Raw genomic sequence first — 115343 nt, forward strand, 5'->3', positions numbered from 1 at the left:
GTCCGGTTCCGCAGCTACGGACTGGGCTGTCACGGAGCCACCGGCGGTCCCGACCGGAACGGCGGGCAGGGGCGGCGTCCCCTCGATCTGCTCCCGCTCTTCCTGAATCTCCTTCTCGGGGCCCTGGGCAGCCGGCCGTTCTCCGCGCGCAGCCTCGCCCAGCAGCAGGCTGATCAAGTGGCCGTACTCGGCGTCCCCCATGCGGCCGCTGAAGCCGTAGGAAGCGGCATTCGGTTCCAACTCCTTGCCGGTAACGGAGGTCGACGGGCGGATGCCGAAGGTGTAGCCGCCCTTGCGGCAGAAGGTCGACGCCAGGTTCGCCTGCGTGGCCGCCGGGGAAATGGCGCCGGGCTGCACGTCGGGTCCTTCAGCGCCCCCGTGCTCATGGCGGTAGTGGCAGGAGCACGCGGCCGGCTGCTGCTGCGCGGTGTACGTCTTCTGCGGGCCAGCCCCCACGGCGATCGCCCGCCCGGCACCCCCACCAGAGGCGGCCGTCCCCGATAGGCCCGCTGGGCAGTCTTCAGCGGTCGTGATCAACACTTGATGCATCTATCCGACGGGTTCGTGGAACTGGGCACTCCGGGGAGAACTGAGCCGCCGTTGACAGCCGGGAGACGCGCGTGTCGGGGCTGGTCGCCGCGGCTTGCAGGAATCGCTCGTATGTCCGCAGCAGTTGGTGGATGAAAGCGGCCTTGTACCGGTCCGGGGCGTATTCGGCGGACAGCGCGACCGTGGCGTCGTCGGTTTCCTCCACTCGGATCGTGAGCTCGAACTTCGGCTGGATGCCGTCGATCGGGCGCTCGGCGACCAGGCAGCCGGGCAGTTCCAGCACGCCGGTCGTGCCGGGCGGGTGGTGGGCGAGGTTCACCTGTCCGACCGGTGACCGTCTCGGGTCATGGGGTGGGCCGAGCCCGCGCACCAGGTGCTCGAACGGCAGGTCTTTGTGGTCGTAGGCGTCGGCGGTCGCCCTCGCGACCCGGCTCAGCAGTTCCCGGACGTCAGGATCTCCGGTGAGGTCGGCGCGGAGGCAGACCGTGTTGACCAGAAAGCCGAGGATGTTCGCCACCTCGGGCTGCTCGCGACAGGCCACGGCGAGTCCGATCAGCAGCCGGTCCTGCCCGCTGTGGTGATGCAGGACAAGGGCGAACACCGCGGCCAGCACCGTGAACAGCGTCCGTCCTTCGCCGCGTGCGAGCGATCGCGCCGCGTCCACCGAAGCCGGGGCCAGCGGGCGGTGGGCGCGTCCGGCCTGCGACGCGGGGGTGAGGCAGGGCCGGATCACTCCGCCTCTGCCGTCCTGCGGCGGGCCCGCCGCCGGCATGCGGCGCTCCGCCAGGTGCACCGTGAGCGGGACGCCGGAGAGTTCCTCCCGCCACCAGTGCGCAAGGCAGGCCTCCCGCCGAGGTGTCAGCCGGTGCGCCTGCCAGGCGGCCCAGTCGGCGTATTGGACGGGCAAGGGGAGCAGCGCGGGAACCTCGCCGCGCACCGCCGCCCGGTACGCCTCGCCGAGTTCGCGGAAGAAGACCTGCAACGCCCACCCGTCGGCGGCGAGCAGGTGCAGCGAGAAGACCAGCAGGTGCCGGCCGGTACCCAGCCGCAGGGCCCACGCCCGAAGGAGCGGACCGTGTTCCAGGTCGAATGGCCGTGCGACGAGCGCCGGGATCCGACGCGTCGCGTCCGATCCGGCGCCGTCCGCCGCCAGGTCGGCGAACCGCACCGGGACGTGCCCGGACGGCATCACCCGTTGATGACCGGCAGCGGCCGGGAACACGGTACGCAAGGGTTCGTGCCGCGCCACCAAGGTGTCCACCGCGGCTTGCAGCGCGACGAGGTCCAGCCCGCCGCTCACGTGGAAGCACCGGTGCGAGCTGTGCACGAACCCGGTGGCGTCGAGAGCGTGCAGGCGGACCAGTCTGCGCTGCCCGAAGGACAACGCGAACACATCGCCCCCGTCATTTTCCGGCATACGGCTACGAGTTCCTGCGCGATGCCCTGCGCGATGCCCGCGGCAGCGGGGCGATCGCCGGGCCGGACGGCGCGCCGAGGCGCGCGGCGAGCTGCCCGACCGTCGGCCGGGTGAGGATCGCGGCCACCCGCACCTCCCGGCCCAGCTCGACCGTGGCCCGGGACGCCAGCCGCATGGCCAGTAACGAGTGCATGCCCAGCTCGAACAGATTGTCGTGCACGCCCACCCTGTCGCGGTCGAGCAGTTCGGCCGCGACTCGCGCCAGCACGGCCTCCTCCGGCGTGCGCGGTGCCACGAACGCCACGGCCGCCTGGGCCCGCGCCGCCGGCAGGCGGGCATGGTCGACCTTCCCGCCTGTCGTGAGGGGCAGGCCGTCCAGCACCATGACGACGCTCGGCACGCAGAAGTCGGGCAGGCGCTCGGCGAGAGCCGCCCGCAGCGCCTGCCCACGCGGAGCCCGGCCGGGAGACGGGACGACGTACGCGAGGATCCGGAGTTCACCTTCACCATCACCATCGCCGCCACGGTCGGTGACGACGACCGCGTCGGCCACCGTCGCCAGGTCCAGCAGCGCGAGCCGCACCTCGTTCAGCTCGACACGGAAACCGCGCACCTTGACCTGCCCGTCGCGCCGGCCGATGAACTCGACGACGCCGCCCGGCAGCATCCTGCCCACGTCGCCGGTACGGTAGAGGCGGCCGTCCGGCACCGGGCCGAACGGATCGGGCACGAACCGTTCGGCGGTGAGACCAGGGCGTCCCAGATAGCCCCGGGCGACTCCGGAGCCGCCGACGCAGATCTCGCCGAGCGCACCGGTCGGCACCACCCGCAAGCAGTCGTCGACCACGACCAGATGCGTGTTGGGCAGCGCCGTACCGATCGGCACGCCTGCCCCGGGGACATCCCGCCAGGCGTCCAGCGACTGCGCGGTGACGGCCACCGTGGTCTCGGTGGGACCGTACAGGTTGAAGACCTTGCGCACTCCGCGACGCCTCACCGCGCGGAACGCGTCCGGTGCCAGGACATCGCCGGCGACCACGAGCACGTCCAACCGGTCGAATGCGGACGGCGCCTCGTCGACGATCCGGTGGAACAGCGGCGTCGTCAGGAACGCGTGGCTGAGCCGGTGGTCCTCGATGCACCGGGCCAGCTCTCGCACATCCCAGCCCGGTGGCGCGAAGTGCACGGCCGCCCCGTTGATCAGCGAGCCCCAGATCTCCATGACGGACAGGTCGAAAGCCGGTGACGCGGCCGCGAGCACCGTCTTTCCAGGCCGCAGGTCGGCCCAGGCACAGTCGTTGAACCGATCGGCCACGGACCGGTGCTCGACCTCCACGCCCTTCGGCTGCCCGGTCGAGCCCGAGGTGTAGATGACGTAGGCCAGGTCACTCCCGTCACCGGCCGGCATCGGCACACCCGGCAGGTCCGGTCGGTCCGGCAGGTCCGGTCGGTCCGGCAGGTCCGGTCGGTCCGGCAGGTCCGGTCGGCCCAGCAGATCCGGTCGGTCCGGCAGGTCCGGTCGGCCCAGCAGATCCGGTAGGTCCGGTAGGTCCTCCAGGACCACCACCGCCACGCCCGCCGGTAGCGGGAACCGCCCGGCGAGGTCCGACGTGGTGACCACCGCGCGGGCCCGGCTGTCGGCAAGCAGCCAGGCCAGTCGGGTCTGCGGATGCCTCGGGTCCAGGGGCAGGAACGCGCAGCCCGCCTTCAGGACACCGAGTTGCGCCACCACGGCCGCCGCCTGCGGCGGCAGACACGTCGCGACCACGTCCCCGGCCCCCAGGTCCGTCGCACGCAGGTACCGCGCCAGACGATCGGCGGCGTCCACCAGGCCGCGGAAGGACAGGGGCGTGTCGCCGGATGTCACCGCGGGTGCGTCGGGCGTCTGTTCGGCCCACCGGTCGACGAAGGCTGGCAGCCAGGGCGTCGGCGCCTCCCGCTGGGGCCCGCGTCCCGCGGCGACCACTCTTTCGACGTCGTCGTCCGCGAGCAGCGGCAGCTCGGACACGGGCCTGTCCGGATCCGTCACCGCGGCGCGCAGCAGCGTTTCGTACGCCTTCAGCATGCCGTCCACGAGCGCGTCGTCGAAAACGGCGGAGTTGAACTCCCAGGCGAGGGTGACCCCGTGCAGTCGCGAGCGCCGGCCGGGGCGGACCGGCTCGGCGGACCGGGGAAGGTGAACGACGTCGCCGGCCAGCCGGGCGCTGTGTCCGGTCTCCGCGTGCCGGGGAACCGCGTACCGGGGAACCGCGTACCGGGGAACCGCGACGACCGACAGGTCGAACTTGGCCGAGCCGTTGCTCAGCCCCTCCACGACGGTCACGTCGAACGGGGCGGCGGTGACCGGGCCCACCTGGGAATCGTGGAAGCTGAACATGGCCTGGATCAGCGGATTGACCCCGGCCGCACGTACCGCCGAGGACTCCTCCAGCACCAGCTCGAACGGCAGCTCCTGATGGTCGTACGCCTGAAGCGCCATGGAGTGCACGCCGGCCAGGAACTCGGCGAACGTCGGGTCGCCGTCCAGCCGGCCGCGCAGGACCACGGTGTTGACGAACATGCCCAGCACGTTCTCGGTGTCGTGCCAGTGGCGGTTCGCCACCCCGGACCCGACGAGAATGTCCGACGAACCGGTGTAGCGGTGCAGCAGCACGAAGAACCCCGCCAGCAGCGCCGTGAACAGTGAGGTCCCCTGCTGCCCGGCGAACCGCTCCAGCGCCTGGGAGAGCCCGGCCGGTATGTCCTGCCGGGGCGCCCGGCCGCGGAAGTTCCGCTCGAGCGGCGCCGGCCGGCGGGGCAGTTGGAGCAGGGTTTCGGCACCGTCGAGCGCGGTGCGCCAGAAGCGGCGCTGCGCGGCGGCGCTCTCGCCGGCGCACCAGGCCCGCTGCCAGCGTGCGTAGTCGTAGTACCGCAGGGGCAGGTCGGTGGGCTCGATCCGGCCGCCGCGCTGGAAGTCGGCGTACCCCTGGATCAGATCCCGGACGAAGACGTTGAACGACCAGCCGTCGTGGACGATGTGATGCTCCACCTGGATGAAGACGTATTCCTCCGCACTCACCCGTAGCAGGAGCCATCGGAAGGGGCGGTCCTCGCTGAGGGAGAACGGTTGGGCGACCAGTTCGCGGACTGCCTCGCCGACCGCCGCCGGCTGGTCCGCCGGTTCGATGCCGCCGAGATCCCGCAGCGGTATCCGGACCGCCCACGGCGCTTCCACCGCACAGCGCAGGATCCCGTCCTCCACGGTGAACCGGCTCCGCAGCACGTCCTGCCTGCGGACGATCTCGGTGAGACTCGCGTTCAGCGCAGCGAGGTCCAGCTCGCCGGCCAGCCGGAGAACGGCCTGCGAGTTGTAGGCGCGGGCGTCGCCGTCGATCTCGTGCATCAGCCACACGCGCTGCTGGGCGTACGACGGAACAGGCGTGGCGTCCGGCCCGGCGGGTTGCGGGCCCCGGTCCACCGTGTCCGTGCCGTCCGCCACCAGCACGGCGATCTGCGCGACCGTGGCTCCGCGCAGGATGTCGCTCACCGCGACATTCCGGCCGAGCGCGCTGCGCACCCGCGCCGCGAACTGGGTCGCGAGCAGGGAGTTCCCGCCCAGCTGGAACAGATTGTCGTCCATGCTCACGCGGTCAAGGCCCAACAGCCCGGCCGCGATACCGGCGAGGACCTCTTCGACGGGCGTACCGGGTGCGACGTACGGTGTGCCGGCCTGGCGCCGGGGGCGCGGCAGCCGGGAGCGGTCGAGTTTGCCGCTGGTGGTCAGCGGCCACTGCGCGACGATCGTGATCAGGTCCGGCACCAGATATCCCGGCAACCGCCGAGCGAGGAGGCGCCGCAACTCGTCGCCTGACAACGAGGCGCCCGGGACCGGCGCGGCATAACCCAGGAGCCGGCCCTCCCCTTCACCCGGGGCATCCGCGAGGGCCGCGGCTTCCGCCACGAACGGAAGAGCGCGCAGCGCCGCCTCGACCTGCCCCAGTTCGATCCGGGCACCGCGGACCTTCACCTGCGCGTCCCGCCGGCCGAGGAACTCGATCGAGCCGTCGGCGCGCTGCCGTCCGACATCGCCGCTGCGGTACATCCGGCTCCCGGGTACCTCGCCGAACGGATCCGGTACGAACCGTTCGGCCGTGAGTCCCGGCTGCCCGAGATAGCCCCGTCCGACGCCGACGCCACCGATGCAGATCTCACCGGCCTCCCCGGCGGGAACTTCGCGCAACGCCTCGTCGCAGATGAAGACGTGGTAGTTGAGGATCGGGCGACCGATGGGCACCCGTTCCCCGGAGTCCGCCGCCGCGTTCCAGGTGTGCAGCGTGCTGGCCACCGTCGCCTCGGTCGGCCCGTACCCGTTGACGAACCGGTGGCCGGCTCCCCATCGCCGGGCCGTCTCGGGAACGCACACGTCGCCGATGCTCATCACCATCTCGAGATCGGTGAACCGGCCCGGCTCCAGCGTGCGCAGCACCGCGGCGGGCAGCACCGCGTGGGTGATCCGCCGGCTCAGCAGAACGCCGGCGAGCGGCTCGCCGGCGACCTGTGCATCGTCGATCGTCTCCAGGCGGCCTCCGTTGCCGAGCGCCATGAGGACGTCGAACAGCGCCGCGTCGAAGGAGGGGTGGAAGGCCTGGAGCACACGGGCCCGTGGCCCGAGCCCGCCCAGATGATCCCGCTGCGCGAGGACGAGATTGCTGACGCCTCGGTGTTCCAGCATGACGAGCTTCGGTGCGCCGGTCGATCCGGAGGTCGCGATGACGTACGCGAGATCGTCCGGTTCGACTGCTGCGGGGCGAGGGTACTCCGCCCCGCTGCCGTCCGGATCCAGCCGACTCAGGTCGAGATGCGGCAGCCCGTCCACGCACCTGTCGGAGGAGCCCGCCACGGTCAGCACCGCCCCCGCCCGTTGCGCCATGTCCGCCCGCCACGTGCGGGGATGCGCCGGGTCGAGAGGAAGGTAGGCGGCATTGGCCTTCCACACGGCCAGCGCCGCCAGCACGAAGTCGATGCCGCGGTCGAGGACAAGGGCCACCAGATCCCCTCGGCGCACTCCGCGGGACCGCAGCAGGGCGGCCAACTGGTCCGTACGACACCACAGTTCGCGGTAGGTGACCTCTCTGGTCGCACTGGCCACCGCGACCCGGTCGCCGTCGGCGAGGCAACGGTCCCGGACGATGTCACAGATCGACAGCCACGGCCCGTCCCCGGCACCCTCCGGCGCGGTCGCGAGCGGCGCCGGAACCGTCACCTCGTCGGGAGTCCGGGTCCCCCACGTCCGTTCCAGCCGAAGGCTGGACAAAAGGTGTTCGTACTCGACGCCCGTCGGTAACGCCCCTGTTGAGTCCACCCGCCCAGTCAGCCACCGCCGGCCGTCGCTCTTCCACCCGCGCGGGGGCGGGCGGGTAGCGGCGGGCAGAGAACGCTGCACTTGCGGCCTTTGTCGCGCCCGCTCATCGAACCCCCGCGCAGACTACGTGCCGGAAACCCCGTAGCCCGGTCCAGACGCCCGCGCAGGCACGGCCCTCTCGTCGACAGCCGTTCCGTCGACGCCGCGAAGACCATCACCAGCGTACGAGGAGAGTCGTGTGAAGCACGTGGATGTGTTGATCATGGGTAACGGTGTGCTCGGACTGCTACTGGCGGACGAGCTGGCCGGCAGGGGTGACCGCAGTGTCGCTGTCGTCGGACCTCGCCGTCGCGAGCGCGGCGCGAGCCAGGCGGCCGGCGCGATGCTCGGATGCTTCGCCGAGGTCACCACCGACACCCTGAGTACGGCACCAGGCAGGGCCAGGTTCGAGACGGCGCTGTCGGCACACGGCCGCTGGCCGGGATTGTTACGCCGGCTGGAGGCCACCTCGCGCACGTCGAACCCGCCGCACGGCACCCGTCCCTCGCCGCCGATCCGGGTGGCCACGGACACACACGTGCTCCTCAACACCTCCGGCAGCGCCCTGGACTCGGCCAACTTCGCCGCCATGCTGGACGCCCTTGTCAGCCACCAGGCCGACTGGGCGGAGGTGGACCCGGCAACCATCCCCGGCTACAACCCACGCCCGCACCGGCGTGCGTTACGCGCCGTCCGCCTTGCCGGCGAGGGCGCGGTCGACAGCCGACGGGTGCTCGACACCCTGGCCGTACAGGTGGAGCAGTCCGGCGTCCTCCTGGTCGACGGGACCGTCAGCGAGCTGCTCACCGCCCAGGCGGACGTGTGCGGAGTGCGCCTGGCCGACGGCCGGACCATCGAGGCCGGGACGGTCGTCGCCGCCGCCGGAGCCGACAGCCGCGCGCTCGCCGAGGATCTGCTCGCCCCACCCGAGATGATGCCGATGTTCGCCGGGCGCGGCCTCGCCGTCGTGGGTCAGCGGACACTCGGCCACCCCTTCGACAGCGTGGTGCGCACCCCGAACCGCGCCTTCGCCTGCGGGCTCCACGTCGTTCCGCTGGGCGGCGGACGCGAGTACCTGGGCGCGACCAACTCCCTCGTGCCCTCCACCGCCCGCAACCCCGCGCTGTTCGACGTCCAGTTCCTGATCGACAGCGCGATGCGGCAACTCGACGAGGGCATCGCACACCACGACGTGGCGGAGTGGCGCACCGGTCACCGGCCCGTCAGCCTCGACGGCTTCCCGTTGGTGGGCTGGTCGACCCGCCCGGGCCTGTACTTCATGACCGGCACATACCGCGACGGGTTCCATACCGGACCCGTCCTGGCCGAACACGCAGCCAACGAACTGGAGGGCAAGCCCGGCATCCTCGATCCGATGTTCTCCCCCACCCGGCTGCCGATCCGGACACGCACCGTCGAGGAGTCGGTGGCCGCCTATGTGAAGCACAGTCTCGCCGCCTGGTTCGAGACCGGCACCGAGGTCGCGGCACACGTCCCGACGGCGACCCTGGCGACCATGTTCGCCAACCGGGCGACCGCCCTGTACGACCGCCTGGGCATCGACTACGGCCTGCCGCCCGAGGTGGTGGCGTACGCGCTGTACCAGCCGGCCCACGCCGCCGGAATCTCCGCGTACTTCACCGCCATCGGCCAGTGACCGCGAGGCCTGCTCTCCAAGGTCATGGGCAGCGGGGTGGCCGGAAGAATCCGGGCGGGACGACCACCGGGGCATCGGACCCGGTGGCCCTGGCGGAGCGGCTACCGATGCCGCACGGGAGCCAGACGCCGACGGCAGCACTGTCTGCGCACACTTTGTGAACTACCGCCGGCCTACGGTCTTCCACGTGTCGGGGCAGCTGTGAGACCCCCTCGGCGCGCGTGTATGCCCGACTTCCGACAGCTACGCGGGGAGAAGAACGGTGGTTCCGCTGACCTTGGCTCTCCTGTCCGACGATCCCCTCACCAAAGAAGGTGCCGCGGCCTACTTGAGACGCCGTCCCGAGGTCCGGGTCCTGGCGCCTGCACTCCTGGCCCGAGCCGATGTGGTGGTGGTGATGGTCACCGACGTCACCGAAGACACACTTTCCTGGATGGAGCGTGCCGCGAAGGGGAGCACGAACCCCGGGATGCGCATCGTGCTGGTCGCCAACACGGTCAGCGACCTCCAGCTCATGCGCGGCGTCCACTTCGGGCTGTTCGGTGTGCTGCTCCGGCCGTACGCCGACTACGCACGGATCCTGCAGGCGGTGCAGGGCTGCCGGGCCGGCCAGGCAGCCCTGCCCCAGGAGCACGTCGCCTCCCTGATCGAGCAGGTCAGAACCGCTCAGCACAACACCCCCGGGATACGGGGCATGTTCTCCTTCGGCTTCGAGCAACGCGACCTCGACATCCTCAAGATGATCGCCGAGGGACTCGAAACCACCGAGATCGCACAGAAGTTGAACTATTCAGAGCGCACCATCAAGAACGCTCTCCACGCCATGCTCTCCCGCCTGGGCCTGCGCAACCGCGCCCACGCCGTCGCCTACGCCCTCCGCGCCGGCCTGTTGTGAGCCGTTTCAAGGGTGACCTCGCCATGGCCCGGCATCAAGATCGGAACGGTCGAGGGCCAAGGTCAGAGTCTGCGCACAAATCCTGCACACTCATCTGCTGGAATCGCATGGAAGTCACTGCCGCCATGGAGGCGAGGAGGGGATTCAAGAACGTGACCCGCCGCTGAGCCGACTGCGACTGCGACAGCGATGCCGGTGCGGGTGCGGTTCCATTCGCGCGCCCGCCTGCCATGGAGATCGGCGGAGTTATTGACTCCGCGCGTTTATGACGTGGCTGCGAAATTAGCGCGCCTTTATATCTCGCCCATCAGATCAAGGCGCATTTCCGTCCGCCTTACGAGTTCATCGTTGCGGCGGCATTGAAGGCGTTCCGGGTTCCCTGAATTGCCGGACCTTCATTCCGGGAGCGTAGCCTCCGGCGGCGGCTGAATACGCAGCCACCGATGCCCTCCGGACATGCCGGACGGGCTGTCCGCGATGCTGGGCAGCATCGCGGACAGCCCGTCTGACCTGCTGGTCAGCCCTGGCGGATGGAGCTGCAGGAGCAGAACCTGCCGCCGAAGGTGCCGCTCAGCGCCGAGGTGGTCTCGTCGCTATCGGCAGAGGTGATCTCCTGCACGTCGAGGTCGAACACATCCGTGGCGGTGTTGTTCTCCATGATGTTTCTCCTTCTTCTCTCGCGTATCGCGGAAAACGGAACCCCGGACCTTCGAATGCCGAACGGCCACTGACCGAAAGCCCGAGGGCGAAGTCAGCGTAGGTTCATTCTCTCGGGACGTCAACGCTTCACATCGGCCCCGGTTTCATGCTCCAATTACCCGGCCCCGGCCCGCCTCGGAATTCACGAGAGGGTTCGGTGCTCCAGAATTTTTCCGCACCAGCGTGCCGATGGATTGGTGGGACGTGAGAAACGTTTACGCGGGACATGCGACGCCCGTCCTGTTGCGGGCGCCGCTGCATCCCTGGCCTGCCGCTGCAGCCGAGCCGGCTCCCGACGGCGACGTCCAGGCCGCCGAGGGCTTCACGGTCGAGGAGCTCACCGCGTTCCTGCGGAAGGAGCACAGCCCGCTTCTGCTGGAGGCGGTCGAACTGTCCAGCCCGGCACTGGCGCAGACCCTGCGGCGAGCGCGTGACGGCGCGCGTCTGAAGCCCGGTGAGGTGCGGCGCGCCGCCCTCAGTCTGAGCCGCTATCAGCTCCGGGCCGCCGGCCGGTGCACTCCCTTCGGGCTGATGGCGGGCGTCGGCCTCCTGCGCTTCGGAGCGGAGACGGACGTGGTCTGGCGCGGCGGACACACGCGCTCGGTCCGCCCGGATCCGGGCTGGCTCGTGGGTGTGGTGCGAGCGCTGGAAGCGGATCCGTCCGTCTGCGAGCGGCTGCGGGTGCAGGCCAACAACCTGGTGGTGCCGAAAGGCGACCGGCTGACGCTGCCGTTCTCTCCCGATGCCGACGGGAGGACGACGCGGCGGTCCGTACGGGCGACACAGGCCGTGCGGCTGGCGATGGAGTGGGCCGATCGGCCCGTGCCGTTCCACGAACTGAGAGACCGGCTGACCGCCGCGCTGCCGTCGGCGGCCCCAGCGGCCTCGGCCGCGCTGCTGGCGCAACTGGTGCGGTTGGACTTCTTGTTGACGGAGCTGAGGCCACCGACCCACAGCGCGGATCCTCTCGGCCATGTGAGGGCGCTGGTTCCCCAGGACGTTCCCCAGACCAAGGAACTGGCCGAGGTCGCGGCCGCTTTCGAGCAGTACCGGACGGCCACGGTCCGCCAGGCGGCGCCCGAGGCCCTGGGGTCGCTCGTCGAGCGGATCGACGCGGTGGAGCACCGTCTTGGGCTCGCCTACCCGTCATCGCAACGCCGTGTGGCGGCCGACGTGGTGCTCGATGCCACGGGCACGCTCCCGTCCACGCTCGCGGACGAACTGCGCGCGGCGGCGGGGGTGTTGTGGCGGCTGGCTCCCCTGTACACGTCCGCGCCCGGACTGCGGGAGTACCACGCGGAGTTCCTCGAACGGTACGGGCTGGGCCGCGCCGTGCCGCTGACCGAGCTGCTCGATCCGGATCGTGGTCTGGGCGCGCCCGCCGGTTACCGGAACCCGCCCAGCGACCGGCGCCCGGAGACCACCCCCGAAAATACCTCTCAGCGGCAGTTGCTGGCCGAGCTGGCCCTCGACGCCGTCCTGGTCGCGTCGCGGTCGGGGACGGCATCCCGGTCAAGGACGGAATCGCGGTCGGGGACGGAATCGCGGTCGGGGACGGAAGTGCCCCGCATCGATCTCGACGACGATCTTGTCGGCCTTCTGTCCACCCAGCCGGCCGGAGCCCGCCCCCCGGAAGGCCTCGAGTTCGTGGCCGAGGTGATCGAGCCCGACGCCGGGAGTCTCACCGCCGGCGCCTACGTCGCCGTACTCGGTCCATGGCCCGGCAGCCAGGCGCCGGGGTCCATGGCCGGCCGCTTCGCGCATCTCCTGGGCGGCCCCCCGCTGCTCAGGGAACTGGCCGACGGGCCGGCGACGGAGCCGCTGCGAGCACAACTGGTGTACGGACCACGCGAGGACCGCTTCCACAACGTGGCACACACCGCTGCCGGGTTGGACCACCGCATCACGATCGGGGCCTTCGACGCCGGCGGCGCGCAGGACATCCCCCTCGGCGACCTGGTGGTGACCAGCGACGGAGAGCGGTTCCGGGTGCTGTCCGTCCGTCACGGGCGGGAGGTCCGCGCCCGTACGTTCCACATGCTGACCCCCGACGTGGCCGCGCCGAACGCGGCCCGCTTTCTCCAGGAGACGGCGGAGATGGGCATGCACGGATGGGCACCGTGGCAGTGGGGCACCCTCGCCGACCTGCCCGTCACGCCGCGCGTCACCCACGGCCGGACGGTCCTGTTCCCGGCGAGCTGGCGCTGTTCGGCGCCCGGCCTGCGGGACCGTACCCTGCCGTGGGCGCAGTGGGAGGCCGCCTGCGCCCACTGGCGTACGCGCTGGTCGGTACCGGACGTCGTGCGGGTGGGCGGTGCCGACAAGTGGCTGCGGCTGGACCTCACCCGTCCATGGCACCGGCTGCTGTTCCGCGCCGAGTTGCAGGACGGACGCCCCGGAGACGAGCCGGTGGTCTGCGAGGACCTGGCGGTGGCCGGCGGTGCCGGATGGCTGGGACCGGACACGGTGACCGCGGAGATCGTCACGGTCCTGCACACCGAGGCCCCCTCCCGCCCCGCACAGCCGCGCGCCGCGACGCCGTCATGGAGCCAGGACCGACGACCCGCACCCTTCCTGCCCGGCAGCGAGTGGCTCTACGCGAAGCTCTACAGCGCCCAGGAGACCCAGCGCGACCTGCTCGCCACCTCGCTGCCGCGCTTCATGTCCACGGCCGAGTCGGAGAACCGTGACGACATCGCCGAATGGTTCTTCGTGCGCTATGCCGACCCGGAACCCCATCTGCGGCTGAGGTGGCACGTATCCGACGAAGAGTCGGTCGGCAGGCACCTGCGGCGGGTGGGCGCGTGGGCGGCGGACCTGGTGCGGACCGGACTGGCCAACCGGCTGGAGATCGCCACGTACGATCCGGAGTCCGAGCGCTACGGCGGCCCCGCGCTGCTGCCCGCGGCCCACCGGATCTTCCACGCCGACAGCCGGTTCACGCTGGCCTGCCTGGCCGAACGCCTCGACACGCGGACAGACCCGCACTGGGCGGCGGCAGCCGTCACCTCCGGCGGGATGATCGCCGCCATGCTGGGCCCCACCTCGCTGGACGCGGACGCCTGGACGACGTCGGGCATCGTCAAGGACGAGGACCTCCACCACCACTTCCGTGCCGTACGGGGCCGGCTGGCGCAGTGGTCGCAGCCGGACGCCCACGGTCTGCCGGCGCTGCTCGCCACCCGCCCCGAGGTGGCGGCCCGCTGGCACGAACTCACCGGCGCGCTGCACGACTACGGACGGCAACTGTGGAACACGGCGCCCGACGCCCTGGACGGTGCCGTGTTCAGCGTCCTGCACATGCATCACAACCGGTTCCTCGGCATCGACCCCGCGGGCGAGGACAAGGTGCTGGCCGCCTGCAGGGCAATGGCGCAGGTCCGTCTGGGCATGCGCAGGGCCGCCCGGTGAGCGGTGACCCGGCCATCCGCGCCCGGGCCGCGGAGACGGCCGGATGGGTCGCCGAACGGCTCAGTGACCCCGCCCGGGTCCGGGCGGTGGCGGACTGGCCCGGGGCGCACTGGTCGTCGGCCTCACTGGACGAGGGACACGCGGGAGTGGCGCTGCTCTTCGGAGCCCAGGCCGACGATCCACAGGCGCGCCGGCTAGCCCTGCGCCATCTGTCCGCAGGCGTCGCGGCGCGTACCCACAGCGGCGGGGGACTCTTCCACGGTGACGTGGCGCTGGCCTTCGCCGCCGCGGTGGCGGCGCGGTCCGCCGACGACTACCGCACCGTCCGTGCGGCCGGCACGGCCACAGCGGTACGACTCGTGCAGCGCCTTGCCCGCGCGCCCCGCACCCTGCACCGTCTCGACGTCGTCTCCGGCCTCGCCGGCATCGGCCGGTACCTGCTGGCCGACGGTCAGACGGACGCCCTCTGCGACGTGCTGCGACTGCTCGTCGAGCTGACCCGGCCGGTGCACGTACACGGCCGGACGGTGCCGGGATGGTGGGTCGGCACGCCCCCGACCGCGGTCGACCGGGCGCAGGACTTCCCTCAGGGCCATTTCAACCTGGGCATGGCCCACGGCGTGTCCGGTCCGCTCGCCCTTCTGTCGCTGGCCACCGCTGCGGGAGTCACCGTGCCCGGTCAGACAGCCACTGTGAGGGCGATGGCGCAATGGCTGGTCGACCGGCTCCATCCGGGGCCGCACGGTCCCTACTGGCCGGACCGCCTCACCTTCGAGGAGGAGGCCAGGGGGCGGGCCGTGCGGCCTCCCGCCCGGGGTGCCTGGTGCTACGGAACACCCGGAGTCGCCAGGGCCGTCCATCTGGCCGGGGGCGCGCTGGGGCAGCGGCAGTGGTGCGACGCGGCACTCGGGGCGGTACGGGTCCTGTTCGGCCGACCGGCTCACGAGTGGCCCGTGCGTGACGCCTCGCTGTGCCATGGAGCCGCGGGCCTCCTCGTCGTCGGCTCGGTGATGGCAGCCGACAGCGGTGACACCGCTCTGGCCGCGGTACTGCCCGCCCTGGCCGAGCGGGTGCTGGCCTTCTTCGACGAGTCGGCCCCCTTCGGGTTCCGCTACACCGACGCGGAGATGGAACTGACCGAGGACCGGGCGGGCACGCTGATGGGCGCCGCCGGCGTGGCGCTGGCACTGAGGCATTTCGCGGATCCCGTCCCACGGCAGGCAGAGGTGCCGGTGCCGTGGGAGGCGGCCCTGCTGGTGTGCTGAGCGGCGAACAGCATCGCGGTCAGCGCCGGCACCGTCAGCGCCCGCCGAGGCCGACCGGCACCATCAGCGCCACCACCCACACGTTGGTGTGCGCGCCGACTGTGGGCAGCGCCCCGCAGGCCGGCCGTCCCGTGAAGCCGTGGCGAGCTGTTGGTGCTGGTGCTCTCGTGCTTGGCAGTCAGGACGGCTGGACTTGGTCGAAGAGGGCGAGGGCGTCGGCGGGGTCCGGGCTCACGAGGCGTTCCAGGCCGGCCGTCGTGATCTTCGCCCATCTGCCGGCCCGTGCCCACATCTGTTCCTCGAAGGCGCGGACGGCCTCGTCCAGATCTCCAGGGCCGGTGGCGATGGACTCGGCGAGTTCGGCGCCTTCCAGCATCGCGAGGTTCGCGCCCGCCCCCAGTGGGGGCATCAGATGGGCGGCGTCGCCCAGCAGCGTCACCCCGGGGACGTGGGTCCAGGTGTGGGACACCGGCAGGACGTAGAAGGGGCGGTGGACGAAGGCGGTGCCGTGGCGGAGGAGGCCGAGGACGGGAGCGGCCCAGCCGTCGAACAGAGCCAGCATGCTCGATCGCACGGCCTCGACGTCGGCCAGGTCCAGGTCCGTGTGCCAGTCCAGCGGCGCGCGGAATTTGGTGTAGACCTTCACGTGGCCGCCGCTGTTGCGCTGGGCGACGAGGCTTCGGTTCACGCCGTACACAGCCATGGAACCCTCGCCGATCAGCCGGGCGAGGTCAGGGTGGCGGGTGTCGACGTCGTCGAGGGAGGTCTCGATCGAGGTGACGCCGGTGTACTGCGGCGTCACCGACGAGACTGCCGGGCGGGTCCTGCACCAAGGAGGAGCTGTTCGACCTCATGGTGGACGAGGTCCACGCCGAGATCCTCCCGGAGGAGCAGCCCGGTGACTGGCGGGAGGCGCTGCGCATCCTCGCCCACCGCACCAGGCAGGCCGCTCTCCGTCACGAATGGCTGGCCGACCTGCTCGGCGGCCGCCCGACCCTGGGCCCGAACGGCCTCGCCGTGACCGAGGCCACCCTGGCCGCCCTCGACGGCCTCACCGACATCGACACCGTCATGCGCGCCGTGGAGACTGTCAGCGCCTACTTCACCGGCGCGATCAGGCGCGAGATCGCGAACCTGCGGGCCGAGCGCGCCACCGGCCTGTCCAAGCGCGACTGGCAGCGCGCCTCCGGCCCGCATGTGACGAGAATGCTGGCCACGGGCCGCTTCCCGGCGCTCACCAAGGCCGTGTACGACGGCACGGACGTGGACGCCGAGGCATCCTTCGCGACCGGCCTGGACTGGGTCCTCGACGCCGTGGCCGCCAAACTCACCCGGCCGCCCGCGTGACGCTCAGCTCCTGCCGAATGTGAGCGGGGTCGGTGTCGGGGTCGGTGTCCACGGGCCGTGCGGGCTTGCGCCGCCGGCACCACCGACGTCGAGTTCCTCAAGGGCGTCATCGTGGAGGTGGCAGACCGTCGACCGTGACGGGGACCAGCCAGGCAGCCGCGCCGGATTCGCCCTGTAGCCGCACGGGCCCGTTCGGAGTCGTGATCACGTGGCCGGAAAAGGATTGGACGGGGTGATGCCCGGGTTTGTAGCTTGCAGTTGACCGCGACACCGCCCGAGGAGGTGAGACCCATGAACGCTGTATCGATGTGGGTGCTCCCCCTTCCCGTCACGGCCGGCGATTGACGTAGGTGTCGCCGGGAGCGCCTCGACAACAAGGCACTCCCGAAAGGCAACACCTATGGACTCTCCGCAGTTCACCGCCGAGCCGTCGTCGAACGACACGGTCGAGCGCGACTTCACCGTGGGCGACGTCCCCGGAGTCCGGTCGTCGGCGTCCGGCGCCGATCGCGCGCCCCTCATGTTCGACGTGATCATTGCCGGGTGCGGGCCGACCGGCGCGATGCTGGCCGCCGAACTGCGGCTGCACGATGTGCGGGTACTCGTTCTGGAGAAGGAAACCGAGCCCGCGTCGTTCGTCCGCATCGTCGGTCTGCATATTCGCAGTCTCGAACTGATGGCCATGCGCGGACTGCTGGACCGCGTTCTCGAACACGGAAGACAGCGTCCGGCCGCCGGATTCTTCGCCGCCATCGCCAAACCCGCACCCAAGGACCTGGATTCCGCGCACGCCTATCTGCTGGGCATCCCGCAGCCGGTCATCGTTCACCTGCTCGAAGCGCATGCGATCGAACTGGGTGCGCAGGTCCGCCGCGGTTGTGCGGTGGCCGATTTCGAGCAGGACGACGAGGGTGTGACCGTCGAGCTGGCCGACGGCGAACAGCTGCGTTCGCGCTACCTCGTCGGCTGTGACGGCGGGCGCAGTACGGTGCGCAAACAGCTCGGCGTCGGCTTCCCCGGCGAGCCCTCGCGGACCGAGACGCTGATGGGCGAGCTGGAAGTGGGTGTGCCGCAGGAGGAGATCGCCGCCAAGGTGGCCGAGATCCACAACACCGATAAGCGATTCAGTCTCAGGCCCTCCGGCGAAGGGCGCTATCTCGTCGTAGTCCCCGCCGCGGGAGTCAGCGATCGCGCGAAACCGCCCACCCTCGACGATTTCAGACAACAGCTGCGCGCCGTCACCGGAACCGATTTCGGCGTGCACTCCCCGCGCTGGTTGTCCCGCTTCGGGGATGCCACCCGGCTGGCCGAACGTTATCGGGTCGGGCGGGTGCTGCTGGCCGGCGATGCGGCACACATCCATCCGCCCACCGGCGGACAGGGGCTCAACCTGGGCGTTCAGGACGCGTTCAACCTCGGCTGGAAACTGGCCGCACAGATCCGCGGCTGGGCGCCGGAAACACTGCTGGACACCTACCAGGCCGAACGTCATCCGGTCGCCGCTGACGTGCTGGACAACACCCGCGCCCAGATGGAACTGCACTCCACCGAACCGGGCCCGCAGGCCGTGCGCAGGCTGCTCACCGAACTGATGGACTTCGACGAGGTGAACCGCCACCTGATCGAGAAGATCACCGCGATCGGCATCCGCTACGACTTCGGCGAAGGCCCCGACCTGCTCGGCCGCCGCCTGCGCGACATCGACGTGAAACAGGGCCACCTCTACGGTCTGCTGCATCGCGGCCGCGGACTGCTGCTGGACCGCACCGAACGCCTGACCGTCGGCGGCTGGTCAGACCGGGTCGACTACCTCGCGGATCCCGCTGCGGTCCTGGATGTTCCGTGCGTCCTGCTACGCCCCGACGGCCACGTCGCCTGGATCGGCGACGATCAGCAGGACCTGGACGACCACCTCTCCCGCTGGTTCGGCAAGCCCGCCACCGAAGCCGGCAGGCGGCAGAAACAGCCGTCGCCGACAGCGACATCCTGACCGCGCCGGAGCAGTACCTGACGGCCAACTCCTCGGCCACGAACTCGATCGCACCGCCGAGGGCGAACCGGATCACGATCGTGAACTACATCGCATGCCTGGGGCCGGGTTGGTAAACCCACAGAGACAACTCCCCACGCCAGACGGCGAAAGAGGAACCGAGGGGGCGAGTCGTGCGTCCCGGGGAGCGGGAGTTCTGCGGCGTGGACCCGGGGTCTGAGGAACCGGTGTGCTTGGGGCGCTCAGCCCGCAGCGGCCGGTTACAGTACCGATGACCCACAACAGGTACCTCCTTACCCGGGGGTAATGCACATCCTCGCGTACACCGGGCAGGTTCCCGCCGCCCGGATCACGATGGGGGCGGCCGGCCTGACCACCGATCTGCCCGTCGTGCGGCTGGCCGAGCGGCCCGCCTACGTGAGCACGTACGCCGTCAGCGCTCCGGCGCGCGAGAGCGGGAGTACCGCGGGCGATCCGGCGCCCGGCGGGCCCGTCTTTCGCGTGTTCGGCGTCGACGGCAAGGAACCGGCGAGAATCGGGGGACGATGAGCGGCGTACTGATCCATCTGCCACAGGAACCGGCGCTGACGGTGCGGCTCGGTGCGGGTGAGGTGGCGCGTTTCGGCCGTGGTTCGGAGACGGTGCCCGTGGAGTTGCGGCTCGACGACCCGGCGGTGTCCCGGCTGGCCGGGGAGATCCGGGTGGCCGAGGACCACTGGCTGCTCAGCAATCACAGCACCACGCAGAGTTACCTGGTGGAGAACCCGGAGGGCGCGGGCGAATATCTGAGGGTCCCGCCGCGTCGCGTCGGGGCGCCCATCCCCTTCGAGTTCGCGCGGGTCGTGCTGCCCACGCGGGGTTCCGGGGTGAGCTTCCAGGTCTTCGCGCCCGATCACGTCTACCTGGATCCGGGCGGGCCGGACGGTGGCCGTCGGGGCGCCCAGACCCTGACCGCGTACTCGCTGGACGAGACCGCCACGTACTTCCTGGTGCTGGTCGCCCTGTGTGAGCCGCGGCTGCGTGACGAGTCGGCGCTCGCGGTGCCGACCACGCCCGAGATCGTGGAGCGTCTCCGCTCGCATCCGCAGTGCGCCCAGCTCACGGCCCGTGCGGTGAGCGCCCACATCGACTATCTGGCGGAGGAGAAACTCCGCATCAATCCGTCGGCTGTGCGTGAACCGGGCCGTGGCGGGCGCCGCAACGGCAAGCGTGAAGCGCTCGTCGGTATCGCGCTGCGCTTCGGCCTGGTCGGTGAGGGACATCTGCGGCTCCTTCCCGCGCGTACGACGGCCGGGCCCGGCGTGGCCCGGACGGGGGCGGGGTCCCGGTGACCGAGGCGGCGGAACGGGTTCCACGCGGGTACCGGGTAGGGGACTGGGAGGTCGGCGAGCCGATCGCGGAGGGCGGCTGGGGGTGGGTCTACGAGGGCCGCGGCGTGCGCGGGACGGGTGGTGATCCGGTCGTCGCGCTGAAGTTCATGCCCACGGCCGGACTCGCGCCGCGTCAGGCCCGCGGGCTGGTGGAGAGCGCGCGGCGGGAGAGCGAGTTGGGGCGCCGGGCACGGCATCCCCGGCTCGTCCGGCTGCTCGACTCCGTCGTACTGGACGAACCGGATCACCCCGGGCTCGACGGGGCGGTCGTCCTGGTGATGGAGCGCGCCGAGCGCAGTCTGCGGCAACTCCTGGAGGCGGAAGGGGAGTTGGAGGACCGAGAGGGTGAGCGGATCCTCACGGAGATCTGTGAGGGACTCGCGTATCTGCACGGCCTGGGCTGGGTGCACGGCGACCTCAAGCCCGACAACGTACTGCTCATGGCCGACGGTTCGGTCCGCCTGTCGGACTTCGGTCTCGCCGCGGAGCTCGACGGCACCCACGGCACGCACGCGTGGATCCCGCCCCTGGGGACCCCCGACTACCTGCCGCCCGAACGCTGGAAGGCCCCGCTGGGCGAGCGCGGCGTGCAGGTGCGTCCCAGCGCCGACGTCTGGGCCCTGGGCATCATGATCCACCAGGTGTTCACCGGCGGCGCGTCGCCCTTCTCCGGCGCCACGGCGGGGGGACGGGGAGCGGCCGTGCAGGAGTTCGCGGCCGGGCGGGCGCCCTTGCGCCTGGATCCCGTCGTGCCGCCGTTCTGGCGCGGGCTGGCCACCGACTGCCTGGCTCCGGCGCATGACGCACGTGCCGCGCACAGCGCGGACAGCCTGCTGGCCCGCATCCGGGCGTCGGCCGCGGCCGACGGCGACGCGACTACCGTGGCGGGCGGAGTGCCTGCCGTCGCTCCCCCGCGCCGCCGACGGCGGCTCGTGCTCGGTGCGGCGGCGGCCACGGCGCTGGGCGCGACGGTGGCCGCCGCCTGGGTGTACGCCGTCGCGGGCGACGACGCCGGCGGTGCGGGGGGTGACACCGCGGGCCACGGCGCGACCGTTTCCGCCACCGCCGTGCCCGCCGCCCACATCACGGTCTTCAACGTGGAGAAGCTCTGCCGTGACCGGGGGGACGAGCGCGACCAGCAGTGCAGTCTCGGCCTGGCGATCGATCCGCTGGCCGCGTACACCGTCGACAACGTCGTACCCACCCGGGTGTGGCACGGAGACGTTCTCCCGGCGGAGTGCCGGATGCTTCAGGGGCTGCCGGTGACCGACGAGGTGGGCACCCGCTCCACCGAGTGGTACCGGGTGCGGCTGCCGGACGCCACGCGGTCCACGGCCTGGCTGCCGGCCGTCCGCGCGACGGGCCGTCCCGCCGTGCCCGACTGCCGGTGAACCGTCCCGAGCCGGCCGGCGGTCGGCTCCGCCGGCCGGGTCAGGCGCACGTACGGATGTCGCGGCCGTCGTTGTCCTTCGCCTCGTCGTCGCCCCACCTCTGCAGGTAGTAGGCGGAGACGTACGCCCTCCCCCGCCCGCCCGGCGTCACCTCGTCGAGGTCGGTGAGCAGCCACCAGTGGTTGTACGACCGGCCGATCCGCACCTCGTCGCCCCACTTCTTGCACAGGACGTAGTTGGTGCCCGCGCGCAGCGTGCCCTGGGGCGCGCAGCGTGGCGCGCCGTCGTCCACGCAGTCGACGTCCGCGTAACCGGTGGCGTCGGCGAAGGTGTCCACCTGGTACCGGTCCGGGTCGCCGCCGCCGTTGCACCCGTTGGTGCTGGTGACGCGGGGGAACGGGCCGTTCGGGCTGAGCCGGTACTCGGTGCCCTGGAGCACCGGGTGGACCATCTCGTCCGTCTCTCCGTCATTGTCGCCGTTGGCGTCGTACAACTGCTCGTAGTGCAGATGCGCCGAGTCCGTGCCGACCAGGCCGAGCCGCCCGAGCGGTGCACCGGAGGCGACGCGCTGGCCGAGTCGCACGTCGATGCGGTCCATGTGCAGATAGACCGTGAACCAGCCGTTGCCGTGGTTGATCTCGAGCCCGCCGGGCTCGAAGAACTCGGTGACCGTGCCGGCGGCCGAGGCGGCGACCGACGCGCCGAGGGTGGGGCCGTCGACGCGGTACATGTCCAGTTTCTTGTCGTCGGGCGCGTGGCCCAGGTACGTCTGGAGCTGCCAGGTCTGTCCGCACGCGAACGGAAGCCTGAAGTCCGGGCGGGCGGTGGGCGCCGCCGACGCGACCGGTGTGCTCGCGCACAGTCCCGCCGTCATCAGCAGCGCCGTCAGCGCCGCCGCCCAGCCCGGTTTCCCTCGTAGCCACAACCTCACGGGTCCTCGCCCTCCTGCTCGTCGGTGTCCTGCGGCGACAGTGCCGCACCGGCGCGGAGAAGGGACTCCGGCACGTTACGGGGTGGCCTCCGGCGCGGAGGGGATCAGGTGCCGCACCTGCGGGTCACGCCCCCGGTCTCGTCGCCCTTGAGGTAGATCGCGCTGACGTAGCCCACCCCGCCCGCGTTCAACGGCAGTTCGACCCACTTGTCGCTCGTGTAGCCCTCGGCGGAGACGAGTTGGCCGGTCTGCCAGCAGTTCGCCGGGTAACTCTCGTTCGGGTAGACCTTGCTGACCGCGCCGCAGGTCGTGGAGGCGCAGGAGCGGACGTTGGCCTCCGCCCACGCCGTGACGGTCGTCTGTCCGCCACCACCGCCGCCGTCGGTCGGCTGGAAGGTCACGTCCACCCAGTCGTTGTCCGTCATGCCCAGGCCGTCCCAGAAGGTGCCGTCGGCCACGTCGATGCCCGCCGGGTTGGCGACCCTGCGGCCGAACTCGTCCAGGCCGCCGTTGTAGCCCGACTGGTGGGCCGCCTGCGCCTCGGGGGTGCCCTGCGGCAGGTCACGCCACATCTGCCGCTGCGCGGGCGGGTTCCAGTAGTCGTCCTGGGTGTTCCAGGGACCGACGTCCCACACGGGGGCGGTCTCGCAGCGTCCCGTACGCGCGTAGCACAGCCGTACCTGGTACTCACGGCTTCCGTCGCCGGCCAGCATCCGCCGGGACGGCAGTGCCACGAAGTGGTCACGCGGCTGGATGACATGGCCGTTGGCCGTGGTCTGCCCGGTCAGACCCTCACGGGTGGCGAAGAGCCGGTACGTCACGGACGCCGTGGCCGCCGCGCCGTCTCGCGCGCGTGCGGCGGGCCGCACCGGGTCGGCGTGTACGGAGACGCCCGAGACGACCGGGGAGGCGGCCTGGCCGCCCAGGAGGGTCAACCGGACCTGGAGGACGGAGACGACTTCCGGCAGCCGCAGCCGACCGGTGGGGTCGGGGGTGGTCCACTGCGTCCACCGGCCGGGATGGCCACTGCCCCGGACCTCGGTCAGCACCTGCGTCCCCGAGGGCACATCGGCCTGCCGGCGGACGGTGAAGACGTCGGCCTGCCGGCCGAGGCTCCGGGCCGGCGCGGTGTACACGGCGAACGCCCGGCCGGGGGCGGACGGTGTGCGCGTGCGGCGGTCGCCGATGGCGAGAGCGCCGTCCGTGCGGTGGTCGATGTTGTGCTGGTCGGCCGAGGTACTGGCGAGGTCCACCCGCCAGTCGGTGGCCGGCTGTGCGGCGGCGGGTCTCTCCCCGGCGCCGTCGGCGGCCGCGGCGGTGACGGGCGGCAGCCCGCCCACAACGAGCAGGGCGCACAGGCCCCTTATCAGTCTGCGGGTGGTGGATCGCACGACGAATCTCCCCCATCGGGCTCGGAAAGCGTGTAGCTGACGAGGTAGAGCCCTATCGGCCTTGGTCGTGCGCTGTCATTCCGGAACGTTCCGGATGCCGCCGCCCCGGCGGGCGCCGGTACGTTCCGAGCCGTCCCCCAGCGAACCCTTGGAAAGGAAGTCTCTTGCGTCTGTATCCGCGCGCCGGACTCGTCACGGCGGTCGCCGTGCTGCTGCCCCTGGCGTCGGCGGTGTCCGCCGTCGCCGCGCCGTCCACCACGGCGACCGCGTACTCCGCCTCGTGCCCCACCGCCGGGGTCGTCACCCAGGGCTACAGCGGCAGCCATGACGGCGTCGACATCGGCAACGCCCTCGGCACGCCCATCTACGCCGTCGGCGCCGGCGAGGTGATCGCGTCCGGTCCCGCCAGCGGCTACGGGCAGTGGATCCGGATCCTGCACGACGACGGCACGGTGACCGAGTACGGGCACATGTACCAGCGGGACGTCGTCGTCGGCCAGCACGTCCAGGCCGGACAGCGCATCGCCCTGATGGGCAGCGAGGGCGAGGCGACCGGGCCGCACCTGCACCTGCGCGTCAGGATCGGTACGTCCACCACGGTCCGCGGCATCGACCCGGTGCCGTACCTGCGCGACCGCGGGGTGAATCTGCCCTGCACGCCGGGCGGGGGCGGCGGACAGCAGACCACGGTGACCGCCTGGGCGGAGGCCAATGTCCGCTCCTGTGCCGCTACGACCTGCGGCGCGGTCAGCAAGGTCTATCCGAACGAGAGTTACCCGGCGAACTGCTGGAAGACCGGCCAACTCGTCTCCGCCGAGGGCTACAGCAACGACAAGTGGGTCGAACTGCCGTTGAGCGCGGGCGGGGTGGGCTACGTCAGCGCGATCTACCTCAAGGGCGACGAGAAGGGCAACGTCAGCCGCGAGTGCGGCTGACAACGCCCGCGGTCCGGGCGCAGCCCGCCGGTCCGCCGGACCGCCGGTCCCGGCCGCGCACCACGGCGCGACTGCCTCACCCGACCGACATCACCCGACCGACGTCACCCGACCAGCATCGCTCAACAGACATCACTCATCCGAAGGGAACATCCATGTCCATGACCGTCTCCACGCTCACCCGCGTCGCGGCGCTCGGCGCCTCCATCGCGGCCTTCGCGTTCCTGCCCGCCACCACGGCCTCGGCGGCGGACGCCGTCAACACGTTCGCGAACCAGGCGACGAACCGCTGCATCGACGACACCGACCAGGGCTTCCGCACCTGGGACTGCAACGGCTCCAACGCCCAGAACTGGATCGTGCACACGTGGAACGACGGCACCGTGCAGCTGAAGAACGCCAACACCAACCGCTGCATGTACGACAGCGACCAGGGCTTCAAGACCCTGTCCTGTGACTCCAGCGCCAACCAGAGCTGGTACATCCACCACTGGAACGACGGCACGATCGAAATCAAGAACCAGTCGACCAGCCGCTGCATCGACGACAGCAACGTCGGCTTCCGCACCTTCGGCTGCAACGCCAGCCAGTTCCAGAGCTGGTTCTGACACCTGCCGGAGGGCATCCCCCTTCAGCTCCATCCCGAACGCGGTCGCCGCCCCCTCCTGCGGGAGGAGGCGGCGGCCGCGTTCGTGATCCCTGATCCCGTTTCTGGCCCGCTTACCCGCATACTCGCTCGCGGCGGTCCGCGACCAGCGACAAGCGATGGATTCCACGCTTCCAGATATGGTGTTTTCATATGCATTCTCGCTGATCATGAGGTTATGCGATGAATTCCCCTCGGAGGGAGGGCCAGGTGGTCGAGCAGCCCTTGGGGGCTGTCGGGTACGCGGGTGTGCTGCGCGAGCTGCTTCCGATCGCCCTGTGGCGGGAGGACGCGCACGGCCGCATCGTGGAGTGGTCGCTGGCCGCCCAGGATCTGCTCGGGTTCCGGCCGCAGGACGTACTCGACCGGCCCGCGTCCGCCCTGCTGGTCCCCGAGGGCAACCGTGAGCTGGCCGACCAGCTCACACATCGCGTCCAGGGCGGGGAAACCGTCGTCGGCACCCTGTCGGTGCGCCACCGCGACGGCCATCAGGTCGCGATGGAGACGTGGATCGTGCCGGCCGCCGACGCGCAGGGGCGGCCCGGAGCCCTGCTGATCGCCGTGGAGACCTCCCAGGTCCTGCGCATGCGCGATTCCCTGGCGGCCCTGGAGAGTTTCTTCGGAGTACTGATGGCCCGACCGCAGTGACCGTCCGCGACGACCGGCTCCGCGGGCATCGGAGAGGGAGGCATCGGAGAGGGAGGCGTCGGCCAGGCGTCCTTCGCCGCTCCGTGCCTCGGCAGAGCGCGGCGGCCCGCCGTCGGGGGGCGTCGTTCGGCGTACGGAACGAGTCCGGACGATCCGGCGTGCCCGCAGCCGTAGCGTGCGTGAAATGACATCGGAGACGCGAATACGGGGTACCCGCGCTTGCGGAGGTTCCTCATGTTCGAGGCTGGCGATATCCGTGAATGGCGCGGTCACGACGTGGTTGACGCTCAGGGACACAGAATCGGCGCCCTGGAGTCGGTCTACGTGGACACCGGGACCGACAGACCTTGCTTCGCCACGGTGACCGTGGGTCTTCCCACCCGTCGCCGCCTGGTGTTCGTGCCACTCCTCGGGGCGACAGTCGGTCCGGGGTATCTGAAGGTCGCCCACAGCAAGAACGCGGTGAAAAAGGCCCCGGCGATCGACGTCGACGGCGAGCTGCGTGCCCAGGACGAATCGAAGGTCTTCGCACACTACGAACTGGACTATGCGCCGGGTGCCTCAGGCGAGCGACGCCTTGCCCGCCGCTGAACCGTCGAGACCGTCGGGAGAGCCAATGAGCCTGTTTCTGTTCCTGCTCCTCGTGGCCCTCGTCCTGGGCATCATCGGGTTCGCGGCCGACGGGCTGTTCTACCTGCTGATCATCGGCGCCCTCATTCTCCTCGCCGATCTCTTCTACGTCGCGATTCGTTTCCGCCGCGGCGGAGGCAGGCACCGTATGGCCCGGTGAGTGCCTTTGTCCTTGCCCTGAGCGCTCCCCGTCCCTCGCTTTCCGGACCAGACCGTCGCCGTCAACGACCCGGCGCCGGCACCGGCACCGGATCGCAGGTTTCACTCCGTAGGCGCGTAGGGCCGGCATGGCTGCCGTCACGTTCGAGTCGCCCACTCGCTGCAACCGCCCGAACCGGGATGGTGTCACGCCGGGGTCGCGCGAAGCCCCGGACGCTGCGCCAGGCAGGATGGGAGCATGAGCGTAGTCAAGATCAACGTACTGACCGTCCCGGCGGAGCAACGGGAGACCCTTGAGACGCGGTTCGCCGCCCGAGCGGACGCCGTCGCGAACTCGGACGGCTTCGAGTGGTTCGAGCTCCTGCGCCCGGTCGAGGGCACCGACACCTACCTCGTCTACACGCGGTGGCGTGACGAGGAGTCGTTCCAGGCGTGGCTCGAAGGCCCGATGAAGGCGGCGCACCAGGGCGGCGAACAAGGGGAACGGCCCAAGCCCGCGGCTTCCGCCTCCACCCTCTGGTCCTTCGAGGTGGCACAGCAGACGGCACCGAAGGGCGAGTAGTCCGTCTCGGGGCGGCGGCACCTCCCGTCCGAGCGGCGGAAGGTGCCGTCGCCCGGTGAGCGCCACCGGGAGCCGGGAGGTCGTGACGCCGGCGAAGCCCGTCATGGTGACGTCGTGCGCCCGATGCCGATGTGTCGCCGCAGTAGAGCGGCGAACCGAGGACGTCATCAGTGTCCGGGTGCGGGTTGTAGCGGCCCGGCCGGCGTCGATGAGCGGCGAGTCGTCGCACCCGGCGCGAAGCGCGCCGCGGTGTCCCGGATCTGGTTCACGCCCCCTCGGTCGGCGGGCTCCTGGGTGAAGTGGGCGCGCCCGCCTCGTTGTGGCCGTCGCCGGAGGCGCGGCGGCAACGCAGGCGCAACGGCCGTACGACGAAGGCCCGTTCGCGGGGGGAGCGTCGAGCCTTCGCCGTACGGCCGTTGGGGTCGCCCGCGCTAAGGGGTGTCAGGGGTGGGCGCCGCCGCTCGTGAACGGCTCGAAGGCGTGGCTGAAGTGCCAGGTGTTCTGGGCGATGCCGGAGCACGAGTCGGAGCCGCCGGTGCCCACGCAGCCGCCGTTGTCGCGTTGGAGTGCCCAGAAGGAGAGCGTGTTGATCTTCTTGGCCGCGGCCCACTTCTCCACCGTGTACGCGTCCTGCGTGGTGAAGGTCTCCTCGGGGCCGAAGTCGTCGATGCCGGGCATCTCGATGACGCCGATCATGTTCCACAGCCTCGCGGGGCTCTTCTTCGGGTAGAGCGCGGCCAGTTGGGCGTGCAGACCGGTGGCGGCCTTCTCGGTGTCGGCCGCCATGTCGTGGGTGGCGCCGTCGTAGTAGTCGAACGTCATGAGGTTGACGACGTCCACCCGTGCGCCGTTGTCGACGGCGTTCTGCAGCAGGGCCAGACCGTTGGGCTCCAGGCCGGTCGTGGAGGTCGGCAGGGTGTAGGAGAACTGCACGCTGCGGCCGGTGCGGTCGGCCCAGCGCTGCACCTTCGCGATCGCCTTGTTGCGGCGGTCGATTCCGGCGGCGTTGTTGATGGAGTCGCCCTCGACGTCGAGGTCGATCCGGCTCACGCCGTACGTCGTGACGAGGCTCTCGTACACCTTGGCGATGGCGTCGACGTCGGTGCAACTGTCCGCCAGCTCGGTGCCGGTGGTGTCCGCGGACCAGCCGCCGAAGGACGGGATGACGTTGCCGCCGCGCGCCTGGATCGTGGCGATGTCGCGGCCGAAGGTGGTCCGGGCGACGGGCTGGCCGGCCTGGCCGTTCCAGTACGCGGTGCACGAGCCCGCCGTGGCCGTCTGGAGGAAGGCCAGCGTGAGGTATTCGTTGCCCGAGGCGGCGGCGAGCGCGGCCGGGCTCTCGCCGGTCCACGCCTCGAAGTAGGGCGCCGCCACGTGGGCCGGCATGGGCTTGCCGAAGGCCGGGAGTGAGTGCGGCGCGGCGACCGCATCCCCTCCCCCGAACGCGACAAGCCCGGCGGACACGGCGGTCGCACTCAGGCAGGACAGCAACGTACGCATACGAAGAAGACCAGGTCGTCTCACTGACGCTCCCATGGGGAAAGGGGCCGAGGGGCCAGGCGGGGACAGCGGAAGGACAGAACTGCGGGGCGAGCAGGAACCATATTTGGACTAGACCACTTAACTGTCAAGGTTCTTTACAGTTAGCGGACCGAACTGGAGAACCGCGGAAGGGGAAAGCGTGGGCGCACTGGCCGGGCAGCCGTCCGGCAACCCGTTGCTTCCAGGTCACCGCCTCGGCCTGCGCGTACGGCCGGGATCGGGACGGGCCTTGCCATGCCATGCCATGCCACGGAGCAGCAGTCGGCACGGAGCAGTCCCGTCAACGTGGCTCAGTCGGCGCGGGTCAGGCGCGAGGCGTACGTGGGGCCGTGGCTGCCGGAGCCCGTGGACACCAGTGTGGATCCGCAGGTCGGCGCGGAGCGCGGCGAGGCGCTGGAGCTGGCCGTGCTGCTGGTCCTGGAGAAGCTGAATCCCGTGGAGCGGGCGGCCTACGTGCTGCGGGAGGCGTTCGACTATCCGTACGACGAGATCGCGGGCATGCTCCAACTGAGCCAGGCCAACACACGGCAGATCGTGAGCCGGGCCCGCAGGCGGCTGTCCACCGAGCGCCGTGACCCCGTCGGCACCGCGGAGCACCGGCGGCTGCTCGATGCCTTCGTCGCGGCGGCGCAGCACGGAGACGTCGCCGCGCTCGAGCACGTGCTGTCCGCCGATGTGGTCGCCTGCGCGGACGGGAACGGCATGCGCGGCGTGGCACGGCTGGAGGTCGTGGGGGCCGGGCGCGTGGCCGGGATCAGCGCCTTCGCCAAGAAGTTCTTCCCCCAGGCCGACTACAGCGTGGCCGAGGCCAACGGCCGGCCCAGCCTTCTCCTGGTCAAGGACGGGGCCGCCGTTGCCTTGGTGAGCGTCACCGTGGGACCGGACGGTATCGACGGGCTCTACTGGATCCTGGCACCCGACAAACTGCGAGCGTACGAGCAGTCGACACACGGACTCACCGTCCGGCCGTCATAGACCGTGCCGTCGCCATTCGCGGCGACAACGCTCACATCCACAAGACAAGACAGCAGCCAGGTCTTTGACAGCCGCACGCCACGCCACGTGATCGGCGACTTGCTCGGTATTGCAGGGGGTTGTGCAAAACGTTTTGGGTCCTTAGCGTCCGGTGGTCCTGGCCACCGGCAAGGACGCCACCGGCGCGCTGAACGCCCTGCTCACCGGCCCGCTGGAGCGCACGCCCCGGATCGGCCGCTGGTTCGCCGACGCCACCACCCTGGCACTGCTCGGCCTGTCCGTCGCGATCCCGTTCCGGGCCCGGCAGATCAGCCTGGGCGCGGAGGGACAGGTGTACGCCGGCGCCCTGGCGAGCGCGCTCGTGGCGATCAACTTCCATCTGCCGCCGGTCGCCGCCGTCCTGGTGCCGCTCGGCGTCGCCGCCCTCGCCGGGGGCGCGCTGGGCGCGGTGCCGGGGGTGATGAAGGCCCGGCTCGGCGCCAACGAGATCGTCGCCACGCTGATGCTGAACGCCGTGGTCGTGCGGGTCTTCGACTATCTCCTCACCGACCATCTCAAGGCGTCCGGCAGCAGCGCCGCACAGTCCGCCCCGGTGCGCCCCGGCTCGGCGCTGCCCCTCCTGTCCGACTTCTTCGGCGTGCCCCTGGACCAGGCGAACATCGGCCTCTTCGGCATGCTCGCGGTCGCCGCCGCCGTCTGGTTCCTGCTCGCCAGGACCCCGCTCGGCTACCGCATCCGCGTCACCGGCTCCAACCCGGACTTCGCCCGGTACGGCGGCCTCGACGTGCCGCGCACCATCGAGTGGAGCTTCGTCATCGGCGGCGCGCTGGCCGGCCTGGCCGGGGCCCACCTCGCGCTGGGGATCTACGGCGGGCTCCAGCCCGACATGGCCGGCGGCCTGGCCTTCGAGGGCATCGTCGTCGCCCTGCTGAGCCGGGGCAACCCGGTCGGCGTGGTCGCCGCCGCGCTCCTCTACTCGTATCTGCGGGTCGGCGGCGACGTGATGGAGCAGCAGACCGACGTCGGCTCCGAGGCCGTGACCATCATCCAGGCCGTCATCGTGCTGCTCGTGACCGCGCGGGCGCTGCCCGAACTCGTCAAGCGGTACCTCGCCCGAAGGGAGGCACGCTGATGGGCCCCGTCCTCAACGTCGTGCTCAGTGTCGGATTCCTCACGGCGATCCTCGGCGTGTCCACGCCGTATGTCCTCGCCGCCCTCGGCGGGCTGCTGGCCGAGCGGGCCGGCGTGCCCAACATCGCTCTGGAGGGCTCGATGCTGACCGCCGCCTGCGCGGGCGCGCTGGTCGCCGGGTACAGCGGCTCGGTGTGGGCCGGAGCCGCCTGCGGGATCGCGGCCGGCGCACTGCTCGCGCTGCTGCTCGGCGTGCTGCACCTGTATCTCGGCGCGGACGCCATCATCGCGGGCATCGGCCTCAACCTCCTGGCGGCGGGCGCGACCGCGTACACCGTGTACGCGCTGCTCGGCGACAAGGGCGGCACCAGCCGGCTGCACAGCGGCGCGCTGCCCTCGGTCCGGCTGCCGCTGGTCGAGGACGTCCCCGGCCTCGGCGCGGTACTCAGCGGGCAGAACGTGCTGACCTGGGCCGCGCTCGCCGCCGCCCCGCTGGTCGCCTGGCTGCTGTACCGGACCCGGTTCGGCTTCCATCTGCGTGCGGTCGGGGAGCATCCCGAGGCGGCGCGCTCGGTCGGCATCCATGTCCACCGGGTCCAGTTCCGCGCGCTCGCGCTGAGCGGCGCGCTGGCCGGGGCGGCCGGGGTGTTCCTGAGCATGGGCGCCGTGTCCTTCTTCGTCACCGGCATGACCGCGGGCCGCGGCTACATCGCGCTGGCCGCCGTCTTCCTCGGCGCGCTGCGCCCCTGGGGCTGTTCCCGGCCGCCCTCGGCTTCGGCGCCGCCGAGGCACTCGCCGTCCAGCTCGGCAACCTCGCCGTCCCCTCCCAACTGGTCTCCGCGATCCCCTACGTCTTCACCCTGCTGGCCCTCGCGTTCTTCGCCTGGCGCCGCCGTCGCGCGTCCCGTACCGCGGCCGCTCCCACCTCTCGCTCCGTTTTGCCCACCTTGGAGACCCCATGAGCATCCGCGCCGCCCGCGCCCGGATCATCGCCACCGCCGTCGTCCTCGCCGCTCTCCCCGCCCTGTCCGGCACCCCGGCCGCCGCCGCCCACGACAGCGGCGTACGACTGGACTTCCTCGGCGAGCGGGAACTGCCGAACGCGATGGCCTTCCAGGGCACGACGGTCGGTGGTCTGTCGGCCATCGGCTACGACGCGAAGACCGGCGCGTACTACGTGATCAGCGACGACCGGTCCCAGACCGGCCCCGCCCGCTTCTACACCGCCCACGTCGACTTCGCCCAGGGCGGCGCTCTCAAGGGCGTCGAACTCACCGGCACCCACCCGTGGCTGCGCCCGGACGGTACGGCCTTCCCGCCCACCGCGACCGCCACCGCCGCGTCTGCCGCCAGCGTGGCGCCCGACCCGGAGGGCATCGCCGTCGACCCGCGCGACGGCAGCCTGGTCTGGACGAGTGAGGGCGAGCGCATCGTCCCGTCCGACGGCCCCGCCCTCCTCGGTGCCCCCTGGATCCGCCGCGCCACCACGACCGGCGCCTACACCGGACAGCTCCCGCTGCCCCCGCAACTGCACATGAACGCCCAGGAGTTCGGCCCCCGCAAGAACCAGACCCTGGAGGGCGTCACCTTCACCCCGGACGGCCGGCGGATCGTCACCGCCATGGAGGACCCCCTCTACCAGGACGGCGCCGACCCCACCCCCGAGCACGGCGCGCTCACCCGCATCACCGTCCACGACGCGGTCACCGGAGCGCCGCTGACCCAGTACGCCTACCCACTGGAACCGCTCTTCGCCACACCCCCGGCGGGCAGCACCGACACCAACGGCGTCAGCGACCTCGTGGCCCTCGGCCACGACCGCTTCCTGGTCCTGGAACGCGCCTCGATCTTCAGCGACAACAACTGGAAGGCCCGCATCTACCTGGTCGACCTGCACGGTGCCACCGACGTGCTCGGCCGCGACTCCCTCACCGACGCGGCGACGCGTCCCGTCAAGCCGGTCCGCAAGACGCTCGTGACCGACCTCTCCGACGTCCCCGGGCTGTCCCGGGTCGACAACGTCGAGGGCATCACCCTCGGCCCCCGCCTCCCCGACGGCCGCCGCACCGTCGTCCTGGTCTCCGACGACAACTTCGCCGCGCGTGAGGTGACCCAGTTCATCGCCTTCGCGGCCGACGGGATCTGAAGGGTGCAGTCGAAGCGCATCGATACCCGCCAAGCCCTCACTGGTCGGCATCAACCTCCTCACCGCGACACCGATTTTGGCGGTGCTCAGGCTCTTGCCGTGCGGCAACCTCGTTATTAGTCTCCACGGGAATCGATGAGTATCGAAGCGCTTCAACACCTCAACATCTCGTCGCGGAGAGCTGTCGCGAGCAGGTCGGTCCCACGTCGGCAGCACCATGCCCGTACCCGGCGCGAAGGAATGGATGACATGTCAGTCCAAGAGCAGGCGGGCGGGACCGGCAGGACCGTCGTCAACCCCGTGATCCCCGGGTTCCATCCCGATCCGAGCGTCTGCCGGGTGGGTGACGACTACTACCTGGCGTGCTCCAGCTTCGAGTACTTCCCCGGCGTGCCCCTCTTCCACAGTCGCGACCTGGTGCACTGGACGCAGATCGGCAACGCCCTGGACCGGCCGGGGCAACTGGCCATCCCCGTGGAGACGCCGTCCTCCGGCGGGATCTACGCACCCACGCTGCGCCATCACGACGGCCGGTTCTGGCTGATCGTCACCAATGTCTGCGAGGGCGGCGGAAATCTGCTGGTCACCGCCACCGACCCGGTCGGCCCCTGGTCCGACCCGGTCCGGCTGCCCGGTGTCACCGGCATCGACCCCGATCTCGCCTGGGACGAGGACGGCACGTGCTGGTGCACGTTCGCCGGGATCCAGCAGGTGCGCATCGACCCGTACACCGGGGAGACGTTCGGGCCTCCCCGCCCGCTCTGGTCCGGCACGCCCGGCGCCAAGTATCCGGAGGCGCCGCACCTGTACCGGATCGGCGACCACTGGTACCTGCTCATCGCCGAAGGAGGCACCGAGCGCGGCCACGGCGTCTCGGTCGCCCGCGCCGACTCCCCCACCGGCCCCTTCGAGCCGTGCCCGGCCAACCCGATCCTGACGCACCGCAGCCTCGAGCACCCCGTCCAGAACACCGGCCACGCCGACCTGGTGCAGGCGCCCGACGGCTCGTGGTGGATGGTGCTGCTCGGCGTACGACCGCTCGGCGGCACCCCCGGCTGGCACGTACTCGGCCGGGAGACCTTCCTCGCCCCGGTGAGCTGGGCGGACGGCTGGCCGGTCGTCGGCGCGTTGTCGACCGCCATGCCCGTGCCCGCGTGGCCGCTCCGGCCCGGCCCCGTCGCGTCGAACCGCGACGACTTCGACCTCAGTGAGCCGCAGCCGTGCTGGGTGTCGCCGCGTGAGCGTTCCGCCGAGCACTGCACGACGAAGGAGCGCGCCGGCTGGCTGACCCTGCACGCCCGCGACGCCCACGACACGTACGGCACCCGCGGCGCTCGCGGCAGTTCCCTGGACGACTCCGACGCCGTGTTCGTCGGCCGGCGGCAGCAGCATCTGTCGTGCCGGGTGCGCACGTTGATCGACCCCGGGGCCGGGTCCGGCGGATTGGCGGTCCGGTTCGACGAGGAGCACCACTACGACATCGAGGCGGGATCGGGAGAGGTGAGGGTGATCGCCCGGATCGGGCCGCTGCGCACCATCGTGGCGTCCCGTCCCGTGCCCGCCGGGCCTGTGGTGCTCGGCATCGACGTGACCGCCACGCATACGCCCCGCGACGCGCGTTCCGGCCCCGACACCCTCACTCTCGGCTTCGAGGAACCGAACGGCACGTTCACCGTGCTCGGCGCCCTCGACGGCCGGTACCTGTCCACCGAAGTGGCCGGCGGCTTCACCGGCCGGGTGATCGGCATGTACGCCGCGACCGGCACCGTCCACTTCGACTGGTTCGACTACGAGCCGCTCGACCTTCCTACTTCCTAGCGAGAGGAACGGGACATGAGGGACATGCAGCAGATACGGCCCCCCGCGCGGGATCCCGGACGACGAAGCCGCAGACACGGCTTCGAGCGCGTGGCGATGCTCGTGCTGGCGCTGCTCACGGCGGTCGGTCTCGCCGTCGGCACCGCGTTCGCCGCCCCTGGACACGCCGCACCAGCGGGCAGGGGCAAGGTGGTTCCCGCCAACGCCATGGACGCGGTGGCCGCGATGCAGCCCAGCTGGAACCTGGGCAACACCCTGGACGCCATCCCCGACGAGACGTCCTGGGGCAACCCCCTGACCACCAAGGCGACGTTCGACGCCGTCAAGGCGCAGGGCTTCCGCAGCGTCCGGATCCCCGTCACCTGGAGCAACCACCAGTCGGCGACGGCGCCTTACACGATCGACCCGACGTACATGAGCCGGGTCAAGCAGGTGGTCGACCTGGCGTTGGCCGACAACCTCTACGTCGTGCTCAACGTCCACCACGACTCGTGGCAGTGGATCAACAAGATGGCCACCGACCACGACCAGGTGCTGGCCCGTTTCAACGCGACCTGGGACCAGATCGCCACCAAGTTCCGTGATTCGTCACGCCAGTTGCTCTTCGAGAGCGTCAACGAACCCGTCTTCGACAACGCCAGCGACGCCCAGAAGACCCAACTGCTCAACGAGTTGAACACCTCGTTCCACAGCATCGTGCGTCAGAAGGGCGGCGAGAACGCGACCCGCTTCCTCGTCCTGCCCACCCAGGCCTCGTCACCGGACGACCAGCGTGTCATGGACGAACTGGCCACCGCGATCAGCTCGTTGAGCGATGCCAACCTGGTCGCCACCGTGCACTACTACAGCTTCTGGCCGTTCAGCGTGAACATCGCCGGCTACACCCGGTTCGACGCCGAAGTGCAGAAGAACCTCACCGACACCTTCGCCCGGATGCACGACACGTTCGTCGCGAAGGGCGTTCCCGTCTACCTCGGCGAGTACAGCCTGCTCAGCTACCCCGACTACACGCGCACCAACGACATCGTCCAGCGCGGCGAGGCCCTGAAGTACTTCGAGGCGGTCGGTTACGCGGCACGGGTCAACGGGGTCACCACCGCGCTGTGGGACGCCGGTTCGTTCCTGAACCGCAACACGCTCCAGTGGCGGTACGCCGCCCTGTCCGCGCAGATCAAGTCGAGCTGGACGACGCGCTCGGGCACCGCCTCCTCCGACCGGGTCTTCGTGCCGAAAACCGGCGCGATCACGGCCAGGACCCTCACCCTGAACCTGAACGGCACCACGTTCCAGGGGCTTTGGCAGGGCAGCACCCGGCTCACGCAGGGCCGCGACTACACCGTGTCGGGCAGCCAGCTCACGCTGACGGCGACCGCTCTCACCCGGCTGACCGGCAACCGGGACTACGGGGTCAACGCGACGCTCCAGGCCAGGTTCTCCTCCGGGGTCCCCTGGCAGCTCGACGTGACCACGTACGACACCCCGGTCCTGTCGCAGGCGAGCGGAACGACCAACTCCTTCGCCGTCCCGACCCAGTTCCGGGGCGACACCCTGGCGACCATGGAGGCCAAGTACGCGGACGGCCGCAACGCCGGTCCCGCCGACTGGACTTCGTACCAGCAGTTCGACACCGCCTTCGCCCCGGACTACAGCGGCAACGCCCTCACCCTCACCCCCGCCTTCCTCAACGCGGTCAGTGACGGCACACCGGTCACGCTCACCTTCCACTTCTGGAGCGGCGCCACCGTGACGTACCACGTGACCAAGTCGGGAGGGTCGGTCACGGGCACGACGTCCTGAGCACTCGGTAGCGGCAGCGACTCGGGCCGGGATCCGCCACGCGATCCCGGCCCTCACACCCGCCGGCTCAGCTGGGCGGACTGCGCGGTGAGGCCTACGAGGCCGAGGAGTTCGGCCGGCTCGAAGGGGTGGGCGTAGTAGCGCGCGAAGTGGCCCAGCAGGTCCCCGACCCGCCAGCGGCCGTGATCGCGGTTCGCCTGGAGGACGATGCCGATCCTGGCCCGCCACCCGGCGTCCTCCCGTGCGGGATCCTGGCCCAGGACGTCGACGTCGCCTCCGGAGCGCCCCCGGTAGCCTTCGAGGATCTCGATCGTGGTGCTCTTGCCCGCCCCGTTGGGCCCGAGCAGCGCGAACAACTCGCCCTTGTGGACGTCGAGATCGAGTCCGGCCAGCACGTCGCGGGTCCCGTAGCGCATCCGGAGCCCCCTGACGCGGATCGCCGTTTCCTGTTCTCGCGGTGACATCGTTTCCCCCGGTGATCCGAACGGCCTCAGCGGCCTGAACGACCTGACGACATGGTTCGGCCGGGGACGCGGCTGGTCAGGCCCGCCGCCCGGCGAGTTCTTTGCCTCGACATTACCCGGAGGGTCCGACGCCACGACAAGGGGGCCGGGACCCGGTGGCGGATCCCGACCCCCTCCTGTCCGCACGCGGCGTTACAACTCCCTTACCTCATAAGACAGTTCCGAGTCCGTCAGCGTCACCCGCACCGCCCCGTCGTCGCCGCCATCGTCCCCGCTGCGGGTCAGCCGGTACGTGGCCGCCGGGTTTCCGGCGTGGTCCGGAACCGTCACCGTGACGTCGTCGGCGTCCGGGGTCACGAGGAGAGTGAGGCCGTCGAGCCAGTCGCCGTCCGGGCGTTGGTCGTCGGCGGCCATCGGGATGACCGCGCCCGGGCGGACGTACAGCGGGAGGCTGTCGAAGCCGTGGGTCTCGTGGCGCCAGGCCGGGCCCTGGACGCGTTCGCCGGTGAGGAGGTGGGTCCAGGTGCCCTCGGGGAGGTAGAACTCGACCTCGCCGTCGGCGGTGAAGACCGGGGCCACGAGGAGGTCGGGGCCGAGCATGTACTGGCGGTCGAGAGTGCGGCAGGTCGGGTCGTCGGGGAAGTCGAGCAGCATCGGCCGCATGACCGGGACGCCCGTGCGGTGGGCCTCGACGGCGGCGCCGTACAGGTACGGCATGAGGCGGTGCTTGAGCAGGGTGAACTGCCGTGCCACGTCGACCGCTTCGTCGCCGAAGGCCCACGGCACCCGGTAGGAGACGTTGCCGTGCAGACGGCTGTGGGAGGACAACAGGCCGAAGGCCAGCCACCGTTTGAAGACCGCCGGGTCGGGCGTGCCCTCGAAGCCGCCGATGTCGTGCGACCAGAAGCCGAAGCCGGACAGCGACAACGACAGTCCGCCGCGCAGGGATTCGGCCATCGCCGTGAACGACGCGAAGCAGTCGCCGCCCCAGTGCACCGGGAACTGCTGGCCGCCGGCCGTCGCCGAGCGGGCGAACACGACGGCCTCGCCCGCGCCGCGCTCCTTCTCCAGCAGCTCGAAGACGGTGCGGTTGTAGAGGTGCGCGTAGTAGTTGTGCATGCGCTCGGGGTCGGAGCCGTCGTGCCAGACGACGTCGGTCGGCACCCGCTCGCCGAAGTCCGTCTTGAAGCTGTCGACGCCCTGGTCGAGCAGGCGGCGCAGCTTGCCCGCGTACCATTCGCGGGCGGCCGGGTTCGTGAAGTCGACGAGCGCCATGCCGGGTTGCCACAGGTCCCACTGCCACACGTCGCCGTTCGGCCGCCGTACGAGGTAGCCGCCCGCCGCCCCCTCCTCGAACAGGGCGGACTTCTGGGCGATGTAGGGGTTGATCCACATGCTGATGCGCAGGCCCCGGTCCTTGAGGCGGCGCAGCATGCCCTCCGGGTCGGGGAAGACGTCGGCGTCCCACTCGAAGTCCGACCACTGGTACTCGCGCATCCAGAAGCAGTCGAAGTGGAAGACGGACAGCGGGATGTCACGCTCGGCCATGCCGTCGACGAAGGACGTCACCGTCGCCTCGTCGTACTCCGTGCAGAAGGAGGTCGTCAGCCACAGGCCGAACGACCAGGCCGGCGGCAGGGCCGGGCGGCCGGTGAGCGCGGTGTAGCGGCGCAGTACGTCCTTCGGGGTGGGGCCCGCGACGACGTAGAACTCGACGGACTGGTCCTCGACGCTGAACTGGAGCCGGCCGACGGACTCCGAGCCGATCTCGTAGCTCACCTTGCCCGGGTGGTTGACGAGGACGCCGTAGCCGCGCGAGGAGAGGTGGAACGGGATGTTCTTGTAGGCCAGTTCGCTGCTGGTGCCGCCGTCGGCCTGCCAGATGTCGACGGTCTGGCCGTTCCTGACGAACGGGGTGAAGCGTTCGCCGAGGCCGTAGATCTGCTCACCGACGCCGAGCGCGAGCTGCGTGACCATGTGGTGGGCGTCGTCGGGGGTGCTGGCGAAGCCGGCGCCCTTGCTCTCGACTGCCGTGAGCCGGCGGCCTGTCGAGGTGTCGTGGAACTCCATGCCCCACTCCCCCGCCGTGTCGAGACGGACGCTCAGCGGGCCGGTGGCCAGCTCGGTGACCGTGCCGTCCCGGGTCACCCGGGCCCCGCTGCCGCCCTCGGTGGGCAGCAGTTCGAAGTCGGGACCGCGCCGGACCCGCCCCGCGTGGTGCGTGAGGCGTACGCCGATGACGCCCTCGGCGGGCGCGAAGCAGTCGACCGTGATGAGCGGCTGGTTGAGGGTGTCACCCCGGTCCCGGACATGCCGTACGGCGGCGTACGCGGTGAAGCGGTCCTCGGCCGCCCGGATCTGGCGGACCTGGGTGGCGTACGAGGCGCGGACCCCTTCCCGCATCAGCCAGAAACCGTCGGTGAACTTCATGCGGTGGTCCCCCGTGGGGTGAAGGCGCTTCATCGACTGGCGAAGCGACCGGCGGAGTGACTGATGGATGACCGGTGGAATGACCGGTGGAATGACCGGTGGAGCAAATCCTCGAAGCGCTTCGATGCTCCGTACTCGGCCTGCCAGGTGTCAAGTGGGCATGAAAACTCCGTTCAGGAATTCTGCGCATCCACCTTGTGACACCCAAAGCGGTCACTTAATCTCACTGCAACATCGAAGCGCTTCGACGATGCTCGACGCGTTCCCCGAAGGGTTGCCGCAATGACGCCGAACTCGCCCTCCGCTCCCGCCCCCAGCCGGAGAGGTTTCCTCGCCTCCACCGCCGTCGCCGCCGCGGCGGTGGCCGGCGGGATGCCGCTGCTCGCCGCCTGCGGCGGGTCGGAGAACAAGGACCGGGAAGGCACCACCGCCGGCAAGGCGGCCCAGAAGCTGCTGCCCACGTTCGTCGCCAGCGCGCTGGCCAAGCCGGACCTTCCGTCGAAGAACGGCTCGGCGGCCGGCTACACCGGCAAGGTCGACCTCGCGAAGCTGGTCACCTCGGTCCCGGACAGGCTCGGCACCGGCGCCCCCTTCAAGATCATGTCCCCGTTCTGGGGCTCCCCTCCGAAGGCCGGCTGCGCCTACTACACCGCGCTCGACGCGGCGGCGGGCACCAAGGTCACCTGGCAGAACCAGGACGGCAACACCTACGGCGAGAAGCTCGGCGCCGTCCTCGCCGCCAGTTCGATACCCGACATGGTGGTGGTGCCGAGCTGGGAGCTGACCGGGAAGATCCCGAGCGCGGTCACCGCGAAGTTCATGGACCTCGGCCCCTACCTCGCGGGCGACAAGGTCAAGAAGTACCCGAACCTCGCCGCGATCCCCTCCGACTCCTGGCGCATGAGCATCTTCGGCGGCGCGCTGCGCGGCATCCCGATGCCCGCCGCCGGCTCGACGTTCATCGTGCCGTACTACCGCAAGGACATCTTCGACAAGAAGGGCTACTCCGTCCCCAAGTCGCCGGAGGAGTTCCTCACCTGGGCCAAGGAGGCGACCAGCGCCAAGGCCCGGGTGTACGCCTGCGGCGACAACATGATCTGGACCGCCTTCAACATCTTCGGCGTCCGCCCCTCCCAGTCGCTCGGCTGGAACCTGGCCGACGGCAAGCTGACGTACCGCATCGAGCAGCCCGAGTACCTGGAAGCGCTGGAGTGGACCCGCAAGCTGTTCGACGCGGGCGTCGTGCACCCCGACGACCGGGCCCGCTCGGGCGACGCGGGCCAGCGTTTCACCGCGGGCCAGATCCTGATGTTCAACAGCGACCTCTCCGCCTGGTACGCGAAGACGGCCGAACAGGCCGCGTCCAACCCGGACTTCGCCATCGACGGCATGGACCTCTTCGGCGCCGACGGCGGCGACCCGACGCTGTACGCGAGTCAGCCCGCCACCATCTGGTCGTTCATCCGCAAGGGCGCCTCGAAGGCGACGGTCGAGAACGCGCTGGCCGCCGCCGACTTCGCCGCCGCGCCCTACGGCACCAAGGAGCGGATGCTCGTCGACTACGGCGTCGAGGGCACCCACTACACGGTCAAGGAGGGCGTCCCGGTCAAGAACGACCTGGGCAACTCGGAGGTCATCAACGCCTGGGTGATGCTCGCCGCCCCGGCCCCCTACCTCGCCCACCCCGACTTCCCCGAGGTCGCCCGCAAGCAGGTCGAGTGGCAGCAGCGGATGGGCGCCAACGCGACGAAGACCTCCACCTACGGCATGAACATCGTCGAGCCGTCCCGCTACGCCAACCTCGCCACGCCGTTCGAGCAGTTGGAGATCGACTACGTACGCGGCAACCGGAAGCTGTCCGACGTGCAGGGCGCCATCTCCACCTGGAAGTCCTCCGGCGGCGACAAGCTGCGCGCCTGGTACCAGCAGCTCCTCGACCAGAACGGCAGCGGCAACTGATGTCCCTCACGGCCGGAGACAGGCCCAGAACGGCCAAGGTCGCCAAGTCCGCCAAGGGCGCTGCGGGTGACGGGGATTCGGTGGTCTCCACGGCGGACGGTGACGCCTCGCGGAAGCAGAAGAAGGGCCGGGTTCCCTGGCGGATCCGGCTGCGCCGCGACCGCGCGCTCATCCTGATGACGCTGCCCGCGATCGCGCTGGTCCTGCTCTTCAACTACATCCCGCTGCTCGGCAACGTCGTCGCCTTCCAGGACTACGACCCCTATGTCTCCACCAACGGCGTCACGGCGATCTTCCACAGCCCGTGGGTGGGCGTGGAGCAGTTCTCCCGGATGGTCGACGACCCGTTGTTCTGGGGCGCGGCGAAGAACACCATCGTCCTGTTCGTGCTCCAACTGGTGCTGTTCTTCCCGATTCCCATCGCCCTCGCGCTGCTCATCAACAGCGTGGTGCGGCCCCGGGTGCGGGCCGTGGCGCAGGCGATCATGTATCTGCCGCACTTCTTCTCGTGGGTCCTCGTCGTCACCGTGTTCCAGCAGGTGTTCGGCGGGGCGGGCATCATCGCGCAGACCCTCTCCGACCACGGGTGGACCGGCTTCGACCTGATGACGAACGCGGACCTGTTCAAGTACCTGGTCACCGCGCAGGCCGTGTGGAAGGACGCCGGCTGGGGGATCATCGTCTTCCTCGCCGCGCTGGCCGCCGTCAGCACCGACCTGTACGAGGCCGCCGCGATGGACGGGGCCGGGCGCTGGCGCCGTATGTGGCACGTGACGCTGCCGGCGCTGCGGCCGGTGATCGCGCTGCTGCTCGTGCTGCGGGTGGGGGACGCGCTCAGCGTCGGCTTCGAGCAGTTCCTGCTCCAGCGCGACGCGGTCGGCGCGGGCGCCAGCGAGGTCCTCGACACCTATGTGTGGAGCGTCGGCATCCAGAACGGCGACTTCAGTTACGCGGCCGCCGTCGGCCTCGTCAAGGGACTCATCGGCGTCGTACTCGTCCTGGGCGCGAACAAGTTCGCGCATCTGCTGGGCGAGCAGGGGGTGTACAAGAAGTGAGCCTCAACACGCAGCTCATCCGCAGTCTCCAGGCGCCGGCCCGGCCCGTGTGGGAGGAGCCGCCGGGCAAGGCGGGGCTCACCCTGAAGGGCGGCTTCCTCGCGCTGGCCTGCCTGGCGGTGCTCGCCCCGCTGTGGATCGTGATCGTCACCAGCCTTTCCCCGAAGCCGGTGATCGACCGGGTCGGCGGCCTGGTGGTGATCCCCCAGGGCATCACCTTCGTCAACTACACGGAGCTGCTGGGCGGTGGGCAGGTCAGCCGGGCGATGCTGGTCTCGACCGGGGTCACCCTCGTCGGCACGCTGTTCTCGATGACGGTGTCGGTGCTCGCGGCGTACGGGCTGTCGCGGCCGGGCAGCCTCGGGCACCGGTTCCTGCTGATGACGCTGATGGCGACCATGTTCTTCGGGGCCGGCCTCATCCCGACGTATCTGCTCGTGCAGTCGCTGGGTCTGACCGACTCCTATCTGTCCCTGATCCTGCCGAGCGCGGTCAGCGTCTTCAACATCCTGGTCCTGCGGGCCTTCTTCATGGGGATCTCCCCCGAACTCACCGAGTCCGCCCGCATCGACGGGGCCAGTGACCTGCGCATCCTGCTGACCGTCATCATGCCCCTGTCGCGGGCGGTACTGGCCGTCATCTCCCTGTTCTACGCGGTCGGTTACTGGAGCGCCTGGTTCAACGCCTCGATCTATCTCACCGACCAGCAGATGATGCCGCTGCAGAACGTGCTCATCCAGTTGGTCCAGAAGAACACCGAGGCGCCGACCGGCCTTCAGCAGGCGGTCCGTACGGGTCAACTCTCGGCGTTGGGGCTCCAGATGGCCGTCATGGTGCTCGCCCTTGTCCCCGTGGCGATCGCATCGCCCTTCGTGCAGCGGCACTTCAAGAAGGGCATGCTCACGGGCGCGGTCAAGGGCTGACGCCCCTGACGCCCCGTTCATACGGGTAGCCGGCGGTCGGCAGCCCCCTGTCGACTGCCTGCCACCGGCTACCGGCTCGTGGGACCGCCCCGGTCCTGCTCCGTGGACCTCAGGCCAGGCCGACCTGCCGCTGCATCGTCAACTGGTCGAAGAAGAGGAACTCCTCCTCCATGACGCCGCGCCTGTTCAGGACGCCGATGGTGGCCATGTGCAGCGCGAACCGCTTGCCCGTGGGCTGGATGAAACCGCCCTTGCCGTCCGGCATCGGGCCGGTGAAGGTGCCCTCCCACACGCCGGTCACGGCGACGAAGTCGGCCTTGGCGATGCGGACCGGGTGCACCTCGATCTTGATGTCCGGCGCCCACAGGAACTGGGCCTTCATGTCCTCGACATGGATGTCCAGCCCGTCCGTGTAGTGGCCGTCGGGCCAGTGCACACGCACGTCCTGGTCGTGACTCTCGTCGAACCGGTCCCAGTCCTGGTGGGAGTAGACGTCGAAGTCCGCGACGTCGAACATCTCCAGGTTGCGGCGCTCCTCACGGGTGAGGTCCGTCGGCCACGGGAACTCCTCGCGGGTCGTGACCGGGTCCCCCATCTTGCGCCCGTCCCTGAGCCCGCTCCCACTGCCGTAGCCGCCCTTCCCGCCCCTGTGCGTGGTCAGGTCGCGGAAGCGGTCCGCGGCCTGGGCCGGGGTCCCGCCGTCGAGAACGGTGGCGAGAGCCAGAGCGCCGACAGCGGTTCCGGCGGCCCCGCCCCTGAGTACGGCACGACGATCCATGGGTGATCACTCCCGTAGGCGTTGAGGAAATATTTACCTGCGCACACAATTACATACCTTGGTTGCGCACACAAGTAGTCGTTACGATGGGGGCATGCCCGACGACAGCCACAGGCCCGCCCCTCTCCCCCTCACCGCCGACGAGTACGCCCTGGTCAAGGCGCTCCGGCCCGCGATGGCCGCCCTGACCCGCGCTTTCGACACGAACCTGCATCCGCTGGGCCTGACGCACGCCGAGTACATCGTCCTGATGTTCCTGTCCGAGGCCCCCGACCGCGCGCTGCGCCTGGGCGACCTGGCCGGGCTGTGCCACCAGTCCCCCTCCCACACGGGGCGCACCGTGCAGCGCCTGCAGTCCGAGGGGCTGGTCGTCCGGGAACAGTGCAGCCAGGACGCCCGCTCCTTCCGCGCCACCCTCACCGACGCCGGCCTCGCCCGCCTCGAACAGGCCTGGCCGCTGCACATCACGGGCGTCCGCCACCGCCTCTTCGACCAGCTCGAAGGCATCGACGTCGGCAAACTCGCGGCAGCGTTCGAGCGCATCGCCGACACCACTGACTGACCGGCCGGTCAGTTGGTCGGTCAGTCGACCGGTCGGTCCGGCAACCGCGTCACGCCTCGAAGGCGGTCCTGGATACGCTCCGACAATCGGTGACGCCCGACCGGCCGCGGGGGCGGATGAACGCCACCATCCGCTCGTTCAACCGGTTCGCCCCGGGGGTGGGACTGTGTGGAGCGGTCTCCCAGGCGCTCGTACTCGCGGTCTCCCGCACCCGGGACGCCCGCGCCGCCGACGAAGACGAACTCGAGCCGCTGGCGAGCGCGTAGGACACGGGCAAGCAAGGCACACCGGTCACCGGCACACTGATACGGCGGCGCGCCGACTCGTGGACAGGCCGCTCCCCCGCGCCGGCCATCCCTCACGCGGCGCGTCTCCTCGCCCCCGTCGTCCGCACGGGTGCCGGTCCGGGCGCGGGTGCGGCCGTGGGGCGCGGGGCTGGGGCCGGGGTGCGGGCCGGGGTGCGGGTGGGGCGGGCCCGGTAGGTCGTCTTCGTGGGGTCTTTGACGGGCTCGCCGAGCGTGATCCGTCCCGCCGCGTACAGCTCGTCGCACTCGGCCGTGGACAGCGCGACGTAGCAGCCTCCCCGGCCGTTTTCGGCGTCCAACGGCCGCCAGTAGCCGTACACACGGCGTCCGCTGGCGTGCTCGGTCACGAACACCGGTGTGCGCGGATCGGAGACGATGCGCAGGACGTCGGCTCCGGCGCTGCTCAGCGGTACGGCGGGGCGGCGCGCGGCGAAGCGTATGTCGAGGAACTGCTGCTGGTCGGCGGTTGGCGGCATCATCGGTGACCTTTCCTGGGCAGGGACACGAGACCGTCTACCCTGCCGAGCGGAAGTTGATCTCACCTGGGGCATCCTGCATCACGGCACTGACAACGGCCCGCCCCCTGGACCCGGTCAGCCTGTGTCCGCCATTGCGCGTTTACTCGCGGGGCGACGATTCCCCCGCCTCGCGGGCCCACTTCTCGACGACGGGCACGCAGGTCTCGGCGAAGTACTCGTAATCCTCAAGGGTGTTGTAGACGTGGGCGGACAGTCGGAGGTAGCCGAGGCCGTCGAAGCTGGTGAACGCGGCTTCCACGCCCAGTTCGGCGGTCGCACGGTCGCGCAGGGCGTCCGCCGCGATCCGGCTGCTGCCCAGGCCCTCGGGCAGGCGGACCAGGCGCATGCCGGGGACGGGCATCCCGACGTCGACGGGGTCCGCCGGGGTCCCGGCCCGGCCGAAGGCGGCCGCGACGACGTGGGCGCCGTGGTCCGCGAGTTCGTCCATGTACCGGCGGGCGGTGTCCCAGCCCCAGGTGTCGTCGATGAATTCCAGGGCCGTGGGCGCGGCCAGACAGCCCGTGGCGTCGAGCGTGCCCTGGTGGTCGAAGCGGTCCGGGAAGGGTTCGGCCGCGCCCCACGAGTCGATCAGCGGGTGCAGGTCCGTACGCAGCGGTCCTCGGGCGACCAGCGCCGCCGTGCCGCGCGGGGCGCAGCCCCATTTGTGGAGGTTGCCGACCCAGGCGTCGCAGACCAGACCGTCCAGGGGCGCGGCGAGCAGGCCGGGGGCGTGCGCGCCGTCGACGAGCAGGGTGATCCCGCGCCGGGCGGCTTCGGCACCGACGCGTTCGACCGGCATCAGCCGGGCCGTCGCGGAGGTGATCTGGTCCAGGACGATGAGCGCGACGTCGTCGTCCACCTCCGCCATCGCCGCCTGGTACGCCTGCTCGGCGTCGGCTGCCAGGGGTACCCGGGCGGTGCGTACGACGGTCCCCCAGCGGGAGGCCAGCCGCTGCGCGCCCATGGTGACGGCGCCGTAGCCGTGGTCGGTGACGACGATGTCCCCGCCGGGCCGGGCGGCCAGTGCGGCGTAGACGACGCTGGCCCCGGCGCTGGCGTTCGGCACGAGGGCCAGGTCCGTACCGTCGGTCCGCAGGTGTCCGGCGACGGCTGCGCGGGTCGCGGCCATCCGCCCGGGCAGCGCCGGGAACCACGCGACCGGGGCGCGTTCCATCTCGGCCCGCAGGGCGTTCTGCCGCTCCTGCGCCACGCGTGGGACGGCGCCGAACGAGCCGTGGTTGAGATGCCGGCGGCGGGGGTCGAGCGTCCAGGCGGCCATCGCGGGCCGCCCGTCGGGCAGCGTCAACGGTCGGGGCACGGCGGCGACTTCACCCTCGTTCATGGGACTCCGCGGCTTCAGGAACGCCTTCAGGAGAAGAACGACCGCTGCGCCGGCGGACCGGGGGCGAAGGAGGACGGGGCGTTCATGACCCGGTCCAGGTCGCGCTTGATGCGTTCGGCCTCGCCGCGCACCTGGGCGGGCACGTCACCGCGCTCGCTGATGAGGCGATGGTAGATCGGAGTGTCGTCGAAGACGGAGATCACCGAGGCTCTGCTTTCATGGACGGTCGCTGTCGAGACGTCGCCCGACGGCTCAACAGCGGGGCCGTTGGCGCGACATCATCGTATTGTCCCCTATGGGTTCGGTGCGGGTGACCAAGTGACCACGAGAGCACCGGTTCTGCACGGACTCGACACCACACCGCGGCCGGCATCCGGGTGGCGGCGCCTCTCCCCGTCACCGACCACCGAGCCGACGTGTCGACGTCCCGACGGGCCCACGCCCTGCCTGCGCGAACGCCCGACCCGCGCGACACTGAAGCTGCGGACGGGATGGTCCTCGGGGAGGCGCGGAGAGGCCCGGAGAGGAGCGCTGATGGTGAAGCGGCCGACCCTCGCCGAGTCCGTCGGGGCCGGCCGGCGTGCGGCACGGGTCACGGTCGCCGCGGCGGCCGGGTTCTTTCCGGCGGCGTACCTTCTCGATCAGCCGGTGACCGCGCTGTACGCCCTGTTCGCGCCGATCGCGCTCGGCGTGCTCTCGCCGGTGCCGGGATCCGGGCGCCGGCGCGCCCTGACCGTGCTGCTCGCCCTGCCGGTCGCCGCCGCCCTCACCTCCCTCGGCACCGCCCTCGCCGTGCAGACGTGGTCGGCCGTGGCGGGCATGCTGTTCGTCGCGTTCGTGCTGACCTTCGGCGCGGTGTGCGGCCCGCGGCCGGCCGGCACCGCTCCCGGGCTGCAGTTGTTCTACATCCTCGCCTGCTTCCCGCCCTTCGCACCGGAGACCCTGCCCCAGCGTCTGACCGGGGTTGCCGTCGGCGTGACGTTGCTCGTGGTGTGTGAGCTGGTGGTGCTCCCGGACCGGCCGGAGTCGTCGTACCGCGACCGCATCGCCGACACCCTCGACCTCGCGGCCCGGGCCGCCGGCTCCGTGATCCGGACCGGGCGGGGCCCGGAGCCCGGCCTCGCCGTACGGCTGCGGGCGGCCGGCCGGGGCCTGCGTTTCTCGCACCAGCCGAGCGGCGCCCGCCCGACCGGAGCGGGCCGGACGGACCGGGCGCTGGCCCAGGCGGGTTCCGCGACCCGGCGTCTGGTGGACCAACTGGCCGCCCTCACCGAGATGCCTCCCGCACCCACCGACCTGGCCTCGCAGGACCTTCTGCGCGGCACGGCGGCGGCATGCGCCGAGACGGCCCGGTCGCTGCGCCGGACGCGCCCGGCCACAGGTCCCGAGCTGATCGAGGAGATGATCGCCCAGTTCCTGGCCGCGCGCGAGGCCGCCTCGACCGGGCGCACGCCCGCGCCGCACCAGGTGCTGCTGCGGCAGTCGACGGTGCTGACGATCGCGGTCTCGGCCGTGACCGTGCGCACGGCCGTCGCCCTGGCGTTCGGCGGCCGTCGGCCGGTGCACGGCCTGCCCCGGGAGCAGTTCTGGTACGCCCGGACCCCGACGGTCGGCCTCTTCGTCATCCGCCTCGCCGGAAACCTCACGCGGCGCTCCGTCGTCTTCCAGAACGCGCTGCGCACCGCGCTCGGTCTCGCCCTCGCCCGCCTGGTGGCGGGCTCGCTCGACCTGTCGCACGGCTTCTGGGTGCTGCTGACGGTGCTGACCCTGGGGCGTACGACGGCGGGCGCCACCTGGTCCGCCGTCCGCGCGGCCGTCGTAGGCACGCTGGCCGGTGCGCTCGCCGCCGGTCTGCTCCTCATCGGGGCAGGTCAGGCCACCGAGGTGTACGCGTACCTGCTCGTGCCGGTGATGCTGCTCGCCTTCACCGTGGGGCCGCTGGAGGGACCGGCCTGGGCGCAGGGTCTGTTCACCCTGGTCGTGTCCGTGGCGTTCGCCCAGATCGCACCCGTGACGTGGCGGCTCGCGGAGATGCGGGTCGTCGACGTGCTGACGGGGAGCGCGGTGGGGCTGCTGTGCGGGGTTCTCGCCTGGCCCTCCGGGGCCCGCGCCGAGACGCGGCGCAGCATGACGGCCCTGCTCCGGGCGGCGGCGCCGGTGGTGCGGGCGACGACGGCCGCCACGACCGGCTCCGACCCCGCGCGCGTCACGGACACCGTCGACCAGGCGCTCCGGCTGACCCGGCACCGGCTTCGGATGGCGGAGAGCGCGTACGCGCAATACCGCACGGAACCCTCCGGCCCCGCCCCCGAGACCGAGCCCGACTACCTGGCCGCCCTCAACTTCGCCGCGCGCGTCCTGGTCGGCGGCTACTGGCTGCCCCGGACGGCCCAGGCGCACGATCTGCCTCCCGACGCCCTGCGCTGGGTCCGGGACGTCACCGAGGAGGTGGAGACGGCTGCCGTCCGGGCGGCCGACTTCCCTCCCGGCGGCATCCGTCTCCGGCTGACTCCGCCGCCCTCCCCCACGCCGCGGTCCCCGCCTCGGATCCCGGCGCTCCTGGCCGACCTGGAGGTGTGGCTCACCGCGCTCGCGGCGGACCTCCGGACCAGCACCGGCCCCCGGACAACCCGGCCGGCCCCGTCCTGAGTCCAGACTCCCGGGTCCTGAGTCCGTCCTGGGTCCTGAGTACGGTCAGGGCCGCGGCCTGCGTCCGGTCAGCGCGCGGCGAGGAGTTCGAGCGTGTCGATCACTCGGTGGGAGAAGCCCCACTCGTTGTCGTACCAGGCGACGACCTTGACGTGGCGGCCGTCGACGCGGGTGAGGGCCGAGTCGAAGATCGACGAGGCCGGGTTGCCGGTGATGTCGGACGACACGAGCGCGTCCTCCGAGTACTCGAGCACGCCGGCGAGCGGTCCCTCGGCCGCGGTGCGGTACGCGGCCAGGATCTCGTCACGCGTCACCTCGCGGGCGACCGTCGTGTTGAGCTCGACGATCGAGCCGACCGGCACGGGCACCCGGATCGAGTCGCCGGACAGCTTGCCCTCGAGGTTCGGCAGCACCAGGCCGATCGCCTTGGCGGCGCCCGTCGTGGTCGGCACGATGTTGACCCCGGCGGCACGGGCGCGGCGCGGGTCGCGGTGCGGTCCGTCCTGCAGGTTCTGCTCCTGCGTGTAGGCGTGCACGGTCGTCATGAAGCCGTGCTCGATGCCGGCGAGGTCGTCGAGGACCGCGGCGAGCGGGGCGAGCGCGTTGGTCGTGCAGGAGGCGTTCGAGACGATCGTGTGCAGCTCGGGGTCGTAGGCGTCGGTGTTGACGCCGTACGCGAGGGTGACGTCGGCGCCGTCCGAGGGCGCGCTGACGAGCACCTTCCGCGCGCCCGCGTCGAGGTGGGCGCGGGCGGCCTTCGCCGAGGTGAAGCGGCCGGTCGCCTCCAGCACGATGTCGACGTCGAGCTCGGCCCAGGGCAGTTGCGCCGGTTCGCGCTCGGCGAGCACCTTGATGCGACGGCCGTCGACGACGAGGGTGGTGCCGTCGACGGTGACCGGGCGGCCCAGCCGGCCGGCCGTCGAGTCGAACGCGAGCAGCCGCGCGAGGGTCGCGGGCTCCGTGAGGTCGTTGACGGCGACGATCTCGAGGTCGCTGTCGCGTTCGAGGAGCGCGCGCAGCACGTTGCGTCCGATGCGGCCGAATCCGTTGATGGCGATGCGAGTCATGTGTGGTGTCCCTTCGGTTCGTCACCAGCCTCGCGCGGGGCGCCCGCCCGCGACCGGGGCGTGAGCGCCAGGGTTCGCAAGGATCTCGCCACCGGCGCGCTCCCCGGCCCGTACCCGGTCACTCGCCGTGTCACTCGCCCCGGGTGAAGGTGCGCCGGTACTCGCTCGGTGTGGTGCCGAGGATCTGCTGGAAGTGCGCCCGCAGGTTCGCGCCCGTGCCGAGTCCGACGTCGTTCGCGATCTGCTCGACGCCGCGCTCGGAGCGTTCCAGCAGCTCACGGGCCATGTCGATGCGGGCGCGCATGACCCACTGCATCGGCGTGTACCCGGTGTCCTCGGCGAAGCGCCGCGAGAAGGTGCGCTCCGAGACCGCCGCGTGCCGGGCCAGCGTCTCGAGGGTGAGGGGTTCGTCGAGCCGGTGCAGTGCCCATTCGCGGGTGGCGGCGAACCGCTCGCCCAGCGGCTCCGGCACGCTGCGCGGCACGTACTGGGCCTGGCCGCCGCTGCGGTAGGGGGCCGCGACCAGGCGCCGGGCCGCGTGGTTGGAGGCGGCCACCCCGAGGTCGCGGCGCAGGATGTGCAGGCACAGGTCGAGGCCGGAGGCGGCGCCGGCCGAGGTCAGCACACTGCCCTCGTCGACGAACAGGACGTTCTCGTCGACCTGGACGAGCGGGTGTTTCGCCGCCAGCGCCCGGGTGTAGTGCCAGTGCGTGGTGGCCCGTCGGCCGTCGAGCAGACCCGTGGCGGCGAGTGCGAAGGCCCCCGTCGAGATGGCGGCCAGCCGGGCGCCGCGGGCGTGGGCGGCGAGCAGCGCGTCGACGACGGCCTGCGGCGGGTCGTCGCGGTCGGGGAGACGGTAACCGGGCAGGAAGACGACGTCGGCCCATTCGAGGGCCTCCAGGCCGTGGGCCACGTGGTACGACAGTCCGTCGCCGCCGGTCACCAGTCCAGGTGCCGCGCCGCACATCCGCACCTCGTACGGCATGCTCGCGCGGGTCGTGAACACCTGCGCGGGGATGCCGACGTCGAGCGGCTTCGCGCCTTCGAGCACGAGGACGGCGACGCGTTGGAGGCGGGAGGACGACACCCGCAACAGGGTACGGCCCCACGCACCGCCGACCCGTTGCGACACATCGGCACCGAACTGTGGCCGGCCCGGAGCGGCGGACCGTATGCCCTGGACGCCCCAGCCCTCTTCACCGAGGACGTGAGGGTGACCACCTGTCAGGGACGGCCGCCCTCGCCTCCGTAACCACCGGAGGGAATACCGCCATTGGGCGGACGCGTTTGCTCCCGGCTCTGGCCCCGGTGCCCAACAGAGCGATATACAGGCCGAGTTGAAGGGCCGTCGGCTTCAAGGGGGAGGAACGCGATGCAGCGCGCCGTACGCACGGGGACACTGGTCGGGCGTCGCCGAAAGGGCGTCACTTTCCTTGCCGCGCTGGGAGGTTGTGCTCTGGTCGTTGCATCGGCCGTGCCCGCCGCGGCGCACGGTGCGGGCGGCGGAAGCCGGTACGTGGCGCTCGGCGACTCCTACACCTCCGGCCCGTACATCCCCCGGCAGGTCGACGCCAACTGCGCCCGCTCCGACCACAATTACCCGTCCATCGTGGCCGATCGGCTACGAACAGGCCTGTTCAAGGACGTCAGTTGCAGCGGGGCGACGACCGAGAACATGTGGAAGCCGCAGGGGACCAACGGCCCCCAGCTCGACGCGGTGAGCCGCAGCAGCAGCCTCGTGACCGTCCAGATCGGCGGCAACGACGTCGGCTTCAGCTCTGTCATCGGCACCTGCGTCCAACTGGCCCCGCAGGACCCGACCGGTAATCCGTGCCAGCGCCACTACAGCGCCTCGGGCGTCGACGGGCTCACGGTCGAGATCGCCAGAACCGCGCCCAAGGTCGCCCGGGTGCTCCAGGCCGTGCACGACAGGGCCCCGCACGCCCGGGTCCTCCTCGTCGGCTACCCGGACCTCCTGCCCGACGACGGCAGCGGCTGCGCGCCCTCGGTGCCGTTCGCGACGCGGGACTTCCCCTACCTCCGCGACACCGGCAAGCACCTCAACCTGATGCTCCGTCTGGTGGCACGCTGGAACCACGCCGAGTACGTCGACACCTACGGTCCGACCATCGGCCACGACATGTGCAAGCCCCCGGCCGAACGATGGATCGAACCGTTGCGGCCCGCCTCACCGGCCGCCCCCGCGCACCCCAACGCCAAGGGCGAGGAAGCGATGGCGCGAGTGGTGCTCCAACGCCTGACACACGGACGTTACGGCCACTGACCCCTCCCCCTCCCCCACCCCTGAGGCAGGGCAGGTTGTACGACGTCTGAGCGCACGTGACCAGCGGACGTGGCCAAGAGGGTTCCGCTCTCCGGATCGGGGCGGCCCAGCAGGCGGGCCCCCTCCCCGACGCCTGCTCGATGCCGCCCCATAAGGTCGGGGCATGGCAAGTGAATTCAGCGACGCGTTCCTCCTGGAGGCCGAACGGCATGCCGCCTGGGGCGCGGCGCAGCTCGACGCCCTGACCGCGTTCCTGCCCGAGGGGCCGTGGACCGCGGACCTGCCCTCCTGCACCTACCGCCAGGGGAACCTGGACCTGCGCGTGGCCGTGCTCGGCACCTACGACGCGGAAGAGCGGTCGTGGATGTGGGGCTGGGCGAACCCGGGCCTGCGAGGCACCGAGGTGGTCGCCCTGACCGGCGCGGTCGAGCGATACGGGCGGGCGCAGGGCATCAGGGAGCTCACCGAGGAAGTCGTGCCGCTGTCGGGCTTCGACGACCCGCGGCGGGCGGCGGAGCTGCTCGCCTTCACGGGCATGGGGGTGACCGGGGCGCCCGGCTACATCGGTGTCCCGGCGGGACCGGCCACGCAGGTGTACTTCCTGCCCGACGACGCGCGGGTTCCCCGGGCGGTTCTGGATCCGGTCGCGCTGCCCCGGACGCTGCTCGCCGGGGCGGGGCTGATCGGGCACTCGGCCCGGCAGGTCGTCCGCGGCTACTTCGATCACCACGGCGTGGCCCGGCGCGACGAAGGCGACGACCGGATCGTCGCCGAGTTCGCCGACGGCGGCGTGGTCGAGGTCGCCTTCGACGCCGTCGGCCGGATCGCGGGGATCGAAGCCAAGATCCTGCCCTGAGTGCGCGAAGCCCCGGATCTCGGCGTGGTACCACTGGTACCGTTGGCGGTATGTCGGAGCCCAAAGCCATGAACCTGCGTTTCCCCGACCCCGAGCAGCGGGCGGCCATCGCCGCCGCCGCGAAGCAGGAGGGGGTCAGCCTGCAGGAGTACATCCTCTCCGCCGCCTACGCCCGGGCGACCGCCGTCGAAGGGCGCTTCCTGGAGGGCTTCAAGGAGTCCATGGCCCGCAGCGGCGCGGCCTTCGCGGCCGAGCCCGGCGCCGCGGACCCCGGCGCCGAGGAGCGGGCGGCCGAGCGGGAAGCGCGGCGCGACCTCGAGAACCAGGAGCGAGGGCACGCCGCGTGACCCAGCCGGACCCGCTGGACGTCACATTCCTCCTGCACGCCGCCGAGCTCCTCGACGGTGATCCGCAGGTCGACGACTACGGGCCGCTGTACGCGGCGGTCGCGCGGGTCGAAGCCAGGGCGCTGGAGCACGACGTCTACGGATCTCTGCACCTCAAGGCGGGTGCCCTGCTCCAGACCCTGGCGAGACTGCCGTCCCTGGAGCACTCGAACGAGGCGTTCGCCTGGCACGCCACCGAGGCCTACCTGATCCTCAACGGCAGCAGGCTCGACTACCTGCCCAAGGCGGCCGTAGCGCTCGTGCGTGACGCCGCCTCCGGGGCGCTCGGTGTCGCCCGGATCGCCCGCCAACTGCGGGACTGGTCCGTCACCTGATCCCGCCCGTCCCTCCTGCCCCGCCCGGGCCGACTCGCCGCAGGCCTGTGGAGCCTCACCCGGTCGCGCGCCGGGGCTACCGTCGCCGGCATGAACCGTGAACGCCGAGGATGGCTCCCCTGTCTGCTCGGCGGAGCCGTGTTCGCCGTGTGCATGGCCGGCACCACACTCCCGACCCCCTTGTACGGCCTCTACCAGGAGAAGTTCGGGTTCTCCGAGCTGACGGTCACCGTCGTGTACGCGGTGTACGCCTTCGGAGTCATCGGCGTGCTGCTGCTGGCGGGCAACGCCTCGGACACCGTGGGCAGACGTCCGGTACTGCTGTGGGGCCTGGGTTGCGCGGCGGCGAGCGCGGTCGCCTTCCTGTGCGCGACCGGGCTGGGCTGGCTCTACGCGGGGCGGCTGCTGTCGGGGCTGTCCGCCGGTCTGTTCACCGGGGCCGCCACGGCGTACGTGATGGACCTGGCGCCGTCCGGCGGCGCCTCCCGGGCCACGTTCGTGGCAACGGCCGCCAACATGGGCGGGCTGGGCTGCGGACCGCTGCTCGCCGGACTGCTCGCGCAGTACGCCCCCTGGCCGCTGTACCTGCCGTTCGCCGTGCACCTCGCCCTCGTCGCCTGCTCGGCCGCGGTCGTGGTGTGGCTCCCGGAGACCGTGCGCGACCGGCGGCCGCTGAGCGCCGTACGGCCGCAGCGGCCCGGCCTGCCGCCCCAGGTGCGGGCGGTGTTCGGGCCGGCGGCGATCGCCTCGTTCGTGGGGTTCGCGCTGTTCGGGGTGTTCACCTCGGTCAGCCCCGCGTTCCTCGCGCAGTCCCTCGACGTGGACAACCACGCCGTGAGCGGTCTGGTCGTCGCGCTGGCCTTCTTCGCCTCCACCGCCGGGCAGTTGGCCGTGGGCCGGGTCGGGGTCGGACGGTCGTTGCCGCTGGGCTGCGGCGCGCTGCTGGCCGGGCTCGCGCTGCTCGCGGGCGCGCTGCGGTGGGATCTGCTGCCGCTGGTGGTGCTGAGCGCAATCGTCGGCGGGGCCGGGCAGGGGCTGACGTTCCGTGGGGCGCTGTCCGCGGTGGCCGAGGCGTCTCCCGCGGACGCGCGTGCGGCGGTGATCTCGACGCTGTTCGTGGTGGCCTACGCGGGCATCTCGGTACCGGTGATCGGTGTGGGCGTGCTGGTCGGTCCGCTCGGCCTGGAGGGTGCGGGGCTGGTGTTCATCGCCTGCATGGCCGTCCTCGTGTCGACCGCGGCCGCCTACCTGCTCCGGCGGCCGGTGCCGACGAGCACCTGAACACGTGTGGGCGCGGCGCACGCACGCTTGGCCGCACCCGTACGGGTGGGGTCGGTCCGCCGGCGAAGCGACCCGGGGCCGACCGGCGTTGTGCAGAGCCCATCCTCATCACCGGAAAGGTTTCTTCCATGCGACGTACCGCCCTCCTCACCGTCTGTGCCCTGGTCAGCGCCGCGGCAATGGGATTCTTCACCACCAGCGCCTTTCGCAGCCGCTGAGTCACGGACCGGGGCGGCCTTCCGGCCACCCCGGTCACCCCTGTCGCCCCGGCTCCGACCGGACGGCCTCGCCCGGGGCGGCACTGTGGCCGTCCCGGGCGAGGCCGGATGCAAAGAGGGTCGAAGAGTCCGGAGAGTTCGGCGAGTTCGGAGATTTACGAGGTGGTGAGGTAGGCCCTCTCGATCGTCTGGACCAGGGTGTTGCCGTCACGGTCGGTCAGTGCGGCGCGCAGTGAGACGGAGCCCGCCTTCGCCGGGTGCCGCAGTGACAGGTGCGTACCGCCGACGGCCTTGGCGGGCTGCCAGGTGGCGCCGTCGTCGTACGAGACCTGGAAGGCGAGCTTCGCGGGCTTCTGTCCGGCCGCCGCGCCCTTGATGCTGAACGGCACCTCGAAGTGCCGGCCCGCCTTCGCCGTGGAGGCGAGCGTCAGGTCCGGGGAGAAAGTGACCGTCGACAGCGGCAGCGCGGCGAAGCCGTCTTCGGGGGTGCTGGGAGTGGTGGCCGAGCGGAAGGTCCACTCCGCCTGGACGCGGGTGCTGACCGGGTAGACGGCGGGGTTGCGGGAGCTGTCCACGGTCAGCTTGTAAGCGGCGTCCCCGGCGGGGACGGTGTACTCGGTGAGGCCCAGGGTCGGCGGGGTCTCGTAGTTGTCGGTGATCTCCTTGCCGTCCGCGGTGAGCGTGGTCTTCACCGAGGTGGCGTCGGCCTCGCCCCAGTGCCCGGAGCCGTCGCCGAACAGCGGCACGTAGGCCCTGACGGTGTTGCCGAGCCGGGCGACACCCGGGAAGCCGCGGCCCGGTCCGAGCTCGTCGGGGCGGTTCAGCACCGGGCCGAACACGCCGACGTTGAACCGCTCGTGGTAGGTGCGGCCGGCCTTCCACGTCCTGGGCATGCGCATCAGGAAGTTCTCGAAGACCGAGTCGTGGCCCTCGCCCGAGACGGACCACATCCGGGCCGACCACTGCACGCCGTTGTCGAGGATGTACTCGGTGGTCCGCAGGGGCAGGTCACCGCGCATGTCGGTGTAGCTGCGCACCAGTTCACCGTCGGGTCCATGGGGTGAGACCTCGACCTGGACGCGCCGGCCCTCGACCGGTTCGCCCGCCTGGAAGTCGACCTTGGCGAGCTGCTTCCGCGCGACCTTGGCGGTGAAGCCGTCCAGGCCGGCCCGGTTCCAGCCCAGGTGGTAGTTGACCGGCCGGCCCTCCGCGTCCTGGCGGGTCCAGGTGCCGGCGTACAGGGAGTACAGCCCGTCGACGGGCTCTCCGGAGCCGAGCCGCCCGAACCGCGTGCCCTGGAAGGTCGGCAGCAGGTACTGGAGGAAGCCGTCGTTCAGGTTCTCGCCCCGCTCGAAGCCGATCGCGACCGACGCGTCGGTGGCCTCGGCCGCCGCGTCCGGCACGGTGATGTCGACCGGCTTCGCCTGCCGGGCGTCGACGGTGACGGTCCTGTCCCCGTCCAGCCGCAGCTTGGGCTCGACCAGCACGGCGTGCTTGTCGGACTCGATGCCCGGGTGGATCACGCCGCTGAGGATGTAGTCGCCCTTGGGCAGCCGGACCGTCAGTTCGCCGTCCTGCTCGTCGGCGTAGTCCTCGTAGAAGTCGCCGACGAAGCCCGCGACGGAGGTGACGGCGTCGCCGGTCGGCGCGCCGCTCTCGTCGAGGTGCTTCAGCGTCAGGCTGTACGACTCCACCTCCCGCTCCACGCCGACGGCCGTCCGCACCTGGACCTTGCCGTCGGCGGAGACGGCGGCCACCGACCCGCCGAAGCTGCCGTCGGCGGTGCCGGCGCGGGTGTCGGCCGTGACCTCGGCGCTCGCCTCGCCGCCCGCCGGGACGGTGATCCGCTGCGGGGAGACGGTGAACATGCCCTCGGCGGCGGGCTTGCCGTCCACCGCGTAGGCGTCGGCGGAGAGGTCGAGGGTGACCGGCTCCGTGCCGAGGTTCTGGTAGGTGAGCTGCTTGGTGACGGGCGTGTCGTCGTCGTGCGGCCACTGCTGCTCGCCGAAGCCGATCGACTGCTGCTCGGCGACGACGCTCTGGTCCAGCGCCCGGACCAGGTCCGTGCGACCGGTGCCCTGCTGGTAGGAGCTGTACGTCCCCGGCTTCGCGGACGCGGTGAGGACGGACTTGAGGCGCTCGCCGGTCCAGTCCGGGTGCTCCTGGGCGAGGATGGCGGCGGCGCCGGCGACATGCGGGGTCGCCATGGACGTACCGTCCAGGGTGAGGTAGCCCGGGGTGTCGGAGGGGTACGCGCCCTCCAGGACGCTGCCGGCCGCCGCGGCGGCCATGATGGCGACACCGGGCGCGGTCAGGTCGGGCTTGACGCCGCTGTCGCCGACGCGCGGGCCACGGCTGGAGAACTCGGCGAGCTTGTCGGACTTGTCGACCGCGCCGACGGTGAGCGCGGCGTCGGCGCTGCCGGGCGAACCGACGCTCCCCTCCCCGAACTCGCCCTCGTTGCCGGACGCGATCACGAACAGCGTGTCGGACGCGGCGGAGAGCCGGTTGACCGCCTCCTCCAGCGGGTCGACACCGGGCGTGTCCGTGCCGCCGAGGCTGAGGTTGGCGACGTCGGCGCCCTGCGCCACCGCCCACTCCATGCCCGCGATGATCCCGGAGTCGAAGCCGCCGCCGTTGTCGTCGAGGACTTTGCCGTTCAGGAGCTTCGCGCCCGGGGCGACGCCCTTGTACTTGCCGCCGGACCTGGCGCCCGAGCCGGCGGTGATCGACGCCACGTGCGTGCCGTGGCCGAACCTGTCGCCGGTGCTGCCGGAGTCGGAGAAGTCCTGCGCCTCGATCACCCGCCCGGTCAGGTCGGGGTGGGAGGTGTCGACTCCGGTGTCCAGCACGGCGATCTTGGTGCCGGTGCCGTCGTAACCGGCGGCCCAGGCCGTGGGCGCGCCGATCTGCGGCACGCTCTTGTCGAGGCTCGCCTTGCGCCTGCCGTCCAGCCAGACCTTCTCAACGGCCGTGGAGCCGGTGAACTCCGTACCGCCACCCGCGCTGTCGGTCACGGCGTTCCAGAAGTCGGCGGCCCGCTTCTTGACGGGGCGTATCGCCTTGCCGTTGACGACGGGCAGAGACCGGCCCATCTTGGCCCCCGCCCCGGTGAACGGGGTCATCGAGGGGGCCTTCTTGCCCTTGAACGTGACGATCAGCGGTACGTCGGTGCGGCCCGCGTCGTCGTAGCCGTCCGCCGCCAACTGGGTCACGTCGAACAGCCGGACGTCCAGCTTGCCCTGCGCGATCAGCAACTCCGCGTCGGCGGGCACCACTTGGGTGTGGTCGCCGACCGTGCGGATCGAGAACGTACCCCGTTCCCGGCCCTTCGCCCGCTCGACGCCGGCCACCTTTCCGGCGCGGTCCAGCAGGACCCGGTCGCCGGTGACCAGCGTCACCGTCCGCACGGCGGCGGCGGCACGGGAGCCTCCGTCGGCCGAGTCGCCGGGCGGCGCGGCTTGGGCCGTCCCACCCGGAAGCCCGGCCAGCACCAGGGCCGTGAGAGCCGTTCCTGCCGCCGCGGATCCATGTCTGCGTCTTGCGCGTAACACCATCTGCCTGAACTCCTGAAGATCGGAGGGGGAAGCGACGGTCGTTCACGGTGTTACCGCCATGTGATCGGACCTGGCCCAATGGGCAACGAATCGATAACGCCGGACGGCGGAAGGCTTGGGCGGATGCGCGGACGGGCGGGCTCCGGGAACGGCCGCCGCAGTCCGCCGGGCGGCGTCCGGCAGACCGGCGCCCCTCAACGCCGAACACCAGCGGACGCGTTGAGGGGCGTGACGGTCCGGTCCCCATCGTGGAACGCAGGAAGGGCGTCAAGAAGGGCGTGCGGCGCGGTGCCGGGCACGGGACCGGCACGATCGGGCCGCCCGGCAGGAGTCCGCCGCCGAGCAGCAGCTACGGCAGGCACGCCAGGAGCTCGGGCGAGCCGACCGCGAACGGAGCGAAGCCGAGGAACGGCTTCGGGTGACCGCCGACGCCGTTGCCCGGGCCGAGCAGGCGGCCAAGGACGCTGCGCGGGAGGTGGAACGCTCCCGGCGGGCGTGATCGTGAACGGCTTCGACCTCGCGGGTGCCCCGCCTGGTGAGGGGCGGCCGGTGGTGCGACGCTGGAGGCAGGAGGGGCGGCCGACCAGGGACAACAAGCCGGGAGGGCCGATGGGACGCGATGTCCCGGCGCTGGTCTTCACCCGCGAGGACCGCCGCCGGTACCGGACCAAGATGCAGGAGTGCCTCGATGTGTTCGCGCAGATGCTGCGCGAGTCGCGGTTCGAGTCCGAGCGGCCCCAGGTGGGCCTGGAGATCGAGCTGAACCTGGTCGACGAGGCGGCCGAGCCGGCGATGCGCAACAACGACGTCCTCGACGCGATCGCGGACCCCGTCTGGTCCACCGAGCTGGGTCGTTTCAACCTCGAGATCAACGTCCCGCCCCGCCGTCTGACGCAGGGCGGCCCCGACGCCTGGGAGTCCGAGATCCGCGCCGCGCTCAACCACGCCGAACAGCGCGCCGGCTCGGTCGGCACCCGTCTGATCATGGTGGGCATCCTGCCCACCCTGCGGCAGGAGGACGTCGGCGAGGGCGCGCTGTCGGAGAACGCCCGCTACCGGCTGCTCAACGACCAGGTGTTCGCGGCACGCGGCGAGGATCTGCGCATCGAACTGGACGGCGTCGACCGGCTGCGGACCTACGCGGACACGATCACCCCGGAGGCCGCCTGCACCAGCACCCAGTTCCATCTCCAGGTCTCCCCCGACGAGTTCGCCGCCTACTGGAACGCGGCGCAGGCGATCGCCGGGGTCCAGGTGGCGCTGGCGGCCAACTCGCCCTTCCTGTTCGGCAGGGAGTTGTGGCACGAGACGCGCATCCCCCTGTTCGAGCAGGCCACCGACACCCGCCCGCAGGAGATCAAGGTGCAGGGAGTACGGCCCCGGGTGTGGTTCGGGGAGCGGTGGATCACCAGCGTCTTCGACCTCTTCGAGGAGAACCTGCGCTACTTCCCCGCGCTGCTGCCGCTGTGCGACGAGCAGGACCCGCGCCAGACGCTGGCACGCGGGGACGTCCCCGAACTGGCCGAGCTGACCCTGCACAACGGCACGATCTACCGCTGGAACCGGCCGGTCTACGCCGTCGCCCACGACCAGCCGCACGTGCGGGTGGAGAACCGCTGTCTGCCGGCCGGTCCGACCGTCGCCGACACCCTCGCCAACGGCGCCTTCTACTACGGTCTCACCCGCGCCCTGGTGGAGGAGGAGCGGCCGGTGTGGTCACGGATGTCCTTCCAGGCCGCCGAGGACAACCTGCACACGGCCGCGCGGCACGGCATCGAGGCCCGGCTGTACTGGCCCGGGACGGGCGAGGTGCCGGTGCCCGAACTCGTCCTGCGGCGGCTGCTGCCGCTGGCGCACCGGGGGCTGGAGCTCTCGGGCATGGACGCGGCCTGGCGGGAGCCGCTGCTCGGCATCATCGAGCAGCGCTGTGTCACCGGCCGCAACGGGGCGGTCTGGCAGAAGGAGATGTTCCACCACATCATCGCCTCCGCGCACGCCGGCCGCCACGAGGCGCTGCGGCGGATGACGCGCCTCTACATCGACTACATGCACCTCAACGCCCCTGCCCACACCTGGCCGGTCGACTGACCGGCCTCGGCCCCGGCGCCGGTCGCGGACCCGGCCCCGCCCCTGGTCGCGGGCCGACACGGTACCCACTGTGCGGCACCGCTCCGGGGACCGTGCAGGATAGGGGTATGACGATCAAGGTCTACTTCGACATCACCATCAACGACGAGCCCGCCGGGCGCATCAACTTCAACCTGTACGACGACGTCGTGCCCAAGACGGCGGAGAACTTCCGCGCGCTGGCCACCGGCGAGAAGGGCTTCGGCTACGCCGGCTCGTCCTTCCACCGGGTCATCCCCGCCTTCATGCTCCAGGGCGGCGACTTCACCCGCGGCGACGGCACCGGCGGCAAGAGCATCTACGGCGAGAAGTTCGCCGACGAGAACTTCACCCTCAAGCACACCCGGCCAGGACTGCTGTCCATGGCCAACGCGGGCCGGAACACGAACGGCTCGCAGTTCTTCGTCACCACGATCGTGACGGACTGGCTGGACGGCAAGCACGTGGTGTTCGGCGAGGTCGCCGACGACGACAGCATGGCCCTCGTCAAGAAGATCGAGGCGCTCGGTTCACGCGACGGCAGGACGTCGGCGAAGATCACCATCGCGGAGTCCGGCCAGCTCTGACCTCAGTCCGGTCGGCCCCGACCGCGCACTGAACCGCCCGCACGCCGGCCGGGGGACCACCCCGGCCGGCTGCGCGGTGCCTCGGCGTCGCAATGCCTTCGCAGTCGCAATGCCTTCGGCGTCGCGGTCGGGGGCGGGGCGCTGTTAGCTTGCGGGCGTGAGGTCGGCGGCGGCCGCCGACCTCGTCGTACCGCCCGACCGGGACGAGCTGGCAGCCGACCGTCTCATCCGGCGTCGAGGTGGTCGGCGACGAGGGCGGCGAACTCGTCGGGGGTGGTGAGGCGGATGCCGAGGGTCTCGGCCTTGGCTCGCTTGGAGCCGGCGCCCTCTCCGGCGACGACCAGGGTGGTCTTCTTGGAGACGCTGGAGGAGGCGCGGCCACCGGCCCGTTCGACGAGCTCGTTCATCTGGTTGCGGCTGAGTCTCTCCAGCGGTCCGGTCATCGCGCCGGTGACCACCACCGCCATGCCGGCCAGCGGCCCGGCCGCCGCATCCGTGACCTCCCCGCCGTCGGCGGGGTCTGCGGGGCCGGCCTTCGGCGCGGGCGGGGTGGCGCCGGGCTCGGTCATGTTCACGCCGGCCGCGGCGAGTCTGTCGATGAGCGGGGCGAGTTCGGCGAGTTCGGCGACGATGGACGGGGCCTTCTCGACGCCGATGCCCTCGACCTGCTGGATCGTCTCGGCGTCGGCGGCGCGGAGGTTGTCCATGGTGGCGAAGTAGCGGGCGATGCGGCGGGACATGGAGCGGCCGGTGCCGCGGACGCCGAGCGCGCACAGCACCCTCGACAGCGGCTGTGCCTTGGCCGTGGCGAGCGCGGCGAGGAGGTTGTCGGTGCTGGTCTCCCCCATCCGCTCGAGCCCCAGGAGCTGGTCGCGGGTGAGGGCGAACAGGTCGGCGAGGTCCGTGACGAGGCCTGCGTCGACCAGTTGGACGACGCGGGTGTGACCGAGGCCTTCGATGTCGAGCTGGTCGCGTCCGGCGGCGTAGGAGAGGGAGGCGACGAGGTGGCAGTTGCGGCCGTTGGTGCAGCGCCAGCGCTGCTCGCTGGTGTCGATGCCCGACCCGCACCGCGGGCACGCCTCGGGGAAGACGATGGGCTGTTCCTCGCCGGTGCGCAGGTGGGCGACGGGGGCTTCGACGCGGGGGATGACGTCGCCGGCCCGGTGGACCATGACCGGGTCGCCGAGGCGCAGGTCGCGGCGGGTGATGTCGGCCGGGTTGTGGAGGGTGGCGTAGGTGATGGTGGAGCCGTCGATCTCCACCGGCTCCAGGACGGCCCGGGGAGCGATGATGCCGGTGCGGCCCACGTTCCACTCCACCGCCAGCAGCCGGGTGATCTTCTCCACGGCCCGCAGCTTGAAGGCGATCGCCCAGCGCGGGGCCCGCGAACCCGAGCCCGCGGCCCGCTGGTCCGCCGCCAGGTCGGCCTTGATGACGATCCCGTCGATCCCGAACGGCAGCGAGGCGCGCAGTGCGGCGATCTCGGCCACGCGGTCCAAAACCCTTTCCACGGTGTCGGCGGTGCTGCCGGGCGCAGCGGTGGTGGCGGTGGTGTTCACCCCGTACGCCACGGCCCGCGCCATGAGGTCGCTGTGCGCGCACTCCCCCAGCTCCTCGCCCCGGACCAAATCGGTATTGGTATTGGTATTGGTATTGGTATTGGTATTGGGATCGGTATTGGTGTCGGTGTTCGTGCCGGTGTCGGTATCGGTGAGGGGCAGCAGGCCGTAGGCGAAGAACGTCATCGGTACCGTGTAGGCGCGCTCCCTGGCCCGCAGGGTGCCCGCCGCCGCGTTGCGCGGGTTCGCGAACGGCGCGCCGCCGTGCGCGGTGCGGACCTCGTTGGCGTGCTCGAACTGGGCGGTCGTCATGAGGACTTCGCCGCGCACCTCCACGGTGACCGGTTCCGCCAGTTCGTCGGGCAGGCCCTCGATGGTGCCGATGGCGTGCGAGACGTCCTCCCCGGCCGTCCCGTCGCCCCGCGTGATCAGCCGCGTCAGACGGCCGCGGGTGTAGCGGGCCGCGACCGCCAGACCGTCGAGCTTCGGCTCCACGCTGAACCGGGTGACGTCGTGACCGATGCGCCGGGCGAGCGACGCGGACCACGCGGTGAACTCCTCCGGCGAGAACACGTTGTCGAGGCTCAGCATCGCCACCGTGTGCGGGACGTCGCCCTGGACCGCGCCACCGGCCACCTTGCCCGTCGGGGAACCTGTCAGCACCTGCTCCGGGTGCTCGGCCTCCCACGTCGCGATGGCGCGCACCAGACGGTCGTACGCGTCGTCGTCCAGCACCGACGTGCCCGCCGCGTAGTAGGCGGCCGACGCCTTCACCGCGTCCTCGATCGCCTGCGCGTAGGCGACGGCATCAACAATCACTGCACCGGTTGTCGTCATGCGTCACATCCTGCCTCCCACCACTGACAACGCCCTGCGGACGGCGTCGGCGCAGCACGTCGCGCAGCAGTCCGGCGTTCTTCACCAGCCGGCTCGATCCGGTGCGCTCGGCGACCGCCACCACCTCGGGGATCTCGCCCTTGGTGCCGCAGCCCGAGGCGCAGGTGACGGCGAGGAGAGGAGCGCGCCCGCGCCCCGGAGCGGTGTGTCGCGCAGGATGCCGGGGAGGGCGGCCGAAAGGACGGACCACACGGTGGCATGGGCGCCCGTATCGGCCGCGATGCGCAGTGCGTCGTGCACGCGGTTCGCCTCCAGCCACTGGGCGCGCGTCAGCACCTCGATCTGTCGTCCGAGCAGTCCGCCCGTCCAACTGGCCCCGTGCGGCGAGCACCAGCAGGGCGTCCATCGCCGCGTCGGGGTCGATCCTCAGGTCGCCGCGGCCTCCGGGGTGACCTGGCACCCCAGATCCGCGGCACAGCGCGCGGTGACCTCCTCCGTGGTCCTCCCGTGCCAGCTCTCCCGCATCGCTTCACGAAGGGCCGCCACGTCCTCGGCGCACACGGCACGCTGCTCGGGCGTCAGCGTGCCCAGTTCCCGGACCACCGCGGCTGGTCGTGCCCCCTCCAACTCATCCCTGCCGACCGTCAGTTGCAGAGGATCCCATCCGCCGAGGCGGGCGCGGACACCGCTGCGTACGGCCGACGGATGTAACGAGTTGGTGCGTGATGGTGGGTGAGGCGTCGTTGCGGCTCCGTCACGGGTGGCGGTCCGCCCCGAGCGTCTTGGGGTCTTCGACCCGGGCCACGCGCTCCTCTACGCCAGCAAGGTGGAACTCCCGGCGGACCAACGCGACCTGCTGACGGTCACGTCGTGACCGTCTCCGCTTGACCATTTCCTCCTGGGGACCTCCGTGGTGTGGGTCGCGCACGTCACGACGCGCGAAAAACGGCGAGACGACGGAGAATGAAAGAGGCAAAGAGGCGATGCCTGAGGCCCGGATTTCCCGGGCGCCATGTCGCCCCGCTCATTCCTTCTCCTTCTTCGCTCCAGCTTGCTTCGGCTCATGACATCCGCTGCGCGATTTTTCTGGCAATGCCTGACCACCGTGCTGGTGAGCATCGCGATCGGGTGGGCCCCGACGGCGTTCTGGGCGCCGGCCGCGGTGGCGAAGCAGGAGCCGATCACCCTCAGCCCGTCCGAGGGGCCGCCGGGAACTCCCGTCTACATAGCTTTCGACAGCTGCACCAGGCCCAGCCCCGATCCTGACGATTCGCCTGACGGCCCTTCCCCCTCCCCCTCCCCCTCCCCCTCCCCCTCCCCAACGGACGACGACGGTGAGTTCAAGCCACCAGCGGCTTGGACAGCGGCGGGAGTCCGGGCCGGCGTCATTACCGGCATCTACTGGGACGGGAAGCTCCTCGGCCCCGGAGACACCTTCAATGTCCCGGACGACGCCGACGTCGGCTCTCACCCCGTCGGGGCGTTCTGCAGCAACGGGAAGTACGGCAGCGCGACGTTCACGGTCACACCGACCCATGACTGGGATCCCGACATCGTGCTGGATCCCACCAGTGGCTCTTCGGGGACATCCGTCACGGTCACAGGTTCGGGATTCACATGCTCAGAGGTGAGTGTGTCGTGGGACGGCGGCAACGCGCTCATTACCGGGGCCGGGGTCTCGGCCGACGGAGACTTCGAAGGCGACTTCGACGTGCCGGAGGGTTCGTCCGTGACAACGCACACCGTACGGGCCGCCTGCACGCAGTACGCCGACACGTACTACGCCGACGCCGATTTCACGGTGACGGAAACGGAATCGAACGGCACCACCACCGGTGACTCGAACAACGGCGGAACGGAGAACGGCGGAACCGACGGAGAGACGAACGGAACCGGTATCGGTACGACCGATGGCGGCGGTGGGGATACGGGGATCCCCATCGGATGGGTGGTCGGGCCTTCCGTGTGCGGGGCCTTGCTGCTCCTGGCCCTCCTGTTCTCCCTGGTGAACCACCAACAACGCGGACCGCGCTGGGTCCGCGACCACATCAACACGGCACTGCGCTCCGGGTCCGGAACGGTCGAGCTGCGCGAGCGTCGTGACGGCAGTTCGGCGAACCGCACCGTACGGCTCGAACCCCACCCGGACCCGGGCGACCAGCACTTCCACTGAAGACCTGCTCAAGACCTCTGTCGAGGTGAAGCCATGACCATGACCGCTCCGGCCGAACCGTTCACAGTCCGTGCCTTCCTGCTCGGCCCGGAGTGCCCCGACACGGCCGACGCCCTCACCCGCCCGCTGCACGGCGGCGGCGCGGCCAGCGGTCTCCTCCGCGGTACGCGCCCCTTGACGCCTGCGGCCGATCAGGCCGTCGAACACGAACTGGCGGGCTCCATCGACTCCTTCCTCTCCCTCGACGTCTTCGACGTGGCGGCCGGTGGCTGGCGCAGACACGCCGCCCTTACCGAGGCCGCGCAGCGCACGCGGGCCACCCCGGGCAGCGAGGAGGTGGTCGCGCTGGCGAGCCACGAGATCACGTCCAACCACCGCCCCTACATCGACGTCTTCCTGGACGGCACCAAGGTCGGCACCCTCGACGTCTGGCTCGAGCTTCTCTTCCGGATCAGCGGACTCGTCGCCGTCGTACGCGACGCGCACATGGTCGCCGTACGCAGTGGGCAGTGTGTGCTGGAGGCACGTCTCAGCGTCCAGCAGATCCTGCTGGCGGAGCGGCAGGGCCGACTCGACCTTCCCGGCATCTGGCACCTGCACACCCCGCTGCCCCTGCTACGGGACCAGCTCCCGCCACCTCCACCACCGCCACCTCCACCACCGCCAGTCCCGCCGTCATCCGTGCAGCCGACCCAGGTTCTCCATCGGCCCCAGCACATCGACGGCCCCTATCCGGGACCCTGAGACGACAGCGCCGCGTCAGGGACAGCCGGCGCGGCAGATCGATCTCGGCCAGTACGGTCTTGCCGGGCGGGTTCCGTTCCAACACATCCCAGCGGCCGACGAGCGCGTCGACGATCTGCCGGCACTCGGGACAGGCTGCCGATCACACCAAGTCGGGCTGCCCTGCCAGGTGATACCGCCGGGCCCCCGTCCCGTCGTCCCGGATCAGCGTTCCGGACGGCGTCCCACCCGGTCAACTCGCCGTCGGCGCACCGGTCTCGGTCAACTGCCGCAGGACAGTGAGGAATTCGGGCTACCCTCCCCCCGGTCGGGCTTGGCTTGTGCCCGATCGCGCCACACTGAGGCGTGAAAACGGTGCAACCTTTGGGCCAATCAGTTTGTCTCAGTTGATATCCGACACACCTGTCCTTCGGGGGAGATCATGGTACGAAGCAGGACCATCTGGGCCACCGCCGCGCTCCTGACCGCCACGTTGGGTGCGGCCGCGGTCCCGGCCAACGCCGCGCCGGTCACCGCGACCCGCACCGCTGCCGCCTGTGCCACCGGCTGGGGCAGCCTGGACAAGACGTACTTCGCCGGCACGTCGACACCGCTGACGAACGTCAGGACCGGCCGTCACGACTGCTACGACCGGTTCGTCATCGACGTCCCCGGTGCGGGCAGCGGCGAACTCGGCTTCTCGGTCGGGTACGTCGACGAGCTCTACCAGGACGGCTCCGGCCGCCCCATCCACGTCGGCGGCGGCGCCATCCTGGAGGTGCGGGTGAACGCGCCCTCCTACGACCCCGAGACCGGCACCCCCACCTACCCCGGACGGGTCGCGCAACCGCTGCCGGGCGTGAACCTCACCGGGTACCGCACCTTCCAGGACACCCGGTACGCCGGGAGCTTCGAGGGTGTCACGCAGTTCGGGCTCGGCGTGCGCGCACGTCTGCCCTTCCAGGTGCAGCGCCTGGCCGACCACCTCGTGGTGGACGTCGCACACACCTGGTGACATCCACGGGCCTCTCTCGGATGCGCGGCGCACCCGCGCCCGTGCTCGCCTTGACTCGTCGAGCCGACACCGGCCGCCGCGCGTCCGTCCCGGAACTCCCGCGGAAATGTCCGTGATCCGTAACAGAGGGATCCCATGACGCCCTTTCATCGTCCTGTCTTCTGCAGGGGATTCACCAACAGGACGAGGACAGGGCAGACATGGCGCGGCATGGCGGGCGGGGATGGCACGGCCGGGTCTTCGCGGCGGCGGTCGGGGTGACGGCGGTGGCTGCGGTCACCTCGGTGTGGACGGCGCAGGCCGGCCCCGTCGGCGGGGGCAAGGCGGAGGCGGGCGTCTCGGCGGGCCCCTCCGGACCGGGTTCCTCCGCACCGGGTTCCGCGGCTCCGGGTTCCGCCGCCAAGCGGGCGCGGGTGTCGGTGGACATCGCGCACGCGTCGGAGGCCGGCCCCCGGGGCGTCAACATCACCATCGACGACGGGCCGGACCCGGGCTGGACCCCGCAGGTGCTTCAAGTGCTGCGGGAGAACGGGGTGAAGGCGACCTTCTGCATGGTGGGCACGCAGGCCCAGGCGCACCCGGACATGGTCAAGGCGGTCGTCGCGGACGGTCACCGGCTGTGCGACCACACGGTGTCGCACGACACCACGATGGACACCAAGTCCGAGGCCTACCAGTCGCAGCAGATCCTGGACGCCGAGCGCATGATCACCGAGGCCTCCGGGGGCGTACGGCCCGTGTACTACCGGGCCCCCGGCGGTGCCTTCACCCCCTACAGCCGTACCCTCGCCGCATCGCACGGGATGCGGCCGCTGGGCTGGAACGTCGACACCAAGGACTTCGAGCGCCCCGGCGCCGCCGCGATCGTCGCCACCGTCAAGAGCGAGGTCTCCAACGGCCCGACGATCCTCTTCCACGACGCCGGCGGGGACCGCTCCCAGACCGTCACCGCCCTGCGCGAGATCCTGCCGTGGCTGAAGCAGCAGGGGTACTCCTTCGGCTTTCCGGTGCGTTGAGCAGATGATGTGAACCTCCTGGACCACCGCACGCCCGTTGCGCAACCATGGGAAGGCGGGTCGGGCATCGCACCAGGGGGAGGGGCGTCCGATGAGTGGCGAACGGCGAGGGTGGGGGCGTCGGCGGAAGGCGCGGCAGCAGCCTGGGGACGTGGAGTCGTCGGAGGGCGCCTCGACCGGCGAGTTGGCCGAGGGCGTCTCGTACAGCGTCACGACGCGGGACGGTGCCGACGGCGTCCCGGTCGTGAACATCAAGCTCACGATGACGCCGGAGGCCAAGGCGCGTTGGACGATGAGTGCCGCGTACGAGGAGAAGGGCGAGACGCACCCCGACACGCTCACCGCGGCATACGAGTTGGCCGAGGTGCTGTGGCGGCAGGGTTCGGCGGACGAGGCGGTCGAACTGTTCCGCTATGTGGTCGCCGGCCGCCGGGCGGTACTCGGCCAGGGGCACCCCGACACGCTGGCGGCCACGTCGTTCCTGGCGCGGGTGCTGGAGGAGTTGGGCGCGCTGGCCGAGGCGGAGCAGTTGACGCGGATGGTGTGGGCGGAACACGTCCGCGCGTCCGGTGAGGTTCATCCGGAGGCCCTGACGAGCCTTGCCCGGCTCGCTCGGATCATGCTTGGGCAGAAGCGGGCCGCCGAGGCGGAGGGGCTGGTCCGGCAGGTGCTGGCGGCCCGCGAGCGGGTCCTGGGCCAGGGTCACCGGGACACCCTCGGCAGTCGCAACGACCTGGCGGGAGCCCTGCGTGCGCAGGGTCGGCTGGAGGACGCCGAGTGGCTGTACCGGCAGGTGGCGGACGACGCCGGACGGCTGTTCGGCCCGGCCGACCCGCTGAGCCTGGACGCGCGCGCCAACCAGGCCGCCGTCCTCGCCCATCAGCACCGGTGGGCCGAGGCGGAGCGGCACTACCAGGCGGTGGTCGACGTCCGTGTACGGAACGCGGGCGCGGGCCACGTGGACACACTGTCGGCGCAGAGCAACCTGGCGTCGGTGCTGCACGGCGCGGGCAAAGTGGGCGAGGCCGAGGCGCTGATGCGCACGGTGCTGGAGGGGTACTCCCGGCTGTTCGGTGCGGACCACCCCCGGACGGTCTCCGCCATGCGCAACCTGGCCGCGATGATGCACCGGCGCGGCAACCGGGCGGAGGCGGAGGCGCTGTGCCGGCGAGTGGTCGCCGCGTACGAGCGCCGGTTCGGGCCGGGCGACCCGCGCACCGCCGAGGCGCGGGCGAACCTGCGGATGGTCGTCGAGGGCGGCGGCTGAACGGCTTCGCGGTGGGGGCCGGTCAGACGCCGACGTGGACGTGCGAGGCCCACAGCGAGGGGAACCAGGCGTACCGGGTGTGCAGTTCGGCCACCGTGGCGTGCAGGGCGAACGCGACCTGGTCGTCCACTTGGTCGTCCCGCACCCGGGGATCCGTCCCGGACGGCCCGGTGTGCGTCGGCGCCCGTCCGGCGAGGGCCGCGTAGAAGGCCGTGGCCATCTCCGGTGCCAGTTCGTCGCCGACCGGCCACAGCGTGCCCACCACGTGCCGGAAACCGGCCAGTTGGAAGGCGCCGGTGATGTGGATGGCCTCGTCAGCCAACTCGTGCCGGGTGGCGGACGTCGCGCAGGCCGACAGGTAGGCCAGGTGTGCGCCGTCGAGCCGGAGCCCGGCGACGTCGGTGACGGTGAGCGGACGCGTCGCGTGGTCGTGGGTCAGGATGCGGCACTCCGAGGGGTCCTGGGTGTCGGCCACGGCATGGCAGGCGAAGTGCACGGACCGCGTGTGCCGCAACGCCTCCAGCACGGCGTCCCTGGTCGCCTGCTCATTGACGAGGACGACGGGTTCGTGACGGTCCGTCAAGTACCTTCCCACTGCCCGGACTTCGGCGTCCGCGTGCGGGAGGTTCCCCGCCCCCGGAGTGCGCGACATGCTGACGATCACCTGGTCCGAACCGCCCTCGTGGGTGTCCGTACGTCGCGTCCGGGCGTGATGGAGCGCGGCGACGGTGGACGTGTACGAGGACGCCACCCGCGCCAGAACGCACCGCCGGCCGTCCGCGCCGGCTCGCGGGCCGTGATAGCCGGCCGCGTGCAGCGGCAGGAAGGCCAGTGATCCCTGGGGGCACCACCACACGCGTGGTGGCGTGCCGCCGGGCCCGGGCGGTGCGGGGAGGGCGAGCCGTTCCAGGACCGGTCCGGTGATCGTGTCCCACAGCCACTCCAGCGTGTCCGCGACCGTCTCCTGGCGGGCCAGCCGCCGGTCGAGGCCTTCCGTGCCGCTCGCGGGCGCGGCGACGGCGGCGAGGAAGTCGGCGACCCTGCGCTGGACCTCCTCGGCGGTGGTCTCCAGGGGGACGACGTCGAGTGCTCCGTCGGCCACGATCAGCGCGTCGCAGCGGATGCTGATGTTGATCACCACGACCGGTCCCGTCCCGGCCCGCCGGATGATCTCCGTCGCGGGCGGTGGGCGCAGGAAGTCCGCCAGGCCGGGCAGGGACCGGATCTCGGTCACGAGTGCGTCCCACTCGGCCTCACGGGTCCGCAGCCGCTCGACGACCTGGTGTTCCCGCGCCGCGGAGTACGTGTCGGCGCGCGGCGGCGCCGGATCCTCCGCGTCACGCAGCCGTACGAAGCGGTCGGCCAGCGCCGGCGCACGCTCCCGCAGCCGGGCCACGTCGGTCTCCCTGGACCGCAGGAGGCGGCCGAGCAGCACGCCGCGCCCGTGTTCCAGGACCTCCAGGGCCTGTTCGGGCCGGCCGGCCTGGAGCGCGTACGCGGCGGCCTCGGCGGCCAGGCCGTGCTCGCGGGCCAGCACGTACTGCTGGTCCGCGCGGTTCAGGTCGCGGGCGGCCAGCCTCGGCAGGAGCCGTACCGCCTCCGTGAGCCAGTGGCGGGCCGCCTCCCAGTCGTGGCGCGTGCCGCACACCTGCCCGAGGGTGGCCCGGGCACGCAGGCGCGCCTGGACGGGCGCGCTCCGCACCTCGACCGAGCCCCGTGCCACCTCGTGGGCCTCCGTCAGGAGCCGTTCGTCGTCCGTGGCGAGGAACAGTTTGTGCAGGGCCTCGGCGAGCGCGGTGCGCGAGGAGATCTGTGCCGGGTGATCGGCCGGGTAGCCGTCGACGAGTGTGCGCAGCAGCTCGACGCATTCCGTGAGATCGGCGTCGTCCCCCCGGGCTTCGGCACGGGAGCGCAGGGCCTCGGCCAGTTGGAGGAGGGTGATCCGGGCGGCTCCGGAGTTGCCCGGCCGCAGGGCCAGTACCTGGCGGAGCAGCCCCACCGCCTCGTCGACGTCCGCGGTGTCCATGCCGACGCCGGCATCGAGGCCGACGGCGTCGTGGCGCAGTCGCAGCAGGAGCGCGAGATTGCCCAGCAGGAAGGGCCGTTGGACCTCGCCGGCCGGGCAGGCGGCGAGGGCGGCGCGCTGGGTCTCGACGGCCTCGTGCAGGTGGGGGCGGTGGCCGGTGTGCTCGTAGCGGGCGAGCTGGGCGCTGCCGAGGGTGGACAGCAGGGCGGGGCGGTCGGAGGAGTGCGGCGGGAGGGCGGCGAGGGCGCGGTGGAGGTGGTCGTCGCACTGGTCGAGGTCGCCGAGGTCGTGGCGGGACTGGAACCGTTGCAGCAGGTTCTGCCCGAGGGAGCCGTGCAGGGCCGCGAGGTTGGGGCTGTGCGGCGGGGCGTGCCGGACGGCGTCCCGCTGGAGTGCGATGGCCTGGTCCAGGTCGGCCGCGGAGCCGGTCCGGTCGTGACGGTGGGCCAGTTGCATGGCGAGGACGGAGGCGGCGGCCCTGGCGTTCTCCGCGGAACCCTCGTCGGAGCCGAAGACGTCGAGGGCGGTGCGGAGCCAGGAGATGGCCGACTCGAGGTCGGCCGGATCGTCGCTGAGGCGGTACCGGGTCGCGTGGGTCTTGCCCAGCTCGAACAGCGCCACCCCGCGGTTCAGGTCGTCGTGCGGCATCGTCCGTACGGACTCCCGCAGGGCCCACAGGGCCCAGTCCGCCCACCGCAACTGACCGCAGATTTCTGCCCGTTGCAGGGACAGGTCCGCCGCCCGCATGGTCACGAGGAGGCGGTCGTGGGTATCGAGGGAGTGGTCGGTGTCCAGGAGATGACGCAGGAGCGCGACGGCCTCGTCCAGTTCCCCGAGACGGCCGTCGAGCCGGAACCTGTCGGCCAGACAACCGGCGAGATTGACGGCGAGCTGCCACGGCTGCGTACCGCCGTTCCTGAGCATCTCGTCGCGCGAGCTGCGCAGGCCCCCCACCGCGTCGTCCAGAGCGGCCCGCTCCTGCGTCAGGTCGTACCAACTGCTCAGCAGGAACGCCAGGTTGACCTGTCGGGACGCCCACTCCGGGGTCCCCCGGGGTGTTTCGGCCAGGGCGCGGCGTTGGGCTGCGACGGCCTGGCGCAGATGCTCAGCGTCCCCGCCGAGGTCGTACAACTCCCCCAGGACCTCGGCGAGACCACCGAGCTGTGCGGCCCGTTCGCCGGGCATCACGGGCGGCAACTCCACGCAACGGCGCAGGAGTTCGGCGGCCTCCTCAAGTGCGTGGGGTTCGCCGGTCCGGTGGTGCAGCAGGCGCAGGGCGCGGCCCAGGCCGTAGAGGTAGGCCTCGCGGTACCGATGCCCTTCGGGGGCCAGGTGGAGGGCGCGCCGGTAGAAGTGGATGGCGCGCTGGAGGGTCGGCAAGTCGCCGGTGTGCTCGTACAGTTGGGCCTCGGCGTTGGCGAGGTTCCTCAGGTGCACGTCCCGACCGGGGCTGGCGTCGGAGGTGGCGTCGACGACCCGACGGTCGAGGTCGCGAGCCCGCCGCAGGGCGGCGACGTCCCCCGTGCGGTGGTAGAGCTCCAACTCCCGTAAACCCTGCCGGTGCAGCTCGTCGACGGACGTCCCGGCCGACCTCCTGGAGCGAGGAACACCACTGTCCATTCCACCACCATACGGTCGCCGACCGCCCTGTTCGTAGACCTCGGCTCTCAACTCCCGGGTGTGGACGGCGAGTAGGGCGGGTCGGTCGGGTCGAGCGGGTGGGCGTATCGGGAAGGGGGCGGCAGGCCCTGACGCCAGTGCAGGCACAGTGCCTGGGCCAGTGTCCGTTCCTCCTGGAGGCTGTCGGGCAGCGGCAGGTGCAGGGCTGCCAGCAGGTCGAAGCGGTGCAGCTCGAACGCGGCGCGGACGGCGTCGCCGTAGGTGAGCGCCGCCTGTACGGCTCCGTGGTACGCGAGTACGGCGACGGCGGCGGGGGCCAGGGCGAGCAGCAGCCACCAGCCGGAGCGGAGCAGCAGCGCGGTGCTGACGAGTGCGGTCACCGCGTTGGTGACGCACAGGCGTGCCGCCGCGTCGAGGGAGTCGCGGCAGTCGTCGACCACGGCACGCGCACGGTCTCCGAGCACCGGGTACAGGCGGGGCCAGGCGACCGCGGCGTCCCAGCCGTGGTCCCGGCCGGCCGTGTCCCGCAGCGCCGCCAGCACGTTGCCCAGGGCCGTCGGCCGGACGAGGTGGTCCGGGAGCGGATACCGTCGCCGCAACGCGGCCGCCGCGGCGCCGGCCCGCTGCACGAGCGCGGGCGAAGGGTCCTCCGCCGACCCAGTCGCCCCTGCCGACCCCGCCGACCCGTCCAGCTCGGTGCGCGCCGCCAGCCGTGCCTTACGCCGACGTTGCAGTGTCCGCCCGAGTCCGGCACCGAGCGCATCGGGCCAGCCGCCCTCCAGCAGCCGCATGACGGCCAGTTGGAAGGGCTGAAAGACAACCGCGACGACAGTGGTCCCGACGACGATCCACACCGCCTGCCCCGCGCCCACAGCAGTGGCCGTCCGCCAGGCACGCCGCAGGGAGACGTCGGCGCCGGGTGCTCCCGCCCAGACGAGGAGCAGAACGAACACCGTGGCCACGTACGTCGGCAGATAGGCCACCGAGAAGAACCTCACCGAGCCGTCGAGCGGCTTGGGGACGACGGGCCCGAGGCTCACGCCGGGCTCACCTCAGCTCCATCGGTCCGTGGTCGCCGCTCTGGCACACCGGACGGTACCGGTCGTCGTAGAACGCGGTGTAGGCGCGACTCCCGCACACAGCACACCGGAACGCGATGACGCTGAACCGCGTCGACTCCCCGGGAGCCGCGGCGCGCACCTCGTCGCCGGGGCCTCGGGGCGCCTGCATCCCCAGGACGGTACGCAGATACGCGCTCGAAGTAGCACCGACCTGCTCGTCCCCCGCGACGAGCAGAAGCCGCTCCGGACACTCCTCACCACTCAGCAACCGCCCCAAGGCCTCGGCGACGTCATTCAGTTCGGTACCGGCGGGGAACAACAGGCAAGGGACACCATCACCTTGCGCTCTCGGATCCAACAACATCGCATAACGCACAGCCCGTTGCACCCTCCCCCGCATCTACCGCATCCGCGCGGCCACATGACGCCCAGACTCTACCCACGAGCCAACGGCGCACGAGAACCGCGCGAGCACAGGCACAGGAGCAGATGCTGTAGGCGGGCGGCGACGGCTCCCCCACCTGACTCGACGCCCGCCGCACGCGCCGGCTCGACCATCGACCGTCCCCCGTCCCACTTCTCGCTCGTCACGTCCCGCTCGTTGCTTCTCGCGCATCCTCAAGTCGGCACTGTGCCCTGCCGGTTCCGTGAAGAACGCCCGGTGCCGGACGGAGGTTCCTCAGGCCCCGCCGCCCGGGACCGTGCCGCCCTTGAGGCGTTCCAGGTCGGAGGGGCGGACCTGGATCACCACGACGGCGATCAGAGCGGCCAGGACCGTGAAGATCGCCGCCATGACGAAGGCGGCCGAAACGCCGGCGGTGAGGATCTCGTCGGACCAGGGGGAGGGAAGCTGCCCGGTGCGTCGGAAGTGCAGGCGTTCGGCCGGGGTCGCCTGGGCGAGGAAGTCGGGGATCTGTTTGTTCGCCTCGTTGCGGCTGGCCGTGCCGTACATCGTGACCAGGATGGACAGGCCGAGCGAACCGCCCACCTGCTGGGTGGCGTTGAGGAGTCCGGAGGCCGCGCCGGTCTCCTTCGGGGACACGTTGGAGAGCGCCATCAGGGTCAGGGAGACGAACTCCATGCCCATGCCGAGGCTGAAGACGAGCATCGGGCCGAGGACGCTGCCCGCGTACGTGGAGTTGACGTCGGTCAGGGTCAGCCAGGACAGGCCGGCCGCCGCGAGGATCGCGCCCACCACCATGAACGGCTTGGGGCCGTAGGTGGGAAGGAACCGTGAGGCCAGGCCGGCACCGACGGCGATGACGGCGCTGACCGGAAGAAAGGCGAAGCCGGCCGCGAGGGGACTGAAGTCGAGCACGTTCTGCACGAAGAGCGTGAGGAAGAAGAACATGCCGAAGATCGCGGCGGCGAGGCACAGCATGATCCCGTACGTGCCCGCCCGGTTACGGTCGGCGAACATGTGCAGCGGCGTGATCGGCTGCCGGGAGCGCCGCTCGACCAGGACGAACAGCGCGAGGACGACGACGGCCGCGGCGAACGAGGCCAGCGTGTACGGGTCCCGCCACCCTTCCTGGGCGGCCCTGATGAACCCGTACACCAGAAGGACCATGCCCACGGTGGAGGTCAGCGCGCCGGTGATGTCGAAGTGGCCGGGGTGGCGTTCGGATTCCTTGATGAAGCGAGGGGTGGCGAGGGCGATGAGCAGTCCGATGGGGACGTTGACGAAGAGCACCCACCGCCAGTTGAGCCACTCGACGAGGATTCCGCCCGCGAGCAGGCCGATCGCGCCGCCGCCCGCCGAGACCGCGGCGAAGACCCCGAAGGCCCGGTTGCGGTCGGGGCCTTCGCGGAACGTCGTACTGACCAGGGAGAGCGCGGTCGGGGACGCGATGGCGCCGCCGACGCCCTGAAGGGCGCGTGCGGCGAGCAGTTGGGCCTCGTTCTGGGCGAGTCCGCCGAGCAGGGAGGCGACCACGAAGAGCAGCACGCCGAAGACGAACATGCGCCGTCTGCCGAGAATGTCGCCGGTCCGGCCGCCGAGCAGCAGCAGGCCGCCGAAGGTGAGGGTGTAGGCGTTGACCACCCATGCCAGGCTCGTGGTGGAGAAGTCCAGGGAGCGCTGGATGTCCGGCAGCGCGATGTTCACGATGGTGATGTCCAGGACGACCATCAGCTGGCACGACGCGATGACCAGCAGCGCCATCGCGTTGCCGCCGCCATCCTGCCGGGCTGTGGCCTGGGTCGCCGAGGCCGGCTGTGGAACGCCGCTCATGACGTGCCGCCCGCGCGGAGGCGGGCCCTGAGGAGCGGTCGGTGGACAAGTGCATCCACTGTCTGGTCCATCGTTTGACCGTACGCCCGGGGCCGGGCCGTCACCACTCGATCATCCACGGCCGGTGTGCGTCGTCGGGTACGTCGACGGGTCCGCCCGTGCCGTGCCAGGACTCCCCCGTTGTCCTGGCACGGCCCCGGCCGTCGCGGGTGTCAGCCGCGGTGATCATCAGGATGCGGGAGGGACTCCTGGGGTGTCGTTAGCGGAGCGTCCACATCTGCTTGGCAGAGCGTCCACAGCCGAGCGGACTCGGCCGGGAGGACGGACGTGCTACGCGCCCCGTACGCCCTGCCCCTCGGTCAGCGACTGTTCGCGCACCTCGCTGGGCGGGAGGCCGTAGGCGGTGCGGAACGCGCGGGTGAACTCGGCGGCGCGGGGGAAGCCCCGGCGGGCGGCGACTGCGTGGATGGGCAGCGCGCGCAGCCGGGGGTCGGCGAGGTCGCGGCGGGCGTGCTCCAGTCGCTGGTCGCGGATGTACGAGGCGACGGCGAGGCCTTCGGCCTGGAACAGGCGGTACAGGTAGCTGCGGGAGATGTGGTGGGCGGCGGCGATCCCGGCGGGGGTGAGGTCCGGGTCGCCGAGGTGGCGGCGGATGAACGTCTTGACCTGGAGGGTGAGTGTGCGGCCGCGGGTCTCCTGCGGGACCTGGGGGCCCGCGTCCACGGCGTGCGCGAAGAGGGCTGTGACCAGGTCCGCGACGACCGTGCCCAGCCGGGGTGCGTCCGCGGGCTGGTGGGCGGAGGTGTCCGCGACCAGTTGGAGGAGGAACTGCGCGAGCAGCGCGCCGATCCCTTCCCGGCCCGATATGAGGCTCCCCAGGACCTGGTCCGCCCGGTTCCCGGGCACGGCCACCAGGGCACGCGGTACCTCGATGCCGACGACGGTGACGGGATCGGAGCCGGTGTGCACCTCCCAGGACTGCGAGGAGGAGTTGATGTGGAAGTCGTTGATCCGGTAGGCGGCCTGCTGCCTGCCCCAGTCGGCCGCTCCCTCGCCCTTCAGCAGGAGGGACAGGTGGTAGGTCTCCGGATCGGACTGGCGGACGAGTTTCGGCGTGCGGTGGAAGACCAGTTGGTCGAAGGTGGCCGGCCACACCGTCACGTCGCCCAGCCCGATCACGCGTTGGTGGCCGCGGTAGTCGGCGGTGCGGTCACTGGTGAGCCGCATGGGCGCGTGCGTGCCGCTCATGCGCTCCGCCCACGCCTCGAACCGGGCGTCCACCGGCAGGTCCGTGGTGCGGAAGACCGATTCGTGCAACACGAGGGAAGTCAACCACACCGCGTGTACGGGCCTGTTGACGGCGGTCGGGTCAGTTGTTGTCGGGGTAGTGGTCGGGTCAGCTCAGGTGGGCGGTGTCGACGGTGATGGAGTCGTTGTCGGACGCGGTGACGGAGATGTAGCCGGGGTCGCCGTTGCGGTCGAGGTAGCACACCACGTACGAGACGCTGACGGTGGTCTGACGTACGGGGTGCTCGGTCACGGCCTCCCGGCAGCCCTCCGCCGTGGGGACCGCGGACGAACTCCAGGCGGCCATCTTGCCGTTGGTGGAGTAGAGGAAGGTGCCCTGAAGGTAGATGGCGTCCGTGCCGGCGTCGGCGACCACGGGCGGGGTGGGGGTGAAGTCGTACCCCGGGGGCGCTTTCGCACTGTCCGTCTTCATGACGAAGCCGCGGACCAGCGTGGTCGACGGCGAGGACGTCGAGTCGGGCAGGGCCGCCGTGACCGCCGCGCCGCCTCCCCCGATGACGGCGACGGCGGTGAGGCCGGCGATCAGCGGATGGGCGTACGCCAGGCTGAGCAGCGGCCCGACGACCGGGATCGAGAACTTCAACTGCGTGTTCTTCTGCGTGTTGTTCTGCGTGACCGTGGCGTTGCCGCTCGCGTTCGCCGTCTGCGTCGCGGAGTGGTGAGAGCCCGGCGGGGGCGGCGGGGGCGGCACGGTGGGGTCGTTCTGTGGGGCGGGGTCGCCGAGTTGCGCGCCACGCGTGCGGTCGGTGTTCATGGCTCGGGACGCTAGCGATACTCGGCCCCGCGGTCTTGTCTTGCCCGAGATTGTCGCCAATGGGCCACTCGTGGGCGCTCGTTGCACTGAAAGTGATCGGCAGGACGAAGACTTCGGACACGCTACCGCGCAGTCACATTACCGAACCGTAACCTACCGACTGCTACCCGAGGTAACCCAACCCTCGCTACGGTCCTGACAGTTCGTCTGAGTCGTCCAACTCGTCGAAGTCATCAAAGGCATCGAAGTCGTCCAAGAGCGATGCGGGGCAGCGGTGGGCGACCGAGGCCTCGTGCCGCTCGGTCGTCACGGCCCGTACCCCACCGGGCCGTCCGCCACCCGAGCCGCAGACGAAGGCTCGGCCTCCCCCTTTCCGGAGGTCCGCCATGCCCGCCCCCACCCGCCTGCTGGCCGCAGCAGCCGTCACCGCTGCCGCCTGTCTCGGCGTCACCGCCGTTCCCGCCGCATCCGCCGTATCCGCCGTATCCGCCGACGCGACACCGCAGTCGGACGCCGTCGTCTCGCGCGGCGTCACCATCCCCACGTTCTACAACCCGCCCGCCACGCTCCCGGCGGCCGACGGCGCCCTGGTCCGCTCGGCGCCGCTCCCCCTCGCGTTGAGCCTGCCGGGCGTCGACGGACCGCTGCCCGGTACGGCGACCCGCCTGATGTACAAGTCCACGGACTCCGCCGGCCGGCCCATGGCGGTCACCGGCGCCTACCTCGAGCCGTCGGCCCGCTGGAGAGGCAGCGGCGCGCGGCCGCTGGTCGCCGTGGCGCCCGGCACCATGGGCCAGGGCGACCAGTGCGCCGCCTCCCTCGGCCTCGAACACCCGCTGCTGGTCAACGGGCAGACGCTGTCGGTCGGTTACGAGGACCTGGCGATCTACCGGCTCCTCGCCCGGGGCATCGCCGTCGTGGTCACGGACTACACCGGGCTGGGCGCGACGGACCGGCTGCACACGTACGTCAACCGGGTCGACGAGGCCCACGCCGTCCTGGACGCCGTCCGCGCGGCCCGTTCCCTCGACGGTACGTCGCTCACGGCCGGCTCCCGGGTGGCGCTGTTCGGCTACAGCCAGGGCGGCGGGGCGACGGCTGCCGCCGCCGAACTGCAGCCCTCCTACGCCCCCGACGTCACCCTCGCCGGGACCTACAGCGGGGCTCCGCCCGCCGACCTGGCCGCCGTCACCAGGGCCATCGACGGCAGTGACCTGGCCGGTTCGCTGGGCTGGTCGGTGAACGGGTTCCTGGAGTCCGACCCCGCCCTCGCGCCGATCGCCGAGGCGCACCTGAACGCGGCCGGCCGCGCCGCGCTCAAGGATCTGTCGACGATGTGCGTGGGCGACGCCCTCCTCGCCTACAACTCGGTGCACAGCAGCACCTGGACCACGGACGGGCGTTCCATCAGCGACGTCGTCGCGTCGGAGCCGGCGCTCAAGGCGTTCCTGGCCGACCAGCGCATCGGCACCCGCGAGCCGACGTCTCCGGTGCGGGTGGCGACCGGCACCGCCGACGACCTGGTGCCGCACGCGCAGGCGCGCGCGCTCGCCGTGGCCTGGTGCGCCAAGGGCGCCGACGTCACCTACAAGCCGGTGATCGCGCCTGATCTCGGCCGGGCCCTGATCAACCACTTCACGCCGTTGCTCGTCGACCAGACCGACGCGATCTCCTGGCTGACCGACCGCCTCAACGGCCGCCCCACCACGTCCAACTGCGCAGCCCTTCCCCTGCTGCCCTGACCCGACCTGGCCCGACCTGACCTGGCCTACGGGCGAGGCGGTGGCGGTGACGGTTCACGGGCCGACCCGGACGACGAGCCTCTGCGGCGGCGAGTCCAGGTCGGTCCGGGCGGGGCGGCTCACGGTCTGTCGGTCAGGCCCAGGCGGGCGACGATCCGCTTGCCCACCGGCTCCCGCATGACGTCGAAGTCCTCGGCCACGGCCCGCACGATCTCCAGGCCGTGCCGGCCCACCCGCGTCGGGTCCGGCGCGTGGGGCGACGGCAGCACCGGATCGCTGTCCCAGACGACGATCTCCACCGCCGAGCCGGTGATGCGCAGTTGCAGCAGGACCGGCCCGGGCGCGTATCTCAGCGCGTTGGTGACCAGCTCGCTCACCACGAGCTGGGACAGGTCCATGGCCCGGGCCGACACGGTCGCGCCGTCCAGGCGCTGGACGCGGGTGAGGAAGTCACCCGTGAGCTGCCGCGCCCGGGCGATGCAACCGTGCTTGCCGTCCAGTGCCACCGTCGTCTCGGCAGGGATCCCGTCAGGTGCGGAAGAGCCCTGGTCGGGCGGAACAGGTGCCATCCGGACCGCCTTCGCTACCCCGTTCATATCCGCGCGGCTACCCACGAACCCGCCCCCTACGCCCCAGACACACCACTCACCCGGTCACCGTCCCGGCCATCGCCCGAGTCGCTGTCCGAGCCGGCGTGCGGACGGCCGTCCGGGCCCGCCGCGGCCTGCGCCCGAGCCCGGCGCTCCGCCACGAACCCGGCCGATACGGCGAGGGTGCCGGCCGCGGCGGCGAAGACGACGACCAGCATGTTCGTCACGTCGTAGGCGCCGCTGCTCTCGTAGGTGGTTCCGTCGTCGAGGACGCAGTCGAAGCCCGGCGGGAAGTAGGAGGCCCGGTGGGTGACGAGGTGCCGGACGGTGTCCCGTGGGACCTCCTCCCCTCGGCAGGCGGGCGCGGGAGCCGAGTCGGCGCCGGACTGGGACTCGTGCGCGGAGAGCGCCACCGCTCCGGCGCTCAGCAGGTAGCAGCCGACGGCCGCCGCGGCCGCCATCCCGGCCGACCAGCGCAGCAGGTCCACGGCCCAGTCCGGCCGCCTCCCGGGCAGGGCCACGGCGATGAGCTTGACGAGCATCGCGATGCACCAGATGGGGCTTGCGAACACAGTCGCCATTCCTGACAGGGCCAACACGGCTGGGGGCTCACCTTCTGTCGTCTTCCGTCGTGTAACGCTTTTCGCGCCGCCTTCCAAGAACAGGTGTAGTGCCTCTGGAGAACCCGGTGGAAGGAGATGCCTGTGGATGGCGCGGAACGGTTACGGAGTGGACCCGGCGCGGCGGTACGCGACCCGGAGCTCTTCGAGGAGTTCTATCGGCGCCATGTGGACGCGGTGCTGCGCTTCGTGGCCCGGCGCGTCGACGACCCGCACACCGCGGCCGATCTGACGGCGGAGATCTTCCTCGCCGTCCTGCACTCGGCCGACTCCTACCGGCCGCACCTCGGCAGCGAGACGGCCCGGCTCTTCGGCATCGCACGCAACGTGGTGTCGTCGGAGCGCCGCCGGGTCGCCCGCGAGGCCGACGACATCGTCCGCACGAGCGACGCCGAACCCTGCGTTCCGCTGAAGGTCGACCTGCCGGACGAGTAGGGCCTGTCCCGGCCCGACGAACGCCTTCCGGCACCGCCCAGGACTCGGTCTCCGTATGAAAACCCCGCCCTTCGTCCCCCCACCCCCGGAGTCATCGCTCTCCGTGATTACACGATCACCCATCTTGACTGCGCCGACCGGCCCCCCGCGACTGGGCTGGCTCGACTCGTTGCGCGGCATCGCGGCACTCGTCGTGGTGCTGGACCACTCGTCGCGCGCGTTCATGCCGGAGTTCCGGCAGGAGGTGATGCCGCAGTTCGACCTCGGCCGGTACGGAATCATGGTGTTCTTCCTGGTGAGCGGGTACATCATCCCCGCCTCGCTCGAACGCCGGGGCTGCGTCCGGACGTTCTGGATCGGACGGGTCTTCCGCATGTACCCGTTGTGGGCGGTCGCCGTCGCCGCGGTCCTCGCCCTCGACTTACTGGGCGTCGCCGAACTGCGCGCAGGGCTCGGCCGGGAGAGCCCCGCCACCTCGGCCGTCGCCCATGTCACCCTGCTCCAAGAGCTGTTGGGGACACCCAGCGTTCTGCTCGTCCTGTGGACGCTCTCCTACGAGATGGCGTTCTACCTGATGGTCGTCGCTCTCTTCACGGTCCGGCTCCAGCATCGGTCGGCGGCGGTCGCCGTCACCCTGGCCGTGCTCGCCGCCGCGAGCGCGGTGGTGGGGGGCCTGCTGCCGGTCTCCGCGCTCTCCGGTGCGGTGGGCACCGGCCGGCTGGTCGCGGTCGTCTCGGTCGTCATGGTGCTCGCCGTCTGCTGTGCGAGTGCCGGGTCGCCCGCGCTTCGCGTGGCCGGCGGGGTGCTGGGCGGGGTGTCGGCGCTGGTCCTGGTCGCTTTCAACGGCACGGTCCCGATGTGGGAGGGCCTAATGATCCTCTCCGTGATGTTCCTCGGCACCGCCGTCCACCGGGCCGAGAACGGCGAGAGCAGCCGGTGGTGCGCGGTCCGCACGGCGGCCGTGGTGCTCGTCTGCGCCGTGGGGAGTGCGTACTGGTACGGCGACGACTCCCACTTCACCCGGCGCGGCTGGATCCTGGCGTTCCTGCTGGCCGTGCTCACCTTCGGTGCCGGACTGGCCTCGCGCCACCGGCGCGTGCCGCGCCTGCTGATCGGACTGGGGGTGATCAGTTACTCGGTCTACCTGGTGCATCCTGTGCTGCTGGCGGTGACCGACGGCACGATCGGCCGGTGGCGACGAGACAGTCCCGGGCTCGAAGTGGCGTTCTTCGCCGTGCTGCTGCCGCTGTGCGTCCTGACCCACCGTTACATCGAGGTGCCGGGCCAGGCCTGGGGGCGCAGACTGGCGCGCCGGGTTCGGCCGAAGTCGGCCGGGGGCACGGAGAGGTAGGGCTCAGCCGATGCGGTAGCTGTCTCCGTACACCTTCCAGTCGAGGGGCGGGTCGAGGTCGAGGTTGCCCTTGCGCAGGAAGACGCGCTGGGCGGTGTCGACGCGACTGGTGTCGCTGTGCGCCTCCTCCTGCTTCATGGCCCAGACGCGGGCGTCGAGGAAGGCGTTGAGGTACGTCGTCTCATCGCCGCCCCGGGCCGGCGGCTTGGCCTTGGCCAGCGCGCGCTTACGGATGTTGCGGAAGCTGGTGGGGTCGGTGCCGTCGCCGTGCATGACGATGGCGTCGTAGTAGGCGAACTGGCCCAGGACGCGCAGTCCGTCGGTCCTGCCCTGCCGGACGGCCGGGTTGAAGTAGACGCGGTCGCGTTCGTCGTTCTGGGCCTGCTGGAACGCCGTGTCCTGGGCGGCCTTGCGCCAGTCCTTGGGGTAGTTCGGGTCGAGGCCCGTGTGCGCGTCGGTGCCGTCGACGGCGCGCAGGGCGGGCAGGTACCTGGCGAGGACGTTGCCGGGCTTGCGGTCGGCGTAGAGCTGGACGAGGTCGAGCATGTCGCCGGTGCCCGAGCAGAAGCCGATGATGCCGGCGGTGTAGCCGCGACCGTCGCCGATGTCCTCGATGTACTGGTACTGGGCCTTCCAGTCGAGCGAGGAGTTCTCCGCGCTCGACACCAGCTTCATGGCGATCTCCTTCTTCGCCGGGTCGTCGAGGCCCGTGGCGGTGGTGGCCGCGGTCGCTGCGGTCGCCGGGTGGGCGGCGAGGAGCGGGGCGGCCGCCAGGGCGCCGGTGAGGGCGAGGAAGAAGCGACGGGAGGTGGGGGTGGGGCCGTCGGCTGGCCGGGATATGTGCACCACAGTGGCTCCAGATGAGGAGTGGGGGGTGGGGTGACTCCACACTGCAACTGACAGGAACGTTTCCTATCAGTGCGAGGCGACAGAAGTAACCCATCGAAGCCATGTTCGTGCGATCGAACAAACTGACCAGCCGTCACGACGGCCTGAGGCTGGAGCAGTTGGACTAGAGCAGTTGGATCATGAGGGAGATCAGGAGTCCGATGAGGCCGACGTGGAAGACGACCATGCAGATCCACTGCGACACGGGCATGCGCCAGGACGCCGCCCTGAGCATCTCCCACTCACTCACCGCGAAGGCGGCCAGCACCAGGGCGAGCACCTCCCACAGCACGTTCCACCAGCCCGACGGGGTCGCCCCCAACGCGCCGTCCATCGCGGCCGGGACACGGATCGCGCGCCCCAGCAGGAAGAGCCCGATGAGCAGCTTGTGCCAGCCGTGACGGACCGCCGGTGCGGTGGTCGCCGGGCGAGTGGCGGGTGAAGATCCTGTCGACATTCGCACATTTGATCACCCGCCCGCGACGGAAGCCACCGTTCCGCCTGCGGTCCGGCCGATTTCAGGGCGCGCCCGGGGTGTCGCCCCGCCAGTCGAGCCGGTTGTCGCCGGTGCCGCGCCGCCCGTACAGGGCTCTGCCGCCGGGGCCGTAGCGGCCGATCTCCGTGGTCAGCGCCACCTCGCGCAGTTCGCGGTCGGACCGGTCCGTGACGTCCAGGAGCAGCCCGTCCAGCGGGCCGCCCACCAGGTGCGCGTACACGCGGTCGGGGCGGGGGCCGGCGTCTTCGTGGTCGGCGCCGTAGACCCGGCCCCGCAAGAACTCAACCTCGTCCATGACCAGCAGCTTGTCACCCACCACTGACATCAACGGCCCGTCGTCGTCGCGCTGTCGCCTCCTTGGGCGTTCTTCGGCCAAGACCGTGGCGGAAACGTGGTGTCCGGGGGCATGTCCCGGCTCGGCGGGTATCCACCCCTTACACGTCGTTGTGTGAGGGCTGGGGGGCCGACCCTGATGGCACGTGGGCGGGAGCGGGGGCCGGCCGGCGAGTCGGTGCGTGCCCGGCGTCGGCGGACCGTGCGTGAGCTGCGGGCGTCGGGGCGCTACGGGCCACGGTTGCGCGAGGTGCTGCCGGCGCTCGCCGCGCTGCTCGCCGTCGTGTGCGGCGCGGTCGCGGGACTCGTGCTGCTCTCCCGCGCGTTCGGCGGCCCGGTCTGCGCGCTGCTCCTCGTGCCGCTCGCGGTCGTCGCCGTCGTCGTACGGCGTCGGTCCCGTCGGCCGGCCCGGCGGCGGGGTGGGTACTACACCGCCGAGGAGCTGGCCGAGTTGGACATGCCCGCGCTGATGGTCGCCGTGGCCCGGATGCTCCGGCGGGACGGCTGGCGGGTGCTGCCGCCTCCTCGTCACGACGCCCTGCATCTCGCCGCCCGTGACGGCCGGGGGCTGCTGCTCGACGTGGCGTTCCGTCCGGTGGCCGAGCCGCTGCCCGACGAGGAGGCGGCCTGTTCCTGCCGGGCGCGGATGCGGGCCCGCGGCCGGGCCGGTCCCCCGCTGCGACTCGTCGTGCACCGGGGCACGTTCACGCACCGGGACGAGGTGTGGGCCTCGCGCGAGGGCCGCACGTATCTGATCGACGGCCCCCGGCTCCGCCTGTGGGCGTGCGGCACGCCCTTGGCCCACCTCGCGGGCGGGGTCGTCCCCGCGCCCCGGCGTACGTGAGGACCGCCGGCCTCAGACCGTCAGGTCACCGCGCACACCCTTGGGGTCAACGCCGGATCTCACCGGACCGTGGGTCGTCGCGTTCGAGGGAGGCGCCCAGGGCGGTCAGGCGTGCGTCGTCCGTCTCGGAGGGCCAACCCTGAACGCCCCCCTTGCACGCACCGCCGCCCGGGCCTTGAAAGGCCCGGGCGGCGGTGCGGGGCGGACTCCGGTCAGGGAGTGAGCTGCCAGCGCTGGATGTAGCCCACGTCGATCGACGCGTGGTCCTGGACGCGCAGTTTCCAGGTGCCGTTGACGGGCTGGGCGGAGGCGTTGACCGTGAACGTCTGGTCGACGTTGTCGGCGGAGCCGCCGCTGAGGTTGAGCAGGGAGTAGACGGTGCCGTTGGGGCCGACGAGGTCGACGGTCAGGTCACCGCGGTAGGTGTGCACGATGTTGACGTACACCGAGGTGGTGGCGGAGGCGTTGCCGTCACGGCCCGCGATGGTGACCGGGGACTCCACGGCGGCGCCGTTGTCCGGAATGTCGACGCGGGTGGCGTTGGCGTAGATGTACGCGATGCGCCAGGTGAAGGTGTCCGTGACGGACGCGCCGGTGGCGTCGGTGACCTTGACGGTGACGTCGCCGCCGCCGAGGGTGGTCGGCGTGCCGGTGATCAGACCGCTCGGGCTGATGCTCAGTCCGTCGGGCAGCCCGGTCGCCTCGTAGGTGAGGCCGGCCCCGGAGTTGGTGGTGTACGCGTCCACCTGGAGGCTGACCGCCTGGCCGACGCCGCTGATCTGGTCGGCGATCGGGGCGACGTTGACGCCGAGGGCTATCCGGCCGCCGACGTTGATGCCGGCCCAGGCGTTGGCGACGGCGAGGTAGGTCGGGCTGTAGGCGCCGAACAGGTCGCCGGCGGCCTGGAGGGTGGCGGTGCGGGCGCCCGCGTAGTTGGTGTTGGACGTCATGTACGTCGTCAGCGCCCGGTACCAGATGGCGGCGGCGTTCTCGATGCCGATGCCGGTGACTGCCTGGCCGTCGTAGGTCGGGCTGTCGTAGGCGACGCCGTTGACGGTCTTGGCGCCGCTGCCCTCGGAGAGCAGGTAGAAGAAGTGGTTCGCCGGGCCCGAGGAGTAGTGGACGTCGACGCTGCCGAGGGTGGAGCTCCAGTTGTCGCGGGAGTCGCCGTCCTTGGAGGGCTTGTCCATGTAGCGCAGCGGGGTGCCGTCGCCGTTGATGTCGATCTTCTCGCCGACGAGGTAGTCACCCGGGTCGTTGGCGAGGTTCGAGTGGAACTCGACGGCGGCGGCGAAGATGTCGGAGGTGGCCTCGTTGAGGCCGCCGGACTCGCCCGAGTACGTCAGGTCGGCGGTGGCGGCGGTGACGCCGTGGCTCATCTCGTGCGCGGCCACGTCGAGGGAGGTCAGCGGGTGGGTGTTGCCCGAGCCGTCGCCGTACGTCATGCAGAAGCAGCTGTCGTCCCAGAAGGCGTTGACGTAGCTGCTGCCGTAGTGGGACCTGCTGTAGGCGGCGACACCGTCGTTGCGGATGCCGTTGCGGCCGTACACGTCCTTGTAGTAGTCCCAGGTGGCCGCGGCGCCGAAGGCCACGTCGACACCGGCGGTCTGGCGGTTGGCCGGGGTGCCGTCGCCCCAGACATCGTTGTCGTCCGTGAAGAGGGTGCCGGTGCCCGAGGTGCCCTGGTTCAGGTCGTACGTCTTGTGTCCGGCCCGGCCGCCGTCGGTGAGCTGGTACGTCGATCCCGACCGGGTCGTGCCGAGCGGGACGGTGCCGCTGTACTGGCCGGTGCCGGAGCCGGTCTCCACCTGCTCGGCGGCGAGGAGCTGCTTGCCGGTGGTCGCGTCGGTGACGACCTGGAGCTTGCTGGGCGTGCCGTCCCGCTGGACGCCCTCGACGACCGTCTCCCAGGCGAGGACGGGCTTGCCGGTGCCGGCCCAGACGACCAGCCGGGGCGCGCTGCCGGTCTCGGAGCCCTTGACCGCGGCGTTCTTCGAGGCGGTGAGGGCCTTGCCGGTGGCGGCGGCCGCGGAGAGCTTCGGGGTGAGCGACGGCACCGCGAGGGTCGCCCCGCTGGCCTTCGTCACGGTGGTACGGCCGCTCTTGACGTGCACGACCAGGTCGCCGCCGAGGACGGGCAGCCCGGCGTAGGTGCGCTCGTAGCGGGTGTGGGTGGTGCCGTCGGCGTCCTGGACGACGTCCTTGACGACGAGCTTCTCCTGCGCGCCGAGGGCGAGCCGCTGGGCCGTGGTACCGGCCGTGGTCTGCGCGCTCTTGATCATTGCGGCGCGGCCGGCCGGCGACAGGGCCTTCGTGGCGGCTCCCGCGCGAGGCGTGGCGGTGATCTTGGACGGGCCCGGGTCGGCGGGGGCCGCGCCGGCGGCGCCGGCCGGGGCACCCAGTGCCAGCAGGGTGCCGATGGTCGTCAACGCGAGGGCTGTGGAGCGTCTGCGCCGGAGGGTGGGACGGTGTCGACGGGGCAACGCGTTCTCCTTGTGTGCGACGGTCGGCCCGTGGTGGAGGCCGAGGTGGGGGCGGACCGGCGGGGTCGGGGCCGGTCCGGGGCGCTGCACGGCAGGCGGGTGGGGCGAGTGAGGGGGCCCCGCATGATGCGGGTGTGAAGGAACGGTGAACTTCGGCAGCAGACTGGCACCGCGTGCACAGCTTTGTCATGGGAATGCCAAGACAACGGCTTGAAATGACCATGACCAACTGGGGATTCGGACCGATTCGGACGGCCCGGCGCACGTTTTCGGCCGCGGGCGTGCGCCGCCCCTGCCGGGGGCATGGTCCGTTCGAGTGGTCGCGTTCCGCTCGCCGTCGTAGCGTCGGGAGCGAACCTCATCGGGGCGCGGCACCGGCGGGTCCCGGTTCGGGCGGGCAGGAGCGGACATGCGACACACGACGAGAACAGTGGTCATGCTCTGTGCGGCGCTGGGCCTCACGGCGACCGTCGGCTCGGCCACGGCCGCGTCGGCCGCGTCGCCGCCCACGGGGCGCGAGGCCGCGGTGCGGCAGGCCACGGCGCCCGTCCTGGTCGACTGCTTCGGGCACGCCCAGGTGCGGCCCGGCGACTTCATCCTGGCGTGCGGGGACGGCAACAGCCGGCTCGTGTCGCTGCACTGGGACAGCTGGGGCGCGGAGTCGGCGCACGCCAGGGGGGTCAACGTCGTCAACGACTGCGACCCGTACTGCGCGGCGGGCGCCTTCCACCGGTACGCCGTCGTCGTGAAGCTGGACCGGCCGCAGCCCTGGAAGAAGAACCCGCGGATGCAGCACTACAGCCGGATCACCCTGACCTACCCCGGCGACCGGCCGCAGCAGTTCGGGCGGGTCGTCACGTATCCGCTGTGGAACTGAACCGACCCCGTTGCCGACCGGCTGACGGGCCCCGGCCAGTCAGTCAGGTCAGTCCATCAGGCCGGCCGCGACCGTCGCGCCCAGTTCCCAGCAGGCCGCCATGTCCGCCTTGCCCGGTTCCCCGGTGACCGCGACCGGCTCGGCCGCGCGTCGCCAGCCCAGGCCCGTGGTGATGGCCTCGATGCCGCGTACCGCGCCGGTGACGTCGTTGCCGCCGTGCACGTAGTAGCCGAAGGGCCGGCCGCGGGTGGTGTCGAGGCAGGGGTAGTAGACCTGGTCGAAGAAGTGCTTGAGCGCGCCCGACATGTACCCGAGGTTCGCCGGGGTGCCCAGCAGGTAGGCGTCGGCGGCCAGGACGTCGGAGGCGGTCGCGGCGAGGGCCGCCCGCCGCTCGACGCGGACACCCTCGATCCCGGGTGCCGTCGCTCCCGAGACGACCGCTTCGAAGAGCGCCTGGCAGTTGGGCGAGGGGGTGTGATGGACGATCAGCAAGGTGGCCACGGCACAAGACCCTGCCCGCTCCCCCGGGTCGCCCGCAAGCGGTGACGGCGTTCACGCCGGACCGGGCGGCGGGGTGACGGTCTCGGTGGTGCCGTCCGGGAAGCGGATCTCCAGGCGGCCGTCCGGGACGGGGACCGCGCAGGCTCCCCTCTGTAGGTCCGCCGATACGAGGGGGTCGGCGGTGAGGACCACCAGCGTCGCCACGAGCAGGGTGCCGCCCGGGTGCGTTGTAGTGAAGAGCGGAACGGCCGAGTGGTCGCCGTAGGCGTTGTGGCCGCGGGCCCGGGCCACTTCGGCGGTGACGTCGTCCCAGCCGAGCAGGCCGACGAGGGCCGAGGTCAGGCCGTCGGCGCGGCGGGCCTGCGCCCAGGCCTCACCCGTCAGCGCGGCGGGCGGGGCGTCGTCACAGGCCACCGCCCAGCCGCCCTCGCGTACGGGGGTGCCGGACCGGGCCTCGACGCGGTGCACCCGGACCTCCCACGGTCCGCGCACCACGCTCGCCGTGGTGATGCGCGCGCGCACGTCGCCGTCCGGGCCGAGCGGGGTGTGCCAGGACGCCGCGCGCCGGCCGTCCGCGTACAGCGGGTGGATACGGCCGCGGCGGGACGGGCCGGTGGGGGTCAGCAGGGCGATGCGGTTGTCGGGGCCGGGTGGTTCGCCGGGGGGCGGGGTCTGGGGGGCGGTCGCGGAGGAGTAGGCGAAGCCCGTGTAGTGCGGGCTGTCGTCGGACGCGGCGGGCGGCGGCGGAAGCCGGTCGGAGCCGTGGTTGACCAGGCGGACGATCCCGTCGGCGGCCGTGGAGTGCAGCAGCCACCCCGGTGCGGGCAGGGCCAGGTACCGGTCGGCGGTGTCGACGGGGCCCGCCTCCTCCGGTGCCGTCCACACGGGGTGGTCGGCGGGCAGGAGCAGACCGAGGAAGGCCTTGCTCGCCCAGTACGGGGAGGCCGGTCCCGAGTACGGCTGGGTGACGGGAAGGTGGGGCCGGTACCAGCCCAGACTCAACAAGCCCTGCTCATCAGGGACTTGGCGGTCGGTGAAGTGCTTCAGGGCGCCCGAGGCGAGGCGGCGGGTGCGGCCGGGCGACAGCGGGGTGGCGTCGGCGAGGACGCCCGCCCACAGCGGGGCGGCGGTGGCGTAGCGGTAGGTGAGGGAGCGGCCCTGGTGGACGGGGGCGCCGTCGGAGCCGAAGAAGTACTGGTGGACGCCGAGGAACTCGCGCAGCCGGGCGCGGTGGACGGCGACGCGGGCGGGGTCCGCGCGCGGGCCGGCGACGCGGGCCCACAGGGCGGGGTAGAGGTGCAGGGCCCAGGCGTTGTAGTAGTCGAACTTCCGGCCGTCGCCGTCGGTGTACCAGCCGCCGCCCCGGTACCAGTCGTCGAGGCGGTCGAGTCCCGCGTCGATCTCGGCGCGCTCGTGCGGACCGCCGACGGAGGCGAGGAACTCCTCGACGATGACCTGGAAGAGCCGCCAGTTGGAGTCGTTGACGGCGGCGCCGACGAAGCCGCCGAGCCAGTCGACGGTCAACTCCTTTGTTTTGCTCGCGAGTTGCTCCCAGATCCAGGGGCGGGTCTCGTGCAGGGCGAGGGCGACGGAGGCCGCCTCGACCATGGGCTGGGAGCGGTCGGTGACGGGCGGCCAGTGCTCCGGATGGCGGGGGTCGACTCCGGCGGCGAGCCCGGCGGCGTAGCGCTCGATCAGCGCGGGGCCGACGGCTCCGCCCGAGCCCGCGATGCGGAAGGCGGCCAGCAGGAACGAGCGGGCGTATCCCTCCAGCCCGTCCGACCAGGCCCCGGAGTGACCGGTGCGGCCGGGCAGCCGGTACTGGGCGAGGCCTGGGGTGGCGTACGGCCGGAGCGCGGCGAGCAGCCGGTCGGCGGCGGCCTCCCAGTGGGCGCGGGTGTAGCCGGTCCTGGGGGACAAGTCGTGGTCGGGGGGCGGCAGTTGGCCGGCGTCGGCCGACGGGTGCGGCGCGGTCATACGGGGGCGGTACCTCCGTGGGTCAGTGCGCGCGCCCGGGTGGGGGCGCGGCGACGCTGTCGCGTACGACGATGTGGGTGCCGAGCAGATGGTGGGTGCCGGCGGCGTGTTCGGGGTCGCGCAGGGCGATGCGCACGGCGGCGCGGCCGAGTTCCTCGGCGGGCGTGCGGACGGTGGTGAGGGGCGGGTGGAAGTCCTCGGCGAGCGGTATGTCGTTGTAGCCGACGACGGAGATGTCGTCGGGGACGCGCAGTCCGGCCTCGGCGACGGCGCGCAGGGCGCCGGCCGCGACCATGTCGTCCCCGGCGAAGACGGCAGTGAACTCCGGGCGTTCCTTGAGGAGTTCGGCCATCGCGCGGAGCCCGGCGGCCCGCCCGAGGCCGCAGTCGACGACGTGTGCGGCGGCCGGCGGCAGTCCGTGTTCGGCGAGGGCGGCGCGGTAGCCGCGGACGCGGGCGTCCAGGGCGGTGTTGCCGGGCAGTCCGCCGAGGAAGACGATCCTGCGGTGGCCGGCCGAGAGCAGGTGCCCGGTGAGGGCGCGGGCCCCGGCCTCGTTGTCGAACTCGACGACCAGCGCGGGGATGCGGGGGTCGGGGGCGGGCCGTCCGCACAGCACCAGACGGGCGCCGGCGGCGTCCAGGGCCTGGGCGTAGTGGGCGACGCGCTCGCGGTAGGCGTCGTCCTCGACGACCCCGCCGACCAGGATCACCAGCCGGGCGCCCTCCTCCCTCATGAGCTGCACGAACGCCAGCTCGCGCTGCGGGTCCCCGCCGGTGGTGCCGACCAGGCAGAGCCAGCCGTGCGCGGCGGCCTCCGCCTCGACGCCCTCGGCGACCTGGGCGTAGAACGGGCTGGTGACCTGGCGCAGGACGACGGCGACCGTCTTGCGGCCGCCGCCGACCAGGGCGCGGGCGTGGGCGTTGGCGACGTAGTCGAGGGCGCGGGCGGCGCGCAGGACCCGGGTGCGGGTGGCGGGCGGTACCGGGTAGTTGCCGCTGAGCACGCGCGAGACCGTGGCCACGGACACGCCCGCCCGTTCGGCCACCTCACGGATGGTCACGCGCCGCTGTGCCGCCATGTCGCTCCCCGTTCCCTCGCCCATGTCCACGTCCGCCGCTGCCACCGCCGTCGACTCAGGTGTTGGCGTCGTACTCCTCGGCGTACTCCCCGGCCATTCTGTCGCCGCCCCGGGACCGCCACTTGCGTACCGCCTCGTCGTACTCCGCCATGGGGGCGCGGCCGGCGACGACGGCGGTGATCGTGTCGTCCATCAGGGCCTTGAGCGTGGCTCCCTGGGAGGACTCGGTGCGGGACTTGAGGCCGAAGGAGGCGTTGCGGATGGCGACCGGGACGACCGCCTGCTGCCAGGTGTGCAGGGCTCGTACGGCGTCGGGCCGCCCCGGCAGGTACAGCACCTGGGGGCCCTCGGCCAGGTAGCGGAACGGCAGGTTGGAGACGTTCTCCACCTCGCCGAGCTTCGTCGCCCGCGGGGAGCCGTCCGTGCCGCGGGTGAAGTGGACGCCCTCCAGGCCGTGGTGGAGGAGTTCCCACTCCTTGGTGCCGAAGGGGGCGGCGAGGTGGTCGAGGAGGCGCAGCAGGAGCTGAACGCGTTCCTTGCCGGCCTTCTTCAGGATCGTGTAGCCGAAGGAGCGGCGGGCGGCGACGATGCCGCCGGGGGTGCCCTCCACGCTGTACGGCAGGGCCGGCGCCGGGGTCAGCAGGCCCTCGGCGTCGGGGTAGCGGGTCTGGTAGGCGCCGAAGCCGTCCTGGAGGGAGGCGACGGTGCCGTTGAGGAAGAGGGTGCTGAGGTCCGCCTGCGACATGGAGGTGGCGTCGGGGTGGTAGGACCCGTTCTCGCGCAGCCGGGCCTGGAAGGCGACGGCGGCCTTGTAGCGGTCGTCGGCGTAGTTGGCGTGGAAGGTGCCGTTCTTGTCGACCGCCCAGGCGTTCGGCGCGTGGTGGGCGGCGGCGTGGACGGCGTTGCCGAAGAGGGAGCCGACGGAGGCGCCGAGCGCGTACCGCTTGCCGTGGGTGCCCTTCCTGGCCACGGCGGCGAAGTCCGTGGAGGTCCAGCCGGCCTTCATGCCGGCCTCGGTGAACAGGCCCTGGTTGAGCCAGAGGGTGGAGCCGGGCAGCGGGCGTTCGAGGGGGATGCCGTAGAGCCGTCCGCCGATGCGGCCCATGTCGTGCCAGGCGTGGGTGGGGATGCCGGCCAGGTTGGGGTAGTCCCCGACCGCCGCGCCGGAGAGGTGGGGGGTGAGGTCCTCGGCTCTGCGCTGCACGAACTGGGCCTCGCGGGGCAGGGTGAACCCGCCGAAGACGTTGATGACGTCGGGCAGCGAGTCGGGGTCGCCGGCCATCACGGTGGCCATCTTCTTCTGGTAGTCGGCCTGCGGGACCACCGTGAACTCGATCTTCACGCCGAGGGCCTTCTCGACGGCCCGCCAGTACTGGTTCTGGGCCGCCGGCTTGGGCGGGGTGCCGAAGGTGACGGTCAGGACCTTCACGGTGGAGCCGTCGCCGGGGGTACGGGCGACCGAGGTGACCAGGGACGAAGGGTAGGAGGTGAAGCCGGCCTGGACGCCCGCGTCGGTGGGGGCGAGGTCGGGGCGGGGTCCGGCGGGAGCGGCGTAGGCGGGCCAGGGGGCCAGTTCCTTGCCCGCGTTGGAGACGTCTGTGTCGTCCGGACTCGTGGAGCAGGCGGTGAGCAGACCGGGGGCGGCGACGGCGGCGCCACCCGCGGCCACGGATCGCAGCAGCGTGCGTCGGGACATGCTGGGCATGACGAATGACCTTTCCGCGTGCGGCTCTTGGAGTGTGGAGTACTGACGTGGTTCCGAGGTGGTGGCTCAGCTCTTGACGGCGCCGGTGAGCACGCCCTTGGTGAAGTACTTCTGGAGGAAGGGGTAGACGAGCAGGATCGGCACGGTGGCGATCACCAGGACGGCCATCTGGATCGTCTGCGGCGCGTTGACGGCGGCCTCGCCGGTGGTGGTGTCGGTGAGGCCGGAGCCGGCCACGACGTAGGTGCGCAGCACCTGTTGCAGCGGCCAGCGGTCGCTTTCGAGGTAGAGCGAGGCGTAGAACCAGGAGTTCCAGTACGCCACCGCGTAGAACAGTCCGACCACGGCCAGCGCCGCCTTCGACAGCGGCAGCACGACGGCCCACAGCACGCGCCAGTCCCCGGCGCCGTCGAGGCGGGCCGCCTCGTACAGCTCCTCCGGGATGCCCTGGAAGAAGCCGCGCAGGACGACCAGGTTGAAGACGTTGACCACCACCGGGAGGATCAGCGAGGCGTAACTTCCCAGCAGGTCAAGCTCCTTGACCAGCAGGAAGCCCGGGATCATGCCCGGCGGGAAGAGGAAGGTGAACAGGATCAGCAGCAGCACCGGCCGGCCTCCGAACACGCCGGGGCGGGAGAGCGCGTAGGCGAGGGTGACCGTGCAGGCGAGGCTCAGCGCGGTGCCGACGAGGGTGACTCCGGCGCTGACGGCGAGGGCGTGGGTGACGATGCCGCCGTCGAGGATGTCCCGGTACGCCTGGAGGGTGGGGTGCCGCGGCCACAGCACCCAGCCGCCGTTGGCGACGACCTCGCGCGGGGCGGCGAGCGAGGTCGAGAGGATGACGAGGAAGGGCACGCAGACCAGCAGGACGACCGCGGTGAGGGCGGCGGCCTTCGCGGCCTGGGTGAGGGGCCTCGGCTTCTCCATCCAGCCGGGCCGGACGTGGGCGTTGCCTCCTTGCCGGCCGCTCACTTGTAGACCCCCTGTTCGCCGAGGCGGTGGGCGACCTTGTTGGCCGCGTACACGAGCAGGGCGCCGACCAGGCCCTTGAACAGGCCCGCGGCGGCGGCGAATCCGTAGTCGCCGCCGACGATGCCCTGGTAGTAGACGAAGGTGTCGATGACCTCGGCGGCCTGGGGGCCGACGGCGTCGCGCTGGAGCAGCATCTGCTCGAAGCCGACGGAGAGTATGTCGCCGAGCCGCATGATGAGCAGCAGCACGATCACGGGCCGGATGGCGGGCAGGGTGATGTGCCAGAACCGCCGCCAGGGTCCGGCGCCGTCGATCGCGGCCGCCTCGTACTGCTGCTCGTCGACCTGGGAGAGCGCGGCGAGGAAGATGATCGTGCCCCAGCCGGCGTCCTTCCAGATCACCTCCGCGACGACGAGCGGGCGGAAGGCGTCGGGGTTGCCGATGATGTCGACGGTGTGCAGGCCCGCGTCGCCGAGATAACCGTTCACCATGCCGGTGTCGCCCAGGACCTGCTGGAACAGGGCGACGACGATCACCCATGAGATGAAGTGCGGCAGATAGGCCACCGACTGCACGAAGCGGCGGACGGTGCTCCAGGTGAGGCTGTGCAGGAGCAGGGCGAGGGCGAGCGGGACGGGGAAGTAGAAGACGATCTGGAGGACCGCGATCCAGAGCGTGTTGAGGACCGCGTCCCAGAACTCGCCGTCCTCGAACATCCGTTGGAAGTTGCCGAGTCCGACCCATGGGCTGCCCCAGAGGCCGTCGAACGGCACGTACTCCTTGAAGGCGATGACGTTCCCGGCGAGCGCTCCGTAGTGGAACACGAGGAAGTAGGCGAGCCCCGGCAGCATGAGCAGGAACAGGGTCCGGCTGCGGCGTCCCTGAAAACGTTTCTGGTCCGTTCGGCGCCGCTTCGGACGGAGGGACGAGTCACTCTCTTCCGTCTTGCTGGGGTTCTCGCGCAGCAGCGTCGCCACGGAGTCTCCTCCCCTCGATGGTCGAGTGAGGTGAAGTTAAAACGTTTCCAGAGACTCGGTCAACACTTCTGACACGACCGGGAGTTGGGGCCGTCGCCGGCATCAGTGGCCGCGGAACGCCTCCTCCTGCATGGGGGCCTCCTGGGCAACGGCGGGATTCACGGCTGCACACACAAACACGACTCACGGCAGAACCCACACCATGGCACCCTGATGTGACGGCTCTTCAGGCATCGACACGCGAGGAGTGCAGGTGCTCACTCGAAGTACGGCGATGGTGTGCGCGGCCGGTGTACTGGCCCTGGCCGGCTGCTCTCCCGGAGGCGGCGGGAGCTCCGCGGAGCCGACGGACACCGGGTACGCGACGGTGACAGCCCCCGCCACGTCCCCCGCTTCCTCTCCCTCTTCCTCTCCCTCTTCTTCCCCATCCCCCTCCCAGCAGTTGGTGGCCATGACCGTCAGCGGTGGCTTCGCCGGGGTGAACCGGGAGGTGGTCCTGCGGGGCGACGGCAGCGTCCGTACCACCGACCGGGGCGAGTCCGGGGTGCGCCGCACCACGCCGGCCCAGTTCACGAGGTTGCGCACGCTGCTCGGTGATCCGGCGCTCGCCGACGTCCCCGCGGTCACGAGGAACACGGGAGCGGCCGACCTGTTCCAGTACACGCTGCGGTTCGACGGCCGTACGGTCACGACGGACCGCTCCGCCGACCAGCCCGCCCTCGATCGCCTCATCGACGCCCTGGAGAAGTGGCTGCCACCCGGCACCGGCACGTGACGACCGGGCCGACAGGTCACCGCCGGGCAGCCGTGCGCAGGGCTGCCAGCACGTCCGCGTCCGAGAGCTGCCGGAAGTCCTCGTACCAGCGGCCGACGGCCATGAAGCGGGCCGGCCGGTGCGGGCAGATCACGTCGTCGGCCTCGGCGCGCAGGAGGTCCACGGTCTCCGGTGAGCCGACCGGCACGGCCAGCACGACCCGCCGGGGCGCCCGGCGCCGTACGGACCGCAGCGCGGCGCGGGCTGTGACGCCGGTCGCCAGCCCGTCGTCCACCACGATCACGGTGTGTCCCTGCAGGTCGAGGGCGGGGCGGCCCGCGCGGTACAGCCGCTCGCGGCGACGCAGTTCCGTGCGTTCCCGTTGCACCACCGGGGCGAGCACGCTCCTGGTGAGGCCCAGCCCGGCGAGGGTGTCCTCGTCGAAGAGCGCCTCGTCGTCGCCGGTGATCGCGCCGACGCCGAGTTCCTCCTGGAAGGGAGCGCCGATCTTCCGCACGACGAGCACGTCCAGCGGGGCGTCGAGCACCCGGGCGACCTCCGCGGCCACGGTGACGCCTCCGCGCGGCAGGGCGAGCACGACGGGGTCGGGCAGGGTGCCCCGCTCCTGCCGGGTGCGCAGCAGGGCGGCGAGTTCCTGTCCGGCCTGACTTCGATCACGGAACTGCATGGCGGCCGCGGCTCCTTCCTCACCCGGGTCCGGGGCAGGGACGGGCCCCCGTGACCCGCCGTCCGCGTACCCCCTGACCGCCGGCCGATGCACGCGACCAGGGGGTTCAGGTGACAGGAGGCGTGGCGCGGCCGGGTCGCGCGGGTCTCGGCAGTAGCCTCGGCGCTGCCGTGCGGGCTCACTGTGCGTCCGCGCCCGGTCACCGCCGGTTTCCTGGAGGAGGACGATGACCGACCTGTCGGAACGCGCCGACGAGGAGCGGAGCCGCGCCGCATCCCCGCACTCCCTGGGCCGTATGCTGCTGCGCTGGGCGGCCACGACCGACCACAAGGTGATCGGCCGCCTGTACATGGTCACGGCGTTCTGCTTCTTCCTCCTCGCCGGCCTGCTGGCGCTGGCGATGCGCGCCGAACTGGCCCGTCCGGGCATGCAGTTCACCAGTGAGCAGGGCTACAACCAGCTCTTCACCATCCACGGCACGATCATGATGCTGCTCTTCGCGACCCCGATGTTCGCCGGGTTCGCGAACGCAGTGATGCCGTTGCAGATCGGCGCACCGGACGTGGCGTTCCCCCGGCTGAACGCGCTGTCGTACTGGATGTACCTGTTCGGCGGCCTGATGGTGGTCTCGGGGTTCGTGGTGCCGGGTGGCGCGGCGGCGTTCGGCTGGTTCGCGTACGCGCCGCTGAACAGCGGCTACTACTCGCCCGGCGCGGGCGGCGACCTGTGGGTGATGGGGCTCGTGGTCACCGGTGTGTCGACCACCCTGGGCGCGGTCAACTTCGTCACCACGATCATGTGTCTGCGCGCCCCGGGGATGACGATGTTCCGGATGCCGATCTTCACCTGGAACGTACTGTTCACCTCGATCCTGGTGCTGCCGGCGTTCCCCGTGCTCACCGCGGCGCTGCTGGCGCTGGAGTCGGACCGGAAGTTCGGCAGCCACGTCTTCGACGCGGCGAACGGCGGCGCGCTCCTGTGGCAGCACCTGTTCTGGTTCTTCGGGCATCCCGAGGTGTACATCGTGGCGCTGCCGTTCTTCGGGATCATCTCGGAGATCATTCCGGTGTTCGCGCGCAAGCCCCTGTTCGGCTACCTGCCGATGATCGGCGCGACGATCGCGATCACCATGCTGTCCGCGGTGGTCTGGGCGCACCACATGTTCGCCACGGGCGCGGTGCTGCTGCCGTTCTTCTCGTTGATGTCGTTCCTGATCGCGGTGCCCACCGGCATCAAGTTCTTCGCGTGGACCGGCACCATGATCGGGGGGTCCCTGTCGTTCGAGACGCCGATGCTGTGGGCGCTCGGTTTCCTGGTGTCGTTCCTGCTGGGCGGGTTGAGCGGGGTGCTCATCGCGTCCCCGCCGCTCGACTTCCACCTCACCGACTCGTACTTCATCGTGGCGCATCTGCACTACGTGCTGTTCGGCACCGTCGTCTTCGCGATGTTCGCCGGGTTCTACTTCTGGTGGCCGAAGTTCACGGGGCGGATGCTGGACGAGCGGCTGGGCAAGCTGCACTTCTGGCTGCTGTTCCCGGCGTTCCAGCTGACCTTCCTGGTGCAGCACTGGCTCGGCGAGGAGGGCATGCCCCGCCGGTACGCCGACTACCTTCCCGCCGACGGGTTCACGCTGCTCAACACGCTGTCGTCGGTGGGCGCGTTCCTGCTCGGGGTGTCCACCCTGCCATTCCTGTACAACGTGTGGCACACGGCACGCCACGGCCGGCCCGTGGCCGAGGACGACCCCTGGGGCTACGGGCGCGGACTGGAGTGGGCGACGGCGTGCCCGCCGCCCCGGCACAACTTCACGGCGCTGCCGCGGGTGCGGTCGGAGTCCCCCGCCTTCGATCTGCACCATCCGGCCGTCGTGCGGCGGGCGCGTGAGGAGGGTCTGCGATGAGGACCGAGGCGTTGCTCTTCGGCGGTGTCGCCGCCTTCTTCGCGGGTTCCGCCGTGCTGTACGGGGTGTGGTCGCACTTCGATCCGGCCGGTACGGCGGCGCTGGTCGTCGCGTGCGGCATGGCCGCGGTGATCGCGTTCTTCTGCGCGGCGCACTACCGGCGCAAGGGGCTGCGTCCTCAGGACCGCGGGGACGCCGAGGTGGCCGACGGCGCCGGGCCGCTCGAGTTCTTCCCGCCCGAGAGCCACTGGCCGGTCGTCGTCGCCGCCGGGTTCGCCGTCGCCGCGACCGGGGTGGTGTACGGGCTGTGGCTGTTCCTCATCGGCGTCGGCGTGCTGGGAGCCGGGGTCTGCGGAATGGTCTTCCAGTACGCAGGCCGGGACTCCGGCCGGGTGGGCTGACCGGTGTCCTGGGGGCGCCCGGGCGGAACCTCTCCACCGGCCGGTGGTCGCTCTCGTAGCCGCCGGCCACGGACTGGCGCACCTCGCCGGTCTCCTCGCCGTCGGTGAGGCGTTCCCGCTCCGCGGCCAGCAGGGCGTGGCACAGACGCCGGGTGACCAGGAAGGCCAGGACCGGGCCCACGACGAGGGCGACGCGCAGAATCCAGGTGAGGGTGTCGACGGAGATGCGGAACGTCTGCGCCACGATGTCGTTGCCGCCGCCCAGCAGCAGAACGCCGTAGAAGACGATCCCGGCGACGCCGAGCCCGGTGCGCACGGGGCGCTCGCGCGGGCGGTCGCAGAGATGCCGTTCCTCCCGCCACTCCCCCGTGAGCCACTGCTCCACGAACGGATACGCGTACAGGACGGTGAAGAACAGCCCGGGCAGGACGACGGCCGGCAGCAGGACGTTCCACATCAGGGTGTGTCCGGCGAGGTTCGTCTCCCAGGGCGGTACGAGGCGTAGCGCGCCCTCCAGGAAGCCGACGTAGAAGTCGGGCTGGGAGCCGGTCGACACCACGTCCGGGCGGTAGGGGCCGTACACCCACACGGGGTTGATCTGCGCGAGCCCGCTCAGCAGGGTCAGCAGGCCGAAGACCATGAGGAACAGGCCGCCCGAGGACGCCGTGAACTGGGGGACCATGGGCTTGCCGACGGCGTTCGCGTTCGTCCTGCCCGGGCCGCGCCAGTGCGTGTGCTTCAGGTGGAAGACGAGGATCAGATGGACGGTGACCAGCGCGATCAGCGCCCCGGGCAGCAGCAGGATGTGCAGGCTGTAGAGCCGGGGCACGATGTCCTGGCCGGGGAACTCGGCGCCGAACGCGAACATGCTCACGTACGTGCCCACCACCGGGATGGAGAGCATGATGCCCTGGGCGATGCGCAGGCCCGTGCCGGAGAGCAGGTCGTCCGGTAGCGAGTAGCCCGCGAACCCCTCCGCCAGGGCCAGCACGAACAGCGTGACGCCGATGACCCAGTTCAGCTCACGCGGCCTGCGGAAGGCGCCCGTGAAGAAGATCCGCAGGAGATGCGCGCCGATCGCGGCGACGAACACCAGGGCCGCCCAGTGGTGCACCTGCCGGATGAGGAGTCCGCCGCGCACGTCGAAGCTGATGCGCAGGGTGGAGTCGAAGGCCGCGGACATCCGGACCCCGCTCAGGGGCACGTACCGGCCGGCGTAGACGACCTCGTGCATCTCGGGCTGGAAGAAGAAGGTCAGCCACACCCCGGTCAGCAGCAGGACGATCAGGCTGTAGAGGGCGAGTTCGCCGAGGAAGAACGACCAGTGGTGGGGGAACGCCTTGCGCAGCAGTCCGCCGCCGTCGTACAGCGGCAGCCGCTCGTCGGTCGCGTCGGCGGCCCTACGGACCGCGCTGTCGCGCTCACCCTCCACGGACCGCCTCCCTCCACACCGGTGCTCGGCTCATGCCTAGCCGCCGGTGCGCCGGACGAGTACGCGTTCCGCGCCGAACACCCGCGCGGCGCGGCAGAGGCACCCGTTCGGTCGAGCGGGGGGATCGCCGGGCGGGTGTGACCGCGCTTCGGGCTCAGTCGTCGAACGCGGTGCGCGGGGTGGCGGCCATCAGCTCGATGGCCTCGATGTAGCGGCGCAGGTGGTCGTCCCGCACCGCTTCGGGGCCGGCGCGCCGCTCTCTGCGCGGTCTCGATCGCGGTCGAGAGCGCGTTCGCGTCTGACGACATCGATCCGCTCAGTACTCGTATGTACATGGTCAGAAAGAAACGGAGATCTTCGCGTTCCGAAACTCTTTGGGCCAGTCCCGGAACACGTCACCCCCTCGGGGGACGGGCTCCGTACGGTCGGGGCACCAGTGGGGCCGGAGGAGCCCGGGCCCGCGCAAGTGGCAGGAGAAGCGCCATGGCGAATGTGGAGATCTCGCTCAAGGAGACGATGACCGCGGTGGAGGGGGCGGTGGGGGTCGCCCTCGTCGACTACACCAGCGGCATGGCCCTCGGCACGCTCGGCGGCGGCAAGGACCTCGATCTGAACGTCGCCGCGGCCGGCAACACCGATGTGATCCGCGCCAAGGTCCGCACCATGGAACACCTGGGGCTGAAGGGCGAGATCGAGGACATTCTGATCACGCTCGGCAGTCAGTACCACCTCATCCGGCTGCTCAAGGGCCGTGGCAGCAACGGACTGTTCCTCTATCTCGTCCTGGACCGCGGCCGGTCCAACCTGGCCATGGCCCGCCACCAGCTCAAGCGGATCGAGGCAGAGCTCGAGGTGTAGCGATCCGGACGGTCCGCGGCTTCGCACACCCTCGAATTGAAGCCTTCTTCATCTCGACACATCCAGATCGGCGCATCACACGGGTGTGCGGAGCCCGCAGCCACCAGAATCGTGGCGCAGCACGCCGCGCGCGGCGGCGTGGGGACGGGCGGGCCGCCGCGCCATCGAGCACCGGGCACCGAACGCGGCAGGGAGCGAGCGACAGACATGCAGGTTCCCCTCTACCAGGCCAAGGCCGAGTTCTTCCGCATGCTCGGGCACCCCGTACGCATCCGGGTCCTCGAACTGCTGCAGGGCGGCCCCGTCGCCGTGCGGGACCTGCTCACAGAGATCGAGATCGAGCCGTCCAGCCTGTCCCAGCAGTTGGCGGTGTTGCGCCGGTCCGGGATCGTGGTGTCGATCCGGGAGGGGTCGACGGTCAGCTACGCGCTCGCGGGCGGTGACGTGGCCGAATTGCTGCGCGCCGCCCGCCGCATCCTCACCGAACTCCTCGCGGGGCAGAACGAGTTGCTGGCCGAACTGCGCCAGGCCGAGCTGCCGCTGTCGGTGCCGCAGGGCGGCCCCGGCCGGACATGAGCGGAACCGGCCGGTGCCGGTTGCCGAACAGCGGGGCGAAGCTCGAACAAAACAGGTTGAACGCCACGGTTCGCCACCCCTTCCGCCATGTAGAAATATCTACCAGCATGCATATGCCCGGTCGGCACGTGGTCGACGGCGGACTGCACACGGAGCCGACATGAGCGATGCGATGTGGATGCGCGGCGTGGAGTGGCTCGCCGCCGCCGCGAAGGACCCGCGGATGTGCAAGCGGGAGTGGGACCAGGGCGACGGGATCGCCCTGCTGGAGGCGGGCCGTTACTGGGACGTGCTCAGCGTGCCCGACCGGCTGGGGCTGCTCACCCTGGACCTGCTGTGGCAGGCATCGCGTCCCGCGCCGGGACCGACGCTGGTGGACACCGCGGCGCACCGGGTGGGTTTCTTCCTGCCGCCCGACCCCGGGAGCCGGTGGATCGGAGCGGGGCTGCGGCGCGCGGGCCGGGGTTCCTGGGTGGCGGTGCCTCCGCCGTACCGGGCGGCCCGGTTCATGGAGTGGCTGGTTCCGCCGGACGGGACGGGTGCGCTGCACCCGCCCGCCACACTGGAGTTGGCGCTGCGCCAGGCCAACGGCACGCTGGCCGTGCTGACCCCGGTGTGCGGCCGGTAGCACGTCAGGGGCGGAGTCCGGACGGGCAGTCGTCGCGGGGCGGCGCGGGAGAAGGCCGGTCCCTGCCGGGGCAACGCGACGGGCACGCCGGCGTACCGAAATTCAGACAGTCCTCGCAGAAGTGAACAGATGCCGGGCACTTTCGGAGCCAAGTCTCGCTCAACCGCCGCGGGATCGATCGATGACGGTGTGTACTGTGCTGCGAGTGCCCGGTTCGAACGCTCGAACCCGCCCCGTCCCACTCCGCCCCTGCCCTGAATTCCGCGACGACGCCCGACCCTCCCTGGAACCGAATCGATGATGGACTTACCGGACCTGGTGACCGGCGGCCTGGCCGTCGGCACACTGTCCGCGCTCGCCCTCGGCGGCGGCCTGCTGCGGCTACGGCGGCAACAGGCCAGGCAGCGAGCGGAGATCGCCGCGCTGCGCACCCAACTCGACGGCTCCCTGCGGTCGTTCACGGCCGAGGTCGAGCATCTGGCGGCGCAGCGCGTGCCCGCCGCCGCCCGCCAGGTGGCGCATCCGCATCTGGTCGTGCCGGGCCCGCTCCAGCCGCTCACCACCGGCACCCCCCTGGGCATCGCCCTGGAGAACGTGGTGCTGGCGCTGCAGTCCGAGGTGGCCGCCCAGCGCACCCGGGTCGACGCCGCGGCGCAGGCCGGGATGCGGGGCGCGACCCGGGAGATCCAGGCGGCCCTGTACCGGTTGCAGGACGCGCTGCGGGGGCTGCAACAGCGCTACGACGACCCGGAGTTGGCGCAGACCCTGTTCCGGCTGGACCACGAGAACGAGCAGTCGCTGCGCCGCGCGCAGGTCGCGGCCGTGGTGTGCGGGGCGTGGGTCGGGCTGGCCCGCGAGGAGTCCCACGTGGTGGACGCGGTGACCGGCGGTCAGGCGCGGCTCTCGGGCTACCACCGGGTCGAGGTCCACAACCACCTGGAGGCCGGCACCGCCCTGGTCTCGCACGCCGTCGAGCCGGTGGCCATCATCGTCGCCGAGCTGCTCGACAACGCGCTGCGGCACTCCGCGCCGGACACCTCCGTCGTGGTGAGCCTGCAGCACGTCCATCACGGGGTGTGCGTCACGATCGACGACGCGGGTCTCGGCATGACGCGGGACGAACGCGACCGCGCCCAGCGGCTGGTGGCCGGTGACGACCTCATCCTGCTGACCGACCTGGGCGATCCGCCGCGCATGGGGCTGGCCGCGATCGGCCGGCTGACCCGGCAGTTCGACCTCGGCGTCGACGTGTCCTCGGCCTCCCCGTACGGCGGGGTGCGCGCGGTGCTGCGGGTCGACAGCCACCTCCTCAGCACCCTCGACCCGGCCGACCGGCCGCCGGCCGCGAGCGCCCCACGCACGACCCGCACACCGCGTACGACCCCTGCGACTCCCAAGGCGGCGCCCGACCGGCCCGCACCCGTCCGTCCCGCGCCCTCGCACGCGTACGGCACGGAGGCCGGTGCCCCGGAGGCACCGCCCGGGCATCACGAGCCGCCGGACACCGACGGCCTGCCGCAGCGCCGGCGCCGCACCCGGGCGACCGCACCGCAGGAGACCCCCGTGGTCCGCCCGGCGCGCCGCCCGGAGGAGGCCGCGGCCGCGCTCGGCGCGCTGCAGTCCGGCACCGCGGCGGCCCGCGCCGCCGCCGGGACCACCGGCGGGGCCGTCCCCGCGGACACCCCGGACGACGACACCGACCAGACCGACAACGAAGAGGGAGCGGCCAGATGACCAGCCGCAACACGGGTGACACGGCATGGGTGCTGGACCCGATCCTGCAGGTGCCGCACGTGCTGGCCGCCGTCATGCTGACCCGGGACGGGCTCGTGACGGGGTACACCGACGCCCTGTCGCAGCCGTCGGCGGAGCGGGTGGCCGCCATCACCAGCACGGTGCAGGGGGCCTGCCGGACGGCGGCGGCGGCGTTCGCCGACCGGGAGCAGGCCGACGTACGGCAGATCGTCATCGAGTCCGACCACGGATACGTGCTGATCGTGCCGACCGACCACGGCACCTGTGTGGCCGCGTACGGCGACGGCGAGGTGCGGCTGGACCTGCTGGCGCACCGGGTGCACTCCCAGGTGGCGCGACTGGGTGAGAAGGCCATGGCGTCCCCGCCCCGAGGAGCCGACGACAACCCTCCGGCATGACCGGCCGCCCGGCAGGCCGCCCCCTGGTTCCCGCGTACCTGTCGACCGGCGGTGTGGCCCGGCCCAGCCGCCCCCACCTGGAGCGGCTGTCGGTGCTCGCCCGCAGCGGCGAGCCACCGCCCGTCGGCCTCCCGGCCGCCGAACTCGCCCTGCTGGACACGCTGGAGGGCGGCTCGCTGGCGGTGGTGGAGGCGGCGGCGCTGCTGCGGCTGCCGGTCTCCGCGGTGCGGGTGCTGGCGGCCGACCTCGTCGACCGGGACCTGGTCCTGGCCCGCGCGCCGATCCCGCCCGCCGACCGGTTCGACCCCGACCTCTTGAAGAGAGTGGCCGATGGCCTCCGCGCCCTCAAGCACCGCACCTAGTGCCGGCATACCCGGCGCACCCGGTGCCGTCCACCTGCCGGACACCGCACGCGACCTGGTGAAGATCCTGGTCGCGGGGCCGTTCGGGGTGGGCAAGACGACGCTGATCGACTCGGTGTCCGAGATCCGGCCGCTGCACACCGAGGAGCCCCTGTCCGAGGCGTCCGCGCAGGTCGACGACCTGGCCGGGGTGCGGGAGAAGTCGACGACCACCGTCGCCATCGACTTCGGCCGGCTCAGCCTGCCCGGTGACGTGGTGCTGTACCTGTTCGGCACGCCCGGGCAGGCGCGTTTCAGGGAGCTGTGGAACGACATCGCCTACGGGGCGCTGGGGGCGCTCGTCCTCGTCGACAGCCGCCGCCTCGACGCGTCGTTCGACGTGCTGGGCCTGGTGGAGGAGAGCGGGCTGCCGTACGCCGTGGCCTTCAACGACTTTCCCGACGCGCCCCGCCACTACGGCGAGGAGCGGCTGCGCCGGGCGCTGGACCTGGAACCGGGGACGCCGATGGTGACGTGTGACGCGCGGGACGCGAACTCCTCGATCGACGCGCTGCTCGCGCTGGTCGACCACTTGATCGGCCGCGACCCCGTGGAGGCCCGGTGACCACCTACCCCCCGCACCGGCACGACTTCTCCCGCTCCGCCCCCGTGCGGCTGTGGGAGGACGGCTTCGCACCGGATCCGCACCGCTACTACCAGGCGCTGCGCGCCCAAGGGCCCATCGGCTGGGCCGAGTTGGCGCCCGGGGTGCCCGCGTACGTGGTCACCGACCGGCGGGCCGCGCTGGACCTCATGCACGACGTGGAGACGTTCTCGCACGACCCGCGCGCGTGGGAGGAGACCGTGCCCGTCGACGCACCGGTGCTCGGCATGATGCGCTGGCGGCCCAACGCCCTGTTCTCCGACGGCGCCGCGCACCAGCGCTACCGCACCACCCTCATCGACGTGTTCGGCCTGGTGGAGCCGCACGACCTGCGCGGGCGCGTGCACCGGGCGGTGCGGCTGCTGGCCGGGCGCATCGGGCCGCGCGGCGAGGCGGACCTGGTCGCGGACTTCTCCCGGCCGCTGCTGGCGCTGGTGCTCAACGACCTGTTCGGGCTGCCGGACAGTCAGAGCGACCGGCTCAACGCGGGCCTGGGCAAGATGATGGAGGGCGGCCCGCAGGCCGTCGAGGGCGAGGCGCAGTTCGCGCAGTACGTGCTCGACCTCATCGCGGCCAAGGCCGAGCGGCCCGGCGACGACCTGCCCAGCCGGCTGCTGGACCATCCGGCCGGGCTGACCCGCGAGGAGGTCACCTGGCAGGTGTTCCTGACCCTCGGCGCCGGGTACGAGCCGACCTCGAACCTGCTGTCCAACACGCTGTCGCGGATCCTGGGCAACCCGCTCTACTACTCCACGCTCACCAACGGCGCCCGTCCCGTGATGGACGCGGTGGTCGAGGTGCTGCACCACGAGACGCCGCTGGCGAACTACGGCGTCCACTACGCCCGCGAGCCGATGGCCTTCCACGGGGTGTGGCTGCGCGAGGCGGTGCCGATCGTGGTGTCGTACGGGGCGCTGGGGCACTTCGCCGAGCAGCACGACACCGGCGGACGGCATCCGAACGACGCCTCGCATCTGTCGTGGGGCGCCGGGGCGCACGCCTGCCCGGTGAAGCAGCACACGCTGCTGCTCGTCACCGAGGCGATCGAGCGGCTCACCCAGTGGCTGCCCGACCTCGATCCCGTCCTGCCCCGCGAGCGGCTGTCCTGGCGGCCGGGCCCGTTCCACCGCTCGCTCACCGCGCTGCCCGTCCGTTTCAGCCCCCGCTCCCCCGCCACCGCCTCCGACCCCTCAGGAGTCCGTACGTGACCGTGACCGACCGCATCGTCCTCGACCCGTTCGGCGCCGATGTGCACGCCGAGAGCGCCCGGCTGCGCGCCCTCGGCCCGATCGTGCCCGTGGAGCTGCCCGGCGGCATCCCGGCCTGGGCGCCCACCGGGTACGACACCCTCAAGGCGCTGATCCTGGACCCGCAGGTCAGCAAGGACCCCCGGCGGCACTGGCGGCAGTGGCCGGAACTCGTCGACCACCCCTCGTGGGGCTGGATCCTCGGCTGGGTCGGCGTGGTCAACATGCTGTCCACGTACGGCGCCGACCACGCGCGGCTGCGCAAACTGGTGGCGCCGAGCTTCACCCACCGGCGTACCGAGGCGCTGCGCACGCGGGTGGAGGCGATCACCGGGGAGCTGCTGGACACGCTCGAGAAGGGCGCGGACACGGTCGATCTGAGGGCCGCCTTCGCCTACCCGCTGCCGATGCGGATCATCTGCGAACTCTTCGGTGTGCCGGAGGAGTTGCGGGAGGCCACCGGCCGGCTCATCGCGGCGATCATGGACACCTCCGATCCGAGCCCGGAGCACGCCGCGTTCGTGCAGGAGCAGATCGGCACGGTGCTGGGCTCGCTCATCGCCCACAAGAGCGAGCACCCCGGCGACGACATGACGACCGAGCTGATCCGGGTCCGCGACGACGAGGGCGACCGGCTCAGCGACGAGGAGCTGCTGTACACGCTGCTGCTGGTCATCGGGGCCGGTTTCGAGACGACCGTGAACCTGATCGGGAACGCGGTGGTGGCGCTGCTGCGCAGCCCCGGGCAGTTGGCGGCCGTGCGCGGCGGCGAGCTCGGCTGGGACGCGGTCGTGGACGAGACGCTGCGGCTGTACCCGTCGATCGCCACGCTGCCGCTGCGGTTCGCGGTCAGCGACCTGACGGTGGGTGACGTGACGATCCCCGCCGGGGACGCGATCATCACGACGTACGCGGCGGCGAACGTGGACCCGGCGCAGTACGGGCCGGACGCGGAGGTGTTCGACGCGGCACGCGCGGCGGACGACCATCTGGCCTTCGGGCTCGGTGTGCACCGGTGCATCGGCGCTCCGCTGGCCCGGATGGAGGCGCTGACGGCGCTGTCCGCGCTGTTCGACCGGTTCCCCGGCCTGCGGCTGGACACCGGGTCCGGGGAGCTGCGGCAGGTGCCGTCGTTCATCGCGAGCGGCTGGCAGGAGATCCCGGTCCGGCTGCGGGACTGACCCGGCGCGGGTGCGACCGGTCCCCCGTGCCGGTCGCACCCCCGCGGCTCCCCGAACCTACGTGCCGGGTGACCGGGTTGTGTATCGTGCCGGTGCCCGCTCACGGAGCCGGAGGGCTCACCTGTGCACAGGTGCGTCCGGATGGCCCGATTCCGCCCGTTGGGCGTGTTCGCGCAGGTCGGGCTGGTCGAGGTCGCCGACCGCGAGATGGGCGAGGACGACTTCGTAGAGGTCGCTGCCGGCGGCGAGGAGCTGGCGTTCGAGGACGGGCTCGGCGCTGCGGACGTGTTCGCGGACGGTCTGCGCGTGCACGCCCAGCAGGTGCGCGGCCCGTTCGGCGTTGCCGCCGACGGCGATCCACGCGCGCAAAGTGCCGCGCAGGTCGCGGCCGTCGGTGTCCAGCCGGGCCAGCAGGTCCTGCGCCCAGGCGCGCAGCGCGGGCCCGCTGAGCAGCTCGCCGAGGCGGGCGGGGGCCGCCGCGGGGCCGGTGGGGTCGTCCGCGATGCCGACCTGGGTGTTGAGGGCGAGGTGGACGGCGGCCCGGACGGCGAGGTCGGAGAAGTCGGTGCGCAGCAGGGTCTCGACGCGTTCCATCCGGGCGCGGACGGTGTTGCGGCTCACCCCGAGCACCTTCGCGGCGTTCACGGCCGTGAACTCCAGGCCGAGCCGGGTGGTGGCGAGGAGCTCGGCGCGGGTGTGGTGCGGGAGGGCGTCGAGGGGGCGCAGCAGCCGGGTCGTCCAGGTGCGCAGGGCCGCGGGGTCCATCAGGCGTTCGGGGTGGGTGCGTTCGGCGTAGACGGCGCTCTGGCCGGGCCGGAAGCGGGCGACGGCGAGGGCGCTGACGGCCTGCCCGTAGGCGGTGGCGGTGCGGGCGAGGCTCTGGCGGACGCTGCCGCCGAGGAACGCCCCGGGGTTGCGGTCGCACAGGGCGCGCAGCGCGTGGCCCGTGCTGTCGTCCGGGACGACGACGATGACGTGGCCGGCCATGGCGGGGCAGCGCACGACGAGGGCCTCGTCGCGGGTCGCCGCCAGGCAGGCGGCGGCGAGCCGGTCGCGTTCCTCGGGGCTGCTCTCGACGACGTAGACGCAGGCGGTGTCGGTGTCCAGCAGGCCGGGCCACAGTCCGGCGGCGACGCGGCGGGCGGCGACGGTGTCCTCGACCATGAGTAGTTACAGGATGGCGAGGCGCAGGTCGGCGGTGGCGCGGGCCAGGCGATGCCCGGTCGCCGCGGTCTGCTGTGCGCGCAGGAGGACTTCGAGGACGCCCACGGTGTGCGTGACGATGCCAAAGACGCGCCGGTCGAAGGGGCTCGTGCGGGTCACGGCGAGCACGCCGGCCGAGGCGGGGCCCGGGAGTTCGACCCTGATCAGGCGCGCGAACCTGCCCTCGCCCTCCCAGGCGGCGGAGGCGATGCGGCCGCCGGTGATGTCGGCGACCAGGCTCTCGTCCAGCGGGGTGAGCGGTCCGGCGAGGGAGGTGCCGGTGTCGTCGCGCAGGGAGACGGTCGCGTCGGCCGCGTCCGCCAGCCAGTCGACGACGCGGCGGACGTCGCGTCCGGTGGGGCGCAGATGGTCGAGGAGTTCCCGCGCCCACGCCGAGTCGGCGCCGTCCGCCGAGTCGGCGCCGTCCGCCGGGTCGGCGCCGTCCGCCGGGTCGGTGTGGCGGTGCTCGTCGTCCCGGCCGGCCATCTCCGCGCTCTCCTCGTCCCTCCCGGCCCACACGGGCCGAACCGGTCATATCGGTCGGAAACGTTACCTCACGCGGCCATGGAGGCAAGGTGCGGCCCGTCGGCCCGCAGCGTCCTGACCTGCGGACGACGGTGCTGCGCGGCTCCGCCCCGCGCCACGGCATAAGCTCGGCCAATGGCCAAGTACTACGACGTGCACCCCGACAACCCCCAGCCGCGCATCATCTCCCAGGTCGCGGCTGCCATCCGGGCGGACGCCCTGATCGCGTACCCGACGGATTCCTGCTACGCGCTCGGCTGCCGGCTGGGCAGCAAGGACGGCATCGACCGGATCCGGGCCATCCGCGACCTGGACGACCGGCACCACTTCACCCTGGTCTGCCAGGACTTCGCGCAGCTCGGCCAGTTCGTGCGGGTGGACAAGGACGTGTTCCGCGCGATCAAGGCGTCGACGCCCGGCAGTTACACCTTCATCCTCCCGGCGACGAAGGAGGTGCCGCGCATGCTCCAGCACCCGAAGAAGAAGACGGTGGGCGTGCGCATCCCCGACCACGGCGTCACCCAGGCGCTGCTCGCCGAGCTCGGCGAACCCCTGCTGTCCAGCACCCTGTTGCTGCCCGGCGAGGAGGAGCCGATGACGCAGGGCTGGGAGATCAAGGACCGGCTCGACCACGTGGTGGACGGCGTGCTGGACTCCGGGGACTGCGGCACCGAGCCGACGACGGTCGTCGACTTCTCCGACGGCGAGGCGCAGATCGTGCGGCACGGGGCGGGCGACACCTCCCGGTTCGAGTAGGCCCGTTGTGCCGGGGGGTCCTCGCGGGCGGGTGAATGGTGCGTGCAACGATGGCCGGTGCCCGGTCTCGCCGGGCCTGATGACCCCTTGTCGCCGTGCACCGCGCAGAGAGGCACCCCCATGACCTCCGTTCAGGGAACAGCCGTTGACATCCGCACCGAGGACGGCGTCGCCGACGCCTACCTCGCCCATTCCGGTGACGGGACGCCCCGGCCGGGCGTGCTGCTCTACCAGGACGCCTTCGGACTGCGCCCGCATCTGCGGGCCATGGCGGACCGGCTCGCCGAGGCCGGCTACACGGTCCTGGTGCCCAACGTGTTCTACCGGCACGGGCGCGCCCCGGTCGTGGAGATGCCCGAGTTCATCGATTTCCGTGCGCGTCCGGAGATCTTCGAGACCCTCTACCCGCTCATGCTGTCCCTCACCCCGGAGCTGGTGGAGCGGGACGCCGGCGCCTACCTGCGGTGGCTGGAGGAGAGCGAGCTGGTCGCGGACGGCCCGGTGGCGCTGACCGGGTACTGCATGGGCGCGCGGCTCGTGATGTGGACCGCCGGCGCCTATCCGGACCGGGTCGCGGCGGCGGCCGGTTTCCACGGCGGCGGGCTCGCGACCGACGCCCCGGACAGTCCGCACCTGTCGGCCGGGCGCATCACGGCCGAGGTGTACTTCGGACACGCGGACAACGACCAGGCCTTGCCTCCCGAGCAGATCGAGCGTTTCGCGGACGCCCTCACCGCGGCCGGAGTCCGCCACACCTGCGAGGTCTACACCGGCGCTCATCACGGTTACACGCAGGCCGACACGGTCGCGTACGACGAGGCGGGTGCGGAGCGGCACTGGGTCGCGCTGCTGGATCTGCTCAAGCGAACCTTCTGATCCCTTTCCGTCGGCCATTCCGTCGGCCAGCAGGAGCCACCACGACGCGACGACGTCCCGCCCCCGGTGAGAGCCCGGGTGCGGGACGTCGGTCGGGTGGGGCGGATCAGCCGGTCGTGACGGCGGTGTCGTCGATGACGAAGCTGGTCTGGAGCGAGGAGTCCTCGACGCCGGAGAACTTCAGGGCGACGGTGCTGCCCGCGTAGGACCCGAGGCTGAAGGACTTCTGGACGTAGCCGGAGGCCGCGTTGAGGTTGGAGTACGTGGCCAGGGTGGTCGACCCGGCGGTGACCGTCAGCTTGTCGTACTGGGTGCCGGTGGTGGTCTCGGCCGTGTCGACGTGGAGGTAGAAGGTGAACGTGGTGTTGGTGCAGCCGCTCGGGATCGTCACCGACTGCGAGAGCGTGTCGGTGTGGGTCGATCCGTAGCCGTCCAGCCAGGCCTTGTAGGAGCCGGTGCGGGCCGCCTGGCTGCTGGAGTTGGTGATGACGCCGCTGGACGCCGTCCAGGTGGTGTTGCCCGACTCGAAGCCGTTGTTGCCCAGGAGCTGCGTCACGGTGCAGGAGCCGCCCCCGGAGGAGCTGACCGTCCAGGTGAAGGCCGCGGTACCGGTGGCGCCGGTCGAGTCGGTCACCGTGACGGTGGTGCTGTAGGTGCCGGCCGTGGTCGGCGTGCCCGAGACCAGCCCGGTCGAGCTGATCGACAGGCCGGTGGGCAGTCCGGTCGCGGCGTACGTCAGGGTGCCGCTGTTGGTGCTGCTCGCCGAGAGCTGGAGGCTCACCGCGGCGTTGACCGTGGTGGTCTGACTGCCCGGGTTGGTGACCGTGACGCCCGTCGACGGGACCGTGATGTGGCTGCCGACGTTGATGCCGGCGAACGCGTTGCCGACGCCCGCGTACTGGGCGGAGCTGGAGCCGTACAGCGCCGCGGCCGCGCTGAGGGCGGCGGTGCGGGCGCCCGCGTAGTTGGTGCTGGACGTCATGTACGTCGTCAGCGCCTTGTACCAGATCTGGAGTGCCGCGGCCCGGCCGATGCCGGCGACGGCGACACCGTCGGAGGTCGGGCTGTTGTAGGTGACGCCGTTGATGGTCTTGCTGCCGCTGCCCTCGGAGAGCAGGTAGAACATGTGGTTCGCCGGGCCCGAGGAGTAGTGCACGTCCAGGTTGCCGACGCCCGAGTACCAACTGTCGGCCGAGCCGCCGTCCTTGTCGGGCTCGTCCATGTAACGCAGCGGCGTGCCGTCGCCGTTGATGTCGATCTCTTCGCCGATGAGGTAGTCGCCGACGTCGTTGCTGTTGTTCGCGTAGAACTCCACGCCGGTGCCGAAGATGTCGGAGGTGGCCTCGTTCAGGCCG

The 115343-nt window shown here is 71.5% G+C and carries 94 protein-coding genes and 8 pseudogenes (2 of these 102 running past the window's edge); 59 read left to right on the forward strand and 43 right to left on the reverse strand.

Going from position 1 to position 115343, the window contains the following annotated elements:
• The 3 genes from OG352_RS00630 to OG352_RS00640 form a co-directional block, all read right to left on the reverse strand.
• A protein-coding gene (locus OG352_RS00630) for a hypothetical protein (protein WP_329213160.1) crosses the window boundary here: on the reverse strand, positions 1–357 show its 5' portion. 72 nt of this gene lie to the left of the window's left edge; 357 of the gene's 429 nt are visible here — the first part of the coding sequence; the start codon lies at positions 355–357; its stop codon lies beyond the left edge, outside the window.
• Between the two features lie 163 nt (positions 358–520).
• Positions 521–1966 carry a condensation domain-containing protein gene (locus tag OG352_RS00635; protein ID WP_329213162.1) on the reverse strand — a complete coding sequence of 482 codons (1446 nt, stop codon included), beginning with the start codon at positions 1964–1966 and terminating at the stop codon, positions 521–523.
• A 4-nt stretch (positions 1967–1970) separates the two neighbouring features.
• Entirely contained in the window at positions 1971–7259 is a 5289-nt protein-coding gene (locus OG352_RS00640; RefSeq protein ID WP_329213164.1) for a non-ribosomal peptide synthetase, read from the reverse strand.
• 286 nt (positions 7260–7545) lie between these two features.
• On the opposite strand from OG352_RS00640, the gene OG352_RS00645 reads away from it, so the two are divergent.
• Positions 7546–9003: an NAD(P)/FAD-dependent oxidoreductase gene (locus OG352_RS00645; protein WP_329213166.1), complete on the forward strand. Its 1458-nt coding sequence runs from the start codon at positions 7546–7548 to the stop codon at positions 9001–9003.
• A 328-nt stretch (positions 9004–9331) separates the two neighbouring features.
• Positions 9332–9898: a helix-turn-helix transcriptional regulator gene (locus OG352_RS00650; protein ID WP_329213168.1), complete on the forward strand. Its 567-nt coding sequence runs from the start codon at positions 9332–9334 to the stop codon at positions 9896–9898.
• Positions 9899–10415: 517 nt separating this feature from the next.
• Here the strand turns inward: OG352_RS00650 and OG352_RS00655 are convergent.
• Positions 10416–10556: a hypothetical protein gene (locus tag OG352_RS00655; protein ID WP_329213170.1), complete on the reverse strand. Its 141-nt coding sequence runs from the start codon at positions 10554–10556 to the stop codon at positions 10416–10418.
• Positions 10557–10801: 245 nt separating this feature from the next.
• Between OG352_RS00655 and OG352_RS00660 the strand changes: the two genes are divergently transcribed.
• Together OG352_RS00660 and OG352_RS00665 are read left to right on the forward strand one after the other, a co-directional pair.
• Positions 10802–14008 (forward strand): lantibiotic dehydratase, encoded by a 3207-nt coding sequence (locus tag OG352_RS00660; RefSeq protein ID WP_329213172.1) that lies wholly within the window; start codon positions 10802–10804, stop codon positions 14006–14008.
• Positions 14005–15273 carry a lanthionine synthetase C family protein gene (locus OG352_RS00665; protein ID WP_329213174.1) on the forward strand — a complete coding sequence of 423 codons (1269 nt, stop codon included), beginning with the start codon at positions 14005–14007 and terminating at the stop codon, positions 15271–15273. Before OG352_RS00660 ends, OG352_RS00665 begins: the two co-directional genes overlap by 4 nt.
• A gap of 178 nt (positions 15274–15451) precedes the next feature.
• Here OG352_RS00665 and OG352_RS00670 read toward each other — a convergent pair.
• Positions 15452–16105 (reverse strand): annotated as a pseudogene (locus tag OG352_RS00670) (FAD-dependent oxidoreductase); the annotation flags it as partial.
• On the opposite strand from OG352_RS00670, the pseudogene OG352_RS00675 reads away from it, so the two are divergent.
• The 5 genes and pseudogenes from OG352_RS00675 to OG352_RS00695 form a co-directional block, all read left to right on the forward strand.
• Positions 16069–16620 (forward strand): annotated as a pseudogene (locus OG352_RS00675) (TetR/AcrR family transcriptional regulator C-terminal domain-containing protein); the annotation flags it as partial. The pseudogenes OG352_RS00670 and OG352_RS00675 sit on opposite strands and share 37 nt — an antisense overlap.
• A gap of 400 nt (positions 16621–17020) precedes the next feature.
• Positions 17021–18610 carry a rifampin monooxygenase gene (gene rox / locus OG352_RS00680; protein WP_329213176.1) on the forward strand — a complete coding sequence of 530 codons (1590 nt, stop codon included), beginning with the start codon at positions 17021–17023 and terminating at the stop codon, positions 18608–18610.
• A 306-nt stretch (positions 18611–18916) separates the two neighbouring features.
• Complete coding sequence (locus tag OG352_RS00685) at positions 18917–19159, forward strand: hypothetical protein (RefSeq protein WP_329213178.1); 243 nt, start codon at positions 18917–18919, stop codon at positions 19157–19159.
• Entirely contained in the window at positions 19156–19941 is a 786-nt protein-coding gene (locus OG352_RS00690; protein WP_329213180.1) for a serine/threonine protein kinase, read from the forward strand. Before OG352_RS00685 ends, OG352_RS00690 begins: the two co-directional genes overlap by 4 nt.
• Positions 19938–21371: a serine/threonine-protein kinase gene (locus OG352_RS00695; protein WP_443072119.1), complete on the forward strand. Its 1434-nt coding sequence runs from the start codon at positions 19938–19940 to the stop codon at positions 21369–21371. Before OG352_RS00690 ends, OG352_RS00695 begins: the two co-directional genes overlap by 4 nt.
• Before the next feature lie 40 nt (positions 21372–21411).
• Here the strand turns inward: OG352_RS00695 and OG352_RS00700 are convergent, their stop codons facing one another.
• Positions 21412–22302: a M23 family metallopeptidase gene (locus OG352_RS00700; protein ID WP_329213182.1), complete on the reverse strand. Its 891-nt coding sequence runs from the start codon at positions 22300–22302 to the stop codon at positions 21412–21414.
• A 104-nt stretch (positions 22303–22406) separates the two neighbouring features.
• Positions 22407–23693: an SH3 domain-containing protein gene (locus tag OG352_RS00705; RefSeq protein ID WP_329213184.1), complete on the reverse strand. Its 1287-nt coding sequence runs from the start codon at positions 23691–23693 to the stop codon at positions 22407–22409.
• 164 nt (positions 23694–23857) lie between these two features.
• Between OG352_RS00705 and OG352_RS00710 the strand changes: the two genes are divergently transcribed.
• From OG352_RS00710 to OG352_RS00735, 6 genes are all read left to right on the forward strand, one after another.
• The gene (locus tag OG352_RS00710) at positions 23858–24628 is read left to right on the forward strand and encodes a M23 family metallopeptidase (protein WP_329213186.1); all 771 of its coding nucleotides are present in this window, start codon (positions 23858–23860) and stop codon (positions 24626–24628) included.
• 155 nt (positions 24629–24783) lie between these two features.
• Positions 24784–25236, forward strand: a complete 453-nt coding sequence (locus tag OG352_RS00715) for an RICIN domain-containing protein (RefSeq protein WP_329213188.1) — start codon at positions 24784–24786, stop codon at positions 25234–25236.
• 248 nt (positions 25237–25484) lie between these two features.
• Entirely contained in the window at positions 25485–25922 is a 438-nt protein-coding gene (locus OG352_RS00720) for a PAS domain-containing protein (protein ID WP_329213190.1), read from the forward strand.
• A gap of 234 nt (positions 25923–26156) precedes the next feature.
• Complete coding sequence (locus OG352_RS00725; protein WP_329213192.1) at positions 26157–26513, forward strand: PRC-barrel domain-containing protein; 357 nt, start codon at positions 26157–26159, stop codon at positions 26511–26513.
• Positions 26514–26538: 25 nt separating this feature from the next.
• Positions 26539–26712 (forward strand): hypothetical protein, encoded by a 174-nt coding sequence (locus tag OG352_RS00730; protein WP_329213194.1) that lies wholly within the window; start codon positions 26539–26541, stop codon positions 26710–26712.
• Positions 26713–26949: 237 nt separating this feature from the next.
• Positions 26950–27273 carry an antibiotic biosynthesis monooxygenase family protein gene (locus OG352_RS00735; RefSeq protein ID WP_329213196.1) on the forward strand — a complete coding sequence of 108 codons (324 nt, stop codon included), beginning with the start codon at positions 26950–26952 and terminating at the stop codon, positions 27271–27273.
• Between the two features lie 444 nt (positions 27274–27717).
• Here OG352_RS00735 and OG352_RS00740 read toward each other — a convergent pair.
• Positions 27718–28773 (reverse strand): annotated as a pseudogene (locus OG352_RS00740) (chitinase); the annotation flags it as partial.
• A 321-nt stretch (positions 28774–29094) separates the two neighbouring features.
• Here OG352_RS00740 and OG352_RS00745 point away from each other — a divergent pair.
• The 3 genes and pseudogenes from OG352_RS00745 to OG352_RS00755 form a co-directional block, all read left to right on the forward strand.
• Positions 29095–29790 (forward strand): annotated as a pseudogene (locus OG352_RS00745) (sigma factor-like helix-turn-helix DNA-binding protein); the annotation flags it as partial.
• A 151-nt stretch (positions 29791–29941) separates the two neighbouring features.
• Entirely contained in the window at positions 29942–30922 is a 981-nt protein-coding gene (locus tag OG352_RS00750; protein ID WP_329213200.1) for an ABC transporter permease, read from the forward strand.
• Positions 30922–31614: pseudogene (locus OG352_RS00755) on the forward strand (ABC transporter permease subunit); the annotation flags it as partial. The gene OG352_RS00750 and the pseudogene OG352_RS00755, both read left to right, overlap by 1 nt.
• 11 nt (positions 31615–31625) lie before the next feature.
• On the opposite strand, the gene OG352_RS00760 reads toward OG352_RS00755, so the two are convergent.
• Positions 31626–31751, reverse strand: coding sequence for a hypothetical protein (locus OG352_RS00760; RefSeq protein WP_329213202.1), 126 nt, complete (start codon positions 31749–31751; stop codon positions 31626–31628).
• A 128-nt stretch (positions 31752–31879) separates the two neighbouring features.
• Here OG352_RS00760 and OG352_RS00765 point away from each other — a divergent pair, with 128 nt between their 5' ends.
• From OG352_RS00765 to OG352_RS00775, 3 genes are all read left to right on the forward strand, one after another.
• On the forward strand, positions 31880–33067 hold the full coding sequence (locus OG352_RS00765; RefSeq protein ID WP_329213204.1) for an esterase-like activity of phytase family protein: 1188 nt from the start codon (positions 31880–31882) through the stop codon (positions 33065–33067).
• A 249-nt stretch (positions 33068–33316) separates the two neighbouring features.
• Positions 33317–34885 carry a glycoside hydrolase family 43 protein gene (locus OG352_RS00770; RefSeq protein WP_329213206.1) on the forward strand — a complete coding sequence of 523 codons (1569 nt, stop codon included), beginning with the start codon at positions 33317–33319 and terminating at the stop codon, positions 34883–34885.
• Positions 34886–34909: 24 nt separating this feature from the next.
• Positions 34910–36682 (forward strand): cellulase family glycosylhydrolase, encoded by a 1773-nt coding sequence (locus OG352_RS00775; RefSeq protein ID WP_329223642.1) that lies wholly within the window; start codon positions 34910–34912, stop codon positions 36680–36682.
• A gap of 53 nt (positions 36683–36735) precedes the next feature.
• On the opposite strand, the gene OG352_RS00780 is transcribed toward OG352_RS00775, so the two are convergent.
• Both OG352_RS00780 and yicI read right to left on the reverse strand, forming a co-directional pair.
• Positions 36736–37098 (reverse strand): ATP-binding cassette domain-containing protein, encoded by a 363-nt coding sequence (locus tag OG352_RS00780; protein WP_443072120.1) that lies wholly within the window; start codon positions 37096–37098, stop codon positions 36736–36738.
• A gap of 240 nt (positions 37099–37338) precedes the next feature.
• Positions 37339–39576, reverse strand: a complete 2238-nt coding sequence (gene yicI / locus OG352_RS00785) for an alpha-xylosidase (protein ID WP_329213208.1) — start codon at positions 39574–39576, stop codon at positions 37339–37341.
• Positions 39577–39858: 282 nt separating this feature from the next.
• Between yicI and OG352_RS00790 the strand changes: the two genes are divergently transcribed.
• Genes OG352_RS00790 through OG352_RS00800 form a run of 3 tightly spaced genes read left to right on the forward strand, consistent with a single transcriptional unit; the run spans position 39859 to position 43513 of the window.
• On the forward strand, positions 39859–41535 hold the full coding sequence (locus OG352_RS00790; RefSeq protein ID WP_329213210.1) for an extracellular solute-binding protein: 1677 nt from the start codon (positions 39859–39861) through the stop codon (positions 41533–41535).
• Complete coding sequence (locus OG352_RS00795; RefSeq protein ID WP_329213212.1) at positions 41535–42590, forward strand: ABC transporter permease; 1056 nt, start codon at positions 41535–41537, stop codon at positions 42588–42590. Before OG352_RS00790 ends, OG352_RS00795 begins: the two co-directional genes overlap by 1 nt.
• The gene (locus OG352_RS00800) at positions 42587–43513 is read left to right on the forward strand and encodes a carbohydrate ABC transporter permease (RefSeq protein ID WP_329213214.1); all 927 of its coding nucleotides are present in this window, start codon (positions 42587–42589) and stop codon (positions 43511–43513) included. Before OG352_RS00795 ends, OG352_RS00800 begins: the two co-directional genes overlap by 4 nt.
• Before the next feature lie 109 nt (positions 43514–43622).
• On the opposite strand, the gene OG352_RS00805 is transcribed toward OG352_RS00800, so the two are convergent.
• On the reverse strand, positions 43623–44291 hold the full coding sequence (locus OG352_RS00805; RefSeq protein WP_329213217.1) for an ester cyclase: 669 nt from the start codon (positions 44289–44291) through the stop codon (positions 43623–43625).
• Between the two features lie 94 nt (positions 44292–44385).
• Here OG352_RS00805 and OG352_RS00810 point away from each other — a divergent pair, with 94 nt between their 5' ends.
• Both OG352_RS00810 and OG352_RS00815 read left to right on the forward strand, forming a co-directional pair.
• Complete coding sequence (locus tag OG352_RS00810; RefSeq protein ID WP_329213218.1) at positions 44386–44853, forward strand: MarR family winged helix-turn-helix transcriptional regulator; 468 nt, start codon at positions 44386–44388, stop codon at positions 44851–44853.
• Between the two features lie 80 nt (positions 44854–44933).
• Positions 44934–45119, forward strand: a pseudogene (locus OG352_RS00815) (MFS transporter); the annotation flags it as partial.
• A 92-nt stretch (positions 45120–45211) separates the two neighbouring features.
• On the opposite strand, the gene OG352_RS00820 reads toward OG352_RS00815, so the two are convergent.
• From OG352_RS00820 to OG352_RS00830, 3 genes are all read right to left on the reverse strand, one after another.
• On the reverse strand, positions 45212–45637 hold the full coding sequence (locus OG352_RS00820) for a hypothetical protein (RefSeq protein ID WP_329213221.1): 426 nt from the start codon (positions 45635–45637) through the stop codon (positions 45212–45214).
• A 139-nt stretch (positions 45638–45776) separates the two neighbouring features.
• Entirely contained in the window at positions 45777–47018 is a 1242-nt protein-coding gene (locus OG352_RS00825; protein WP_329213223.1) for an aminotransferase class V-fold PLP-dependent enzyme, read from the reverse strand.
• Between the two features lie 26 nt (positions 47019–47044).
• The gene (locus OG352_RS00830; protein ID WP_177244641.1) at positions 47045–47221 is read right to left on the reverse strand and encodes a hypothetical protein; all 177 of its coding nucleotides are present in this window, start codon (positions 47219–47221) and stop codon (positions 47045–47047) included.
• Positions 47222–47552: 331 nt separating this feature from the next.
• Between OG352_RS00830 and OG352_RS00835 the strand changes: the two genes are divergently transcribed.
• A complete protein-coding gene (locus tag OG352_RS00835) occupies positions 47553–49667 on the forward strand; it encodes an FUSC family protein (RefSeq protein WP_329213228.1) in 2115 nt (704 codons plus the stop codon).
• 68 nt (positions 49668–49735) lie between these two features.
• Here the strand turns inward: OG352_RS00835 and gap are convergent, their stop codons facing one another.
• On the reverse strand, positions 49736–50734 hold the full coding sequence (gap, locus tag OG352_RS00840) for a type I glyceraldehyde-3-phosphate dehydrogenase (protein WP_329213229.1): 999 nt from the start codon (positions 50732–50734) through the stop codon (positions 49736–49738).
• 130 nt (positions 50735–50864) lie between these two features.
• The gene (locus OG352_RS00845; protein WP_329213231.1) at positions 50865–51821 is read right to left on the reverse strand and encodes a GlxA family transcriptional regulator; all 957 of its coding nucleotides are present in this window, start codon (positions 51819–51821) and stop codon (positions 50865–50867) included.
• 285 nt (positions 51822–52106) lie between these two features.
• Here OG352_RS00845 and OG352_RS00850 point away from each other — a divergent pair, with 285 nt between their 5' ends.
• The 5 genes from OG352_RS00850 to OG352_RS00870 all read left to right on the forward strand — a co-directional run bounded on the left by OG352_RS00850 (position 52107) and on the right by OG352_RS00870 (position 55876).
• A complete protein-coding gene (locus tag OG352_RS00850; RefSeq protein WP_329213233.1) occupies positions 52107–53018 on the forward strand; it encodes an SGNH/GDSL hydrolase family protein in 912 nt (303 codons plus the stop codon).
• A gap of 163 nt (positions 53019–53181) precedes the next feature.
• On the forward strand, positions 53182–53874 hold the full coding sequence (locus OG352_RS00855; RefSeq protein ID WP_329213235.1) for a DUF6882 domain-containing protein: 693 nt from the start codon (positions 53182–53184) through the stop codon (positions 53872–53874).
• Positions 53875–53924: 50 nt separating this feature from the next.
• Entirely contained in the window at positions 53925–54221 is a 297-nt protein-coding gene (locus OG352_RS00860; protein ID WP_329213237.1) for a type II toxin -antitoxin system TacA 1-like antitoxin, read from the forward strand.
• Positions 54218–54595, forward strand: a complete 378-nt coding sequence (locus OG352_RS00865; protein WP_329213239.1) for a fic family toxin-antitoxin system, toxin component — start codon at positions 54218–54220, stop codon at positions 54593–54595. The genes OG352_RS00860 and OG352_RS00865 overlap by 4 nt, the downstream gene beginning before the upstream one ends.
• A 90-nt stretch (positions 54596–54685) precedes the next feature.
• The gene (locus OG352_RS00870) at positions 54686–55876 is read left to right on the forward strand and encodes an MFS transporter (RefSeq protein ID WP_329213241.1); all 1191 of its coding nucleotides are present in this window, start codon (positions 54686–54688) and stop codon (positions 55874–55876) included.
• Between the two features lie 373 nt (positions 55877–56249).
• On the opposite strand, the gene OG352_RS00875 is transcribed toward OG352_RS00870, so the two are convergent.
• Positions 56250–59651, reverse strand: a complete 3402-nt coding sequence (locus OG352_RS00875; protein WP_329213243.1) for a S8 family serine peptidase — start codon at positions 59649–59651, stop codon at positions 56250–56252.
• A 248-nt stretch (positions 59652–59899) separates the two neighbouring features.
• Here OG352_RS00875 and OG352_RS00880 point away from each other — a divergent pair, with 248 nt between their 5' ends.
• The 3 genes from OG352_RS00880 to OG352_RS00890 all read left to right on the forward strand — a co-directional run bounded on the left by OG352_RS00880 (position 59900) and on the right by OG352_RS00890 (position 62344).
• On the forward strand, positions 59900–60073 hold the full coding sequence (locus tag OG352_RS00880; protein ID WP_329213245.1) for a hypothetical protein: 174 nt from the start codon (positions 59900–59902) through the stop codon (positions 60071–60073).
• 187 nt (positions 60074–60260) lie between these two features.
• On the forward strand, positions 60261–61739 hold the full coding sequence (locus OG352_RS00885) for a glutamate-cysteine ligase family protein (protein WP_329213247.1): 1479 nt from the start codon (positions 60261–60263) through the stop codon (positions 61737–61739).
• Between the two features lie 107 nt (positions 61740–61846).
• Positions 61847–62344, forward strand: coding sequence for a peptidylprolyl isomerase (locus OG352_RS00890; RefSeq protein WP_329213249.1), 498 nt, complete (start codon positions 61847–61849; stop codon positions 62342–62344).
• A 224-nt stretch (positions 62345–62568) separates the two neighbouring features.
• On the opposite strand, the gene ligA is transcribed toward OG352_RS00890, so the two are convergent.
• Entirely contained in the window at positions 62569–64740 is a 2172-nt protein-coding gene (ligA, locus tag OG352_RS00895; protein ID WP_329213251.1) for an NAD-dependent DNA ligase LigA, read from the reverse strand.
• Positions 64741–65166: 426 nt separating this feature from the next.
• A complete protein-coding gene (locus OG352_RS00900) occupies positions 65167–65343 on the reverse strand; it encodes a hypothetical protein (RefSeq protein WP_329213253.1) in 177 nt (58 codons plus the stop codon).
• 1024 nt (positions 65344–66367) lie between these two features.
• On the opposite strand from OG352_RS00900, the gene OG352_RS00905 reads away from it, so the two are divergent.
• The 5 genes from OG352_RS00905 (at position 66368) to OG352_RS00925 (ending at position 70934) form a co-directional block, all read left to right on the forward strand.
• The gene (locus tag OG352_RS00905) at positions 66368–66913 is read left to right on the forward strand and encodes a hypothetical protein (protein ID WP_329213254.1); all 546 of its coding nucleotides are present in this window, start codon (positions 66368–66370) and stop codon (positions 66911–66913) included.
• Between the two features lie 33 nt (positions 66914–66946).
• Positions 66947–67657, forward strand: a complete 711-nt coding sequence (locus OG352_RS00910; protein WP_329213256.1) for a hypothetical protein — start codon at positions 66947–66949, stop codon at positions 67655–67657.
• A gap of 421 nt (positions 67658–68078) precedes the next feature.
• Positions 68079–68651 carry an AMIN-like domain-containing (lipo)protein gene (locus OG352_RS00915; protein WP_329213258.1) on the forward strand — a complete coding sequence of 191 codons (573 nt, stop codon included), beginning with the start codon at positions 68079–68081 and terminating at the stop codon, positions 68649–68651.
• 200 nt (positions 68652–68851) lie between these two features.
• On the forward strand, positions 68852–69667 hold the full coding sequence (locus OG352_RS00920) for a polysaccharide deacetylase family protein (protein WP_329213259.1): 816 nt from the start codon (positions 68852–68854) through the stop codon (positions 69665–69667).
• A gap of 151 nt (positions 69668–69818) precedes the next feature.
• Positions 69819–70934, forward strand: a complete 1116-nt coding sequence (locus OG352_RS00925; protein WP_329213261.1) for a tetratricopeptide repeat protein — start codon at positions 69819–69821, stop codon at positions 70932–70934.
• Between the two features lie 22 nt (positions 70935–70956).
• Here the strand turns inward: OG352_RS00925 and OG352_RS00930 are convergent, their stop codons facing one another.
• From OG352_RS00930 to OG352_RS00960, 7 genes are all read right to left on the reverse strand, one after another.
• The gene (locus OG352_RS00930; RefSeq protein ID WP_329213263.1) at positions 70957–74580 is read right to left on the reverse strand and encodes a CHAT domain-containing tetratricopeptide repeat protein; all 3624 of its coding nucleotides are present in this window, start codon (positions 74578–74580) and stop codon (positions 70957–70959) included.
• A 47-nt stretch (positions 74581–74627) separates the two neighbouring features.
• Entirely contained in the window at positions 74628–75620 is a 993-nt protein-coding gene (locus OG352_RS00935) for a hypothetical protein (RefSeq protein WP_329213265.1), read from the reverse strand.
• 7 nt (positions 75621–75627) lie between these two features.
• Positions 75628–75960, reverse strand: a complete 333-nt coding sequence (locus OG352_RS00940) for a hypothetical protein (RefSeq protein ID WP_329213267.1) — start codon at positions 75958–75960, stop codon at positions 75628–75630.
• A gap of 360 nt (positions 75961–76320) precedes the next feature.
• Positions 76321–77805 (reverse strand): MFS transporter, encoded by a 1485-nt coding sequence (locus OG352_RS00945; protein ID WP_329223644.1) that lies wholly within the window; start codon positions 77803–77805, stop codon positions 76321–76323.
• 169 nt (positions 77806–77974) lie between these two features.
• Positions 77975–78103, reverse strand: coding sequence for a hypothetical protein (locus OG352_RS00950; protein WP_329213269.1), 129 nt, complete (start codon positions 78101–78103; stop codon positions 77975–77977).
• Between the two features lie 101 nt (positions 78104–78204).
• Positions 78205–79194 (reverse strand): AraC family transcriptional regulator, encoded by a 990-nt coding sequence (locus tag OG352_RS00955; RefSeq protein WP_329213271.1) that lies wholly within the window; start codon positions 79192–79194, stop codon positions 78205–78207.
• Between the two features lie 76 nt (positions 79195–79270).
• Entirely contained in the window at positions 79271–79936 is a 666-nt protein-coding gene (locus tag OG352_RS00960; RefSeq protein WP_329213273.1) for a hypothetical protein, read from the reverse strand.
• Between the two features lie 386 nt (positions 79937–80322).
• Here OG352_RS00960 and OG352_RS00965 point away from each other — a divergent pair, with 386 nt between their 5' ends.
• Positions 80323–81678, forward strand: coding sequence for an alpha/beta fold hydrolase (locus OG352_RS00965; RefSeq protein WP_329213275.1), 1356 nt, complete (start codon positions 80323–80325; stop codon positions 81676–81678).
• A 119-nt stretch (positions 81679–81797) separates the two neighbouring features.
• On the opposite strand, the gene OG352_RS00970 is transcribed toward OG352_RS00965, so the two are convergent.
• Both OG352_RS00970 and OG352_RS00975 read right to left on the reverse strand, forming a co-directional pair.
• The gene (locus OG352_RS00970; RefSeq protein WP_329213277.1) at positions 81798–82247 is read right to left on the reverse strand and encodes an ATP-binding protein; all 450 of its coding nucleotides are present in this window, start codon (positions 82245–82247) and stop codon (positions 81798–81800) included.
• Between the two features lie 56 nt (positions 82248–82303).
• Entirely contained in the window at positions 82304–82840 is a 537-nt protein-coding gene (locus OG352_RS00975) for a hypothetical protein (protein WP_329213279.1), read from the reverse strand.
• Positions 82841–82966: 126 nt separating this feature from the next.
• Here OG352_RS00975 and OG352_RS00980 point away from each other — a divergent pair.
• Together OG352_RS00980 and OG352_RS00985 are read left to right on the forward strand one after the other, a co-directional pair.
• Positions 82967–83275: pseudogene (locus OG352_RS00980) on the forward strand (RNA polymerase sigma factor); the annotation flags it as partial.
• A 103-nt stretch (positions 83276–83378) separates the two neighbouring features.
• Positions 83379–84674, forward strand: coding sequence for an acyltransferase family protein (locus OG352_RS00985; protein WP_443072125.1), 1296 nt, complete (start codon positions 83379–83381; stop codon positions 84672–84674).
• 3 nt (positions 84675–84677) lie between these two features.
• Here OG352_RS00985 and OG352_RS00990 read toward each other — a convergent pair whose 3' ends face one another.
• The 3 genes from OG352_RS00990 to OG352_RS01000 form a co-directional block, all read right to left on the reverse strand.
• Positions 84678–85523, reverse strand: a complete 846-nt coding sequence (locus tag OG352_RS00990) for a chitosanase (protein ID WP_329213283.1) — start codon at positions 85521–85523, stop codon at positions 84678–84680.
• Between the two features lie 163 nt (positions 85524–85686).
• Positions 85687–86019, reverse strand: coding sequence for a hypothetical protein (locus OG352_RS00995; RefSeq protein WP_329213285.1), 333 nt, complete (start codon positions 86017–86019; stop codon positions 85687–85689).
• Positions 86020–86080: 61 nt separating this feature from the next.
• Positions 86081–86353 (reverse strand): hypothetical protein, encoded by a 273-nt coding sequence (locus OG352_RS01000; RefSeq protein ID WP_329223645.1) that lies wholly within the window; start codon positions 86351–86353, stop codon positions 86081–86083.
• Between the two features lie 177 nt (positions 86354–86530).
• On the opposite strand from OG352_RS01000, the gene OG352_RS01005 reads away from it, so the two are divergent.
• The gene (locus OG352_RS01005; RefSeq protein WP_329213287.1) at positions 86531–87235 is read left to right on the forward strand and encodes a hypothetical protein; all 705 of its coding nucleotides are present in this window, start codon (positions 86531–86533) and stop codon (positions 87233–87235) included.
• Between the two features lie 212 nt (positions 87236–87447).
• On the opposite strand, the gene OG352_RS01010 is transcribed toward OG352_RS01005, so the two are convergent.
• A complete protein-coding gene (locus tag OG352_RS01010; RefSeq protein ID WP_329213289.1) occupies positions 87448–89718 on the reverse strand; it encodes a M4 family metallopeptidase in 2271 nt (756 codons plus the stop codon).
• 409 nt (positions 89719–90127) lie between these two features.
• On the opposite strand from OG352_RS01010, the gene OG352_RS01015 reads away from it, so the two are divergent.
• The gene (locus tag OG352_RS01015; protein WP_329213291.1) at positions 90128–90595 is read left to right on the forward strand and encodes a hypothetical protein; all 468 of its coding nucleotides are present in this window, start codon (positions 90128–90130) and stop codon (positions 90593–90595) included.
• Positions 90596–90643: 48 nt separating this feature from the next.
• Here the strand turns inward: OG352_RS01015 and OG352_RS01020 are convergent, their stop codons facing one another.
• The 6 genes from OG352_RS01020 to OG352_RS01045 all read right to left on the reverse strand — a co-directional run bounded on the left by OG352_RS01020 (position 90644) and on the right by OG352_RS01045 (position 97679).
• The gene (locus tag OG352_RS01020; RefSeq protein WP_329213293.1) at positions 90644–91096 is read right to left on the reverse strand and encodes a flavodoxin family protein; all 453 of its coding nucleotides are present in this window, start codon (positions 91094–91096) and stop codon (positions 90644–90646) included.
• Positions 91097–91147: 51 nt separating this feature from the next.
• Positions 91148–93073: a DUF2264 domain-containing protein gene (locus tag OG352_RS01025; RefSeq protein ID WP_329213295.1), complete on the reverse strand. Its 1926-nt coding sequence runs from the start codon at positions 93071–93073 to the stop codon at positions 91148–91150.
• Positions 93074–93095: 22 nt separating this feature from the next.
• Positions 93096–94151, reverse strand: coding sequence for a LacI family DNA-binding transcriptional regulator (locus OG352_RS01030; RefSeq protein ID WP_329213297.1), 1056 nt, complete (start codon positions 94149–94151; stop codon positions 93096–93098).
• 55 nt (positions 94152–94206) lie between these two features.
• Positions 94207–95856, reverse strand: coding sequence for an extracellular solute-binding protein (locus tag OG352_RS01035; protein ID WP_329213299.1), 1650 nt, complete (start codon positions 95854–95856; stop codon positions 94207–94209).
• A gap of 66 nt (positions 95857–95922) precedes the next feature.
• On the reverse strand, positions 95923–96783 hold the full coding sequence (locus OG352_RS01040; RefSeq protein ID WP_329223647.1) for a carbohydrate ABC transporter permease: 861 nt from the start codon (positions 96781–96783) through the stop codon (positions 95923–95925).
• A gap of 41 nt (positions 96784–96824) precedes the next feature.
• Complete coding sequence (locus OG352_RS01045) at positions 96825–97679, reverse strand: ABC transporter permease (protein ID WP_329223650.1); 855 nt, start codon at positions 97677–97679, stop codon at positions 96825–96827.
• 379 nt (positions 97680–98058) lie between these two features.
• On the opposite strand from OG352_RS01045, the gene OG352_RS01050 reads away from it, so the two are divergent.
• Entirely contained in the window at positions 98059–98580 is a 522-nt protein-coding gene (locus OG352_RS01050) for a hypothetical protein (RefSeq protein WP_329213301.1), read from the forward strand.
• Between the two features lie 16 nt (positions 98581–98596).
• Here the strand turns inward: OG352_RS01050 and OG352_RS01055 are convergent, their stop codons facing one another.
• On the reverse strand, positions 98597–99247 hold the full coding sequence (locus OG352_RS01055) for a phosphoribosyltransferase (RefSeq protein WP_329213304.1): 651 nt from the start codon (positions 99245–99247) through the stop codon (positions 98597–98599).
• 295 nt (positions 99248–99542) lie between these two features.
• Here OG352_RS01055 and ctaD point away from each other — a divergent pair, with 295 nt between their 5' ends.
• Positions 99543–101147, forward strand: coding sequence for an aa3-type cytochrome oxidase subunit I (gene ctaD, locus OG352_RS01060; protein WP_329223651.1), 1605 nt, complete (start codon positions 99543–99545; stop codon positions 101145–101147).
• A complete protein-coding gene (gene ctaF, locus OG352_RS01065; RefSeq protein WP_329213306.1) occupies positions 101144–101548 on the forward strand; it encodes an aa3-type cytochrome oxidase subunit IV in 405 nt (134 codons plus the stop codon). Before ctaD ends, ctaF begins: the two co-directional genes overlap by 4 nt.
• Here ctaF and qcrB read toward each other — a convergent pair.
• Complete coding sequence (gene qcrB / locus OG352_RS01070; protein ID WP_329213308.1) at positions 101466–102980, reverse strand: cytochrome bc1 complex cytochrome b subunit; 1515 nt, start codon at positions 102978–102980, stop codon at positions 101466–101468. The two genes, ctaF and qcrB, sit on opposite strands and share 83 nt — an antisense overlap.
• 483 nt (positions 102981–103463) lie before the next feature.
• On the opposite strand from qcrB, the gene OG352_RS01075 reads away from it, so the two are divergent.
• The 9 genes from OG352_RS01075 (at position 103464) to OG352_RS01115 (ending at position 110628) form a co-directional block, all read left to right on the forward strand.
• A complete protein-coding gene (locus OG352_RS01075) occupies positions 103464–103838 on the forward strand; it encodes a hypothetical protein (protein ID WP_329213310.1) in 375 nt (124 codons plus the stop codon).
• 207 nt (positions 103839–104045) lie between these two features.
• Positions 104046–104414, forward strand: coding sequence for an ArsR/SmtB family transcription factor (locus tag OG352_RS01080; protein ID WP_327320552.1), 369 nt, complete (start codon positions 104046–104048; stop codon positions 104412–104414).
• A 160-nt stretch (positions 104415–104574) separates the two neighbouring features.
• Entirely contained in the window at positions 104575–105042 is a 468-nt protein-coding gene (locus OG352_RS01085) for a hypothetical protein (protein WP_329213312.1), read from the forward strand.
• 297 nt (positions 105043–105339) lie between these two features.
• Entirely contained in the window at positions 105340–106776 is a 1437-nt protein-coding gene (locus tag OG352_RS01090) for an ATP-binding protein (protein ID WP_329213314.1), read from the forward strand.
• Positions 106773–107195 (forward strand): roadblock/LC7 domain-containing protein, encoded by a 423-nt coding sequence (locus OG352_RS01095; RefSeq protein WP_329213316.1) that lies wholly within the window; start codon positions 106773–106775, stop codon positions 107193–107195. Before OG352_RS01090 ends, OG352_RS01095 begins: the two co-directional genes overlap by 4 nt.
• Positions 107192–107557, forward strand: coding sequence for a DUF742 domain-containing protein (locus tag OG352_RS01100; RefSeq protein ID WP_329213318.1), 366 nt, complete (start codon positions 107192–107194; stop codon positions 107555–107557). Before OG352_RS01095 ends, OG352_RS01100 begins: the two co-directional genes overlap by 4 nt.
• Entirely contained in the window at positions 107526–108161 is a 636-nt protein-coding gene (locus OG352_RS01105) for a GTP-binding protein (RefSeq protein WP_329213320.1), read from the forward strand. The genes OG352_RS01100 and OG352_RS01105 overlap by 32 nt, the downstream gene beginning before the upstream one ends.
• The gene (locus OG352_RS01110) at positions 108158–109408 is read left to right on the forward strand and encodes a cytochrome P450 (RefSeq protein WP_329213323.1); all 1251 of its coding nucleotides are present in this window, start codon (positions 108158–108160) and stop codon (positions 109406–109408) included. Before OG352_RS01105 ends, OG352_RS01110 begins: the two co-directional genes overlap by 4 nt.
• Positions 109405–110628, forward strand: a complete 1224-nt coding sequence (locus OG352_RS01115) for a cytochrome P450 family protein (RefSeq protein WP_329213325.1) — start codon at positions 109405–109407, stop codon at positions 110626–110628. The genes OG352_RS01110 and OG352_RS01115 overlap by 4 nt, the downstream gene beginning before the upstream one ends.
• A gap of 117 nt (positions 110629–110745) precedes the next feature.
• Here the strand turns inward: OG352_RS01115 and OG352_RS01120 are convergent.
• Positions 110746–112317 (reverse strand): annotated as a pseudogene (locus tag OG352_RS01120) (helix-turn-helix domain-containing protein).
• A gap of 174 nt (positions 112318–112491) precedes the next feature.
• Here OG352_RS01120 and OG352_RS01125 point away from each other — a divergent pair.
• Positions 112492–113112: an L-threonylcarbamoyladenylate synthase gene (locus tag OG352_RS01125; RefSeq protein ID WP_329213327.1), complete on the forward strand. Its 621-nt coding sequence runs from the start codon at positions 112492–112494 to the stop codon at positions 113110–113112.
• Between the two features lie 120 nt (positions 113113–113232).
• On the forward strand, positions 113233–113988 hold the full coding sequence (locus OG352_RS01130) for a dienelactone hydrolase family protein (RefSeq protein WP_329213329.1): 756 nt from the start codon (positions 113233–113235) through the stop codon (positions 113986–113988).
• A 106-nt stretch (positions 113989–114094) separates the two neighbouring features.
• On the opposite strand, the gene OG352_RS01135 is transcribed toward OG352_RS01130, so the two are convergent.
• Positions 114095–115343 carry the 3' portion of a M4 family metallopeptidase gene (locus OG352_RS01135; RefSeq protein WP_329213331.1) on the reverse strand. It continues 1151 nt past the right edge of the window, so the window shows 1249 of its 2400 coding nt (coding positions 1152–2400); its start codon lies beyond the right edge, outside the window; it ends in the stop codon at positions 114095–114097.

This window comes from Streptomyces sp. NBC_01485 (assembly GCF_036227125.1).
Taxonomy (GTDB): domain Bacteria; phylum Actinomycetota; class Actinomycetes; order Streptomycetales; family Streptomycetaceae; genus Streptomyces.

What these genes read in the sequence shown, in the direction of transcription:
- OG352_RS01075 (WP_329213310.1), top strand. Translation starts at nt 103,464, where the DNA reads ATGGCGAATGTGGAGATCTCGCTCAAGGAGACGATGACCGCGGTGGAG.
- OG352_RS00870 (WP_329213241.1), top strand. Translation starts at nt 54,686, where the DNA reads ATGAACCGTGAACGCCGAGGATGGCTCCCCTGTCTGCTCGGCGGAGCC.
- OG352_RS01125 (WP_329213327.1), top strand. Translation starts at nt 112,492, where the DNA reads ATGGCCAAGTACTACGACGTGCACCCCGACAACCCCCAGCCGCGCATC.
- OG352_RS00780 (WP_443072120.1), bottom strand. Translation starts at nt 37,098, where the DNA reads ATGCGCTACGGGACCCGCGACGTGCTGGCCGGACTCGATCTCGACGTC.
- OG352_RS00820 (WP_329213221.1), bottom strand. Translation starts at nt 45,637, where the DNA reads ATGATGCCGCCAACCGCCGACCAGCAGCAGTTCCTCGACATACGCTTC.
- OG352_RS01105 (WP_329213320.1), top strand. Translation starts at nt 107,526, where the DNA reads ATGGCCTCCGCGCCCTCAAGCACCGCACCTAGTGCCGGCATACCCGGC.
- OG352_RS00725 (WP_329213192.1), top strand. Translation starts at nt 26,157, where the DNA reads ATGTTCGAGGCTGGCGATATCCGTGAATGGCGCGGTCACGACGTGGTT.
- OG352_RS00885 (WP_329213247.1), top strand. Translation starts at nt 60,261, where the DNA reads ATGGGACGCGATGTCCCGGCGCTGGTCTTCACCCGCGAGGACCGCCGC.
- gap (WP_329213229.1), bottom strand. Translation starts at nt 50,734, where the DNA reads ATGACTCGCATCGCCATCAACGGATTCGGCCGCATCGGACGCAACGTG.
- OG352_RS00655 (WP_329213170.1), bottom strand. Translation starts at nt 10,556, where the DNA reads ATGGAGAACAACACCGCCACGGATGTGTTCGACCTCGACGTGCAGGAG.
- OG352_RS01035 (WP_329213299.1), bottom strand. Translation starts at nt 95,856, where the DNA reads ATGCCCAGCATGTCCCGACGCACGCTGCTGCGATCCGTGGCCGCGGGT.
- OG352_RS01095 (WP_329213316.1), top strand. Translation starts at nt 106,773, where the DNA reads ATGACCAGCCGCAACACGGGTGACACGGCATGGGTGCTGGACCCGATC.
- OG352_RS00715 (WP_329213188.1), top strand. Translation starts at nt 24,784, where the DNA reads ATGTCCATGACCGTCTCCACGCTCACCCGCGTCGCGGCGCTCGGCGCC.
- OG352_RS01000 (WP_329223645.1), bottom strand. Translation starts at nt 86,353, where the DNA reads ATGGACGAGGTTGAGTTCTTGCGGGGCCGGGTCTACGGCGCCGACCAC.
- OG352_RS00890 (WP_329213249.1), top strand. Translation starts at nt 61,847, where the DNA reads ATGACGATCAAGGTCTACTTCGACATCACCATCAACGACGAGCCCGCC.
- OG352_RS00945 (WP_329223644.1), bottom strand. Translation starts at nt 77,805, where the DNA reads ATGGCGCTGCTGGTCATCGCGTCGTGCCAGCTGATGGTCGTCCTGGAC.
- OG352_RS01080 (WP_327320552.1), top strand. Translation starts at nt 104,046, where the DNA reads ATGCAGGTTCCCCTCTACCAGGCCAAGGCCGAGTTCTTCCGCATGCTC.
- OG352_RS00765 (WP_329213204.1), top strand. Translation starts at nt 31,880, where the DNA reads ATGAGCATCCGCGCCGCCCGCGCCCGGATCATCGCCACCGCCGTCGTC.
- OG352_RS00805 (WP_329213217.1), bottom strand. Translation starts at nt 44,291, where the DNA reads ATGGATCGTCGTGCCGTACTCAGGGGCGGGGCCGCCGGAACCGCTGTC.
- OG352_RS00950 (WP_329213269.1), bottom strand. Translation starts at nt 78,103, where the DNA reads ATGATCACCGCGGCTGACACCCGCGACGGCCGGGGCCGTGCCAGGACA.
- ligA (WP_329213251.1), bottom strand. Translation starts at nt 64,740, where the DNA reads ATGACGACAACCGGTGCAGTGATTGTTGATGCCGTCGCCTACGCGCAG.
- OG352_RS00795 (WP_329213212.1), top strand. Translation starts at nt 41,535, where the DNA reads ATGTCCCTCACGGCCGGAGACAGGCCCAGAACGGCCAAGGTCGCCAAG.
- ctaD (WP_329223651.1), top strand. Translation starts at nt 99,543, where the DNA reads ATGCTGCTGCGCTGGGCGGCCACGACCGACCACAAGGTGATCGGCCGC.
- OG352_RS00930 (WP_329213263.1), bottom strand. Translation starts at nt 74,580, where the DNA reads ATGGACAGTGGTGTTCCTCGCTCCAGGAGGTCGGCCGGGACGTCCGTC.
- OG352_RS00690 (WP_329213180.1), top strand. Translation starts at nt 19,156, where the DNA reads ATGAGCGGCGTACTGATCCATCTGCCACAGGAACCGGCGCTGACGGTG.
- OG352_RS01045 (WP_329223650.1), bottom strand. Translation starts at nt 97,679, where the DNA reads ATGCTGCCGGGGCTCGCCTACTTCCTCGTGTTCCACTACGGAGCGCTC.
- OG352_RS01130 (WP_329213329.1), top strand. Translation starts at nt 113,233, where the DNA reads ATGACCTCCGTTCAGGGAACAGCCGTTGACATCCGCACCGAGGACGGC.
- OG352_RS01090 (WP_329213314.1), top strand. Translation starts at nt 105,340, where the DNA reads ATGATGGACTTACCGGACCTGGTGACCGGCGGCCTGGCCGTCGGCACA.
- OG352_RS00860 (WP_329213237.1), top strand. Translation starts at nt 53,925, where the DNA reads ATGTCGGAGCCCAAAGCCATGAACCTGCGTTTCCCCGACCCCGAGCAG.
- OG352_RS00770 (WP_329213206.1), top strand. Translation starts at nt 33,317, where the DNA reads ATGTCAGTCCAAGAGCAGGCGGGCGGGACCGGCAGGACCGTCGTCAAC.
- OG352_RS01030 (WP_329213297.1), bottom strand. Translation starts at nt 94,151, where the DNA reads ATGGCGGCACAGCGGCGCGTGACCATCCGTGAGGTGGCCGAACGGGCG.
- OG352_RS01100 (WP_329213318.1), top strand. Translation starts at nt 107,192, where the DNA reads ATGACCGGCCGCCCGGCAGGCCGCCCCCTGGTTCCCGCGTACCTGTCG.
- OG352_RS00730 (WP_329213194.1), top strand. Translation starts at nt 26,539, where the DNA reads ATGAGCCTGTTTCTGTTCCTGCTCCTCGTGGCCCTCGTCCTGGGCATC.
- OG352_RS00790 (WP_329213210.1), top strand. Translation starts at nt 39,859, where the DNA reads ATGACGCCGAACTCGCCCTCCGCTCCCGCCCCCAGCCGGAGAGGTTTC.
- OG352_RS00965 (WP_329213275.1), top strand. Translation starts at nt 80,323, where the DNA reads ATGCCCGCCCCCACCCGCCTGCTGGCCGCAGCAGCCGTCACCGCTGCC.
- OG352_RS00735 (WP_329213196.1), top strand. Translation starts at nt 26,950, where the DNA reads ATGAGCGTAGTCAAGATCAACGTACTGACCGTCCCGGCGGAGCAACGG.
- OG352_RS00915 (WP_329213258.1), top strand. Translation starts at nt 68,079, where the DNA reads ATGGTACGAAGCAGGACCATCTGGGCCACCGCCGCGCTCCTGACCGCC.
- ctaF (WP_329213306.1), top strand. Translation starts at nt 101,144, where the DNA reads ATGAGGACCGAGGCGTTGCTCTTCGGCGGTGTCGCCGCCTTCTTCGCG.
- OG352_RS00920 (WP_329213259.1), top strand. Translation starts at nt 68,852, where the DNA reads ATGGCGCGGCATGGCGGGCGGGGATGGCACGGCCGGGTCTTCGCGGCG.
- OG352_RS01055 (WP_329213304.1), bottom strand. Translation starts at nt 99,247, where the DNA reads ATGCAGTTCCGTGATCGAAGTCAGGCCGGACAGGAACTCGCCGCCCTG.
- OG352_RS01005 (WP_329213287.1), top strand. Translation starts at nt 86,531, where the DNA reads ATGGCACGTGGGCGGGAGCGGGGGCCGGCCGGCGAGTCGGTGCGTGCC.
- OG352_RS00850 (WP_329213233.1), top strand. Translation starts at nt 52,107, where the DNA reads ATGCAGCGCGCCGTACGCACGGGGACACTGGTCGGGCGTCGCCGAAAG.
- OG352_RS00855 (WP_329213235.1), top strand. Translation starts at nt 53,182, where the DNA reads ATGGCAAGTGAATTCAGCGACGCGTTCCTCCTGGAGGCCGAACGGCAT.
- OG352_RS00775 (WP_329223642.1), top strand. Translation starts at nt 34,910, where the DNA reads ATGCAGCAGATACGGCCCCCCGCGCGGGATCCCGGACGACGAAGCCGC.
- OG352_RS00995 (WP_329213285.1), bottom strand. Translation starts at nt 86,019, where the DNA reads ATGTCGACAGGATCTTCACCCGCCACTCGCCCGGCGACCACCGCACCG.
- OG352_RS00960 (WP_329213273.1), bottom strand. Translation starts at nt 79,936, where the DNA reads ATGAACACCGACCGCACGCGTGGCGCGCAACTCGGCGACCCCGCCCCA.
- OG352_RS01040 (WP_329223647.1), bottom strand. Translation starts at nt 96,783, where the DNA reads ATGGAGAAGCCGAGGCCCCTCACCCAGGCCGCGAAGGCCGCCGCCCTC.
- OG352_RS00875 (WP_329213243.1), bottom strand. Translation starts at nt 59,651, where the DNA reads ATGGTGTTACGCGCAAGACGCAGACATGGATCCGCGGCGGCAGGAACG.
- OG352_RS00635 (WP_329213162.1), bottom strand. Translation starts at nt 1,966, where the DNA reads ATGCCGGAAAATGACGGGGGCGATGTGTTCGCGTTGTCCTTCGGGCAG.
- OG352_RS00685 (WP_329213178.1), top strand. Translation starts at nt 18,917, where the DNA reads ATGCACATCCTCGCGTACACCGGGCAGGTTCCCGCCGCCCGGATCACG.
- OG352_RS00910 (WP_329213256.1), top strand. Translation starts at nt 66,947, where the DNA reads ATGACCATGACCGCTCCGGCCGAACCGTTCACAGTCCGTGCCTTCCTG.
- OG352_RS01015 (WP_329213291.1), top strand. Translation starts at nt 90,128, where the DNA reads ATGCGACACACGACGAGAACAGTGGTCATGCTCTGTGCGGCGCTGGGC.
- OG352_RS00835 (WP_329213228.1), top strand. Translation starts at nt 47,553, where the DNA reads ATGGTGAAGCGGCCGACCCTCGCCGAGTCCGTCGGGGCCGGCCGGCGT.
- OG352_RS00970 (WP_329213277.1), bottom strand. Translation starts at nt 82,247, where the DNA reads ATGGCACCTGTTCCGCCCGACCAGGGCTCTTCCGCACCTGACGGGATC.
- yicI (WP_329213208.1), bottom strand. Translation starts at nt 39,576, where the DNA reads ATGAAGTTCACCGACGGTTTCTGGCTGATGCGGGAAGGGGTCCGCGCC.
- OG352_RS00825 (WP_329213223.1), bottom strand. Translation starts at nt 47,018, where the DNA reads ATGAACGAGGGTGAAGTCGCCGCCGTGCCCCGACCGTTGACGCTGCCC.
- OG352_RS01085 (WP_329213312.1), top strand. Translation starts at nt 104,575, where the DNA reads ATGAGCGATGCGATGTGGATGCGCGGCGTGGAGTGGCTCGCCGCCGCC.
- OG352_RS00985 (WP_443072125.1), top strand. Translation starts at nt 83,379, where the DNA reads ATGAAAACCCCGCCCTTCGTCCCCCCACCCCCGGAGTCATCGCTCTCC.
- OG352_RS00810 (WP_329213218.1), top strand. Translation starts at nt 44,386, where the DNA reads ATGCCCGACGACAGCCACAGGCCCGCCCCTCTCCCCCTCACCGCCGAC.
- rox (WP_329213176.1), top strand. Translation starts at nt 17,021, where the DNA reads ATGGACTCTCCGCAGTTCACCGCCGAGCCGTCGTCGAACGACACGGTC.
- OG352_RS01025 (WP_329213295.1), bottom strand. Translation starts at nt 93,073, where the DNA reads ATGACCGCGCCGCACCCGTCGGCCGACGCCGGCCAACTGCCGCCCCCC.